Annotated in this window: 82 protein-coding genes (1 of these 82 cut by a window edge); 38 read left to right on the forward strand and 44 right to left on the reverse strand. The window is 51.7% G+C overall.

Annotation, left to right across the window (positions count from 1 at the left end; all coding sequences use genetic code 11):
* Positions 1–187: 187 nt before the first annotated feature.
* Together B036_RS0123930 and B036_RS0123935 are read right to left on the reverse strand one after the other, a co-directional pair.
* Positions 188–997, reverse strand: a complete 810-nt coding sequence (locus tag B036_RS0123930; protein ID WP_020571275.1) for a hypothetical protein — start codon at positions 995–997, stop codon at positions 188–190.
* 80 nt (positions 998–1,077) lie between these two features.
* Complete coding sequence (locus B036_RS0123935) at positions 1,078–1,635, reverse strand: RNA polymerase sigma factor (RefSeq protein WP_020571276.1); 558 nt, start codon at positions 1,633–1,635, stop codon at positions 1,078–1,080.
* A 322-nt stretch (positions 1,636–1,957) separates the two neighbouring features.
* Between B036_RS0123935 and B036_RS0123940 the strand changes: the two genes are divergently transcribed.
* The 4 genes from B036_RS0123940 (at position 1,958) to B036_RS0123955 (ending at position 11,196) form a co-directional block, all read left to right on the forward strand.
* Positions 1,958–3,763, forward strand: coding sequence for a PQQ-binding-like beta-propeller repeat protein (locus B036_RS0123940; protein ID WP_020571277.1), 1,806 nt, complete (start codon positions 1,958–1,960; stop codon positions 3,761–3,763).
* A gap of 231 nt (positions 3,764–3,994) precedes the next feature.
* Positions 3,995–6,337, forward strand: a complete 2,343-nt coding sequence (locus B036_RS0123945; protein ID WP_020571278.1) for a LamG domain-containing protein — start codon at positions 3,995–3,997, stop codon at positions 6,335–6,337.
* A gap of 35 nt (positions 6,338–6,372) precedes the next feature.
* Positions 6,373–10,515 (forward strand): HYR domain-containing protein, encoded by a 4,143-nt coding sequence (locus B036_RS0123950; protein WP_020571279.1) that lies wholly within the window; start codon positions 6,373–6,375, stop codon positions 10,513–10,515.
* A gap of 168 nt (positions 10,516–10,683) precedes the next feature.
* Complete coding sequence (locus B036_RS0123955; RefSeq protein WP_044103747.1) at positions 10,684–11,196, forward strand: GNAT family N-acetyltransferase; 513 nt, start codon at positions 10,684–10,686, stop codon at positions 11,194–11,196.
* Here B036_RS0123955 and B036_RS0123960 read toward each other — a convergent pair.
* Genes B036_RS0123960 through B036_RS0123970 form a run of 3 tightly spaced genes read right to left on the reverse strand, consistent with a single transcriptional unit; the run spans position 11,191 to position 15,394 of the window.
* Positions 11,191–14,331 (reverse strand): aminotransferase class III-fold pyridoxal phosphate-dependent enzyme, encoded by a 3,141-nt coding sequence (locus tag B036_RS0123960; RefSeq protein WP_020571281.1) that lies wholly within the window; start codon positions 14,329–14,331, stop codon positions 11,191–11,193. The genes B036_RS0123955 and B036_RS0123960 overlap by 6 nt on opposite strands.
* Positions 14,328–14,699, reverse strand: a complete 372-nt coding sequence (locus B036_RS30830; protein WP_052333998.1) for a cupin domain-containing protein — start codon at positions 14,697–14,699, stop codon at positions 14,328–14,330. The genes B036_RS0123960 and B036_RS30830 overlap by 4 nt, the downstream gene beginning before the upstream one ends.
* A 20-nt stretch (positions 14,700–14,719) precedes the next feature.
* Complete coding sequence (locus B036_RS0123970; RefSeq protein ID WP_157472367.1) at positions 14,720–15,394, reverse strand: hypothetical protein; 675 nt, start codon at positions 15,392–15,394, stop codon at positions 14,720–14,722.
* A 198-nt stretch (positions 15,395–15,592) separates the two neighbouring features.
* Between B036_RS0123970 and B036_RS0123975 the strand changes: the two genes are divergently transcribed.
* Complete coding sequence (locus tag B036_RS0123975; protein WP_020571284.1) at positions 15,593–16,942, forward strand: MATE family efflux transporter; 1,350 nt, start codon at positions 15,593–15,595, stop codon at positions 16,940–16,942.
* A gap of 267 nt (positions 16,943–17,209) precedes the next feature.
* On the opposite strand, the gene B036_RS0123980 is transcribed toward B036_RS0123975, so the two are convergent.
* From B036_RS0123980 to B036_RS34010, 3 genes are all read right to left on the reverse strand, one after another.
* The gene (locus B036_RS0123980; RefSeq protein ID WP_020571285.1) at positions 17,210–17,647 is read right to left on the reverse strand and encodes a hypothetical protein; all 438 of its coding nucleotides are present in this window, start codon (positions 17,645–17,647) and stop codon (positions 17,210–17,212) included.
* A 360-nt stretch (positions 17,648–18,007) separates the two neighbouring features.
* Positions 18,008–21,106, reverse strand: a complete 3,099-nt coding sequence (locus B036_RS30835) for a DUF4961 domain-containing protein (protein WP_020571286.1) — start codon at positions 21,104–21,106, stop codon at positions 18,008–18,010.
* 198 nt (positions 21,107–21,304) lie between these two features.
* Entirely contained in the window at positions 21,305–21,985 is a 681-nt protein-coding gene (locus tag B036_RS34010; protein WP_020571287.1) for an RNA recognition motif domain-containing protein, read from the reverse strand.
* Between the two features lie 389 nt (positions 21,986–22,374).
* On the opposite strand from B036_RS34010, the gene B036_RS30840 reads away from it, so the two are divergent.
* Complete coding sequence (locus B036_RS30840) at positions 22,375–23,580, forward strand: C40 family peptidase (RefSeq protein WP_083926304.1); 1,206 nt, start codon at positions 22,375–22,377, stop codon at positions 23,578–23,580.
* 355 nt (positions 23,581–23,935) lie between these two features.
* Here the strand turns inward: B036_RS30840 and B036_RS32600 are convergent, their stop codons facing one another.
* The 4 genes from B036_RS32600 to B036_RS0124015 all read right to left on the reverse strand — a co-directional run bounded on the left by B036_RS32600 (position 23,936) and on the right by B036_RS0124015 (position 28,141).
* Entirely contained in the window at positions 23,936–24,325 is a 390-nt protein-coding gene (locus B036_RS32600) for a 2TM domain-containing protein (protein ID WP_020571289.1), read from the reverse strand.
* A gap of 27 nt (positions 24,326–24,352) precedes the next feature.
* A complete protein-coding gene (locus B036_RS0124005) occupies positions 24,353–25,012 on the reverse strand; it encodes a phosphatidylserine decarboxylase family protein (RefSeq protein WP_020571290.1) in 660 nt (219 codons plus the stop codon).
* Positions 25,013–25,094: 82 nt separating this feature from the next.
* A complete protein-coding gene (locus B036_RS30850; RefSeq protein ID WP_044103758.1) occupies positions 25,095–26,552 on the reverse strand; it encodes a pyridoxal phosphate-dependent decarboxylase family protein in 1,458 nt (485 codons plus the stop codon).
* Between the two features lie 179 nt (positions 26,553–26,731).
* Positions 26,732–28,141 carry a phosphohexomutase domain-containing protein gene (locus tag B036_RS0124015; RefSeq protein ID WP_020571292.1) on the reverse strand — a complete coding sequence of 470 codons (1,410 nt, stop codon included), beginning with the start codon at positions 28,139–28,141 and terminating at the stop codon, positions 26,732–26,734.
* A 168-nt stretch (positions 28,142–28,309) separates the two neighbouring features.
* On the opposite strand from B036_RS0124015, the gene B036_RS0124020 reads away from it, so the two are divergent.
* Positions 28,310–28,933 (forward strand): LysE family transporter, encoded by a 624-nt coding sequence (locus tag B036_RS0124020; RefSeq protein WP_157472370.1) that lies wholly within the window; start codon positions 28,310–28,312, stop codon positions 28,931–28,933.
* Positions 28,934–28,946: 13 nt separating this feature from the next.
* Here the strand turns inward: B036_RS0124020 and murB are convergent, their stop codons facing one another.
* Together murB and B036_RS0124030 are read right to left on the reverse strand one after the other, a co-directional pair.
* A complete protein-coding gene (gene murB / locus B036_RS0124025; RefSeq protein ID WP_044103719.1) occupies positions 28,947–30,041 on the reverse strand; it encodes a UDP-N-acetylmuramate dehydrogenase in 1,095 nt (364 codons plus the stop codon).
* 5 nt (positions 30,042–30,046) lie between these two features.
* A complete protein-coding gene (locus B036_RS0124030; protein WP_020571295.1) occupies positions 30,047–31,879 on the reverse strand; it encodes an ABC transporter ATP-binding protein in 1,833 nt (610 codons plus the stop codon).
* Between the two features lie 147 nt (positions 31,880–32,026).
* Here B036_RS0124030 and B036_RS32605 point away from each other — a divergent pair, with 147 nt between their 5' ends.
* A complete protein-coding gene (locus tag B036_RS32605; protein WP_026232303.1) occupies positions 32,027–32,887 on the forward strand; it encodes a DUF6089 family protein in 861 nt (286 codons plus the stop codon).
* Between the two features lie 359 nt (positions 32,888–33,246).
* On the opposite strand, the gene B036_RS0124040 is transcribed toward B036_RS32605, so the two are convergent.
* The 5 genes from B036_RS0124040 to B036_RS30860 form a co-directional block, all read right to left on the reverse strand.
* On the reverse strand, positions 33,247–34,449 hold the full coding sequence (locus tag B036_RS0124040; protein ID WP_020571297.1) for an RsmB/NOP family class I SAM-dependent RNA methyltransferase: 1,203 nt from the start codon (positions 34,447–34,449) through the stop codon (positions 33,247–33,249).
* Between the two features lie 437 nt (positions 34,450–34,886).
* On the reverse strand, positions 34,887–39,506 hold the full coding sequence (locus B036_RS0124045; protein WP_169435095.1) for a caspase family protein: 4,620 nt from the start codon (positions 39,504–39,506) through the stop codon (positions 34,887–34,889).
* Positions 39,507–39,586: 80 nt separating this feature from the next.
* Positions 39,587–40,636 (reverse strand): hypothetical protein, encoded by a 1,050-nt coding sequence (locus B036_RS0124050; RefSeq protein ID WP_020571299.1) that lies wholly within the window; start codon positions 40,634–40,636, stop codon positions 39,587–39,589.
* A gap of 311 nt (positions 40,637–40,947) precedes the next feature.
* Entirely contained in the window at positions 40,948–42,675 is a 1,728-nt protein-coding gene (locus B036_RS0124055) for a sodium:solute symporter (RefSeq protein WP_020571300.1), read from the reverse strand.
* 495 nt (positions 42,676–43,170) lie between these two features.
* Complete coding sequence (locus B036_RS30860) at positions 43,171–43,692, reverse strand: helix-turn-helix domain-containing protein (RefSeq protein WP_020571302.1); 522 nt, start codon at positions 43,690–43,692, stop codon at positions 43,171–43,173.
* Between the two features lie 214 nt (positions 43,693–43,906).
* Here B036_RS30860 and B036_RS0124070 point away from each other — a divergent pair, with 214 nt between their 5' ends.
* The 4 genes from B036_RS0124070 to B036_RS0124090 all read left to right on the forward strand — a co-directional run bounded on the left by B036_RS0124070 (position 43,907) and on the right by B036_RS0124090 (position 48,282).
* Complete coding sequence (locus B036_RS0124070) at positions 43,907–44,443, forward strand: RNA polymerase sigma factor (RefSeq protein ID WP_020571303.1); 537 nt, start codon at positions 43,907–43,909, stop codon at positions 44,441–44,443.
* A 180-nt stretch (positions 44,444–44,623) separates the two neighbouring features.
* A complete protein-coding gene (locus B036_RS0124080; protein WP_020571304.1) occupies positions 44,624–45,628 on the forward strand; it encodes an NYN domain-containing protein in 1,005 nt (334 codons plus the stop codon).
* Between the two features lie 102 nt (positions 45,629–45,730).
* Complete coding sequence (gene hscA / locus B036_RS0124085) at positions 45,731–47,620, forward strand: Fe-S protein assembly chaperone HscA (RefSeq protein WP_020571305.1); 1,890 nt, start codon at positions 45,731–45,733, stop codon at positions 47,618–47,620.
* A gap of 116 nt (positions 47,621–47,736) precedes the next feature.
* Positions 47,737–48,282: a hypothetical protein gene (locus B036_RS0124090; RefSeq protein WP_020571306.1), complete on the forward strand. Its 546-nt coding sequence runs from the start codon at positions 47,737–47,739 to the stop codon at positions 48,280–48,282.
* Positions 48,283–48,331: 49 nt separating this feature from the next.
* Here B036_RS0124090 and B036_RS0124095 read toward each other — a convergent pair whose 3' ends face one another.
* The 3 genes from B036_RS0124095 to B036_RS0124105 form a co-directional block, all read right to left on the reverse strand.
* Entirely contained in the window at positions 48,332–49,798 is a 1,467-nt protein-coding gene (locus B036_RS0124095; protein ID WP_020571307.1) for a DUF4153 domain-containing protein, read from the reverse strand.
* Positions 49,799–50,142: 344 nt separating this feature from the next.
* A complete protein-coding gene (locus tag B036_RS0124100; protein ID WP_020571308.1) occupies positions 50,143–50,466 on the reverse strand; it encodes a winged helix-turn-helix domain-containing protein in 324 nt (107 codons plus the stop codon).
* Positions 50,463–51,110, reverse strand: a complete 648-nt coding sequence (locus B036_RS0124105; RefSeq protein WP_020571309.1) for a hypothetical protein — start codon at positions 51,108–51,110, stop codon at positions 50,463–50,465. Before B036_RS0124105 ends, B036_RS0124100 begins: the two co-directional genes overlap by 4 nt.
* A gap of 356 nt (positions 51,111–51,466) precedes the next feature.
* Between B036_RS0124105 and B036_RS0124110 the strand changes: the two genes are divergently transcribed.
* Positions 51,467–54,577: a S41 family peptidase gene (locus B036_RS0124110; protein ID WP_020571310.1), complete on the forward strand. Its 3,111-nt coding sequence runs from the start codon at positions 51,467–51,469 to the stop codon at positions 54,575–54,577.
* 150 nt (positions 54,578–54,727) lie between these two features.
* On the opposite strand, the gene B036_RS0124115 is transcribed toward B036_RS0124110, so the two are convergent.
* Entirely contained in the window at positions 54,728–55,048 is a 321-nt protein-coding gene (locus B036_RS0124115; protein WP_020571311.1) for a hypothetical protein, read from the reverse strand.
* Positions 55,049–55,380: 332 nt separating this feature from the next.
* On the opposite strand from B036_RS0124115, the gene B036_RS0124120 reads away from it, so the two are divergent.
* From B036_RS0124120 to B036_RS0124135, 4 genes are all read left to right on the forward strand, one after another.
* Positions 55,381–55,530, forward strand: coding sequence for a hypothetical protein (locus B036_RS0124120; RefSeq protein ID WP_157472373.1), 150 nt, complete (start codon positions 55,381–55,383; stop codon positions 55,528–55,530).
* 11 nt (positions 55,531–55,541) lie between these two features.
* Positions 55,542–56,081: a YdeI/OmpD-associated family protein gene (locus B036_RS30865; RefSeq protein ID WP_020571312.1), complete on the forward strand. Its 540-nt coding sequence runs from the start codon at positions 55,542–55,544 to the stop codon at positions 56,079–56,081.
* Between the two features lie 122 nt (positions 56,082–56,203).
* Positions 56,204–56,857 (forward strand): IMPACT family protein, encoded by a 654-nt coding sequence (locus B036_RS0124130; RefSeq protein ID WP_020571313.1) that lies wholly within the window; start codon positions 56,204–56,206, stop codon positions 56,855–56,857.
* A gap of 282 nt (positions 56,858–57,139) precedes the next feature.
* Complete coding sequence (locus B036_RS0124135; protein ID WP_020571314.1) at positions 57,140–57,751, forward strand: L-threonylcarbamoyladenylate synthase; 612 nt, start codon at positions 57,140–57,142, stop codon at positions 57,749–57,751.
* A gap of 269 nt (positions 57,752–58,020) precedes the next feature.
* Here B036_RS0124135 and B036_RS0124140 read toward each other — a convergent pair whose 3' ends face one another.
* Positions 58,021–59,823 carry a 1-acyl-sn-glycerol-3-phosphate acyltransferase gene (locus B036_RS0124140; protein WP_020571315.1) on the reverse strand — a complete coding sequence of 601 codons (1,803 nt, stop codon included), beginning with the start codon at positions 59,821–59,823 and terminating at the stop codon, positions 58,021–58,023.
* A 234-nt stretch (positions 59,824–60,057) separates the two neighbouring features.
* Positions 60,058–60,681, reverse strand: coding sequence for a ribosome biogenesis GTP-binding protein YihA/YsxC (gene yihA, locus B036_RS0124145; RefSeq protein WP_020571316.1), 624 nt, complete (start codon positions 60,679–60,681; stop codon positions 60,058–60,060).
* Positions 60,682–60,948: 267 nt separating this feature from the next.
* On the opposite strand from yihA, the gene B036_RS0124150 reads away from it, so the two are divergent.
* Positions 60,949–61,194 (forward strand): GlsB/YeaQ/YmgE family stress response membrane protein, encoded by a 246-nt coding sequence (locus B036_RS0124150; protein WP_020571317.1) that lies wholly within the window; start codon positions 60,949–60,951, stop codon positions 61,192–61,194.
* Positions 61,195–61,272: 78 nt separating this feature from the next.
* Entirely contained in the window at positions 61,273–61,524 is a 252-nt protein-coding gene (locus B036_RS0124155; protein WP_020571318.1) for a GlsB/YeaQ/YmgE family stress response membrane protein, read from the forward strand.
* A 139-nt stretch (positions 61,525–61,663) separates the two neighbouring features.
* Here B036_RS0124155 and B036_RS30870 read toward each other — a convergent pair whose 3' ends face one another.
* Entirely contained in the window at positions 61,664–62,794 is a 1,131-nt protein-coding gene (locus B036_RS30870; protein WP_044103723.1) for an Sb-PDE family phosphodiesterase, read from the reverse strand.
* Positions 62,795–63,361: 567 nt separating this feature from the next.
* On the opposite strand from B036_RS30870, the gene B036_RS0124175 reads away from it, so the two are divergent.
* Positions 63,362–64,441 carry a hypothetical protein gene (locus B036_RS0124175; RefSeq protein WP_026232309.1) on the forward strand — a complete coding sequence of 360 codons (1,080 nt, stop codon included), beginning with the start codon at positions 63,362–63,364 and terminating at the stop codon, positions 64,439–64,441.
* Between the two features lie 98 nt (positions 64,442–64,539).
* Here B036_RS0124175 and B036_RS0124180 read toward each other — a convergent pair whose 3' ends face one another.
* Together B036_RS0124180 and B036_RS0124185 are read right to left on the reverse strand one after the other, a co-directional pair.
* Positions 64,540–68,814: a DUF7619 domain-containing protein gene (locus B036_RS0124180; protein WP_020571322.1), complete on the reverse strand. Its 4,275-nt coding sequence runs from the start codon at positions 68,812–68,814 to the stop codon at positions 64,540–64,542.
* A gap of 93 nt (positions 68,815–68,907) precedes the next feature.
* Entirely contained in the window at positions 68,908–70,293 is a 1,386-nt protein-coding gene (locus B036_RS0124185; RefSeq protein ID WP_044103726.1) for a M28 family metallopeptidase, read from the reverse strand.
* Positions 70,294–70,394: 101 nt separating this feature from the next.
* On the opposite strand from B036_RS0124185, the gene B036_RS30875 reads away from it, so the two are divergent.
* From B036_RS30875 to fbp, 3 genes are all read left to right on the forward strand, one after another.
* A complete protein-coding gene (locus tag B036_RS30875) occupies positions 70,395–71,042 on the forward strand; it encodes a DNA alkylation repair protein (RefSeq protein WP_020571325.1) in 648 nt (215 codons plus the stop codon).
* Positions 71,043–71,223: 181 nt separating this feature from the next.
* On the forward strand, positions 71,224–72,195 hold the full coding sequence (rfaD, locus tag B036_RS0124195; RefSeq protein WP_020571326.1) for an ADP-glyceromanno-heptose 6-epimerase: 972 nt from the start codon (positions 71,224–71,226) through the stop codon (positions 72,193–72,195).
* Positions 72,196–72,472: 277 nt separating this feature from the next.
* The gene (fbp, locus tag B036_RS0124200) at positions 72,473–73,474 is read left to right on the forward strand and encodes a class 1 fructose-bisphosphatase (protein ID WP_020571327.1); all 1,002 of its coding nucleotides are present in this window, start codon (positions 72,473–72,475) and stop codon (positions 73,472–73,474) included.
* Between the two features lie 185 nt (positions 73,475–73,659).
* Here fbp and B036_RS0124205 read toward each other — a convergent pair whose 3' ends face one another.
* Both B036_RS0124205 and B036_RS0124210 read right to left on the reverse strand, forming a co-directional pair.
* Positions 73,660–74,463, reverse strand: a complete 804-nt coding sequence (locus tag B036_RS0124205; protein WP_020571328.1) for a glucosaminidase domain-containing protein — start codon at positions 74,461–74,463, stop codon at positions 73,660–73,662.
* 335 nt (positions 74,464–74,798) lie between these two features.
* A complete protein-coding gene (locus B036_RS0124210) occupies positions 74,799–75,467 on the reverse strand; it encodes a cyclase family protein (RefSeq protein ID WP_020571329.1) in 669 nt (222 codons plus the stop codon).
* Between the two features lie 342 nt (positions 75,468–75,809).
* Between B036_RS0124210 and B036_RS0124215 the strand changes: the two genes are divergently transcribed.
* The 4 genes from B036_RS0124215 to B036_RS0124235 all read left to right on the forward strand — a co-directional run bounded on the left by B036_RS0124215 (position 75,810) and on the right by B036_RS0124235 (position 82,256).
* The gene (locus B036_RS0124215; RefSeq protein ID WP_020571331.1) at positions 75,810–77,645 is read left to right on the forward strand and encodes a hypothetical protein; all 1,836 of its coding nucleotides are present in this window, start codon (positions 75,810–75,812) and stop codon (positions 77,643–77,645) included.
* A gap of 194 nt (positions 77,646–77,839) precedes the next feature.
* Positions 77,840–79,750, forward strand: coding sequence for a DUF4139 domain-containing protein (locus B036_RS0124220; RefSeq protein WP_020571332.1), 1,911 nt, complete (start codon positions 77,840–77,842; stop codon positions 79,748–79,750).
* Positions 79,751–79,835: 85 nt separating this feature from the next.
* Entirely contained in the window at positions 79,836–81,851 is a 2,016-nt protein-coding gene (locus B036_RS0124230; protein ID WP_020571333.1) for a glycoside hydrolase family 65 protein, read from the forward strand.
* Positions 81,852–81,929: 78 nt separating this feature from the next.
* A complete protein-coding gene (locus B036_RS0124235) occupies positions 81,930–82,256 on the forward strand; it encodes a TraR/DksA family transcriptional regulator (RefSeq protein WP_157472376.1) in 327 nt (108 codons plus the stop codon).
* A gap of 286 nt (positions 82,257–82,542) precedes the next feature.
* On the opposite strand, the gene B036_RS0124240 is transcribed toward B036_RS0124235, so the two are convergent.
* Together B036_RS0124240 and B036_RS0124245 are read right to left on the reverse strand one after the other, a co-directional pair.
* Positions 82,543–83,133: an SET domain-containing protein gene (locus B036_RS0124240; RefSeq protein ID WP_020571335.1), complete on the reverse strand. Its 591-nt coding sequence runs from the start codon at positions 83,131–83,133 to the stop codon at positions 82,543–82,545.
* Positions 83,134–83,256: 123 nt separating this feature from the next.
* Positions 83,257–83,583, reverse strand: coding sequence for a hypothetical protein (locus B036_RS0124245; RefSeq protein ID WP_020571336.1), 327 nt, complete (start codon positions 83,581–83,583; stop codon positions 83,257–83,259).
* A gap of 52 nt (positions 83,584–83,635) precedes the next feature.
* On the opposite strand from B036_RS0124245, the gene B036_RS0124250 reads away from it, so the two are divergent.
* Both B036_RS0124250 and B036_RS0124260 read left to right on the forward strand, forming a co-directional pair.
* Entirely contained in the window at positions 83,636–84,286 is a 651-nt protein-coding gene (locus tag B036_RS0124250; RefSeq protein WP_026232312.1) for a hypothetical protein, read from the forward strand.
* 273 nt (positions 84,287–84,559) lie between these two features.
* Positions 84,560–85,855, forward strand: coding sequence for a bifunctional folylpolyglutamate synthase/dihydrofolate synthase (locus B036_RS0124260; RefSeq protein WP_020571339.1), 1,296 nt, complete (start codon positions 84,560–84,562; stop codon positions 85,853–85,855).
* Between the two features lie 486 nt (positions 85,856–86,341).
* Here the strand turns inward: B036_RS0124260 and B036_RS0124265 are convergent, their stop codons facing one another.
* A complete protein-coding gene (locus B036_RS0124265; protein WP_020571340.1) occupies positions 86,342–87,034 on the reverse strand; it encodes a LytR/AlgR family response regulator transcription factor in 693 nt (230 codons plus the stop codon).
* A complete protein-coding gene (locus B036_RS32610) occupies positions 87,031–88,095 on the reverse strand; it encodes a sensor histidine kinase (RefSeq protein WP_020571341.1) in 1,065 nt (354 codons plus the stop codon). The genes B036_RS0124265 and B036_RS32610 overlap by 4 nt, the downstream gene beginning before the upstream one ends.
* A 243-nt stretch (positions 88,096–88,338) precedes the next feature.
* Here B036_RS32610 and B036_RS0124275 point away from each other — a divergent pair, with 243 nt between their 5' ends.
* Positions 88,339–90,753, forward strand: coding sequence for a TonB-dependent receptor domain-containing protein (locus B036_RS0124275; RefSeq protein ID WP_020571342.1), 2,415 nt, complete (start codon positions 88,339–88,341; stop codon positions 90,751–90,753).
* A gap of 110 nt (positions 90,754–90,863) precedes the next feature.
* On the opposite strand, the gene B036_RS0124280 is transcribed toward B036_RS0124275, so the two are convergent.
* Together B036_RS0124280 and B036_RS34015 are read right to left on the reverse strand one after the other, a co-directional pair.
* Positions 90,864–91,943: a beta-ketoacyl-ACP synthase III gene (locus B036_RS0124280; RefSeq protein WP_020571343.1), complete on the reverse strand. Its 1,080-nt coding sequence runs from the start codon at positions 91,941–91,943 to the stop codon at positions 90,864–90,866.
* Complete coding sequence (locus B036_RS34015; RefSeq protein ID WP_169435096.1) at positions 91,916–92,149, reverse strand: hypothetical protein; 234 nt, start codon at positions 92,147–92,149, stop codon at positions 91,916–91,918. Before B036_RS34015 ends, B036_RS0124280 begins: the two co-directional genes overlap by 28 nt.
* 144 nt (positions 92,150–92,293) lie before the next feature.
* Between B036_RS34015 and B036_RS32615 the strand changes: the two genes are divergently transcribed.
* Together B036_RS32615 and B036_RS30890 are read left to right on the forward strand one after the other, a co-directional pair.
* Complete coding sequence (locus B036_RS32615; protein WP_020571344.1) at positions 92,294–93,130, forward strand: SDR family NAD(P)-dependent oxidoreductase; 837 nt, start codon at positions 92,294–92,296, stop codon at positions 93,128–93,130.
* A 12-nt stretch (positions 93,131–93,142) separates the two neighbouring features.
* On the forward strand, positions 93,143–94,063 hold the full coding sequence (locus B036_RS30890; protein ID WP_020571345.1) for a carbon-nitrogen hydrolase family protein: 921 nt from the start codon (positions 93,143–93,145) through the stop codon (positions 94,061–94,063).
* A gap of 133 nt (positions 94,064–94,196) precedes the next feature.
* On the opposite strand, the gene B036_RS30895 is transcribed toward B036_RS30890, so the two are convergent.
* The 4 genes from B036_RS30895 to B036_RS0124310 form a co-directional block, all read right to left on the reverse strand.
* Positions 94,197–96,251, reverse strand: coding sequence for an alpha-amylase family protein (locus B036_RS30895; RefSeq protein WP_020571346.1), 2,055 nt, complete (start codon positions 96,249–96,251; stop codon positions 94,197–94,199).
* An 80-nt stretch (positions 96,252–96,331) separates the two neighbouring features.
* On the reverse strand, positions 96,332–97,729 hold the full coding sequence (locus B036_RS0124300) for a hypothetical protein (RefSeq protein ID WP_020571347.1): 1,398 nt from the start codon (positions 97,727–97,729) through the stop codon (positions 96,332–96,334).
* On the reverse strand, positions 97,719–98,264 hold the full coding sequence (locus B036_RS0124305; RefSeq protein WP_020571348.1) for an RNA polymerase sigma factor: 546 nt from the start codon (positions 98,262–98,264) through the stop codon (positions 97,719–97,721). The genes B036_RS0124300 and B036_RS0124305 overlap by 11 nt, the downstream gene beginning before the upstream one ends.
* A gap of 4 nt (positions 98,265–98,268) precedes the next feature.
* Positions 98,269–100,065 (reverse strand): carboxypeptidase-like regulatory domain-containing protein, encoded by a 1,797-nt coding sequence (locus tag B036_RS0124310; protein ID WP_020571349.1) that lies wholly within the window; start codon positions 100,063–100,065, stop codon positions 98,269–98,271.
* 683 nt (positions 100,066–100,748) lie between these two features.
* Here B036_RS0124310 and B036_RS0124315 point away from each other — a divergent pair.
* From B036_RS0124315 to B036_RS30900, 3 genes are all read left to right on the forward strand, one after another.
* Positions 100,749–101,321 carry an LOG family protein gene (locus B036_RS0124315; protein ID WP_020571350.1) on the forward strand — a complete coding sequence of 191 codons (573 nt, stop codon included), beginning with the start codon at positions 100,749–100,751 and terminating at the stop codon, positions 101,319–101,321.
* 220 nt (positions 101,322–101,541) lie between these two features.
* Positions 101,542–103,047 (forward strand): T9SS type A sorting domain-containing protein, encoded by a 1,506-nt coding sequence (locus tag B036_RS0124320; protein WP_020571351.1) that lies wholly within the window; start codon positions 101,542–101,544, stop codon positions 103,045–103,047.
* Between the two features lie 201 nt (positions 103,048–103,248).
* Entirely contained in the window at positions 103,249–105,948 is a 2,700-nt protein-coding gene (locus B036_RS30900) for a tetratricopeptide repeat protein (RefSeq protein WP_020571352.1), read from the forward strand.
* A 126-nt stretch (positions 105,949–106,074) separates the two neighbouring features.
* Here B036_RS30900 and B036_RS30905 read toward each other — a convergent pair whose 3' ends face one another.
* Positions 106,075–107,127 (reverse strand): phosphotransferase enzyme family protein, encoded by a 1,053-nt coding sequence (locus tag B036_RS30905; protein ID WP_020571353.1) that lies wholly within the window; start codon positions 107,125–107,127, stop codon positions 106,075–106,077.
* 172 nt (positions 107,128–107,299) lie between these two features.
* Between B036_RS30905 and B036_RS0124335 the strand changes: the two genes are divergently transcribed.
* Positions 107,300–107,953, forward strand: coding sequence for a hypothetical protein (locus B036_RS0124335; RefSeq protein ID WP_157472379.1), 654 nt, complete (start codon positions 107,300–107,302; stop codon positions 107,951–107,953).
* Here B036_RS0124335 and B036_RS30910 read toward each other — a convergent pair.
* Positions 107,950–111,549 (reverse strand): ABC transporter permease/M1 family aminopeptidase, encoded by a 3,600-nt coding sequence (locus B036_RS30910; protein ID WP_020571355.1) that lies wholly within the window; start codon positions 111,547–111,549, stop codon positions 107,950–107,952. The two genes, B036_RS0124335 and B036_RS30910, sit on opposite strands and share 4 nt — an antisense overlap.
* 212 nt (positions 111,550–111,761) lie before the next feature.
* Complete coding sequence (locus B036_RS0124345) at positions 111,762–112,637, reverse strand: ABC transporter ATP-binding protein (protein ID WP_020571356.1); 876 nt, start codon at positions 112,635–112,637, stop codon at positions 111,762–111,764.
* Positions 112,638–113,080: 443 nt separating this feature from the next.
* On the opposite strand from B036_RS0124345, the gene B036_RS30915 reads away from it, so the two are divergent.
* Both B036_RS30915 and B036_RS0124355 read left to right on the forward strand, forming a co-directional pair.
* Positions 113,081–114,283: a sensor histidine kinase gene (locus B036_RS30915; RefSeq protein WP_020571357.1), complete on the forward strand. Its 1,203-nt coding sequence runs from the start codon at positions 113,081–113,083 to the stop codon at positions 114,281–114,283.
* Positions 114,284–114,293: 10 nt separating this feature from the next.
* The gene (locus B036_RS0124355) at positions 114,294–114,995 is read left to right on the forward strand and encodes a LytR/AlgR family response regulator transcription factor (protein ID WP_026232313.1); all 702 of its coding nucleotides are present in this window, start codon (positions 114,294–114,296) and stop codon (positions 114,993–114,995) included.
* A gap of 102 nt (positions 114,996–115,097) precedes the next feature.
* On the opposite strand, the gene B036_RS0124360 is transcribed toward B036_RS0124355, so the two are convergent.
* On the reverse strand, positions 115,098–115,343 hold the 3' end of the coding sequence (locus B036_RS0124360) for a hypothetical protein (protein ID WP_026232314.1). 927 nt of this gene lie beyond the right edge of the window; 246 of the gene's 1,173 nt are visible here — the last part of the coding sequence; its start codon lies off the right edge, out of view; it ends in the stop codon at positions 115,098–115,100.

Consider the following 115,343-nt stretch of genomic DNA (forward strand, 5'->3'; position numbering starts at 1 on the left):
GCTCCTGTTGCAGGTGTTGCAGAGTCGCTTCGCTCCTGTTGCAGGTGTTGCAGAGTCGCTACGCTCCTGTTGCAGGTGTTGCAGGTTACTTTTGTTAGACGAGCTGCAACAACTGCAACCATTGCAACGGGAGCGAAGCGACCTCTGCAACGGGAGCGAAGCGACCTCTGCAACAGGAGCGAAGCGACTACTCGACCAATTGCAGCATCTCCTCAACCCTTACCCCAAAATCGGAATTATTTACAGAAATTTTTTCTAACTCGGTTTTGGCCCGGGCATCACCGGCTTTAAAATAAGCCAGGGCGAGGTAAAACTGTCCATCGTCTTTGAAGGCGGTGCTGCCGTTGGCCAGCGCGGTAAAGATGGCCCTGGCCTCGGCATCCCGATCGGTTTCCAGGGCAGCGATGCCGAAGGCCAGTCGTGCTTCATTGTCGTCGGGGTTTTGCTGGAGGTAAAGGATGAGCTGGGTGTGTGCTTCAGCGTAGTCCCCTGCATTGAAGGCCCGCTGGGCGGCGGTAGCGGCCCCGATAGCGACGTCGCTTTTTTCGGTAAGGTTAAGTGGCGCATGCAGCGCAAATTGCCGGTAAGGCTCAGCAGTGGAAAAAGGATTCCAGAGCAGCAAGACGAGCGCAACTGCGGCCGCAATGCCTGCGGCAGGGAGCCATTGTTTCCAACCCAGCGTACGGATTTTGGCTGTTTTAACTTCCTTCTTACTTTGCTCCTCTTTTACTTTTCCTTGCACCGGCGTCCGCGCCTCCTGACCTGTATCCTGTTCCGTGACGGACTGAAAGTGCTGCGAAGCCAGTGCAGCCATTTGTGCTTCCAGATCAGGTAGGGTCGCTTCAGTTCGCAAAAAGGAAAGTTCTTTTTTCCGTTGCTGCAGCTCGGCTGCCAGCTCCGGCTCGGCGGCCAGCCGTGCCTCAAAGGCCACCAACTCCGGCGGCCCAAGATCACCCGCGAGGTAGCGGCTGATCAGAATATCATTTTTTTCATGCATCACTTATATCACCTTTTAGTTCACAGTCGCCAGTTCAGTGGCCCACAATCGTTTTCAACCAATGGACGCTAACTATTGAACTACAGACCTTCATAAAGCTTCCGCCAACGGCTCCCGCAGGCATGCCGCCTCCGGTATACCGTGTTGGCCTCGGCCATACCCAATTCGGCAGCAATGGTTGCCGCCGGTAAACCCTTCGCCAGCAATCGTAACAACCGCTGACATAATTCACTTAACTCTGCAAAGGCAGCTTTCATCTTTCTCTGCCGGATGCCTTCTTCTTCTACGGCTTCCAGCAAATCGTGTACGTTGCCTTCGCTACTATATGCCGTTGGTAATGCGTCCCTTACCTCCACCGACCGCTTTTTTTTACGCAGTGTGTACAACCACTTGTTCTGGCAGATCCGGAAGAGTAGAGCTCCTATCGGACAGGTAAGGACAAAATCCGGGTCATTTGCCTTTTGGTGCAAGGCAATTATTCCCTCCTGAAACACATCCTGTGCATCAGCCAGGCTGCCACTATTTTTAGTGATCCAGCTGGTAATGGTCGATGCATTGTCAGCATACACCCCATTGAGTACAGAAAAATCTCCCTCCCGGAGGGCTAGTATAAGCGTATGATCAGCGTGTGGAGCCATAGAATGACAATGATACGGATTTGAGAAATAACGACTTGTCTGGAGGCTATTTTAATCGGGAATCTGAGGAGAGAACCATAATCGGGGGTAAAGTGAATTATTTGTGGGTCAAAATAGGGAATACTTGAGGTTAAATAACCGGATGGACTTGTTCGGGTAACTAAAACCGCCAGATTCGGTACGCACGGTCTGGAAAAAATGTAACCAGTACAGGTGTATTTATTCAATAGTGTAATCAAATTGATATAATTTGACTATCTTTACATTATATTGGTGACGAATACTAAATCCTTTTAACACACCCACAGATAAATTTCAAACTATGAAACATTTCTTCTTCGCCCTCGTATTGCTCTCTTCGGCGTGCCTGAATGCCCAGGCAGAGCAATTCGTCGATTCCATTATTCTGAGTGGATTGCCGCTACAAGTAATGGTGGAGGACGATACCCAAACCCCCATCATTGTACAGCAGTACAGCTACGTCGGCCTTGACCGGATGACGGGTGACTCCCTTTGGTCCGTCGACCGAAAAGGGATTTCCGGCATCTCCCAGAAACTAAGCGAGGACTACGATGAGGCCATCGATGTTGTTGATGTTCTCGATGTCCCCTTTGTGTTTATTAATGGCGTTTTAGTCGACGTTCGTAGCGGCAAAAAGCTGATCGATGAGACGGAAGAGGCCAAACTCTTTCGGAGTAGCCATCTGATGGCGGATCAGGACCTTTCGCTTATTGAAGTCAGCATTAAAGCCGGTACCCGCCTCTACGGCTTTTCGGTCACCGACGGCACCCGCCGCTTCGCCATCGACCTCAACGGGAAGCCGGGGCTCAGCCTCGGTGGTAACGCCACCGCTGAAGCTGGACGGGACCCCGATGTACTCGACGCGGAAAGCATCCTGTACTACGATAAGCAGAACCTCTACCGGATCAATATTGCCAAAGGCAAACTTGATTGGACTTACGACGAAAAGGTCAAAGAAGCCCAGATGGTTAATGAGGGTAAACACCTTCTCCTGCTTTACCCTCCGGGTGGTCTGTCACTATCTGATTATAATAAGGAATTCCAGTTACTGGACATTATCAACGGTAAGCCAGTCTATAAAAAGCCCCTTAAAATGGACGGAAATATCCGTCAGGTACTGCCTTACGATGGCGGCATGGCCGTGATTCACTCCGACGGAATGAACATTTACGATTTTGACGGTAGCGAGGACGGCCGCTGGAAAAAGGATTTCAAGGAGAACGGCATCAAATCTTTTGAAATGGAAGATGGCGGTATGATGGTCTACTTCAAGAATAAGAAGATGAAGATCGACCCGGCCTCCGGGGAGGAACAAATGAAGAAGGCGGAGAAGCTTGACCGTCCGGGCTGGACGGGCTACGAGCCAAAGGCTACCTTTGATTTTGCCGGAGAAGAGATCAAGGTTTGGGGCTCCAACAGCATTGAAGTCAACGGCGAAAAAATGACCTTTGCCCAAATCGCCTTCGATGAAGCTAATAGCCGCATCGTCATGGCCATTTTCAATGAAACGGGCTCCAGCTTCCGCAAGGAAGTGTACAACTACTCGCTGAAGACCTACGACGTGAAGACCAAGTCCACGGCTACCGTGGGCGGGTACAACATCAGTTCTGGCATCGCAGAATTGGAGGTCGTCGACGGCCGTATTCTCGCCTATGCCCAGGATGGCCTGAGCATGTTTCATGCTACCGTAGTGGACGGTAGTATCGAGAAAGGAACGATCTATCATTACAATGCCATCAAACGAAAAGGCGCTAAAACGGCCAAAGTACTTGGAAAAATTCTCGGCGGTGGTTCTGAAGAGGAAGCGCTGACGGACTTCCCCGGATACGTGAAAGCAGACTACCCCTTTTACGTTGCAGCCACCAAGCCGGGTTTTAAGGCGGCTAATTACCCCAAGGCACCTGGCAGCGTTTACGCCATCCTCGGTACGGTCAATCGGAACAGCGTATACACCGGCCTGCCTTACCTGTTTGTGGTCGATAAGAGCACCGGAGAAGAGGTGATGCGCGACCTCCTCTTTTATGATAACTCCCAGTTTACGCTGGACGCAAAGCATGACCGGATTTACGTGATTCATGGGAAAAGCGTACGCTGGTACCAGTTCTAAGATTACCCCCGATAATGACTTTATACGGCGGCTTCTCCACTGGAGGAGCCGCCGTTCGTTTAGGTGCCTGACTCTAAACCAGGTCTGTGTCGGAAGGGGTATGATCTGGCGCGGCCGCAGGTGCAAAGGAGGGATAATAAGAGCAGGGTGCTGCCAGGAAAACATTTTTTTTAGCCGGGAGGTAAGGTTTTTAAATCGTCAGCAATAGGAGGGGGACAAGAAACCCTTACTATGAAAAGAATATCAGAAAAACTATTTCTCACCCTCGCCCTGCTTTTGTTATTGGCTGTGGGCCGGACCTACGGACAAACGAATAGCCTCAACTTTGATGGGAGCGATGACGACGTCACGCTTAGTCTCCTCGCCAGCCCTTTGGGCAGTTCGCCAACCAACTTCACTACGGAGCTTTGGTTTCGTTCCATCGATAACGCGCCATCTCCAGGTCCTTGCCCGGATGGTATGCGTACCCTGATGCGCCTTTCGGGCAATCAGTTCAACCTCGAAATCGGCTCCTGTAATAACCAGCTGTACATAGGTGAGTATTTTGGCGTCGGTGTGCCATTACCACCTGCTGCGGTAGCGCCAATTGTGCTAAGACAATGGCACCACCTTCGGGTGGACTATGACAATGGAGACTTTACCATTTACCTGGACTGTATCCCCGTTCATACGATTAGCCAGGCAATTCCATTTGGTGTCGACCATCTTTCCTTGGCGGAATTTCTTAATACCAATGGTATAAATACACCCCGCCATTGGCTAGGGGAAATAGACGAAGTAAGAATCTGGACGCTCAACCCACCGATAACTGCTTGCGCGGAACGTTTCTGCCCACTGGCGGGAACGGAGACGGGCCTGTTGGCCCATTGGGATTTTGAGCAAGGCGTCGGTGGTGGCAACAATATTCCGTTTACGACCATCCCCGATCAATCCGGAAACGGAAATGACGGGCAAGCGGCTAACTTCGTGGGCAACGGGGTGACCAGTAACCTGGTCCGCCTCAACGCTCCGCTGATCTTCCCGGCTCTTCATGGCTTAAACCTTACTATCCGGGATTATCCCTACCAAACGGCTCCGCTGACGACCATTTGTAGTGGAGATCCCGTTCATTTCACCCTTGATCTTAACGGTAATGTTCCCGGACCTTTCAGTAATGTTAGCGTCGTCTGGGAATACAGCGATGATGGTGGGGTGAGCTGGCTGTCGCTAAATAGCCCACCATTCACCGACTTTCAATTTCCCATTCTTCCGGGCGTGCTGACGGCTAACTGCGGGCCTAGCCCGACGGGCTTTGCCGACCGTAAATTCAGGGCCGTGGCAACAGTGACGGAGGCTTCGACTGGCCGAAGCTGTACTTATTTGAGTACTACCTACGATTTGAGAATCTGTTGCCCGGTCAGCCCCTTCAACGTGGTTATCGCACCACCAGATCCCTTGTGTGAAGGCGAAACCGTCAACCTGAATATTTCCCTGATTTCTCCCGATGCCTGGGTGACGACCCCCGGGCCGAATACGACGGTTACCTGGTCCGTAACGGATGAGAATGGCACCAGTCCATTGCCAGCGCAAAACCAGAACACTGCTTTCTCCTATACTTACACTGCACCTGCGTTGAGCGCCCCATTAGACCTCTGCTTTACTGCGGTGGTAACCAACTGCAACGGTAAATCAGGCACGGCCAAATCCTGCATACGCATTGATCCGGAGCCGGAATGTGGCCTGATTGACGCAATGCCTTTGGGCTCGCCCCAGAACCTGACCCTGGTGAGCACTACTCCGCACCCGACGTATGAAATTTGCCCCGGAGATGATGCCATCATCGGCATCGACCCGGCCAACCCATTCGATAAATGTATTCCGCAATGGCAGTACAGTTTTGACCAGATTACCTGGGTAAACCTTGGGTTTTCCAATACAATACAGAACACGAATATTCTGCCCAGTCACCTGTGGCCAGCTGGTGCTGCACGTATTTTCTACCGCATCGAATGTGCGCCGCTAAGTAACCCGAGTGGTTGTTTACCCTGCTACAGCAACCTGATTGAGGTTGGCCTGATGTCGGCACCCTTAGCTGGTACCATTACCGGCTCGACCCGGGAGTGTAAAGAAGACTTACCGACCACTTTGATGGTCAGTACCCCACAGGTTGGCGTCACCTACCAGTGGCTGCACAACGGTCTGCCATTTGGCACGGGCCCCAGCCAAACGGTGACCGAAGCGGGTTGCTACTGGCTGGAAGCCTCGAATGGTTGCCAAACTACGGTTGGCAATAAGCACTGCCTGGAAGTGTGTGAAACAGTGGCAGTACTCAGCTGCCCCCTCACGCCGAACGATTGCGCCCGCCTGGGCGACCCGGTCACGCTGTCTGCCTGTGATTCTTATTCGACCTGCCAGCCCTCCGGACCAATGGTTTTCGCCTGGTACATCGACGGGGTATTCCAACCCGCCGAAACAACCTGCACGCTCACCTTCACGCCACCCGTTGCGGGCTCCACCATCCGAGTGGAGGTAACCGACCCGGTCACCGGCTGCGAGGGTATTACGGAAAGTACCGTCATCCCATGCGACTTTTAATCAGACCTAACTCCTCTAACACTAAAGCAATTATTATGAAAACCATCTATAAATTCCTATTCCTGTTTTGTTTGCTAATGACTGCGCAGCCGGCAGTTGCACAAAATCCTCAGCCGGCGGTTGAGTGGGCCAAGCTCTATGGAGATTCTTTGGATCAACGGCCACATAAAATTAAAGCCTTTGGCGATGGTGTTTATGTTGCGGGAGAGACGACGGACATGGGCCAGACGTATGGCACCTTCAGTAAGTTTGACCCTAATACTGGTAGCCTGATATGGCACTTCCGGCTGGACCGCGCCAGTTCGTTTGCTGATTTCGAGTGGGATCCAATACGGGACCTATTCATTGTGGTGGGCAAAACCTTGCCCTTTTCCTCCTCATTTGATAACGCTTCTTTGGCGGTTCTGGTGGATGACGCCGGGATCGGACAGCGACTCAGGGAGTTTAATTTCGTTGGGCGTGAGGAACTCACGACTATTGTCCGCCATCCTTCAGCACCTGACCCATCTTTCCCTTACTATGTTTTGGGCGGTAAGAATCCGGGGACGAATAATCCCTCAAGTTTTGATGAGCCTATTCTACTTAACCTCAACATCAGCCTTGTTGAAAAATGGGAGCATGAGTTTATGGGGCCCTTTTTGAACGGTTCCGCCATCGAGATTGAAGGGACACGTGGTTTGGTGCCGCTGAGTTCTGGTGAAATACTGATTCTGGGCAATGGTTCCGTAGCCAATGAAGGAGTTGTCATTGTGGTTGACGGCCTCACGGGAGTACCTACATTGCCCCTCTATTATCCCGATTTTATTGACTTTTACGATGGGGTAGAGTTGCCCAACGGAGAAATTGCGCTCGTTGGTGAGCGCTTTCAGTCACACGAGGGCATAGTCTTGATCGTTGAACCTGCTAACTACCAGCCGGTGGCTGGAATGATATTTAGCGACATCCGGCAATTTCGGGAAGTAGGCCTGGGCAACCCCGGAACCAATGGTGGTGAATACCCGCTCTTTGTGGTGGGCGACCTCAAGAATAACCCACAAAAATTCAACTACTTACATAAAATAGATTACGCGCCAGGCCAGGGGATCTCCTTGGAGTACGTCCATCATTTGCCAGCTTCGGCCCAGGATTTTGGCGACCCTCACCTTTCCGTCACCCCGAATCGAAATCGGATATTTTATGCGGATTCCCGGGTTAATCCAAGCGCTTCTACCCCCAGTCGAGATATGTTTATCGGTAATTTCAGCCTGGATTTTGTTCCCGAGTGTGTTGAAGATGCCTCTTCTCCCCACTTAGGGTATACCGTAAATCCTATTTCTTTCGGCCTTCGTTTTCGGACTAAAATTAATGGTCCGGATCAATTCTTAATGCCACTTACCCTGCCTTTGCCTTTTGTTTGCGCTACCCAGTGCGCTGCAATGATACCCTGTACAGCAGATTTTACCTTCGAAACGGAATGCTGCGAAGGCTTCTTTACCAGCAATGTGACGGGAACGGCCCCATTTACCTACCAATGGGACCTTAACTGTGACGGTATAGCCGATGGCTTTGGGAATGTCCCCAGTACCAGTATTTCCTTTCCCGGTTCGGGTACTTATCAGGTTTGCCTCACGGTAACCGACGCTACGGGCTGCACGCAAACCGTACAGAAAGCGGTAACGGTGGTGGATGACCCGCCGGTGTTCAACTGCACCAACGTAGTAATCCCCACTGACCTTGGCGAATGCTTCGCCACTTATACTCCGGTGATTGACATAACGGACGATTGTACGCCCAACATCCGCCCCTTCTGCACCTTTTCTGGCCAGGTTAATGGCACCGGTCCTTTCACGTCTTTTCCCAAAGGAGTTACCACGGTTGATTGCGTGGCAGAGGACAACAAAGGACAGCTCGTTCGCTGCCAGTTCACCATCACGGTCGAAGACCGGGAGAAGCCAACGGTTAGCTGCCAGGCCCCTCCTGCCGTTACCGTACCAATCTGCGATGGTGGGGCTAACGTTACCTGGCCCGCTGCTACTTTCAGTGACAACTGCCCGATGGCGCGAATTGATTCGACCCACGTCAGTGGAGACTTTTTCTCCTGCGGCCGCACCACCGTTACTTACACGGCTACGGACATGGCCGGAAATACAGAAACCTGCTCCTTTCAGGTAGTCGTTAATTGTGAATGCGGAGAAGCAGGTAACGGTGAAATGACGTGTACTGACGTTGATAACCAATATGCCTTTTCGCTTTCCGTCAACGATCTGGGAGGAGCAGGACCCGGAAATTGCCAGATTGCGGTAACCAACCCGGTCAACGGCGGAGTAATCTCGAATGTGGTGGTGACCGGCCCCGGACCAAATTACACCGTGACCGGCCTGATTGACCTTGCCACGGCCCCCATTCCCACTTCCGTTCAACTGCAGGTTAACCTGACTTGTGTCTGTCCTGATGGTACCTCACACCAGTGTGGCCTCCCGGTAAATATTACCGTTCCTTGCTGTAAGGAAATATCCATTGACAACCAGGAGCAATGCCGGGAATCGGGCACTGTTTCCATTAACCTGATTGGCTGTAACAACCTGTTTGACGTTCGGCAGGTCCGCTACTACATCTCAGATGCGCCCTGTGTACCGGGAGCGCCGATGACACTGATTCAGGTCAGCCAAACCTGCCGCCCACTGGAATTAGCCCCCCAATACCACACTGGCGATGTTTGTGTCTACGCCGAAGTCGATATGGGCCCGGGCGCCGGGCCCTGCCGCCAGCTGAGGACAGATACTGCCCTGGTTAAGCTTTGCTCCCCGGTAGACGGATCGATCCCGGACCAGCAATTCTGCTATGCTGGTACTCCCATAGTCCCTGCACTACTGAGCTTGAACCTTGCCAACCCTGACAACTGTGCCTACACCATACAATGGTTCGGTCCCAGAGGACAGGTGAACGGTGCCACCGGACTTACCTATCAACCACCGGCAATTTCAATGACAGCTGGGTCAAGTCAGTGCCAGGAAACCTTCACTTACCGGGCAGAGATCACCTCTATTTGCGGAACCCGAACGGTCACCGCCACCGTCCGCCTGGATAACAACGATGCCCCAACCGGTGTCATCAAGCTCCTCGCCCCAGACACCAACCCACTGTGTTACGGCGAAGATGCTGCCCTCGAATATTTTCGCAATTGCCAGGAGCCCGATGACCGATGGACCTGGCAGCAGAGCCTGGATGGTGTTGCTTTTGGCGACATCACGACTAACGGAAATCAAAATCCGATTTTCTGGACCAACCGCCTTTACCAGGACCACTGGTACCGCATCACAGAGCAGAATGGTGTTTGTCCGGTCGATACGGTCGACTATTTCCTGGACATTATCGACCCAATTGCCATCACCAGCTTTTCGGCTACGCACGGCCCGGTATGTGATCCCGTACAGGTGGATATGACAGTAGACTGGACGCCTGGCTACGCAGCTGGTGACCCCTGCTTCTTTAAACTGGTCTGGTATAAGGATGGTAATATGATTCATACCGAAAACGCATCTGCCGGGCCGCGCACCTTCAGCTATGTACCTGCGGCTGGGGAAACTTTAGCAGGCAATTTCTACGTCGAGATTTCGGCAAGCTGTTGTACTCAGACCGTGAAATCACCAGTAGTAACCCTTGATCCGCCAATGGAGGTGCTGCTTGCTGGCCCCTGTTTCCGGTGCAAGAGAGACACCATCGTGCTGCAGGGCATTGTACTGAACCCACCGGCAGGCGAAACTTGTACTTATAACTGGTACGATGACGGTGTTCTCCTCACGGGGCCTGCCGGAACAACACTGAAGCTAGAGCCATGGCGGGACGGCCCCATCACTTTTGAAGTAGTTTGCTCCAATGGTTGTACCATGTCGGCCACCTACTACTTGAAGCAATGTGGCCCTGGCGTGCCCGTCAGTACGGATGCATTGCCCTTACTTTCCAGCAACGTTTACCCGAATCCGACAAGCGGACCGATAACGATCGAAATGGAAACGGCCGTCGCTTTCCAAAGCTTACAGGTATTCAGTATTGCAGGGAAATACCTTCGCGAATTGAATAGCAGTGCAACTAGTATCGTGCATGAAGTAGACCTTAGCGGGTTGCCCGCAGGCACCTATGTAGTTCGGGGTCAGACCCGGGAAGGAGAGTTGTTGGTGGTCAGGGTGGTCAAGGAGTGATCCGATTAGTTTTTACTGCCGATTTATCGTCGAATGCGCCGCTCATATGCTTATATGGGCGGCGTTTTTATTTCAAGCAAGACACACGCAAATGTTTCCAGCTGACAAAGTCATTGTTGATGGACAGTTGTCTCGGGGCAATATATTTTTGTCGCAATGTTTCCAGCCATGAATCTAAAACTACCCCAAACAACTAGCGACTTGACTTTTCGCAGGGCAGCCCCTTCCGATCTCCCAGTGCTAGAGCACTGGGATACGCTCCCGCACGTAATCGCCTCCGACCCCGATGACGATTGGGAATGGGAAATAGAACTGCCCCGCACTGTTTCTTGGCGGGAACAGGTTATGGTTGAATTGTCGGGCACGCCACTGGGCTTTCTACAAATCATAGATCCGCTGGAGGAAGAGAGTCATTATTGGGGGGGTGTTGGCCCAAACCAGCGTGCGATTGATGTTTGGATAGGGCCGGAAATTTACCTGGGGAAAGGCTACGGTACTCAGATGATGCGTTGGGCCATTGACGCCTGTTTTTCGGACGCGGCGGTTGAACAAATTCTAATCGATCCGCTTGCGACGAATACCCGGGCACATCGCTTCTACGAGCGGTTGGGTTTTATCTTTCTTGAGGAGCGCAAAATGGGCGATTCGGTATGCTTCTTATACATTATGCGGAGATCATAACTGGCACTGGTCCTCTTCCAACACCTGATCCAGATAATTCACCAGTAGGTCAGCATTTTTCCGATCAAAACACATTGGCGGCTTGATCTTGATGACGTTCTCGTCGGGCCCGTCGGTGCTCATCAGGAAGCCGAGTTCACGCATCCGGTTTTTGAGGTAGCTGGCTTGTTGAGTTGCAGGCAGCAGGCCATGATCAGGCGCGGCCGCAGGTGCAGGGGAAGGTTTAACCAGCTCGAAGCCCAGGAACAGCCCTTCTCCCCGGACGTCGCCGATAATGGGATGGTCTGCCTGGAGCTGACGCAGCAATGTTTTGAGGTAGTTGCCCGTTTCCAGCGCGTGTTGTTGGAGTCCTTCTTCTTTCACGGCGTCGAGTACGGCCATGCCTGCGGCACAGCTGACGGCGTTGCCGCCAAAGGTGTTGAAGTACTCCATACCGTTGGCAAAGGCCCGGGCTACCTCCGGCGTACAGACCACGGCACCCAGCGGGTGCCCGTTGCCCAGCGGCTTGCCGATGGTAACGATGTCGGGCACTACGCCCTGGAGTTCAAACCCCCAGAAATGACTACCCACCCGGCCAACGCCGACCTGCACCTCGTCGGCAATGCAAAGTCCGCCAGCCGCCCGGACGTGGCGATAAACTTCCTCCAGGTAACCTTCCGGCAAAACGATCTGCCCGCCGCAACTGAGGATGCTCTCCCCAATGAAACCACCGATCTTATCTCCGGCGGCTTCCCACTTCCGGATGACCTTCCCGGCGTAGGCACTATAGGTTTTACCCGCCGTAGCGGGGTCCCGGTGGATGCCCCGGAAGACGTCTGGCAAGGGTAGCAGCCGGGTGCGGGGTGGCGCACCTTTTCCACCTTTACCGTCAAATTTGTAGCTACTCACGTCAATCGTCCGACTGGTATTACCGTGGTAGCCGACCTCTACGGCCAGCATGTTTTGGGTGCCCGACCAGGCTTCGCACATCCGCATGGCCAACTCGTTCGCTTCGCTACCGGAGTTGACGAAGTGGACGACGGAGAGCTCCGGCGGCATCGTTGCCGTCAATTTTTCGGCGAAGCGGACCAGGTTCTCGTGCAGGTACCGCGCATTGGTGTTCAGTACCGCCGCCTGCCGCTGAATGGCCTCGACTACTTTCGGGTGCTCGTGGCCTACATGAGCGACGTTGTTGACCGTGTCGAGGTACCGCCGACCAGTCGTATCCAGCAAATATTGCCGGACACCGCGTACGATGTGGAGGGGCTGCTTGTAGGACACGGAGAGGGAGTAGCCGAGGGATTTTTTGCGGGCTTGGAGAACCTCCTCTCCAAAATCTCCCCACGGGGGAGAGGCTTTTTCAGATAGCTTTCCGTTTTGCTGGTCGGAATAATCTGAAATAGCGGATGTTGACCCTGCTGACTTATACTGCCCGAGGAACGGCTGGGGATCGGGGCATAGCCTGAGCCAGACTTTCGCCTCTCCCGGATAAGCGACTCCGGGGAAGTCTCCGACGTAATCCAGCATATCCATCATTACCTGGAAGTGGAGGTGTGGCGGCCAGCCACCGTTATCGGCCGGCACGCCGAACCTGGCTATTTCGTCTCCTTTTTGCACCTGCGTCCCCGCCTGAAAATGCAGTAATGAATCCGCCGATAAATGGCCGTAGAGCGTGAAGAAAGTTTGCTCGTTTTCCCGGTGCTCCAGGATGATCACATTACCGTAGCCATGCTTTGTTGGGTCGATGCCAAGGCTATGAATGGTTGCATCGAAAGGCGCATAAATGGGCGTGCCTGCGGCTCCCCAAACGTCGAGCCCCAGGTGGACCGTCCGCCAACGTGGCCCCGAATTCCCTTCTTCTGCAAAGTCGTCGGTCGTGTATACCGGCCGGGTTTCGCCGTAGCCGCCAATACCAAAGTCCGCTTTATGATCCTCCAGATGACGGGCAACATGACGGCTGAAACGGCCGGGGCTTTCATAGTTTAGGTAATGCCCGAGGTCAAGGCTGCCTACCGAGAAATCCATGGGGATAACGGAGCGCCCCGTCAGTTGAACGACCGGAAAAGGAGACGCCTGGTCCAACCAGGTTTTGAATGCCTGGTGTGGATCATCGTCTTCTGGTTGCCGCATCGCCTCCCTTAGCACCAGGTTGATCAGGTGTGGCGGAATGACCCGGAGCCTTTCCAGTACCTCCCAGGCAGGTGCCGCACTTACTTGCAGGTAAGCATTTTCGGGTTCCAGACGGGCGTTGTCCGCAGCAGTGGCTACCGTGATGAGCAGGCGGCCCGCGATGAGGTTGAACAGGTGGTCCGCAGAGACTTTCGGTTGTTTCGAGTGGTAACCTTTTGCGACTTCGCTCATGGCCTGCAGCGGATCCGCGACGCCCATTCCGGCATAGGCACAGGCAATGGCCAATTCGTTGATGGTTTGCGTCCGCATGGCGTCTCCAAAATCGATGATGCCACAAAAATGCCCCTGGTCGTTCACCAACAGGTTCTGTTCGTGGGCGTCGTTAAAGTTGATGCTGGTGGGAAGAGTAGATAAATGGGGGAGGGTTTTACGTTCAAAAAGGTCCCAGAAGTAATTGGCGATCTCCCCTTGTTCGGGGGTGAAATACCGGGCCAGCGGCCTGGATTCCAGGGTCTGGCTTGGGTTCCATTTGTAGTTGTCGGGGGCATCGGGATGATCGAAGTCAGCCAGGGCTTCGGTTAACGTGCCAGCAACCATTCCCCAATCATGGCGTAGCTGAACGGAGATCGGGTTGATCTCTCCGAGGGGCTTCCCTTCTACCCAGGTTTGTAACCTGACCAATCGGCCATCCTCCAGTTTTTTGATGTCTCCGACGGGCATGGGGACTTTGAGGAGAAAACGGGGATGGGCGTAACCATCCGTTTCTGGTTCGCCATCCTCGGCGGCTTCCCAGGCGCAGGAAAGCACTTTGCTCCCCAGGTGCATCATCATGGCCCGTTCAAAATCTACTGCCTTCTGGTCTTTTCCTGGCCGACTAATCTTCAAAGTGTACTGTTCCCCATCTTCCGCCGTGAGGCGGAAGTTGAGGTCCACCTCACCAGCCAGCGGTTTAACCTCGGTAATCGTAAGCAGGAAGTGCTCGGCTGTCAGCTGACGAATGATTACATCGGTAAAAGAATGACTCATAGTTGCGTGGGTATTTCGGGCACAATGATCCGGTCATTGGCCGTGGAGGGCAAGGATAAGACTAAAAATCCTAGTAGCTCAGGTTCCTGATTAGAAATGCAGCGGGGGAGGCCGGCTGGAATCAGCAATGTCTCTCCGGGAAACACTTTTACCAAACCTTCGGGTAAAAGGAAATGAGCCATGCCCTCCTGAATATGAAAGTATTGTCGGGCCTGCTCTTGGTAGTGGGGCTGTCCGCTGGTGCCGGGGGGCATGGTTTCTACCTTCAGGTTCAGGCCCACCACATCGATTAGGGGCAGGGTAGAGCAACTTTCGCCCCAGTTATAAACTGGGAAGTGGGGAAGGAGGGTTGCTTTACTAGTGGACATAGGTTCGGGTTTGGGCTTATTCACCATTTATCCATATCCTCATCCCAGGTCGGGTAATAATTCTTTCCTGGGTTGGGGTGGGCGTAGTGTCGGGCGTGGATGATAACTTTACCTCCGTTATCTTCGAAAGTATCCGTGTAATCACCTGCTATGACTTTAGAAAGGTAACCTCGACCTGGCATGCCTTCAGGGTTAAAGGCAATACAGGTACCATTTAGTTCTTTCTCCCAGCCAAAAAGGCGGGCAAACGTTGTGGGGAAGTGATTATAGGTCTGATAAACTGGAGGGCCGGGAGTGTCTTTATGGCGAAGCTTCGGTAGGCTCTTGAGGAACTCTTTCTCATTTATTCCTGCTGAGAGCAAGTCCTTCCAACCAGCAAACAGCGGGTCCCATTCTTTGGCTTTCTCCGGGTGGTCATACAGATTAGGGCCTTCAGCAGCGCTTCTGTACTTGCTTAGGACTTTTCCATCTTTCCATCGCTCAATAGTGTAGGCGGCATCATCTGAGCAGTAGTAGCGAATGATGGGGAAAAGTCTGGAAAGGGCGGCCGTCAATAAATTTTCATTTCGGCTTCTATCCCAGCTCGCGTAGTGGCCTAGGGAATCGAAATGTAACCACCCGGTATCGGCATCTGCCATCAAAAAAGTAAAGTGTGCACCCTCGTCTTCCCGTTCAACGGGCGCCATATCGTGCATACGACATTGGTTATCGAAGAAGGAGATTAATTGGTTCCGGGCAGCCGCTGTCTTACCCTTCCCTACCCAAATTTTTGTGAAACCATAATCTGAACCCATCGTGTTTTTCCCGGAAAGATAAGGCGTACTTTTGCGCCCTAAAGGCGAGCGGCAGCCAAAGTATATTCCCTGCTCCTTTTTTCCATTACCTCTTTCAAAATGTCCACCGCTCAGCGTCCTTTCCTCCTTAACGGCCCCTTATCCAAAGTGATGTGGTCGCTGGCGTTGCCAGCGATTGCGGCAATGATGCTTTATGGTCTGAACGCTTTCATGGATACGGTCTTCGTCGGGCAACTGATGAACGAGGCAGCGTTGGCGGGAATCGCCCTGGCCTACCCGCTGGTTGGTGTAACGATGACGCTGGCCAACCTGACGGGGACTGGCGCGGCAAACTTACTCAGCATTGCCATCGGAGAAGAGGACCTGGATACACAAAGCAAGATCCTACCCAATGCTAACCTGATGGTGCTGTTGGCCTGTGGTTTTTTTGCCATCCCCAGTTACGTATTTGCGCCGGAGATGATCGGTTGGATGGGTGGCTCCGGCGAAGTGCTGGATTACGGCGTCACCTACTTCCGAGCTACCCTGTGGGCGGCACCGTTGTGGACGTACGGCCTGAGCCTGAACTTCATCATCAGGGGAGAGGGGAAAATGCGGGTGGCTGCCAGAATGATGGCCTACGGCCTCGGGCTGAACCTGATACTGACGCCAATCCTGATCAAATACGGGGAAATGGGAATCGCCGGAGCAGCATGGGCTTCTAATGTTGGCATGTTGGTTTACTGTATTGTTGAGGTCAGATATTTTAAGCGAGGAAAAGCTTCTTTTGGCAGTGATGTGACTTCGCTGGCCTACGATAGCCGGGTGTTTAAGCAGATAATGAAGCTTGGGTTCCCTGGCTTCATCATCGGGTTGATGGGCCTGGTTCAGGCCATTGTCGTCTTCAATGCCATTGTTGGTGTTAGCCCGGATGGCGAACGGGACCTGGCTTTCTTTGCCGCAGTTAGCCGAATCATGTTGTTCATGATGACCCCACTGTTTGGATTCATGCGTGCCTTACAGCCCATTGCTGGTGTCAACTTTGGCGCCGGACAACTAGACCGGGCAAAAGAAAGCTATTGGTTGTTTGTTCGTACGGGCTTTTACCTGGTATTCCCGTTTTGGATCATCCTTAACCTCTTTCCTGAACTTTGCCTGCGGCTGGTGTTACCTGACTTCACTTTTACCGACCAGGATTTTCTTTTCTTCCACCTATACATGTTCATGCTGCCGATTTTTCCGCTGGTGTTCAATGCCCTCACGTGGTTGCCAGCAGTGAATCGGCCGAAATACGCCAGCTACGTGGGCATTGCCCGGCAACTGGTCTTCTTTGTTCCGGTAATGTTGATCCTACCACAATTCTTCGGCCTGTCAGGCATTTACTACGGAGCAGTTGGGATCGACCTGGTGATCACGGTTTGGTTGGTGTTGCTGGTTCGTCGGGCGATGCGTAACATGGTGGAAGGGTAGAGCTTATTTACCACTAAGGCACTAAGAACACTAAGTTCTACACTAAGGGAAAGGGAACCATTAAGGGCATTTAGGCATTAAGAAACGGCCTCACAAGTTGTTCCCACAGAGGAGAGCACAGACGATGCACAGAGTTTTTACAGGCGATAGTGAGCAGCGCCGTGCGGCAGCCCAATCGCCAATCGAGACTCCTTAATCGAGAATCGAGAATTCAACGAACGTAGTGAGCAGCGCCGTGCGGCAGCCCAACCGACTATCTACTACCCACTACAACTTGTCCCATTTAAGCCGCAGCGTTCCATCAACCTCAGAAACATTAATATTAAAGTTGTTCTTCGTCAGGCGGTTAATGGTGCCTATCCAGCGGAAGGCAAGGAAACCTGCGCCGTCAAAGAAGTCGGCATCTATGGTAAACTCCAGGTCGTCGTCCAGGTCACGTAAGGCGTCGATGAACCAGGTGCCGACGAAGAAACGGCCGTCTCCCGTCAGGTATTCAAGTCGTCCGTTGGGCAGAAAGGTGATTCGGTCTCCGGCAAATTCGTTCGTTACATTGTCGTTGAACAGTGCACCGTCTTCGTTGAAGGAAGCTTTTTCAATGATCCAGGTACCGAGCAGCCGGTCTTCCCGACGTTCAACACGATCCTGGATGCTACAGCCCGTTGTAAGTAACAGAGCGAGGGCAAAAAAAGCGTACAGATATTTCATGGTATAGGTTTTAAATTATACCATTAAGGTCCGGAGACTATGCCAAAGGGATGCACCTTAAAGCGGGGTTTAAGCTGGTTTTAACGGAAATCGGAGGGTTATCTATGGTTGCCTTCCGGATGTTAACATTTACTTACATGTAGGAGGGAGTGCCCGGGGGTGCGGCGGAGGCGTTTCAATAGTCGCCGTACAAATTTTGTCCGGCTTCACCAGGAGAAAAGGATTTGTCGGACGACCGGCCCACCCGCCCGACGGACACTTTCTCGTTTGCGACGCAGTGGCAAAAACGAGAAAGTCCGTCGGGCGGTTAGTTGAGGTTTATTTCGCCAAAGAACCGGAACCTTTACCGTAAGATCATACTTACCGCAACACTACCGCCCGCACACCGGTGCCAATACCATCGTTGATTTTAAGGAAGTACAAACCGGCCGGTTGGCCGCTTATCGTTAGGGGCAGTTGTTGTGCACCGCTACCCAGATAGCCCCGGTACATCCGTTTTACCATACGACCGGTAGCGTCCATGAGATCAACCGTTACGTCGGAAGCAGTGGTCAGCTGAAAGCTGACGTTCAAATCTCCCGCGCTGGGGTTCGGGCTGACGTTCAACTGGAGGCGGGCAACTTCCCGGTCATTAAGGGAGGTTGGCAGTTGACCAGCCATCGGCGCAATTGGGGTAGAAAGGAAAACCCGAAACTCTCCGGGATTTAAAGAAAAGCTCGCGTTAATGTTCGTAACATTGGTCGACTCCTGAGCAAAGTAATCGTGCCATGTTCCCGTTCTAGGGAATACACCGTTGATGGCCGCAGCAGTAACGCCGAAATTACCGACGATAACGGCCTCTCCATCATCTCCACGCAGGTGCAGAATCTTACTAGTGGTGCCGAGTTGCTCCTTCGTAACTTCTCCATGGAAAAAGTCATAGTTATTGCGGAGGTACATCAGATCGGCGATCACGTTGTAGACTTCGGCCCGGTCGTAATCGTTCCGGTAATCCCAGCGTATTGGTTTAGGATCCACCCGGCAGTTTTCATTTGTTCCTCCGCCCGGACAGTAGTTGATTGGGAAATCATAACCTAATTCTCCGAATTGCCAGAGCATTTTAGGGCCAGGAACGGTGTAGAAGAAGGCACTGGACAGCTTTATCCGGTCGAGACCGGTATTTTCGTTCTTGACGTCATATGTACCCGAACTATTGCCGAACTGCTCATTCTTGTATTGCATCCGCTCTTCATCGTGGCTTTCCATATAGGCCACGAGGTTTGGGGTGTCGAATCCACGATTATTGGCCAGCACTTCCCGGATATTAGCGGGATACCCCATAGAGGCCTCCAGATAGGCGTTGTGTGGGTTAAAGCCGGACCAGAAATACATCCCCTGTCCATATTCAGCCAGTTCCTTCTCTTCCCGGCTTTCGGCCAGGTGCTCCATGATCATATAGGCACCGTCTTCTACGCTCCATATGTGGTCGGCATAGTCCTTAATAATTGCCACCCGGGTGGCATCATACCGGTTCCAGAACCCGACGTCACTTCCGGAGAACAACTGTGTAAATCCTTTACTCAGGTCAAAGCGGAAACCATCGATTCGGAATTCTTCCAACCAGTAACCGGTGGTCACTTTTACGTATTCTTTGGTCAGCGCGCTTTCGTGGTTGAAATCATAGCCGACGTTAAAGGGGTGCCGTGCAATGGGGTTGAGGTAGGGGTTGTCGAAAGTTGGCCGGAAGTTGGCCTCGTCCCACCACATACGAGCCAGGGAAGACTGACCGAATGCGTGGTTGTACACTACGTCGAGAATGACGGCCATCCCCCGTGAGTGTGCCTCATCTACGAAGGCCTTCAGGTCTTCCGGGCTGCCGTAATACTTGTCCAGCGCCATGTGGAAGCTCACGTTGTAGCCCCAGCTGTTATTGTTTTCGAATTCGCTTACCGGCATCAACTCGATGGCATTAACACCGAGGCGCTCCAGGTAATCGAGGGTATCAGTCAAAGACTTGAAGCTGTGGTCCGCCAGGAAGTCACGAAGGAGTAATTCGTAGACGACCATTTTGTTGGGGTCCGGGCGCTCATAATCGGTAGTTTGCCAGTTATAGGGGGCGACGGCGCGCCGGTGCCAGGAAACAAGACCAGTAGTAGCAGTGGTGGGGTAGGGGGGGATCCCTGCAAAGGTCGTCGCGCTGATGAACCGATCGTTGTTTGGGTCAAGGATTAAGGTTGAATAGGGATCAGGCTGGAGAATATTACCATCAATTAGGTACTGGTACAGCAAATCACCTTCGATTTCGGCGGCGGGGATGGTAAGCCAGAAGGTTTCCCCGTCCGAGGACTTCTTCATCCTGCTTGCCCCCGATACGGACCAATCACTGAAATTTCCTAAGACAAAGACATCGGTTTTACCTGGAGCACGCAGTTGTAGGAGTACGTCGCCATTCTCCATATCATTTGCTCCGGGGCGGAAGCCCGCGGGGGGCTCTGCCACTTCGGGTGGACCGGTAAGAAAGGTCACCCGGTCAGTAGTAGTTGCTCCTTCGTAAGTGGCGGTTAGGGTATAGGTGGTAAGCGCTCCGGCCGGAAGCGTTATTTGCTCGTCGAAGTTTGCTGCGGTCCCGCTGAACACTTCATTGGTTCCGTCTGAAAGGCTTAGCTCCGCCGTTATATAAGAAGTGCCCGCCATTCGCACGCTGGCACCCTGGGTAGCGTTAACAATTTCCATTGTTGGAGTAGTAAAGGCAGAGACCAGGCGGGCGTCGATTTCAAAAGAGTCCCGTACTTCCATACCATCGTCGGTGGAAGCAATGATCATGATCTTGTGTGGGCCGCTGGTGGTGAAAACTAAATCGTGGGCCAGCTGGACGCCCATACCGGAGGCCACCTGGGTTCCATTGTCGAGGATACTGAGGTCGGCTTCCCGGGTAGCTCCCGCTAAGATGGGAAGTGGTCGTCCCAGCGCCCAGTCTGCCTGGCCTGGATCACCGACTACCGTAAGGCCGAGTGCGTTTCCTCCGGCACTTACGTCAACGAAGATATCAGAGCCTCCGGTTCCTTTCCCTTCCTTACTCCCGTCAGCATTTCGGAAAACAAAGGCAATTTTCTGAATTTCTTCGGCCGTAGGTACGCCGAAGTAACCCCGCACAGTAGGCCCGAAAGTGTAAGTGAATTTGTTGATCTGTCCACTAACCGGGGTTAATTTCCAGGCAGCGTTTGCCACACCCCATTCGGTCTGCACATACTTCCAGTCGCTGGAGCCGCTACTGTTATTGGTTATTACGCCCGTATGCAGGTATACGTCGCAACCACAATTGGCCAGTCCGGCAGTTCCCTGAGTTGCGTCGAAGGTAATGGTAACCGATTGGTCATCGGTGGGGGCTGCCGGGTTCGTGGTGATGAGTTGAGCGGACAGGCCAAGGTAGCCGAATACAGCTAGTGCGGACAGCAAAGTCCGTAGGATAGATAAATGCATGATGTAACACTACTTTTAAATTCGAGTTAGAGCAAAAAAAAGATATGCTCTTAGAACGAAGATAGAACAAAAAAAGCACCCACGGGCCAGGGCCTGTGAGTGCTGTTCTCGTTTCCTAAGCTACCTGCTGTGAGGTAGTTTTGTAGTAATATCGGTTCAGGTATTCCATTAAGGAACCTGAAATGAAGGCAGGTCAGACTACCAACGGTCGTTGCCGCCGCGCTCGTCGTCGTTACGGTCGAAACCGCCGCCACGATTGCCACGGTCATAACGACCACCGCCACCGCCGCCGCCGCCGTCGAAGCCACCGCCACGACCACCACGGTCGAAGCCGCCGCCACCGCCGCCGCCACGACCACCACGGTCATAACCGCCGCCGCCGCCGCCGCCACGACCACCACGGTCATAACCGCCGCCGCCGCCGCCACGATCGTAGCCACCGCCGCCGCCGCCACGGTAACCGCCGCCGCCGCCGCCGCCACGGTAACCACCGCCGCCGCCGCCGCCGCCATAGCCGCCGCCGCCACCGCCACGATAGCCGCCGCCACCGCCGCCGCCGCCACGGTAACCACCGCCGCCGCCGCCGCCATAGCCGCCGCCACCGCCGCCGCTAAAACCGCCACGTCCACCACCGCCACCTTGGCGATCGTTTTCTTTGACAACAATAGTACGACCGTCGAGGTCTGATTGATCCAAAGCTTCGATTGCAGCTTTGGCTTCTTCGTCGTTTGGCATCTCAACGAAACCAAAACCACGGGAACGACCGGTCTCCCGGTCAAGGATAATCTTAACTGACTCAACTTCGCCGTAAGCACTGAAGGTGTTCTGCAAAGTGTCTTCGTCAGTATCCCAGCTTAGCCGGGCAACAAATAAATTCATAACAATAAGGACAATGAAAAAAAAATTATGGAAAAAGCGAATCGATGACTAAGGCAATGCCGGGTGAAAGGGAAACAGAAAAAATGCTATTCAGATCTCATCTATACAATTAGCCTACTCAAAATCCGCCTGTTAAAGCTACTCTATGTAACAAAAAAATACTTAGAAGTTTCCGATACACGACAAAAATAAGCCGAATCAGGCAAAACGACGTTTTTTTCTTGCGTTTATACCCAAAAAAGCGACTAAATGTGGTAAAAAAGCTAAAACAGGAGGTTTGTTTACCTTGCTAATAGTGTCTTTTCTTTGCACCTGCGGCCCCGCCCCCTTATCATTGTGGGTAAAATACCTATCATCAGGTCCTACTCAATGCTGTAAAATCCACAATTGTGAGACAACTTATTCTTTTGTTACATTTAGTTGCCCTTGTGCTGGTTGCCGGGTCCTGCAAGGATAAAACGAAGGCCAAGAGCTTCGAGCAATTAGCGGACAACCTGAAAACGCATTTTGTCTCCGACAGCCGGGTAGATCGATTTGAAATTCAGCACAAGTCAGGTTTTAACGGGCTTTACCTGGAAGGATATACGACGATTCCCGCAGCCTATGACAGCTTGCAAGCCACCCTGGCTAACGGTTTTGTCGTCGCCGGAGATAATTTCCGGTTGCTGCCAGACGAAGTAGTTGGAGCACAAACCGCTGGTATCATCAAAGTTTCTGTCGCCAATCTTCGATCAAAACCCGGCCACAGCCAGGAACTAGCGACGCAGGCCCTGCTCGGAACCCCCATCCAGGTACTTGACTTTCAGGATGGCTGGTACCTGGTCCGCACTCCTGCCCGCTACCTGGCCTGGCTGGAACCAGGTGCGTTTGTACGGATGACGCCGGAGGAGGCAAAGCTTTGGTTAAACAGCGATCTGCGTGTTTTTGATGCTAAATCGGGAGAAGTACTGCAGTCACCAAATGAAGAGCTTACCCCAAATATTATTTCTACCATCGTTTTGGGTAGTCTTGTTAAATTTAGCAAGACCGGTACCGGGGCGTATGATGAAATTGAGCTGCCGGATGGAACAATTGGCCATTTATTAAGTGCTGATTTGGCTGACCCAAAGGCTTGGTTGAAAACGGAGACATTGGAGGTGGACTTACTGTTAGGCGTAGCCCGTAATTTGGCTGGGAGGCCCTACCTCTGGGGAGGGAACAGTGCCAATGCGCTGGATTGCTCCGGTTTTACAAAAACGGCTTACTACTTGAATGGCTTCGTAACGCCCCGGGATGCCAGCCAGCAAGTACACGCTGGCACCGAAGTTGAACTCACCCCTGATTTCAGTAACCTGCTTCCCGGTGACCTGCTATTTTTTGGTGGTTACCGGGACAATGGATCTGAAAAAATTACCCACGTCGGGTTTTATACTGGGAATGGCCGTTTTCTACATTCTGGTGCTGATAATGGCCGGATTATGGAGCAATCATTTTTACCGGAAGATCCGGACTTTGCACCACACCGCCTGGAATCCTTAATGCACGCTCGCCGGCTTAGTCCGGGGACACCGGGGGTGGTGCCGGTTGGAGAGGCGTTTGGTCGCGTGCTGGAGTGAGAGACTTTAAAGGAGGCTGTAACCACTAAGACACTAAGGTGTACACTAAGAAAAGGGAACCATTTAGGCATTAAGTACCGCTTCGCAGTTATTTGTTCTAACAGAGACTGGCACGGAGGGAGGCGCAGAGGTGCCGTCGTGGGAGGAGTAGGTACTCCGACAATCAAAGGCGTAGCGTCACGAGCGGAAGCGAGTATTGGTTCAGCTCGCCAGAGCTTTGACCACAGCCACCGACTTTAGTAGGGGAAACTCAAAAACGAGCGGAGAGAGTATCCATGTGCGGTAGCACTACTTACTATCCTCTACCAGTGGTGAAGCCACGTCTACTATGAAAATGAGCGAAGCGAATTTTCGACTAAACAAGGTCCTCGTCCCGGTAAGGCCGGTTATCCTGCAGCTCTTTCAATTCAATCCGGTCTCTTTCTTCTCTACGCCGACGAACTTCTTCATCCGTTATGTCGGGCATTGGGCCAGAGAATTCCTGGTCTTCCGGGTGGATGTCATCCGGGTCTGCCAAAGGACCGTACAGGCTAAGCCCCTGCATCGCAACACCGATACCCCAGCCAAGAATGGGCCAAATCGCCCAAAAGTTATAAGAATTGCCAAAGATGTTGAGGGCGATGAAGAACAGGGACATCACCAGATAGGTACGGAAGTGACGCTTGAAGTCAATCTTCTTTTCGCGGAGGGTCTTTTCCTCATATTTACGCTTCCGGTTGGCGCGGCGTTCTGTTCTCCTGCTCATAATGCTGATGGTGCGGGTTGTTACTTATTATAAACGTCCAATGATGGTTTTGTTGCCTTTTACCTTCTGATTCAATTCTACCTCCAGTTTGGTGCCCAGCGGAAGAAATAAATCAACCCGACTACCGAATTTGATGAAACCGAAGTCTTCTCCCTGGCGGACGGACTGACCTACCTTAAGGTAGTTTTTAATGCGTTTGGCCAACGCTCCTGCGATTTGACGCAGTAGAATCTCAGTATTGCCATTGTCAATTACCACCGTAGTACGTTCATTCTCCGTACTGCTTTTGGGGTGCCAGGCGACGAGGTACTTTCCTGGGTGGTAGGCATTGTATTTCACTTTGCCGCCAATAGGGTTTCGGTTGACGTGGACATTGACCGGAGACATGAAAATGCTTACCTGTAGTCGCTTATCCTTGAAATACTCCGTTTCTTCCGTTTCTTCAATGACTACGACCTTTCCATCTGCCGGCGCATAAATGATGGTGTCATCCTCCTGTGGAACCACCCGGAGCGGGTTGCGGAAGAACTGCAATATGACCAGGTAAAAAATAAGGCTAATTGCTGCGGCCAGCCATCCCCAAGACGGAAGCTGCCAAAAAACAACTGCGGTAACTAGGCCCAGGACTATCAATAACACCAACAATAGTTGGCGGCCTTCAGAATGGATGCGAAAGAGTGTATTCACTAGTGGTAGTATTATTTTGGATGGTTAAATCAAGGGCAAATATGCAAGAATTAAACGTGGTGGAAACTGCATCGTTCGTCCCCTAAGTAAGAAACTGACTTCTTAGGTTAGTGATTTCGCCTCCAATGGATTGAATTGCCTGGAGTAAACCGGCCGTATGGTTAACCTCCGTCTTAGGATTAGTAAACGTACAACGCAGGTAAATCCGGCTGCGAAGCCGGGTCTGCACGAGATAATAATTAGTTTCTGCCACCAGTTGGGCCCGGATCATCGCATTGAGGTTGTCCAGGTCGTCGGCCGAATGTACCGGCATCGTTGGTCGGTACCGGAAACAAACAATATTACAACCAGGGTCGAGGGCCAACTCAAAAAGAGGGTTTGCCCGAACGTCGGCTGCGAAGTTGGCGGCAATTGTATTCACCCGAACCACGTAGTCCCGGAAAATATCAGAACCATAACAACTCAACAGGCTAAACACCCGCAAACTCATCATGTTTTTAGTACACTCGAAAGTGCGTCTGCCCATATTGTACCAGTCTTCCTCGTTGGTGTCGAAGGAAAGCAGGTAATCCGCTTGCTGGTGGAATGTGCGGAAGGCATCTGTGCCGTTCCGAAAGAAAACCCCGGTCGTAAGGCCGGGGCACATCATCATTTTATGGTAATCCATGATCATGCTGTCGGCCCGTTCGAGACCGTTGAGTTGGTGGGCCTTTTCAGGGTCAAGCCGAACGGGTGCGCCGTGTGCTCCGTCGATGTGAAACCATAGTCCGTGTCGTTCGGCAAAATCAGCAATGGCACCCAGGTCATCGAAGGATCCGGTGCTGGTGGTGCCGGCGCTGCCAATGATGGCAAGCGGTGTCATTCCCTTGGATCTTGCCGTGGAAATGGCCTCTTCCAGTAGCTCGGTCCGCATTCGGAATTTGTCGTCGGAAGGAATATTGACAACGCCTGCTTCTCCCCAGCCCATGATCCGTACGGCGCGGTCAATGCAATAATGGGCTTGTTCATTGACGAATACACATGGGCGAAGGTCTCCGTTACCGTCCTTCCATGCGTCTCCAGAGGGCCACTTTGCGGCACGGGCGGCAAGTAGGGCGGTTAGGTTGGCCAGGGTACCTCCGTTGGTCAGGAAACCACTGGTGCCTTTAGAGAGCTGTAGCAAGCCAGCGGTATGCTCAATGACCAGGCGTTCCATTACGGCTCCGGCCCGACCCATTTCAAAAATGGCTGTACTACCGTTGATGATACCGTTTAGGAGGTCAGCTAAAGCCACCAGCGGTGCTGGCGGATTCATCTGGTGCCCCATATAGTAAGGGCTGTGGAGGTGAACAGAGTCAGTGAGTACCTTTTTGAAAAGGTCATCCGGCGTTGTCCCTTCCTTCAGCAGCGTCCGGAAGCCTTCCAGCATGTCGCCGGGTTCGGCGTGTGGGTTCGCCACAGCTTCTGGCGTGCTTTTGAGATAGTCGGCCAGGAGGTCGACGAGGGAATGGCCTTGCCGGCGAAAAGTGGCAGGGTCATAGAGCTGGGTAAGGCTTTTCATGGGGGCGAAGATAAGGCGCGGCCGCAGGTGCAAGGGAAGTGTTAATGAATGGGGAAAGGATTAAATGCGCTGCCGCAGGTGCCGTTTGCGGCGCTTCGCTTGGGTAGAGTCCATTTACTTTGAACGAAGTGGGCAAAGCCGTGCGGCAGCTATTCAATCATTCACTAATTCTCCATTCTCTAAATTCCCATTTCCGCACGTGCGGCGTCCAGAATTTTACGGACTTCAGCTGCGTCAGCCCCTTGCGCATATACTCGCAGTACGGGCTCCGTCCCGGAGGGCCGGACCATGAGCCAGCGGTCTTCCCCACCGAGGTAAAACTTACTGCCATCGAGGTGAGCCGCCTGGGTTACTTTGTAGGGGCCAATTTTGGTAAATGGTGCTTCTTTGGCCTGCTTTACGATTTCCCACTTGCGGTCGTTTTCTACGTGGACATCATCCCGGTCACAATTGAAGCTACCAACCTTTGCGTAGAGCTCAGCTACGAGTTGCTTAAGTGATTTACCACTCTTGGCCATATATTCGGCAATCATCAGGCCGATCCAGATGCCGTCCCGTTCGGGGATGTGGCCGGAAACCGCCAGTCCTCCGGATTCTTCACCACCAACGATCACTTCCCGTTCCGCCATAATCTCGGCGATGTATTTGAAGCCGATCTTGGTTACTTCGTATTTCAGGCCGTACATCCCGGCCAGTTGCTTCAGCTTGTCGGTTACGGAGAAGGTAATGACTACTTCACCCGTCCTGATGCCTTTGTATTCATGCTGGTACATAAGAAGCAGAAGCAGGATGTGGTGGCTGTCCACAAACTTTCCGTCACCGTCAAAGAGACCGATTCGGTCAGCATCTCCATCATTAGCAATGCCCAGGGAGATCCTGGAGTCATTCTTTATGGTTTTCGCCAGCTCCGTAAGGTTCCGCCCGATTGGCTCAGGGGCCTGGCCGTTGAAGCCGGGGTTGATTTCGGAGTGAAGGTGAATGGCATCAGGCAGAAGTTTCTTCATCGCGCCCTGGCCGGCACCGTACATGGCGTCATAGGCAATTCCGATGCCGCTGTTGCGGATCAGGTCCATGTCGAAGCCCTCGTTTACGTGGTCTAGGTAGATCTGCTCGAAGTCCATAACTTTTACCAGACCTTTTTCAACGACTTCATTGTAAGAAGGAACGTCTTGCGGCACTGCATCTGGAATCAAATTCTCCACTGCTTCGACGTCGGATGGAATGGAAGGTCCGCCAAGCTTCGACTTTAGTTTGTAACCATTGTAACTCGGCGGGTTATGGCTGGCAGTGATGACGACACCGAGGTCAGCACCTGCTTTTACTACTCCCAGGCTGACCATTGGCGTAGAAATATAGCCGGGGGCCACCAGGCTGGTAATGCCGTGCTTACCCAATACCCGAGCAGTCGCCTCGGTAAACATTTTACCCCCGAAACGACAATCGTAACCAATAACGACTTTGCTACCTCCCTGCTGCTTTAGCCAGCGTGCCGTGCCTTCGGCTACGCGCATCACGTTGTCTACAGTGTATTCGCGGGCGATGATGGCGCGCCAGCCATCGGTGCCAAACTTAATGTTTACGGGGTTCATGCTTTTGGGTTGATGTACAGTTATTATCGTTTATTCAGCGGGCAAGGTCTGCAATATTGTTCGTAAAACTATACTGGTGGTACCCATAATTGATCAATCCGTCGAGCAATTTCTGATTCCCGGTCGGAAAACAACTAAGTGTTAAAGCCGGAATTTTACCTTTGCGGTGTGGAAATACTTAATGGATTTCTGGTCGGACTCAGCACAGGTATATTTATTACCTGGTTTCCAGGTATGCTAAACATGCAGGCCGTAGCTACTTCCGTGCGTGCAGGACAGCATAAAGCCTTTAGCTTCTCGGGAGGTTTGGCTACCGTGATTGGTGCCCAAACTGCATTGGGCGTGCTATTTGCTGACCTGTTCACCCGTCACCCGGCGGTCATCTCCGGAATCAAGAGTTGGGCCATCCCCTTGTTTTTGGTATTAGCCGGAATTTTTACCTGGAAAGGCTACCGTGCGCGCGCAGCGCGCAAGGCGCACATCGAACGCCCGTATAAGGGTGGCCCGTTCTGGCGTGGTATGGTGATGAGCATGATGAACATCCTTAACATCCCTTTTATTTTAGCTATTGCCGGTTGGCTGATTGGCGATGGGCTGCTCTCGCGCGCCTTCTTACCAAGGCTGGCCTATGTGCCCGGTACTGCACTGGGGGCCCTGGGCGTTTTTTTTCTCTATGTCCTGTCTGCCGATTGGATCAGCAGACACGCCGCGTACTTCACCCGGAATATCAACTTCTTTTTGGGAGGACTATTCGTTGTGCTGGCGGTGATCCAGGCGATTAGAATTGCCTGAGGCACGCCTGCAATTAAGAATTACCGATCAACTGAACTTCCCGCTCCAGTTCCACCCCAAATTTAGCCTGCACTTCGTCCTGAATAAACTTGCTAAAGGCGATAATGTCTTGTCCCGAAGCGGCGCCATGGTTAACGAGGACCAGCGCTTGTTTGGCGTACGTCCCAACATCACCGTGGCGAGCCCCTTTGAGGCCGGCGCGGTCGATCAGCCAGCCAGCGGGGAGTTTTACGTGGCCCTCGTCGATGGGGTAGGAGGGGATATCCTCGAAAGCTGCGAGAAGGCGATGATGGGTTGCGATGGAAACCACTGGATTTTTAAAGAAACTACCGCTGTTGCCCAGGAAAAACCAATCGGGAAGTTTAGACCGGCGGATGTTGGTGACGGCCAGCGCTACGTCGGCCGGGCTGGGAGCGTCGATGGACAGGTGGGCCAGTTCGGCCTGGATCGCACCGTAGCCGGTCTTTAATTCTTGTTGGTCGTTGAGGCGAAAATCGACAGCAGTAATCAAAAAACGGCCAGGTTCCCGTTTGAAGCGACTGTCCCGATAGCCGAAGGCACAATCCTCCGGCAATAATGTGCGCGCACCGACGCCGTATTCCCAAACGTGAACGGCGGTGATGCACTCGGCGACCTCGGCACCGTAAGCACCGATGTTCTGAACCGGCGCGGCACCTACGGTGCCTGGAATAAGGATGAGGTTCTCAAGTCCGCACCAACCCCGGTCGAGGGTGTAACGGACAAATTGATTCCAGTCAACACCCGCACCAACCCGTAGGAATACCGCCTCTCCGTCGGACGAATACTCGCGTCCGACGGCAGCCTGACTATTGGCCTTTGAGAGGGAAATCAGCCTGCTCTTCGAACCTTTTGCTGCACCTGCGGCCCCGCCCAAAATTTCCACACCACCCAGCTGTACGTGGACCGTCAGACCGGGAACCTGCTCCAAAAGTACCATATTGCTGCCCCCGCCAAGTACCAGTTGCGGAGCTTGCCTGAACTCAGGACCGTCCAACTGACTGAGGTCCGTAAGGGCAAGGTACCGCTCCGCTACGGAGGGCAAATGGAACGTGTTGAGACGCGAAAGGGAAATATTATGCTGGATCATAGGGGTTAGTCGAGGCGCTGAAATTGTAGTCGGGCCAGGGCAGAATAAGCACCTCCCGGACGGTCACTCAGCTCCTCGTGAGTACCGGTTTCTACGATGGTACCATTTTCGATAACGTATATCTGATCCACTTCGCGGATGGTGGCTAATCGGTGGGCAATGATGATGCTGGTCCGGCCTTCCATCAGGCGATTCAACGCTTCCTGTACGACGCGTTCACTTTCGGCGTCCAGGCTACTGGTGGCTTCGTCGAGGAGTAATATGGCCGGGTTTTTGAGGATGGCCCGGGCAATAGCTACACGTTGCCGTTGGCCACCGCTGAGCTGGATGCCCCGATCACCGACCAGGGTGTCGAAGCCTTCCGGGAAGTTTTCGATAAAGTCCAGCGCATTGGCTTTTTCGGCAGCATTCCGAATTGCTTCCTCACTGGCGTTCAGGGCGCCGTAGGCAATGTTTTCGCGAATCGTACCACCGAAAAGCAGCACTTCCTGGGGCACAAGTGCCAGGTCTTCACGGAATTGGTGCAGGTCGTAGTCTTCAATATTGCGGCCATCCACCGTGATACGGCCGTCGTTGAGCGGATAGAAGCGCAGGAGCAGCTTCATGATGGTTGACTTTCCGCTACCGCTGGCGCCAACGAGGGCAATCTTCTGCCCCGGCTCGATCTTGAGGTTGATTCCCTTCAGCACATTCACGTCGGGTCGGGTCGGGTAGTTAAAGCGGACGTTTTCGTAACGGATATTGCCTTGCAACTGTGGAACGTTATGTGGCGCGGTCGCAGGTGCAGGGGAGGTGGAAGGAGCAGGGGAGGGAGTACCCTCAACCTCTTCGCTGTCGAGAATATCGACTACGCGGTCGGATGCTCCAAGTGCGGAGACAATCTCGGTGTAAAAATTACCAAGGCTGGCAATGGACCCACCAATAAGGGCGGTAAATATGACAAAGCTGAACAGGTCGCCCACCGGAAGCGCATCCGCCTGCACCAGTAATACGGCGCGGTAAATGATGTAGAACAAGGCGCCGAACATTATGGTAACGATGAAGGCCGAAAACAGGCCCCGCGCACTGGCCGTCTTCAGTGAAATACGAATGGTCTCATCGATACTTCGGCTGTAACGCGCGAGTTCGAATTCTTCATTGGTATAAGCTTTTACGGTGTTTATGCTTTGGAGACTTTCCTCGACGATGATGTTGGACTGGGCCAACTGCTCTTGGCGGGCCTTGGTCATTTTGCGTACGTAACGACCGAAAAACATGGCAGCAATGACCACCACCGGAAAGATAGCCAGGCTAACCAGAGCGAGTTTCATCATTGTCGCCAAAATATAAACTATGGCTCCCGTCAGGATAATGAGCTGCCGCAGGAATTCCGCCAGGGTCAGGGAGAAGACACCCTGGATCTGGGTGATGTCGTTCGTAATCCGGCTGGTCAGTTCACCTACCCGGGTACGTTCGAAGAAGGGGATTTCAAGTCGTAGAATTTTCGCGTAGAGATCCTTCCGTAATGACCCCATAGCCTTTTCGCTTACTTCGGCCTGCAGACGAACCCGCAGGAAGCTAAGTGGTGCCTGAATGACCAGTAATATGGCAAGCAATGAGAAGATTTCCTTGATGGAAAGTTCATACTTTCCTTCTCCCCGGATCACATTAAGGGCTTCGCCCGGCAGTTGCATGATCACAAGGAAGACCAGGCTGCTCACCACAAGGATCACAAAGCTGAAGAGGAACTTCCACCGGTAGAGCCACACGTAATCAAAGATTCGAAGAGAGCGATTGAATTTCTCTTTCTGTGATCGGTCGGAAACCGGACGTTCCGTTTTATCGTAAGTTTTAGCCATAAGAAGTGCAAAGGAACGCTTAAGAATAGAAAATGAAGGGCTTCACACAATTTTTGCACTAACTTTGTGCTTCCTATTACGAGAAAATTACACTTCTAACTGGGAATCACTGACTTGTTCCCAAACCAACCGAAATTATTGCACGCTATGCGAACTCGTTTATCGCTTCTTTTTTTTACACTTTGCCTTTGTTTAGGCACAGTGTCCGTTCAGGCCCAGGGCCTTGAATTTGGTGTCAAAGCTGGTGTTTCCGTTTATAGCGGAGACCTTAGCCCAGGAGACTTTGGTCTTTTCATTGAAGACATGAATTTTGCAGGAGGACTCTACCTCCGGTATCGACCTCAAATTCGATGGGGCATCCGGGTTAATGGTAACTTTGGCCGCATTAGTGCTGTCAAAGAAACTCAGGCGCCGGACGAAAGCGGTATTAACGTTCCGATTACCAGAAACTTCCGTTCGTCCATCACCGAATTCAACGCCGTTGCGGAATACGACCTTTTCTACATTGGTGATAAAGAAAGCAACTTCCTGGCGGGCTACATCTTCGGTGGCGTTGGTGTGTTGAGCTTTAATCCTGAATCAGAACTCGACGGTGTTTACACTGAGTTACAGCCACTACGGACCGAAGCTCAGGGCAGCGGTGATCCCCGATATGATGCCACTCCTTACGAGCTGACCAGAGTTGTCGGCATTCTGGGCGGCGGTGTACGCGTTCGTTTTGCTGATCGCATCGTTATCGGCCTCGAACTTGGTGGCCGAAAAACGGGTACGGACTACCTTGATGATGTGTCTAACAACCAAGTGAACTACCTTGATGTGCTTAACGGACCAAACGGTGGCCTTGCCGCTCGTTTTTCTAATCCCGCAGTTCAGAACGTCGCTGAGGTCGGTGACCTAGAATACCGCCGTGGTGGCGAATACGAGGATTACTACTTCGTTGGTAGTCTTACCGTTGGTATTTCCATTGGTGCGGCCGGAAGTAATAAATCGGGGTGCTACAAATTCTAATCTTTAGGGAAACCTACTGAGCAAAACGGCCGCTCTCCTGGATGGGGGGCGGCCTTTTTGATGTAGGGGTGAAGTAGACCACTAAGGCATTAAGAGTACAAAGCTCTACACTAATGGTGGGGGTGAGGTAACCATTAGGGCCATTAAGAATTATGGAGGAATCGGTGGCAGTACGGGCCTTACCTCTAAAACATTAGCCTTAAAGTGGCAGAGAATTTGGCTGACTTGAGATTGTCCTATCTGTGTTAATCTGCGTAATCAGTATTAATCGGTGATTCAGATCCCCTTTGTACCTTTTCTGTTAGAAAAGAAACTCCGAGAAAAGGGGCCAACTAAAGAAAATTTCATACTGGAAGGCTTTATTCGCTCAATACCAACCGGGAGACAAAGAAGCCATCATAGCCCTCCACCTGCGGGAAGTAGGTGTGCTTGTGTTCCAATGTCCAGCCCTGACCAGCCTCGGAGGCCAGGAAGGCGGCGACCTGGTCGTCGTTCTCTCTTGGGAGTATGCTGCAGGTAGCGTAGACCATCTTGCCTCCGGGTTTGACCATTTTACTGTACCGTGAGATGATGTCGGCTTGTTCTACGACGACGCGGTCAAGGAAGTCCTGGCTAAGCTTCCATTTAGCGTCGGGATTACGACGGAGTACTCCCAGGCCAGAGCAGGGAACATCAAGCAACAACCGGTCGGCACGACCGGCCAAACGTTTAACGACTTTAGAGGAAGTAATGGCCCGGGTCTCCAGGTTCGATACACCATTACGACGGGCGCGCTTTTTCAATTCCTGTAACTTCCAGTCATGGATGTCCAGACTGAGTAATTGTCCCTTGTTTTCCATCAGAGCAGCCAGGTGAAGACTTTTTCCGCCTGCACCGGCGCACGCGTCAATGACGGTTTGACCGGGAGAGACTTCAAGCGTCAGGGCTGCTTGTTGGCTGCTGAAGTCCTGGACTTCAAAAAGGCCATCTTTGAAAGCCTTGGTCTTGAAGAGGTTTTGCCGTTCAGTGACGAGAAGTGCATCCTGGCCAATTTCTTCGGTTCCAACCTGGTCCTGTAGCAGAACTTGGGCGAGTTCAGCCGGTGTGGTTTTCAGCCGGTTGGCCCGTAGTACGACGGGGGCCTGCTCGTTAAGTGCGGTTAGGGTAGGGGCCCAGAGGTCCTCCCCCAATTGATCTTCGCCGAGTTTGTCCAGCCAGTCCGGGATGCTTTCACGCAGCGCGCGGACTTCTTTCGCTTCGCGCCACCGGGCTTTGAGTTCTTCTTCATTGAGGTCACTGAATTCTGTCCACTCCGGTAATTCCATTCCTTCCGACATCAGGTGAACACCGATGAGTTGCCACCAGTCTTTTCGGCTTTTTGGCTTGGCACCGCCCAGCACGTGGCGTAGCAGCCGGTAATTTCGGACAACACCGTAGGTATGCTCGGCGATGAAGGCACGATCGTTGCTTCCGCGGCGCTTATCTGCTTTCAGGACCCGGGCGATTTCGCGGTCAGCGTATTTGTTTTCGCCGAAGATGTTGGCTAGGGCTTCGGCGATGGCTTCGATGTGGGAGGGATACATGGGCGGGTAGTCAAGTAGTCAGATAGTCTAGTAGTCAGGTAGTCTAGTAGTAGCTACCGCAAGGAGGAGTTCGCAGAGGCCAAGTGGGCTAGCTCTCGATTGTCTGAATGAGGAGTGAGCGTTTGCGGAGGGCAAAGATAGCAGTGTTTTTGGGACAACAATGCTAAAAGTTGGTCGGGGAAAATGGGGGTTGGGGCACTTCACTTGTATGCTTCCTTGCTGTATTTGCTTTGGACACTCTATTATCTCAACATTATCCCTTTACCTATATTCAAGCGGCGGCCTCGGTCAATAATCTCCTAACGCTCCTGGGTTAGCAAATTATCAACCTTACGTTTTGCTAGGAAAGTTGAAAATATGTACCTAATTACAGCGCAGTCCACTAGCCATAGTGAGGTAGTTAAGATAAGGAGAGTAAGCATTTCCCTCGTAAGATTTTACCATACCCGGAGGTCTTTGCGTAAGTTCAAAGCACGAATGGTTACTTTTTGTGTGCTGTATTCCGACTGCTCGATTTCCCGATCGAGAAAGCTAACTAGCTCACTAGCGGTTATTTGCTGGTCGTTATTCTCGTCAGATGCTAGTTTGTCAATGGCTTTGAGGAGAAAATAGGTAAAAACGCCATGGCCAAGTTCGGGGTGCTCAAATGCTTGTTGATAGCCGGTAGAGGCGGCAATAATAGTCCCCCCAAAGGGGTTATCGTAGTCGCTAAAGAGTTGCTGCATGAGGTAAAATTGCTCTTGGGCGGAAGAGGGGATTCCCGAATTATAGAACAAACCCTTACCAAAAAGGGCTTCGGTTTCGCTAGCGGACAAGACTTCTACTGGTTCGATTTTTATGCCCGAGCGATCCACTTGACCACTTTCACAGGCATCAATTAACATCAAACGATTGCGGGCAGGCGAAGCCTGAATGATCTTCTCCAGGTCGGAGAGGCAAAGGCTTTTTTCTTCAAAGTTCTTAGTGGGAGCATGAGGACCAATGAAGTGAAATTCTCCGGTAGCTTCGTTGGTTTTACCGTGACCGGACAGGAAAACAACTACGTAATCCTGGGGAGATAAATCTTGAAGATTGCCTCTAATCCGATTCAGGTCTGAGGGGGAAATTTCATGATCTACCAAGGTGTCAATAATTATCCGGTCGAATTGTTGTGCATTAGCGTATCTCCGTGAAACTGAGCGCAGGTCAATGTTACTAAAGGACAGCGAGTCCCAGTACTGGTAGTTAGCGTTGCTTAACCCGATGAAGTATAACGATTTGGGAGGCAAATCAGCCGGAGTGTAAACACAGTTCAGCCGGTCGGTGCTGGAAATAGTGCCAGCTAGGTCACTCGAATAGATTTCAACGGTGTTTTCACCGGGCTCTAGTAAGATGGAGAGCGAGTCAGTCAAAAGGCCATCAGGGTAAAAGCTGTTCTTTCGAGCCACTATCACATCGTTAACCGAAATATTTACCTGAACACTATCCGAGTCAAGTTGCCCTTTTACTTGATAGGTAAGTGGCAGTAGTCCGGACTCATTGTGGTACTGAAACCGCCGATTGGTGAATTGGCAACTGAGCTCGTTGTTTATTAAGCCAGTACCTTGGTTTGCGGTTCGCCGTTCAATAACCTTAGTAAGCATTTCGGCGTAGGCTTGGTCTGTAAAGGAATAATTGTGCAGAATAGAATCCGGCCGATTCAAGGATTCTTCCACCCCCCGAAGGTGGCGCAGGCTGCCTCCGCGTGATACGTAAATATCGTCTCGAAAAACGTTGGAGGCTGTGTACACATTGAGGGACTCGTCGTACAGTAAATACTCCAATCCGGATGGCGTAAATTCGACGAATAATTGTAAGGGTAAAAATGCCTGAGTTGTTAAATCGTAGAAAGCTACCTTTCCATCACCGCTCGCAAAAGCAATGAGCCCAAGGTCGTCTATATGACAACTGCGGGAGACGGTTTTTATAGGGATTGGCACGCGGGAGAGTTCCTTACCTTCCTGTAAATCAAAGAAGATCAATTGATCATGCCCAAGGACAAACATTAGGGTATCTTTGTTTATTTCAATAACATTGCCAATAGAGTAAGGGTATTGCTTTGGCTTGATTAGCCAGCGAACCTTATCGGTGTCCAGGTTCATCCTACGGAGGGATTTACTTTCTTGATCCATTCTACCGGTGATTTTATCTCCGGAAAAGTAGGCAGAATTGGTATGCCTCCCAGCATGAAATTCATGAAGGTAATAATGTTGGTACTTGTGGATTTTAGTGTTTCCTGTGATCAGGTTAATCGACGATAAATTTTCCGATGAATTCAAGAAAACCAGATTTGACCCATCTTCAGTAACGGTTAAAGCACTGCTACGATTAAAACGTCCAAGCACCTCATTGGTGCTTTTTTGGCGCACTTCTAGGTAGCCATCGGGGGAAAGTATCGTCTCAATTGAGGTATTCTCGGGACAATCCAGCCGGCCCAGGCTAGGTTGATACTTCAACTGAGCGCGTACTGAAGTGAAGCGGGTGAGGTCAAAAACACCGACTTGGCCTCCTTTATTGACAAAAATCAGGTGGTTGTCGCAACTGACATAGAGGTCATACAAGTGGGGCTGTTTACGATCACTGAAGCGGTAATTACTTTCCTTCTTAGGAATACTGCGAATTTCATCGTTGTAAAGTTGTACGTGGATACGACCGTTGTGGATCCCTAAAATGTGGCTTGTGATACGGCTCCATGCATCAATTACACCAGCCAGCGAATCGCTTTCGACGATTTTACCACTACGAGTATCGAAGGCTGTACACGGGGTATCACGAGTGGCGGAAAACATATAGAGCACCTTGGAGGCCTGGTCAAAAATAACCTTGTTTACGGGATAGTTAGAACCAGTGTTGGGTTTATTGACCAGAAGATTATTCGGGTCAGCAAGATTAGAAATGAGTACAGATCCATTTCTGTCAATTATTGTCAGGAAGCCGTTATTCACTTGTGCGTTGTTCATATTCGCCAGTCTCAGATAAGGCCAGCTTTTTCCTATTGAGTAGTTCTTTGTCGGTTTCCCAGTCTTGAGGTCAAAAACACTTAAGATTCCATTATTGTGCTTATGAAAATCATCAGGCCGATCCTGGAAAGGATAGTGGATAAAGTAAATCTCGTCATCACCCAGGCAGATAACCGCCAATTCATCAAATTCTTGATCAAGTTGCAAGGGTCGGACCGTTAGCTCTTCGGGATCAACCATCAGGTATTGGTTGGACTCGTTATTTTGGAGTACTACTAGTAGTTGACGCCCGTCGGAAGAGCGGCTGGCCCAAATCTTTCTCTCATCAAGTTTATCATTGTATTTGTCCCAATAATAGTCAGTGTAAAAATCGTTGATGGGAAACAGTTTCTTTTCTCCAGTAGTTAGGTTTTCTACATTCAAACCTGCCTGGGTGAGGCTAACGAAAACGTCGTTGCCAATAAGCGTCGTAAAGGCCACGCTTCGTTCTTCGTAGGAGCTAATCAGGTTATTGGAAAATGAGTTGTAAATACTCACCCGACTGGAGAGGTTTTCGGTATTGTATCGTTCGACTCCATGAGCTAAGCTGTATTTACCATTGGCACTAATAGTGTACTGCTTAATGTGATCAATGGGCGGTGTCGAGGGGGCCAAATGGAGTTGGTAGTTTGTCGATTGCTCTACCACTTGTTGTTTAAGCACAAGTTCACGGGTTCCACCCGCATTGACGTTGAAGGGTGGTCCATCGATAGGCACGATCTGGAAAACACAGCGGCTGGAATCTTTTAGCAACACTTCATCAACGGAATGGATTTCTTGTTGAAAGTCATTCAAAACTAAAGTGCCCTGGCGACCTTCTTTTTCCCTTTCCCAATAGTAGAGTGCTCCACATTTTGTATAGTATTCTTTGGTGAAACTAGCCCAGTTACAATCTTTACAAGGAGTGGAGTATAGAAGCCCATCTTGCGCGCTCCACAAGGAAATACTATCCGGGGTAGTTAAGCCAAAGGTTTGCTCGCCAAAGAAATTAATTTCTTGATAAATACGGTTTGGAAGGGGAGCGTCTCCATGCTTGTTCAATAGTATTTGGTAATCCTCACCGTTCCTGACGTAGTGGTCCGCGATAACGTAGTCGGGGCCGGCAGCTTCGACGGAGGTAGCTCCTGGTAGGTAAACTCCCTGTAAATTAATAGTATACTCCATGCGCGCGCTTCCTTCGGTAGAATGCCCCTGACGGTATTGGTCTTCAATTATGAAATAGTCGCGCGCCTGGGGTTTAATTTTGCTGTAGCGAGGTGGAATTAGTACAACTTGGTTGCGATAATCTACTAGTCCTTTGAGGTAAGGGTAAGACGAGGTAGAGGTTGGTCTTACGTCAGCACTGTCAATGGCGGTAGATTCGTTGATCTTCAGGTAATTAAGTAGTGCCGGAAAAGCGGTAATCGCTTGATTAGGCTTAGTGGATTTGACATCTTTGAGATTTAAAACCCCTTCGGTCGCCCAAGGAAGGTGGGCGCCATTTTCCTGCTCAATGACAAAGACATCATGGGGTAATCTGAAGTGAAGGCCAAGCGCCGAAAAGTAGAGGGTGTCGTAAACGGGCGGAAGGAGGGTCTGCCCCGTTAGGTCGAGCAGGCCGAAATCGTAGAGTTGACTCCGCCCATTGTTCTCTCGCCTGATGCTGGCTGTGACCAGGAAGCCATGCTGTTGGTAAATAGTGTCAAGGGCAGGGCTATAGACTTCGATGGTTTTCCAGCGCGCGGTTCGAGGATTGTGAAAGGTATAAAAAGCAGTGTAATCGTATTTATCACTATTGAATTTTTGGTATTGATGATAGTAGTAAGAACTATCAGCATAAACGTCGAAAATCCCAAAGCGGGGAGCCATTTTTTTACCCTCTTGGTCAAAGAGGTGGCAGACGGTGAGGAGGCCGTCGGTGTATTTAGTCATTCCAAAAAAATACCCAGAAGCAAGGCGTTGCATTTTACGGTAATTGGGACGCACGATGGTTTTTCCCGCTTTTTTTAGTCCGTAAGAGTACCAGCCGTAACCATTTTCTTCCAGGTTCAATTTACGCAAGACACTCACAGAGTCGTGCCCTTGGGCCTGGAGACTGAAGCATGGCAGAAAGACTAGAAGAATTAACAATATGGCCTTCATCACTTACTCGTTTTGATTGCCAGTATTTTCTGGGTGGAAAGGTTTCCTTCCACCAAGCCCCTCGACTGGTTAATGGCGGTTTTGGTAGACGTTTTCAGGTAGGTGAACGCGCCCTCGGTGCGGGTTTTGAGCGGTTGGAAGCGGCTCGTTTGGGCCAGCACAATCAAGCTTTCCTGTCCGTAGGGAGGCTGGGCGAACAAGGGTTTTTCGCCAATCCGTACACCTTTACTGACGAGGCTTTCGTCAATTTCCTGACTGTCCTTAAGGAGAATACGCTCACCGGTGGCCAATTCGTAGATCACCCGCACAAAGCAGGGTTGATTGAGTCGGACGTAGAGTAATAAGGGGTCTGTAGAAGTTAGCGTTATGGAGTCTCCGCCATGGTTGGTGGCTACGTCGAGTATTAAAGTGGCTAATTTTTCGGCCTCTTCCGGGACGGTAAATCCTTCGGTGGTAGGTTCGGTGGACAACAAGGGCTCCTTTGGTTTCTCGGCGGTGGGAAGGCTCGGAACCTGGGTTTCCTGATGCCCGCCAGTGGCCTGCACGGCCGGTGCGTTGGGAGGTGAGGCGGATCGATTGGCTACCGACTGCTCTTTGTTAGTGTCCTCCTGAGCATGTAGTCCTGCGGGTAAAACTGTAGTTGTGCCGTTACCAGGCACCTTAAGCTCTTGGTCGGCCGTAGATTTCGGGGAGTCAAAGAAGGAGCCGCTCAGCAATACTAGTAACAAGCCAACGGAAAGACTTGCTAACAACAATGGGAGCCAGTAAGTGTGGTACCAAGGGCGATTAATATCCGAGACAGAATGGGGTTTTTCGAGTAATAAATGGAGCAGGCCTTTTTTGATTTGAGAAACTTCCACTTGGTAAGGTTCGTGGGCAATGGTCCCCTCAATAGACCGGTCGTGAACGTCGTGGTAACGCGAAACTAGTAGGAGCAGTTTCTTTTGAACACGGGCCGATACCGCTACCTGCCCTCGAGTGATGAGCTGACATGCCTCAAACATATTGTTCAGGGCGATTAGGTCGACGACATTCTTTGGTGTGTGCATGAGACGAATTGGTTACGTTTTAGGTGGCAAATTTTCCTTCGATAATCAAATTTACCAAATCATCTTCACTAACTCACATTAGGTGGAGCGGTAGGTCTGGCTGGTGAATAGAAGAACTTCAGCATACTTCTTTGTTAGGCGGGTTAAAGCTTTTCGGAAAAAAGGTAATTTGATCGGAATAGAGGGAGTTCAAAAATGTGTGTCTGTCAACGGCATTTTTACCACCATCCAGGGAACAACAATTCCTCAGTTCATCTTACCCAACTTTGCACCTGCGGCCGCCCCCCTTTACTCCTTCCCCCTGTTCTACATCACGTCACCTCAACCCCCATCATCCGTTTGATCAACTTGGACCCCGAGGAAAAGAACCAGGCCAGACCCACCGTCAGCACGCAACCGATGAGGTTAAGCCAGAGGTAAGCCAGGTCGATATACTCATAATACGAGGCGATGAAGGTGAGTGCAACAAACGTTTCGGCGATAATGGCTCCACTGAGGACCGACTTGCTTCCCACCTTTTTGAAGAAAAAGGCCACTACAAAAACACCCAATATCACGCCGTAAAACAACGAGCCGATGATGTTGACGGCCTGGATCAGGTTATCGAAAAGATTGGCAACCGCCGCGAAGCCCAGGGCAACGCAACCCCACATGATGGTGAGCATTTTACTTGCGGTGAAATAATGTCGGTCTTCTTTGCCCGGGACGAGGCTACGTCGGTATATGTCGACCAGCGTGGTGGTCGCCAACGCGCTAAGCTCGGAGCTGGTGCTTGACATGGCTGCGGAAAAAATGACGGCAAGCAGCAAACCCACTAAGCCAATGGGCAGGTAGTTGATGATGAAGGTGATGAAAACATAATCGCGGTCTTCGGTAATCGCTTCGGGATCAACTTTAGTGATCAGGTCATCCACCTGACTGCTGATGTCCCGTCGGGCATCCATGGCAACCATCAGGTTGCTTTTTGCAGAACCTATGGAGGCTTCGTTTTCGGTCTTCAGGGCTTCTACTAAGGCTGTTGATGCTTGATCGGAGGTCTTATTAGCCAGTTCGTATTCCGACTCCAGTACCGAAAGCTCCGTAGCGTATTCCGAACTCCGGACCTTTTCGAGGTTGGCAGTGTTGAAGTGAATCGGAGGGGGCGTGAACAGGAAAAATACAAAAACCATAATACCGATGAACAGTACCAGGAACTGCATTGGCACCTTGAAAATACCATTAAACAGGAGGCCAAGCCGGCTCTCCGTCAGGCTTTTTCCTGAAAGGTAGCGTTGGACCTGGCTTTGATCCGTTCCGAAATAACTCAGGAAGAGGAAGGTGCCACCGAGCATGGCGGACCAGATATTATAACGGTCGTTGAGGTCGAATTTAAAATCGATTACTTCCAGTTTTCCCAGCTGCCCGGCCACCCCCACGGCGTCGGGAAGGCTAACGCCGTCGGGCAGTTTCATTACTACCACCACGCCAGCGGCAACCATGCCCAACAGGATAACGATCATTTGTTGTTTTTGGGTAACGGAAACGGCCTTGGTGCCTCCCATCACCGTGTAGAAAATTACGACGATGCCGATCAGGAAAATGGTCAGCCCCAGTGGCCAATCGAGGATACTTGAAAGAATAATGGCTGGTGCGTAAATGGTGATGCCGGCCGCCAGCCCCCGCTGTATCAGAAAAAGCAGGGCCGTCATGGTGCGGACCCTGATGTCAAACCTGCCTTCGAGGTACTCGTAGGCAGTATATACCTGAAGTTTGTAATAGATCGGTAGGACAAAAACACACAGGATAACCATGGCAATTGGCAGGCCGAAGTAGAACTGAGCGAAACCAAGACCGCTGTCGTAGGCCTGTCCGGGCGTACTCAAAAAAGTAATGGCACTGGCCTGGGTGGCCATCACTGAAAGGCCGATGGTCCACCATTTTAGATCCCGGTCGCCCATCAGGTAGCTCTTTACGTTGTCTACCGAACGTGTTTTCAATACGCCATAGATCACGATGGCGGCAAGGGTGCCGGTCATTACCAGCCAGTCAATCGTACTCATGCGTAAGCTTGTGAAAATAAGTAAAACAGAACGATCAGAATGAAATGCAGCACGAGAACAAAGCCATAGATACGGCTCCAGCTACCGAGAATCGGAGGCGATTCATCGTTGGGGTTTGCTTGGTTTTGCGGGGTCATGGTCGCAAGGTAGTAGTTTGCTCCTTTATCTTGTACTACAAAAGTAGTATTTTAGTAAAAAGTCCATAGTCTGACTAACCGCGTATGAATTACGCTGCTAATTAATTACGAACTAAGTCGGGGGCGCGGTCGCAGGTGCAAGAAAAAGGTGAAGAGCAGGGTGGGAGGGGCTGGAACTGCTTCCGCATCGGGATGCTTGCTGCGCTCCTAAGGTAAGGAGGGATTTTTTTTAAAAAAGCTACCTGAAGTTTGCCAGCGTAGTCTGGGCAATTTTACTTGACACTTGACACTTGACACTTGACACTTGACACTTGACACTTGACTACTGCCATAAAGTCTAAAAGACTGCCAAAAAGGCTCATTTGCATTGACAACCTACCTCTCCAAGTAAATCCTGGTGTTCTTCCAGCAATTGCTGGGTTACTTCATGCAGTTGTTCGTACTGGGCAGCAAAGAGGTCTGCTTCTTTACATGGAGTGGCTAATTTGTTTCGTTTGTACTCAAACAGGCGCTTCGAGGAGTCGATGAGTTCCCTAAGTTCCAGGGCACGGTTACGGAAGGACGCAAGGCGTTCTTTTTCTTCCATTCGGTGTTCGTCATGGGCGAGTTGGGCAAGCAATAGTTCTTCTGGATCACTCAAGTCGCGACGGGTAATGTCTCGTGGATGTACTTTAAGTAAAGTGCTGATCCTTAGTAGTTTACATATGCTTGGTTCGGCCGATCCACTTTCGTAACTGGCAATGTTCCCTCGGTTGAGGTTGACCTTCATGGCTAATTCAGACTGTGACCAACCGAGTCGGTTGCGCAGTACTTTAAGGTTGGAGGCAATAAAATTGGGCAGCGCCTTGTCGGCAATGCTTATGGCTTCCTTCGTTTTCATACTGATGCATAAGATGTTACCTCCTATTTACATCTCGTGACCAAAAATGGTTGATACATGTCAATTTTTTTTACATAAGTAGTGTTTACGGTGAATCCATGGTACGGTTATTGCACGTATTTGACTGAAATGCAAGTCTAATTACTTGCAACCAATCTAAATAAGGACTACTTTTGTAAAGAATCTTTACATCTGTAGTGTTAAATACCCCCTAATGAAAGCAACGAAGCAACAACAAGAAGATATTCAGGACCTCCTGAGCACGATTACCAACAGTTTACGTGCTTTCAGCCTGAAACTTACCGGCAATATGAATGATGCAGAAGATCTCTATCAGGATACTGCACTCCGTATTATGACGAATGCTGAGAAGTATAATCCCGGTACAAACTTTAAAGCCTGGGCCGTAACAATTATGCGGAACATCTTTATTAATAATTACCGTAAGAAGGTTCGCCGTAACCTGATCATCGATCAGACGCCTAATAACTATTACATTAACAGTGGTAATAAGACCGTTTTGAACGATGGTGAAAGCGAAGTTACCTTTAATGAGTTACAGGAGCTGGTTGATCGGTTACCCGATGATTTCCGCGTTCCATTCCTGATGGCTTATCAAGGGTATAAGTACGATGAAATTGCTGAGCAATTGGGTAGCCCACTAGGCACCATTAAATCCCGGATTTTCTTTGCCCGTAAAAAGCTACAGAAAATGTACGAGGACGTGATGCGTGAGCGCAGCGTTGCTTAAAACAACGCAAATTTCAAAAAAATGATAAAAGCCCTTAACGGTATGACTGTTAAGGGCTTTCTTTTGCCAGAGTTGTATGTATTCTGCCTTAATCAAGAAAAAAAGATGGTCAGATTTGTGTTTGTTGTAACTTGCAAGCGATATTCAGCCTTTCTGAGTACAGTACCTGAGATTTAAACGATGTCTGAAATTGTTGCCGTTTTTTGGGATTTCGAGCACCTTCATTATGCTTTAATGCTTGAACAGCATGGGCAATATGGCATGAAGAAAGCTATTGGCCGCCCCCAGCCTAAAACCGTTAGTGTAGAAGCAGTGATGGACTATGCAAGAACCTTCGGGCAAGTATTGCATAGTGAAGCATTTGGTAATTGGCACTGGATGTCCCGCTATGCACAGCCACTGGAGCTTGAGCAAACAACGCTTGTTCAAGTCTTTCCGCAAGACCAATATAAGCCCGCTGATGTGTTCTCTTCCATGGTTTACCGGGTAAAGCAATACGTTGAAGCGCATGAGGATGTTACCAGCATAGTTTTGGTCGGATTAAATGACGATTACGTTAAATTGTGTGAAGACCTTAAAGCATTGGGATGTAACCTGCATGCCGTCGGAGCCGATGAGCAAAGGAATAAGAAATTGCAGTCCAAGTGTGACGATTACGTCAGCTACTACGATTTGCCCAATGCCCCACCTCGCCCTGACCAGGGCAGAAAGGCGAAGAGCGGTACGCCCGCAGAGATCGCTAAATACTACTTACGGGTTGCTGCACAGCAAGGTGTTCGTATGCCACCGCCACAAATGATGTGGATCGGCATCGATATTTACGCAGCCTTTTTGCGCGATTTCGGCCAGTTCAACAACTTCAAGGAGCTTGATGAGGAGTGCTATGACCAACTCCGGCAAGACGTTCCCGAAGCAACGATGACCGAGGTTAAAAAAATCAGGCAGGTTCTTTTCAAGTGTTACCTCTTCCGGCCGAGTGAAGACGGCCAGATCAGTTTTCAGGAACATATCAAAGACCTCGAGGCAATTGAAAATTGTTACTTCGACCTGATGCTTAGGCGCATTGCCAACAACCTGAATGAGGAGGTCAACTACCAGGCTTTGAGCCTTGCCCTGACGGGGACGGAGAATTCTGCCCAACGGCTGGAAACCATGCATAAGGACATGGAAGATCAGGAGGAATAGATTTATTTCCCCCTTTAGTACCTAAGTGAGCTTTATTTGCCAGCTTCAGTCCAACCCTTACCCCGGGTTTGGCGTTGCATCCCCATCTCCAAGATATACCAAATGGCAAAATTCAGCATCGACCTTCAGGCCGGCAAAGTAAAAGACGACGACGCGGTAGGTTCCGTAGGACAGGTAATCGTAGGCATTGACCTTGGCACCACCAATAGCCTGGTGGCCCACGTTTCCAATAATCAGGCCGTAGCGGTGGCCGGAAAGGATGGAAAAAATGTGTTGGTACCCAGTATCGTTCACTTTGCCGAAAATGGAGACGTCCTGGTTGGAGAAGAAGCTAAGCCCTTTTTAACAACGGCACCGGAGCGGACCATTTACTCCGTTAAGCGTCTGCTGGGTAAGAGCTATGGCGATCTGGCCGGAGCACGCAACCGGTTTGGCTACCGCGTTATTGATGAGGATGAAGACCGGCTGGTGAAGATCGCCGTGCCCGGCCCAGATGGTGAGGACCGCTATTACAGCCCCATCGAGCTCTCTGCCCGAATCCTGAAATCGCTAAAGACACGTATTGAAACCGAACTCGGTAGTGAAGTGAGCCGTGCGGTGATCACCGTTCCGGCCTATTTCAACGATGCCCAGCGCCAGGCAACCCGCGATGCCGGTAAACTGGCTGGCCTTGACGTGCTCCGCATCGTCAACGAACCAACGGCCAGCAGCCTCGCCTACGGCATCGGTCTCAGGGACGAGGACGAAGGACGAACCATCGCAGTCTATGACCTCGGTGGTGGCACTTTCGATGTCTCCATCCTGCGTATTGAACAAGGCATTTTCGAGGTGTTGAGTACCAACGGTGATACCTTCCTGGGCGGAGACGATCTCGACCAGGCCATCTCGGACCACTGGATCAAAGAAAAGCAACTGACCATCGATACAGCGCAGAAGCGTGGCGAAATTCGCCTACTCGCCGAACGGGCTAAAAAGCAGCTTTCCAGCCAGGATAGCTTTACCACGGAGTTTCACGGAACGACTTTGTACCTCGATCGGGACCTTGCCAACGTCCTCTTTACCCCGCTCATCAAGCGGACCATTGCATCCTGCGACCGCGCCCTTAAAGACGCTGAACTGACCATCCAGGACATCGATCACGTCATTATGGTCGGCGGTTCCACCCGCGTACCACTGGTACAAAAGGAAGTCACGAACTTCTTCGGTAAGGAGGTAAACAATACCCTGGATCCCGATCAGGTTGTCGCCCTCGGTGCTGCTATCCAGGCCGACGTTTTGGCTGGAAACCAAACTGACGTGCTCCTGCTAGACATTACACCACTAAGCCTCGGTATTGAAACTGTCGGTGGTCTCATGGATCCCATCATCCCCCGCAACAGTAAAGTGCCCACCCGCGTAGGGCGTAAGTACACCACCAGCGTCGATGGCCAGAAGAACCTGAAGGTTGCCGTGTTCCAAGGCGAGCGCGATATGGTAAAAGACAACCGGAAACTCGGAGAATTCGTACTGAGCGACATCCCGCCTATGCCCGCTGGCATCCCACAGATCGAAATCCAGTTCTACCTCGACGCCGACGGCATCCTCCGTGTCAAAGCCATGGAGCACCGCAGTGGCCAGAGCCAGAGCGTGACGATCAAAAGCCAGTACGGCATCAGCGAAGAAGAGATGGCTGAAATGCTCATCGATAGCCTGAGTAACGCCGAAACGGACATGAAAAACCGGGCGTTGGTGGAAGCTCGAAATGAAGCCAACAATGTACTGCTGAGTACCAGGAAGTTCCTGGAGCAAAATGCTTCGTGGCTGGAAGTGCAGCAGGTGAATGACATCGGGGAATACGCTGAAAAGCTTGCCCAGGCAGTTGCCGGAGAGGATAAAGACGCCATCAATAATCGATTGGATGAATTGAACCGGTTTACAGAACCGCTGGCGCATGAGGCACTGGACCGGAATGTTGCGGCGGCGATTAAGGGGGACGGAATTTCTGCGAAGTAAGACTGGGGGTGAAGAGACTTCTGCACCGAAGGTGTTCTAGGGAACCATTAAGGCCATTTAGGCATTAAGGAAAGGGCCATTACTCAGGTGAAAATTAAGCTTACTCAAGTACTGAAATGAAGGGAAAGAAACGGTATCGTTTACTGGCCTTTATACTCCTGCTGATCCTCTTTCGCGGCCAACTATTTCGGCTTTGCGCACACTACGAACCCGTTGGAGAGCGGACGATTCTTGTGGTGAATAACCAGGATTTACAGCGGGAGATTGCCAAATGGGCTGCAGAGAATTCTGCCGCTTCCGTGGAAAAAAGGATTGCTTACAGTCGGAAACTTACGGCGAAAACTGCCTCTTTTATTATGCGTTCCGCTTCCGGACAGCCAGACGATGTCTACGTAACCGGACAGGCGAATTGTGTAGGCTACGCCCGTCTGTTTGCCGGGATTCTGGAAGAAGTAAATAAGGCAATGGGGGAAGAACGTAGCATCAGCCAGGCTATTTTGGTTGGCGAACTGTCTCTGTTCGGACAATCTCTTCATCAGTTGACTAATGACCCTTTTTGGCAAGACCATGACTACAACCAGGTGACGGATCTGAAAACGGGGGAGGTGTACTTTCTGGACGTTACATTATATGATTATTTTGGGATCCGGTGGGTGGAGTAAAGAGAAGAAAGGAGCGTACCAGCGAATGAGTAGCAAGGCCTTTTGTCCTTTACTCAGCATTACGCCAGTCCGCATAATTCCACGAACGCCAATCGGTAATGGCTTGCTGGTTACTTAGCCTTTTGTGTTCCATCAGGTCCTTTCCACCGGGGTAATCATGCAGCAAAAAAGCATTGTCTGGAGGCAGTTCATAAACCAAGTAATTCCAGTCAACTTCATCGGCGGTCTGCGCCGAGAGATTGTAGCGGGTAACCACACAGGACCAGTTGATAGCAGCAAAAAGGAGCAGGCAGAGCCAGGCGGCCATCCCGTTGGTTTGCAGGAGGTAGGTGAGGGTGAGCCGGTCACGGATTTTGCGGAAGAGGGTAAACAATCCGAAAAGAATGAGGAGGAGGACGAAAGCGATCTGGACCCGGCCGAGGGCCAGTCCGTAGGCATCGATGTAGTGCCAGTTACGGATCCCGACGGAAAGGGCGAGAATACCGTTTTGGATCATCCAAAGCTTGGCTAAGGGAGCCAGGTAAGGACTGTCTTGCAGGAAATTCAGGTTGCCACGGAAATAGTAGAGTACGACCAGCATAGCTAGGCCAATGGACAGCATGAGGTTCCACGTGCCTTGATGAACATATTGGCTAAGGGTGGCGGCAGAAAGCTTCCCGGGGTTTAGCCAGACGTAGTGTAGGTCGGTGGCATTGACGGCAGCCAGCAATAAATTGAGCAAACCGAAGGTGAGGACGGCCTGTCGGTACTCGGTTTTCAGGGCGAGCGTTTTTTGGCGCGGCCGCGGGTGCAGGGAAAGTTGCGTGGCAGGGCGGGGGAGCTGCGTCCGTTCAGGCCTTTGGCGAACGAGCTTGTCCTGAAAGCCAAGTTGTTGCTTCACCAGCCGCGAAACATCAATACGGGGATAGAAAAAACCAAGCGCCAGCACCCCCCCGAATAGGATTAGTAGCAAGGACCACCAGACATTCGTATTGATGGAGAAATTGCTGAGGTAAGACAGGAAAACGTTCAGGCCATAGGCAAACTGATCGTTGGCAGCTACGTACAGTAGTACAAATGGAACCAGGACCAGGGAGGGAATGACCGCCTGTTTCAGCCAGGGCAAGGCTACCGGGCTGCTGTGTATGTCTTGCTGTCGTCGGATGGTCTTCCACCTGCGCCACTGGCGCAGGGGAGCTTCGAACAGCGAACCCACGCCCAACAATAAGGCAAACCAAACAAAGCGCAGCTCGCGGGACTGGGCGAAACCCAACACCAAAAAGTACGTCAGGTGATGCGCCCAAATGCTCACCTGCCCGTGGACGATGACGACGCTGCCCGCCGAAAACAGTAAGCCGCCCACCGCCCAGATGAAGGAAGGGTGTTTACCCAGTTCCGGACGAACCCGTAGGGCCAGCCCGATCAAAAGTGCGTCGAAGAGTAATACGTTTAAGCCGATCTCGCCGTGGTAAAAAAGGAAGGCGTAGGTCAAACCCAGGACCAGGGCGGCGAGGGTGGATTTTTGGGAGGTATTCATGGGGAGGGAATATTTGATAGGTGATAAGCGATTGGCTGCCATATGGGAAAGCTCACTTCGTTCGTGGATAATAGCTATAGGCCGTTGGCTTGGCCGAGATAGCTCAACCCTGTTAACCTGGAAAGGCTTTGACTTCATCAGGTGATGTCGCTAAGTGTGAACCACCAACTTGCCACGATTGGAAGTAGAAAGGCGCACAGCATGAGCAGAATGATTACATAGACCGGTAGATATTTATTTTTTATCATAGTAAAGTTCTTTGTTTTTCAAAGTTTTCATGCATGGGCCGAAATAAACTGACTTTAATTTGGAGATACGACAAAATTTAATTTTTCTCCTGACTCCTAATTATCAATAAGCTTAATAAAGTCCTCCAGCTCTAAAAGGTGTGCCTCGAACGCCTTGCGCCCTTGGGGCGTAGCCCGGTAACTGGTCCTCGGTTTGTCGTCAATAAACTTCTTTTCTACTTCGATCTGCTTTTCCTTGACCAGTGCTTTCAGGTGACTGGCCAGGCTGCCGTCAGTGAGCTTTAGGGCATCGCGCAGGGCGACGAAGTCGGCCCAGTCGTTGACCATCAGGATGGCCATGATGCCCATCCGGCTGCGGTGGTTGAACAATTTATTGAGACCGCCAATGGAGACTTTGGTAATGGTGGGAGCATTTTTCATTTGAGGTCGTATTTGCGGTACATCCAAATGCCGTAGGCAATGTGCAGCACCCCGAAGCCAATAGCCCAGAAGTGCAATCCGTATCCGATGAAAAAACAAGCGATTAGACCCAGGGTAATCTCCAGATAACCCAGGTAGCTGAGTTCTTCACGGGCATAGCCGCTGCCGTTGAGCAGGCTCAAGCCGTAAAAGATCAGCGTAGCGGGGCCGATGAAACCGCCGTGTTCGTGGTAAATAAGCGCCAGACAAAAAACTCCGCCTACCGCCAGGGGAAACAGGAGGTGCCAGGCCAGCTGATAAGTCTTTTTGTGCAAGAGTTCCTGACCAAGGCTTTTCGCCCGGCGGACGGTAAAGAAATAGCCGCAGCTGACGGCACCGAGGAAAACTCCTCCGGCGGTCAGAACTAAAAAGGGAAAAGGGGAGATACCCCAAGGGTGGTCGGTCATCCCCAGCGTCTTGCTGATGAAAATCAACTCATGACCGGCAGCCCACTGGTAGGCCACTACGAGCGCACATCCCGCCAGGGCAAACAATCCTGCACCCACGCCAGACAGGCCACTCAGGCCCATAAAATAACGTGATCGCTCCATCAGGGAGCGGATCTCGCGCAGGTCGTTAATCGGATTGGCAATTGACTTTGACATAAAGTGCTTTGAGATGCAAAGTTAATTCGTGAAAGGCATAAATGCAAGTCCGGTTTTCGTTGCCCGGCCTTCAGGCCGTGAAAGTTTAAAGCCTTCAGGCTGTTTCCTGGCCTGAAGGCCTCAGAACAGGACGGCATCAAGGACTGGCAACCGGTAAGAGTACCGAAAAAAGAGTATCTCTCCCGGCTCCTTTGCCCCTTACTATGCACCTGCGGCCCCGCCCCAAAAGCGTTTATAGCCAAACTCCAAAAAGAAGCAGCCTACAGCCATCTCCGCATAAAAACGGAATTCAGGTCAACATTTTGGGTGTCAAGATAACCACCTGCCCTATCTTCCCCTGACCAAAAAGCCATAGTATGAAACTCCCCTTTTTCCTCTCCTTTCTTTTTCCGCTATTCCTAACCGCCCAATCGCCCCTTTATTTCCCAGACGATCCGGCCCTAACGCCCGACGGCAAAACCATCGTATTCGCCTACAGTGGCGACCTGTGGCACGTGGCCACCACCGGCGGCGGCGCCAGCCGGCTCACCGCCCTGGATGGTGCAGAAAGTCACCCCAGGGTTTCTCCCGACGGTAAAATGCTTGCCTTTACTTCCACTCAATATGGAAATAGCGATGTCTACGTGATGCCGTTGGCCGGTGGCAACATTCGGCAACTGACCTTTCATCAGTCTGATGATGAAGTGACTACCTGGAGCTGGGATAGTAAGGAGATATACTTTACTTCCGCCCGTTACAACGGTGGAACCACCTTCACCATCGCCGCCTCCGGCGGCACCCCCAAGCAGTTGGTGAACCATTACTTTAACACCTTTCACAACGTAGCGCCCATCCCCGGATCCAACAGCTTCCTCTTCAACGAGAGTGGAGAAAGCAGCAGGTCCACCAACCGTAAAGGCTACAAAGGCCCCTTTAATCCCGAGATTAAACGCTGGAACACCAGTGCAAAGTCCGTTGATGTACTAACCAACTGGGAAGGAAAAGACATGTGGCCATTGATCGATAAAAACGGGAAGATGTATTTCGTCTCAGATCGAGACAACGGCGAATACAATTTATACACCCTGAGTGCGGATGGTAAGACTAAACGCCTGACCAAGCACAAAACCTCCGTTTTTAACCCGGCCATCAGTGCCGATGGTTCCACCATCGTGTACATCCGAGACTATCAACTGGAAACCTTGAACGTCGCCTCCGGCAAAACTTCCCGCGTTCCGGTTACGCTCAACGCCTTTGCCGGCCTGGCGAAGACCGAAGACTTCAGTACCGACGGCAACGTCAGTTACTTCGACGTAGCCCGCGACGGTAAGAAACTGGCCATCGTTTCCCGTGGGGAGCTATTCGTCTCCGATATCGAAGGGAAGTTCATCCGGCAAATCCAAACCGGGCCGGAGCGGGTACTGGAGGTTAAGTGGTTGAAGGACGGTAAAACCCTCCTCTTCAACCAGACGCACCAAGGCTACCAAAACCTCTGGACGATTGCCGCAGACGGTTCCGGAGAGCCCATTCGCCGAACCACTAATACCAGAAATAACCGTAACCTGGAAATGAGCCATGACACCAGCCAGGTGGCCTACTTAAGTGGCCGCGATGAAGTTCGGATCATGGATCTCAGTGATTTTTCCGTCCGAACGGCAGCAAAGCAAGAAGTTTGGTTTCGGGGTGCTCTTCCCCGCTGGTCACCCGACGATCGTTACCTGATGTTTACCGGATTTATTGACTTCGAAGAAGATATCTTTTTGGTAGACACTAAGGAGAACGATCGTCTGATCAACCTGACAAATACGGGAGTTACGGAAACTGAGCCGGTGTGGAGCCCGGATGGTAAATACATCTACTTCACTTCTGCCCGCCATCAGCCTCGTTACCCGCGGGGTGGGGGAGACGTTAACCTGTACCGCCTGCCCCTGCAGGAATACGATCGCCCTTTTCGGGCCGAAAAATTCGAAGAACTTTTCGCTGAAGAGGATAAGAAAAAAGATAAAAAAGACTCCGTGGTCGTAGAGATCGACTTCGCCAACATCATGGAAAGGATGGAGCGCGTAGGACCTTCTTTCGGATCCCAAAGCGGTGCTTATGTAGTGGCCAAGGGGGACCAGACCATAGTGCTTTATGGCTCTAATCACGAAGGGACCGGAGGATTGTACAAAACGGTGTACGAACCCTTTGAAAACACGAAAACGGAACAAATCAAGGGCAAGGGCGTCGGCAATGCCACGGACCTGGTGGAAGTGAAGGGGAAATACTACCTCGTTGGGGCAGGCAAAGTCCAGGAAATCAACCTGAGCCAGGATAAGTTTTCTCCCATTGAAGTGAAGCATACCTTCCGGCGTGCCATGCAGCCTGAGTTTGAGCAGATGTACTACGAAACCTGGGCGAACCTGGAGGAAAACTTCTATAACGGTGACTTCCACGGCGTTGACTGGCCGGCCATGCGCGACCGCTACGCCGCTTTCCTGCCCTACGTCACGAACCGGGCGGATCTCCGCCGAATGACCAATGACCTGCTGGGGGAATTGAATACTTCACACTCCGGGTTCCGTTCCAGTGGTAAGGAGGAAAAAACCAAGCAAAGTTCAGAAACCCTGGCCCTTGGCCTCACCTTCAACAACGATGCCCCGTATGAGATCGAAGCGGTGTTGGCCGACGGCCCTGCCGATCGCAAAGACACCGATCTCAAATCTGGCGATCGCATCGTTGCCATTGACGGAGAACGGGTCGCTGCCGGTCAAAACCGGGAGTCTTACCTCACCCGGCCGAGTATCGACGGCGCCGTTAAGCTGACCGTAGACCGGGCGGGCAAGGAACACGACGTTTGGCTGCACCCAAAGAATTACTCAAGCGAACGCACCAACCGTTACGACGGCTGGGTGGATGCTTGCCAGCAGCGGGTAGATGAGCAGTCGGGCAAGAAGGTCGCTTACGTGCACATGAAGAACATGAGCGGTGGAGAACTCGACAATTTCATGAATGAGATGGTCTCAGAAGGCTACCAGCGTGATGCCCTCATCCTCGACTTACGCTGGAATACCGGCGGAAACGTGCACGATGCGGTACTGCAATTTCTTAGCCAGCGGCATTACCTTAACTGGCAGTTCAGGGATGGTAAGCTCGCGCGGCAGCCCAATTTCACACCCAAAACCAAGCCAATCATCCTGCTCATCAACCAGAAGAGCCTGAGCGATGCAGAAATGACGGCTGCAGGTTTCAAGGAGCTCGGTTTGGGCACCATCGTCGGAACGCCTACGTACCGCTGGATCATCTTCACCTCGGGCAAAGGCCTGGTTGATGGCTCTTTTTACCGGCTTCCGAGCTGGGGTTGCTACACCCTCGACGGGGATAACCTGGAGAAAACCGGCGTTACGCCCGATGTCCGGATCGATAATACTTCCGCCGACCGGGAAAATGGCCGCGACCCTCAATTGGACCGTGCGATAGAGCTGGCTTTGCAGGGGCTTAAGGAGTGAATTAGTGAATAATGGAATGGGAGAATACTCGTCATAGAGACAACCACTAAGGCACTTAGGCAGTAGGGAATACACTAAGGACTTTGGGGGGATTGTATTCTACGCTGCCGGAAATTCAGCCTCTGCAATCTGAGCGTCGCGCTCCTGCAGTTACTGCAACTTTTGCGAACTCTCCCATCCAATAATTGCCTCTTCCTCCACAAACGCCAGTTGGCAAATTCCCTTCCTGGTAGCGGCGACGAACAAGGTGCCAAAGACAGATTCTAAGGAACTGTACTCGATGTGTAGTCCTTCCCCGCCATTGCGGTACTCCGCCGGAGACATCGCTTCAATGTTGACGAACAAGTCGTGTAAGCGGCTGGTGCCGGATAGGCCAGTGCCACAGCCAAAGGGTTTTGCTACTTTTCCCATTAAAAGTAGGCCGCCGGCAGGCAGGGATGACGGGATGCCAGGTAGACGGAGTATTCTCATCGTGTAGAAGCATTGTGAGACTAAAAAACGTAGGGGAGGATTACTATCAGACTGGACACCCTAGGATGCAAGGGTTGCAGGAGTAGCAGAGGTGTAACCCCCGCAACGGGAGCGCAGCCACTCCTGCAACACCTGCAACTTATCCTAACTTATCGTTTGGTTGGTTATTAGCCGTCCGACAAATTTTCGTCCGGCTTCGCCAGGCCAAAAGAATTCGTTGGACGACCGAGCCGCTCGTAAGTCGAGTATCAGAGAGCTTAATGAAAAATTCGGAGGCTTCCACTGCTTTTCAAACCTTATCTTGCATCCTGCGTCCCCGCCAAAAAAATACTATGCGAGAATTTCGAAAGAATAAGAAAACCAAACCCTGGTGGGAAATACTGCGCAACATCGTATTGTTGCCTTTCGGCATCCGATACGGCGCGGAGGGGCACGAAGATCGGATGCGGAAACGTCGTCTTAAATCCAGGTTTGATCGCTAAATGAATGCTAAATGATCGAAGTGCAAACCACCCTTACCTCCGTACAGCAAGACCTCGAAGCCTACGCCGGGGTATACTATAACGTTTTTCTGGTGAAGGCTGCGGACGTTCAGGAATTGATGCAAAGGGAGAAAAATGCTTCCCGGGTAATTTTCAGCATTAACGGTGAAGGCCGGATTTACCGGGCCTTCATGCCCGACGGCAACGGAGATTTTTTCCTGTTGATCAACCAGGAGATCTGCAAGCAATTCAACCTCGAACCGGAAGTCCCCGTAACCCTACAGATTTTTCCCGATGACAGTGAATACGGCATGCCCCTGCCCGAAGAACTCTCGGAATTATGGACCATGGACGAGGATGCCTATCGCGTTTTTCATCTGTTAACCCCAGGGAAACAAAGAGGATTGATCTACCAAATTGCTAAGCCCAAGGGCGCCGACACCCGCGTGAAAAAAGCTGTGCAGATCAGCGAATACCTTAAAAGTGTGAACGGTAAGCTCGACTATAAAGAATTGAATGCTTACATCAAGGCTGATAATGCGAATTGGTGATTTCGCTAGTCGCAGAGTTGCTGACTTGCCGCTGCACTAAGCCTGCTCAACGTAGCAAAGCGTAGCGAGATAAGTCGCAACTCAGTGACCCGCTAACTCGCCAACTCACTACCTTTGTGCGCATGTCAGACTCTCCAGACTTCTACTCCATCCCCGCCCGCGCCAGCGAAGGCGAATTCCGTGATCGTGGGAGCAAGTTTGTTGCCGCTCTGCGGCACGTTCGCTCGGAAGAGGAAGCGCTGCTGGTGGTGGAGGAACAGGCGAAGCTTCACTTCAAGTGCAACCACCACTGCTACGCCTACCGGCTTGGCCCCGGTGAAGACCGCTGGCGCGCCAACGACGACGGCGAACCGTCGGGCACAGCAGGCAAACCCATTATGGGGCAGATCGATAAAGCTGGCTGGAGTGATGTGGTGATCGTTGTTAGCAGGTATTGGGGAGGTACGAAACTGGGGGCTTCGGGCTTAATTAACGCTTACCGGGAAGCTGCTCGCCTGGCCATCGAAGCCGGAGAGAGTACCCTGCAGCCAATGGTGAAATCCGTCGTACTGCGTTTCGGCTACGAACTAATGAGCCCGGTCATGTCGGCCCTCAGCCAACTGGGCCTGGAAATGGCGGAGCAGGATTTCGGCGAAACGGCGGTGGTGCGGCTGGAGTTGCCCCGGTCTACGGTACCAGCTACGGTCCGGGCCCTGAAAGCTGCCATCGGCGGCGTTTACCTGGAAGAGGTGGATGAGGAGTACGAAGTGGAAGGATTGGTGGTGGAGGTCAGCTAAGTGCGCTTTACAGTACTTCGAACAAAGACGTCCTCAACGACGGGGTGAGTCCATACGGCCCCAAAGTTAGAGGTCAGGCTTCCGATACTTACAGATGTTGCTTATAACAGAAGCCGGACCCCGTGGCACTGCTCCTTTGACGACCCCTCGCACCTGCGTCCGCGCGCCATTCAAAATTCCCTCTTGCAAACTCCCCCACAACACCTATATTGACCTCAGAAAACAACCTAAAGGTGTTACCCTTTGGTACGCCTATTTTTTCATAACCAAACCATTTAGCCTATGCTCGTATCCATTAACGCCGATAACCCTCAAGGCCGGCTCATTCAGCAAATGGTCGATATTCTGGAAGACGGCGGCGTCATTATTTACCCCACCGACACCATTTATGGCATCGGATGTGACATCACCAATAAAAACGCCGTTGAACGCGTAGCCCGCATTCGTGGTCTCGATCCCGCCAAGGCCATGTTCAGTTTTATCTGCCAGGACATCAGCCAGGTAACTGAATATTCTAAAACCATTAATAACGACGTCTTTCGGGTGATGAAACACAACCTGCCCGGTCCGTTCACCTTCATACTGAACAGTAATAACAAGACACCAAAAGTTCTTAAGAACCGGAAGGAAACCATTGGTGTCCGCATCATCGACAATAACATCGTCGATGCCCTGGTACGCGGCCTGGGCCGACCAATCCTCACGGCCTCGGTCAAGTCCGAAGACGAGTTGACCGAATATTACACCGATCCACACGACATCTACGAAAAGTACAATAAATTAGTTGACGCCGTGATCGATGGGGGAGTAGGCGGTAATGTGGCCAGTACGGTCATTCTTTGTACTGGAGATGAGCCGGAACTGCTGCGGGAAGGAGCGGGGGTGCTGAAGTAATCAGCACTCAGTATTTAGGGTTCAGTACTCAGTTTTAGGGTTCAGTATTCAGGGTTCAGGGCATACTGCCATCATGACTGACTCTACAAACTCAGAGATCGGGCGATTTCAAGCTGGAGAGCGCGTCGGGTGAAACACGACGGTCATTATTACAGCAGACGGTGGATGAGCTTGTCGAAGCCATTAACAGACCATTTTTGATGGTATTGATCTGTAAATACTGATTACTGCCCCCTAAATCCTAAATGCCGGACGCTAAGAACTGAATCTTAATCCGTAAAATCATCCGCCTCCAGATGCTGAAAGAAGGCATCCTCGACGCGTTCATCACGTACCAGCTTTACCGGCCAATTGATGTGTCGTTTGAGATAAAAGGTACTCAGCCGGTTGTGATAATAATGGAGCATTGCGAAGCTGTCGGATACGATCCGGTCTTCTTTGTCGAACCGTAAAGGTTTGTCGATGTGGAAGTTTCCAAGGGCTTCGATGCCTGAGCGGACAATCTCTTCCGGGCTTTCGTACAAGACAGGATCGAGCTTGGCTCCATCTTCATTTGCCATCAGCAGTAACCGGTCCCGCAACTGCCCAACTACGGAGTAGAGGCCTGCGAGGTCAAAGTAAAAATCTTCTGCGGGCAGGCGAAGTAAAGCGTACAGGTCGTTGGCCGGAAAGGTCTTCTCTAACATGGCGAATGCAGCGTGGCTAACGACGTGGCTTGGTAAAACGATGCCATCAGCATGGTACCTTTTTACGATGTGGTTGCCAAGCATGCGCGTATACTCACTTTCTCGTTGGTAGTCTTTATTGATCTGACCAAACTGGTCGCGGAAGTAGTCCCGCGTACGTACCCGGCTGCCGTTCTTACTGTAGCTTTTGCCGTCAGCTTCCACGCGGTTACCAAGTACGTCCATTGGTCGGCCCAGCGAGATGGTGATTTTGTTACCCTTGCTGAATACACCCCAAATAAACTTGAGGATCGACCGCAGACTATGAAAGCTGTCCTTTGCCTTTATATAACGCTCCTGACCTTCCTTGATCAGGTGTTGCTCGATCAGGAATTGTGCTTCAAGAACGAAGGGGTAGCTGAGGATGACGGGAACGATGAAGATTTTGTCGTCTTTGCCTGCCTGGTAGTTGTGGCGCTGGGCTTCGACGGCGGTACCGAGCAACCCGAGCTTTAGTTTAGTCTCCAGCGTGCCGCTGCGCGAGCGCGTTCCGCCGGGGAAGAAAAGACAGGGAACGCCGTGTTGGATAATGAGCCTGCTCATTGTTTTCAGCGTTGTCATGTAAATGGGGTTACGCTTACGCCGATCGACACGGTATGCTCCGAGGCGGTTCATGAAGTAAGCCGTGTACCCGGTATTATAGAGGTTAAGCCCCGCGCCGAAGGAGACGGCCGGGAGGCCAGCCACCTTGTCCATGGCGTAGCCGATCAGGATGCTGTCGAGGTTGCTAAAGTGGGTGGGGACGAAGACGACCGTTCCCCGCTGACTCAGCTCCCTTACCTCTTCAATGTACCCACGAACGAGCAGCCGCTCCTCCAACTGGATCCTTTTGCTAAAAAGACTACGGAAGCTGCGCCCATCTGCCGCATTGAGTAAACGACCAAAGAAAAAGGTCAGGAATCTCCGGGCGAATTTGAAGGTAGGAATCTTAAAATGGCCCACAATCTCATCGGCGTAACGGTGTACCACCTTGCCCAGGATGTTACGGGCGGCCTTGTCTGCTGTGGTTACCTCGTCTTCGTCCAGTGAGCGGGTCGCCAGCATCTTGGCCAGCTTTTTCCAGTATTGACGTTCTTTGGGAGGGTCAACTTTCCAGGGCTCTTCTTTGGTGCGCAGCTGTTCGCTAAAGAGCGTTTTGCTCAGCAGCTCATTGAGGTTGCCACCGTGTTCTTCCAACAATCGACTATAGCTGGTCTCTTCCAGTTCCTTGACGAAGTTCTCCCGATCATCATGTAATTTAAAAATCCCCCAGTCTGCCACCTCGGGGGCAATGTGGTCATAAAGTTTCCCTTCATGCTGAAAGGAGGCCGCTGCGGTCACGGCTATGTCGGATTTTTTGATTGACATACGTTTGATCTGAAGGAAAGACTTAGTTACTTTATTGGTCTATTGGTACTGTTGGTCTATTGGGCGGAGGAGCCTTCATGCCCCGGTTCGATGAAGAGACCTTCGTGCCTGGAGGCACTCCCACAACATCTAATTTACCAGAATTTATAAACCTGACCACAAGTGTGGCATAATAATAAGGAAAGGGGAAGGTACGCCGCTGGCAGTGAAATTTGCAGCCCTAACGGCATCCCTTTAACTATTCACCTGATTGAAAGGCCAGGGGATGTCATTTAGTGCGCCCTCAATAAAGTCGATGATCTCCTGCCGGCCGTCACCTTTTACGGCACTGGTGATGAAGATGGGCGGAAGTTCTTCCCACGTTTCGAGCAATTTGGTTTTGAAGGCTTCAACGCTGCCGCCATCCCGGCTTTTTTTACGATCGGTCTTGGTAAATACGATAACGAACGGGACCCCGAATTCCCCGAGCCAGTTGATGAATTCCAGGTCGATCTCCTGTGGCGGCACATTAGAATCCACCAAAACGAAGGCGCAATGCAATTGCGCCCGGTTGAGGAAGTAGTCTTCCGTCCGGGTCTCCCATTTTGCACGGGTTTTTTTACTCCGCTTGGCGTAACCATAGCCCGGCAAGTCGGTGAGGTACCAGGCCTCGTTGATCATGAAATAATTGATCAGCTGGGTTTTTCCGGGGGTGCCCGAGGTGCGGGCCAGTTCCTTGCGGGCACACAGCATGTTGATCAGGCTGCTCTTTCCTACGTTGGACCGGCCGATAAACGCGAATTCTGGCCGGTTGCTTTTGGGCGCTTGCTTAATCTGGGCGTGCGAAGAAGAAAATTTAGAGTCGATGATGTCTCCCATGCTTGTTTAGTCCTTTGATCTGTTATTGTCTTGTTGGCCTTGTCCTGCACTTCAACGTTATGAGGGACGGGGTAGTTCTAGCTGTGCTGTGGCCTTCAGCGTGAGGCGCGGACCCGCCGAGATGCTAAGGCGGGGTCGCAGGTGCAAAGGTGCTGCTAAATGCGCAAGGGAAGAGGGCAAGGACTTATCTTATGCGCTGAAGGCACCGAACAACTACCGTTTCGACTACGCTTTCATGATATATTTTTTCACTAAAAACCACTACACATGTCTATTCTTGCCTGGATTCTGCTCGGCCTCGTGGCCGGTGCCATTGCCAAATACATTCACCCAGGAAAAGACCCCGGGGGCTGGATCGTTACCATTCTTATCGGCATCGTTGGTGCGGTAGTGGGCGGTTTCATTACTCGGGCGGTAGGCCTGGGAGCTGCTACCGGCTTCAACCTTTGGTCCATTATTGTTGCCGTATTAGGTGCTGTGATCTGCCTGTTTGCCTATCGCAAACTCGCCTAACGATATTTTTACGGCGTTCATCGAAAAAGCTGGCCACCAATCAAAGAAGGTCCTCACCTTTAGGAAAAATATCTCCTCATGGGTTTGTTCTCCTGGATTCTTCTCGGCCTGGTGGCCGGCTTTTTTGCCAAACAATTACATAAAGGCCCCGATCCCGGTGGTTGGTTCGTCACCATGCTGGTCGGCATTGCCGGCGCGTGCGTCGGCGGCTGGCTGGGTGATTTCACCGGCATCGGTGAGGTAACCGGCTTCAACCTACGCTCCATCGCGATTGCTACGATGGGAGCGATTCTTTGTTTGTGGGCTTATGGGAAGTTGGAGCGGAAGTAATGGGTTAGTCGAAACACTCATGACACAGGCGTCACCCCGAACGCTCGAAGCAAAAATTCGGGATAACGCCTGGTTTAAATTTGGCCGCAGCCGTTGGGAAATGCGCTGCCATTTCCACCATAGGCTCAGTAGCCAGCGCCTACTCTGGTTTTATCTGCAAAGTCACTTCCAGTGCTTTCTCTGGTTCAACCATTGCATTGAGTACCCGGAACTTCAGCGAGAGATCTCCCAACTGTTTCAGGGTCATTACGTTGACGGAGGTGCTACCGTTGGGAGACAGGGTGATTGGCCCCAGGTCGCTTTGCAGGGAATAGCCACTAAGGTTTTCCAATAAGTAGGCCGCATCTGAATCGTTGTGGATGGTCACTTCCACGACGGAGGAAGCTCCGAAATAAGCAGCGGAGGTTACCCTCAGAGAAGCCTCCACTACGGCCCGGACATTTTCTTCCCGGCCCACTAACGTATTTTCGAACCAGGCTACGGTCCGTCCGGCTATCAACGCAGCTTTCATTGCCTCGGGTGTACGTTCTGTTGCCAGCACGAGGGTAACGGGGCGATGGCCTCCTTTATGGAGGTCGTACTGCCAGTCGACGAGGCCGTGAATATCAGAAGTACCCATCACCGTCAGGTTATTGTCCAAGGCGATTCGAAAGGCTTCCTTACTGATGGTAAGATCGTTAACTACTTCAATACCATGTAATAGTTTTCTCCGGATCAGGTCCCGGTGCATATCCGTAAGGGTGGCTACGCCGTCTTCCCGTTGGGCGATCCAGTTGGGGTGGTTCCAGAAGGTAAAGGCGCCCTGGCGGTTCGCTTCTTCGAAAGCGGCCACGGGGTCGTCGATCAGGAGCTTATTGGCATCCTGTATGAAAATAGCATTGCTGTGCCCCGGGGGCATGGAGCGGGTGACCTCTGCTCCTCGAAGGACCATCAGGTCGTGGGGAAGGGCCAGTTCGGCGGCAATGTCGTGAGCCCGGTTCCGGTCGGGATGAGGGAGGTCTTCAGCGTGGGGCTGGTACTCAAGATGCTCCGTAAGGGAGATCGCATCGAGGCTGTCGCGAACTGCTTCCTCGACCCGAATATCCGGCCAGACACTGCCGTCGGAGAAGACAGTATGCATGTGCAGATCGGCCACCAATGTCAGATATTGATCCGTATCGGGAAAATGAATGGCCCGCTCGTTGTGGTGATCATGACCGTGCCCGTGGGGTTGGGCAGATGAAGGGAGAAAGGGGTAGAGTAGAAGAAGGAGGAAGCAGTATTGTTTCATGAAGGGGAATATACGATGGCTTCCAATTTGGGCGCGGACGCGGGTGCAGAAAAATGGTTGAAAGCAAAGTATGCTCAGCAGGCAAGTACCTTTTGACCGGCCAAAAGCCGGGGACCTGGACACCGTTGTACTCCCTGTTTTCTACGAAAAAGGAAGGCTTTATTGAAGGAATTGTGTCCAGGTAGCAAATAGCAAATGTTAAAGTTTTGGTTATTTTCAAAAAAGGCCTCCAGCGGTGATCATCCGGGCCATTCCGCCAAAGCCTTTGCGGGTAGAAGTTTAAGTGTTGGAGTATGCAATTGCCCAACAAAGATTTCCTTTTTTAGGCACTAATAGGGGAATATTTGGCAGCCTTCTACAGTGCTAATGTAAAACCAATATTAATTCCGTCAGTGGTCGGAACCATTTTTCATTTCCGGGTATTAATAACCAGAGAAAGGACGGAACTTTGCCTTTCCAAACACAGCTTTTAAACCTCTTTTTGTACCTGCGGCCCCGCCCCGAATTTTTGCTTTATACCCCGATAGAAATTCTAAGACCCAGAACCAAATAAAAATTATCTCAGCCATGACCTTCCCCCGGCTACTATCCTCCCTCATCCTGTTGTTCTTACCTGTATTGGCAAGCGCAACGTCTATCTTCGACCGGCTATACTCCGGTACCGAAGCACCCCTGGAATTTCGCCTGGAACTACCCGTCGACAGCCTGCTGGCTAAAGTCAATGGAGACCAGCTTGCGAAGGTATTTTTTACCGACGTAAACGGCGAGGCCAACACCTGGGACCTTGAAGTTGCCATTCGCGGAAAATTTCGCCGCCAACGCTGCGAGTTTCCTCCCCTGAAACTGAATTTCTCGAAGAAAGACCTCCGCGCTGCCGGCCTGGAAACTTTCGACAAGTACAAACTGGTCTCCAGTTGCTCCGCTGATCCACTGGCCGGAAACCTGGTCCTTAAAGAGTTCCTCGCCTACCGTGCCTACAACCTGCTGACCGACGTCAGCTTCCGCGTTCAACGACTCACCATCACCTTCGTCGATGTCAATGGTAACCATCCTGATCGGGTTGAGCATGGCTTCATCATCGAAGAAACGGACGAACTCGCCGCACGCCTTAACCTAGAAGAGATGGAATCTGCCATTGGTCAGCCCGCCCACCTCTATAACCCAACAGCGGAAGCTACCCAGGCGCTGATTCAGTACATGGTTTCTAACGGCGACTGGAGTACGGTGCTGGCGCGTAACATAAAGGTTTATAAGGCTGCTGACGATCAACTGATCCCCGTAGGTTATGACTTCGACTTCAGCGGTTGGGTCGGCGCCCCATACGCCAGCCCTTCTTCTGATATCGGCCAGCAGAGCATATATCAGCGCGTTTACCAGGGCTACGTACAACCCGATAAGGTGATGCGTGAGGTTGCGGATCACTTCCGTGAACAACGCCGTCCGGTAATGGACCTCATCGATAACTTTACGGATCTGCCGACCGAAGACCGTACCGTACTGCGCCGCTTTGTTGCCCGCTTTTTCCGCGAGCTCAACCAAATGAACATTAACAATTCCATTCTGCTGTACGATCAGCTGCGTGGGGCTACTGCAGGAGTTATCCCTCCGGGTGCTGAAGCGGACGCCTTCCAGAGCATGGGTAAGTAGAGGCTGCGTTTTTAAGAATGGCCTTCGGCCCTTAGACGCCTCTACTTGCTTTTAGAGATAGTCGTCATCCTAATCAGGGATGACGACTATTTTTTATGCTACCTGCGAATCACCCGCTGCACGGTCGTTTCTCCTTTTTGGGTATCCGATACCTTTAGCAGGTAGGTGCCTGCCGGTAGCTTGCCTAAAGATAGGCTGGCGCTGTTCCTGAATACTATTTTGGTGTGCTCCCTGCCCAACAGGTCATAGAGTTGTGCTACCAGTTCCCGGTTATCGGAGAAGGTGAGGCTTAGTTGCTGGTGGGCGGGGTTGGGAAAGACGGAGAGCTGTCCACTTAACTGATTGATGGAACTAACCGGGAAGTCACTTCCGTCGCAGTTTTCATCTATGCCATTTCCACGTATCTCTACTGCATCCGGACGAATGTCCGGATTCTTGTCATCACATTCCTCGTAAAAAGGAAACCCATCTTCGTCCTCATCGATGAATTCGACGATGGTACTGGTGACAGTATTGGTGATGACGGGTTGGTTGAAATCGAAGAAAATACCGACGGTATTGTTAATGGTGGTGAAATCTTCCAGTCCAGGCCTTGCATTTACATCGAAAGTAAAATAGCCGTTGCTGAGGGTTTGGTTGGTGTTGCTGTCCGGGAGCATGATGTTGTCAAAGAAAACCTTAACTAATCCTTTCTCATCCATACTGGCGCGGTAGTCGTGGCTGGCGGCGATTGGCTTAAATGTCAGGTGATCCAGTTGGTTGGAGAGTTGGTCTTCGAGTCGTACGTTGAAAGCCGTATCCGTTCCGGTATTCTGGAAGCGGATGGTGTAGGTCAGCGTTTCGTCGTTTTGCGTGTAGTTGCTATTGGTAGTGTCAGCGCGGGAAGGCGTAACCTGCTTGTCATTCGGGTCGATGGCGCAGGATAGGGGCTGGCTGAAAAGGAAATTGGATTCAGTGAAAATGTCTGCATCGTATATTCCGGAGCTGTGGAGATTAATCGTAATTTCCTCCCCATTGGCTTCCTCACCGGGCATTTTTAGTTCCAGGTGAATGACGTGTGATTCGCCCGTGGCTAATGCTCCAGGTTCCCAACTGAGGGCATTACCGACAATGGTTGGTGGTGAATCGGCACTGACGAGGGTAACGCCTTCCGGCAGTGTGATTTCGGCGAAGGTGTGCTCCAGGTCCTTGCAGCCATCGTTATACAACGTGATCCAGGCGGGAATGGTGAAGGCGCAGCGGGGACGAGCCATGGATAGTAGGGGGCGGATGCTTGCTGCTCCCTGAATTGGTTGGAAACCGAAGTTCAGGTTGTAAATACTATCCTGGACTGTATTGATGGCATACGATTCCGGAGTGGTAGAAAGCTCCCAGCATGGGTCAGTTAGCACCGAAACTGTATAGGACTGTTCAGGACGAAGGAAATGAGAGAAACGGCCTTCCTGATTGGAGAAAGTGGTTTGGCTGGTGGCGCCTTGCGCGATGACCGGAATGTTAGTTAGCAGGGCTTCTTCGGGGTCCGGTTGGTTGTTTTGGTTGGCGTCGTGATAGGTCAGGCCGGAGGTGGATTGGAAAATATTGAAGTCGAGATAATGGATTTCATTACCAAGCAATATGTTGTCCGCAGTAAAGTAGATGCTGTTGTTAAGCTCCGGCAACAAGTTGAAATTGACTAAATGGCTTTCCGGGAAGGTGTAGGAAGTTGTTCTGTCTGATGCTACGCTGTAGCTGAAAAGGCTGTCGTTTTTTAGAAAGACGATACTTCCGTTATGTAGGGTCCATTGGGGGATGTTCTGGTCCAGAAACACTTCTTCCTGAAAAGGGCTGTTCGGCGTCCCATTACTCACCTTAATTTGATAATCCTCACCAGTTTGCCTTGTGATGTATACAAACAGCTCTTCATTGAACTTACTGGGACCGTAGTGAACGTTTTCGGATAGAATTACTATTTCAGGTTCTGAAAGGTTAACGGGAACCGATTTCACGAGCTTTCTTGATTGTAGTCCATAGATTGCTTCATCAGCTATGAAGGAGAATTTGGGATATAGGCCAGCCGCTCCTTCCCAAATTAACTGTGAGGAACCAAGATCTTCGCCAACCAGGTGAATACTGGAAGCAGCACCATTAAATTTTTCAATGATTAGCGAGTTGTCAATGGTGTAAAGCTGTCCCTCAAAAAAGCGCTCGAAAAACATTCCGGCGAATTCATTATTGGGTAAGTCGGTAACACTGGTCGCGTTATAAACTTTAATGGAATTTTTATTTGCTCCGTTCATCCTTTCGAATGATTCTGAGAAAAACAGGTGATCTTCGGTGGCTGCTATTTGTAAGTCTGATTCATAAATGGGTTCGTCGAAGCTGCTGAAAAACACTGTGTCCGTTAGACCCGTCCCGGCATCAAGTCGAATCAAGGATTGTTTGGTCGTCTGGTCATTAATTATTTCACTGGTTGTATAGTAAAAATCATCTTTGAATGATACAATGGCGGACCTGTCTGTCCTGAATTCTGTAAAAGGACCAACGTTCGTAGTACCCTGGACCGTCCCGTCAGTCATTATGAAACCATCGTCGAGAACATAGAAGAGCGTTTTAGTAGCTGTTTTTGCAATTGCTTCCAATAAAGTTAAATCGCCGGAATAAATGGTGGTAAAATCATCGTTTCCTGACGTGGCTAATATATTGCCACTTTGAAGTATATAGAACAGGTCGTTTTCTTTAATTATCGAGCTGAAGTTGGATCCATCATTATTAGGAAAAATATCAATTATTTTTTGGAGCGCATCTTCGCTGGCATTGAGGTGGTATACTGATTCATTAACGATGGAGTCGTCATTGATGAAATATACCTCATTGTCGATGGTGAAGAAGGAAGACATGGGGAAGATACCCTGATATGTCTTGGCCGAGGTGCCATCCAGCCCTGATGATCGGAGTGGAACGTCATTAGCTCCATCAACTGGCCGGCCTAAAAAGTATAATCTATCGGCTTCTTCTAACCAGAATTCGGGAACATAGTCAAATGAATCGATAGTATTAATTGGTTCGTTTGGATCAATCAAGCCGTAGACTACGGCATGCTCCAGTGGTGTATTGAAGTTAGTCTGAGAAAAGTAAACACCTCCAATACCGGAGGAGATATTGTCAACCGATGATGGAAAACCTGGTAAGGAGCTAATGAATACGGGCGTTGCGCCTGCACTTCCGCCAATTCCCCATATCTCATGCTTGACTTCATCCGTCAGGCTGATTTGGAAGTAGACTTCGCTTCCATCAGCACTCGAACCAAGCAAGTCGAATCCAGTTGCAAATTCACGTCGGTTTGGAAATTCGGCTAAATCAACCATTAATGTAATTCCATCCTGGGTGCCATCGGTTGCGAATATGCCATCGGTATCTCCCGTTCTACCGTAAAAATACAGCTGGTCCGCTAAAACTGGATACTCCCTGTTCGGTAAGGAGCGAAGGCCATTTTCATCTCCCGGTAACAGGTCACTGATCATGTATGAGCCTTCCACTGTTCCATCAGTTCTCCACCATTCGAGCCCAAATTGATTGCTGTTTATTGGCAGCATTAATTGTTCTCCTAAGCGAACCGGATCGTGGTAGAAGAATACATCGTTTTCAGACGGCGTCAGAACCGTATCGCAAATGCCCGAAAGGTCACAGGAGATAAGCTCACTCCAATCTTTAAATACTACCTTTTTATCAACATTGTATAGTCCGTAGCTTTGGTCGAGGCTAAAAACTTCATCATATATGGTCCTGGTGCCACTTGCTGTTCCATCCGATACGTATACTTTGTCTTCACCAAAGAAAACGAAAAGGCTGTCGGTAAACATCGTAATCGAATTGCTGCCTTGGAATGCCTCTAATTCAGGGGAGAGCAATTGAGTACCACCTGTTGTCCCATCCGTTATGTAAAGATTGTCCCGGTCTTTAAAGATTAATTTATTTAAAAACGGTACTCGATCATAAAAAGACCTTCGGCTTGACTGAAATAATAACGTCTTTGAGAAACTATCTTCATCAATGAGCCAATATTCGTATTGGGTGTCAATTACTTCGATGATTATTCCATTCTGAAAGGCCTGAATCAATTGGATTTGACCAACTAAGTCCGGTAAAATACGCTCCCAGTTAATTCCATCAAAGTAAAATAATTTGTCGCTAAAATCATTCAGAAAACGATCATAAAGAATGAAAGCACCATCTTCTGATTCAAGCACTTGATCCGGGTCATAGGCAAAGCGAAAGTCGGTGTTAAGATCATGTACCCCCACCTCAAAATCAATCCCCTCTACCGATTGCCCCGTTAAGGACAAAGAGGAAATTAACAGGCATACCAATAGTGTAAAACGCGTAATAGAGTTCATTTCAGGTGTGTTGAGGTTGGTAATATAGGGCGTATCCCGATAAAGTTTTTTGTCTTTATCAGGTCAGACTACGTCGATAAGTTGGGAGCAAACCTACCGCGTCCCCCTCGGAATCAACGTACTGGGAAACACCACCACACTCTCATTTCCATCCTTACCCACCGCCGAAACGCCGAAGAAGTAATTGTCCACCACAATATTGGTGAAGGTGTAATCGAGCTTATCGGCTGGCACGAAGCGCTTGTGCGTCCATTGTGCCTCGGTGGTTAGGCGGTAGTGGACGTAGTAGCCGGCGATCTCCGTTTTGGTTACCGGCTTCTCCCAGCGCAGGCGCGCGCTGGGTTCTACCGTTCCGCCGATCATGACCAGGGGTGGGGGAGGCGGCGCAGCCGCCAGACCGGCCAGGGTGATGGCGTTGACGCCGGTAAGCTTTGCGGCGTAGGGAAAGTTGACGTGTTCCAGTTTGTCCCCGTATTCAATGCCGTCTTCGGTCCGGATGTCCTGATGCTGCTGGGTATAGTTTTCGTGGGTTTCCATGATGCGGATGCCGGGGAAACCGGCGTCGTTGAAGGGGCGGTGGTGCCCACCGCGACCAAAGCGATCGAGGCGGTAAATCATCATGGGGTTCAGGTTGGTCGTGTATTGTGTCGTTACCCGGTGAATGTAGCGGGCGAGTTGGCGGCTGGGGCCGTCCACTTCGCCGCCGAAGAAGCGGCGGTAAGTGTTCTCCCGTTCATCGTTGGCACTCTTTGGGTAGTAGGGCTCAGAAAAGATGCGGAAGGAGGTGTTGTCCGTCACGCCGTCAATACCGGTAATGTTACCAATCATGTCATTGTTTAGCACGCCAAGCAGCTCCCATTCCTTTTCCAGGGCGTAGGCAGCGAGGCCCTTGCCGCCGAACAGGCCTTGTTCTTCTCCACTCAAGCCAACGTAGGCGATGGAGCCGGGGAACTTGTATTTTGTGAGCACACGCGCGGCTTCGATGACGCCGGCCATACCGGAGGCATTGTCGTTAGCGCCGGGGCTGTCATCGGTGAAATTGACCGGGTCGGAGATGCGGCTGTCAATGTCGCCACTCATCATCACCAGGCGGTTGGGGTCCGCCGTGCCGCGCTGGATGGCGACGACGTTGACCACCCAGGTAGCGGTGGGGATGCGTCGGCTTTCTCCTTCCGGCACCAGGTTGCGTTGGTAAAATACTTCGAGGCAACCGCCACACGCTTTACTGATCTTTTCGAATTCGCTGAAAATCCAGCGGCGGGCGGCACCGATGCCACGTACATCGCTGGTGGTGTCGCTCAGGGTGTGGCGGGTGCCAAAATTAGCGAGTTTTGTAATGTCCGCTTCTAGTCGATCCGCGGAAGGAGCATTGGCAATGTCGTACAACCGTGCGTCTTCAGCGGGGGGAGCCATTTGGGCGCGGACGCTGGTGCAAACGAAGGATATAAGGAGCAGGGGAAGGAAGTAGCTTTGTCTCATGCCGCTAAGATAGTAAATGTGGACATTGGGCTCCCCAACCTATGTTTGTACACCAATTTTTTCCGATCGCTTAAATTGGCGTTTCACAAATAATATTTTAAATGACGGCTAAGGAGTTTATGTCCACATTGGAAATTATACAGCAAGAATATCCGGGAGCTGTTCCGAAGAGAGAAATATTTGCCTTGGCAAAAGAGTATCAGGTTATGCCTGTTTCTGAAGTAGTAAAGCTGCTGAGAGACGAAAATAACGATCATCGACTTGGTGCAGTGTCCATTTTAGATTGGAAAGCCCGAAGCAAGAAAACGTCGGCTAAGGAAAAGGAAGATGCTTACAGCGCGTACATGGATAACCATAAATGGATTGATGACTGGGGTTTGGTAGACCGGGCGGCTCCTTATGTGGTTGGAGGTTATTTGTACGGTAAGGACAAAAAGCCTCTGTACGATTTAGCAAAATCCAAAGCCCCCATGGAGCGAAGGACTTCAATTGTAAGCACCTACTATTTCATTCGTAAAAACGAAATTGAGGACACTTTCAATATTGCTGAAATCCTCGTAACCGACACGGATGAATTCGTTCAAAAAGCTGTAGGAAGTTGGATTAGGGAGGCGGGAAAGAGGAATCAGGAAAAGCTAAGGAGCTTTCTTGATGAACACGCAACCAAAATGTCAAGAATAACGCTTCGGTATGCGATTGAAAAATTTGATAAGGAAACCAGAGGGCATTATTTAAACTTGAAAGAATAGCCTGGATCCCTTAATCACAAGGAATTAAACTGCCCCACTATTGCCATCACTCCCTCATTCAGGCTTCCTATCCTTTCTCTGCACCTGCGGCCGCGCCAAAAAAGATACTGGCCCGTCACCTCAACCTTAGCCCCCAACAGAGCCTTACTAAAAGACAACTTGAGAACCAGATAACCTGACAATGTACCTACTCACCGGAGCCGCCGGCTTCATCGGCAGCGCCCTCGTCGCCCACCTCAACGAACAAGGCATTTTTGACTTGATCTTAGTGGATGATTTTACGAATTATCCGGATAAGGCCCCTAACCTCGATGGGAAGAAGTACCTCCGGAAAGTAGAACGCGATGAATTATTCGCTACCTGGGACGCCGAGCAATGGCCACTAAAAGGCGTCTACCACCTGGGCGCCAGAACGGATACGACCGAGCCCGATGTAGAACTGTTTGACCGCCTCAACCGCAACTATACACGAGAAGTCTGGCACCGCTGTACCCGCTGGCAAATCCCGCTCATTTATGCCAGCTCCGGCGCGACCTATGGCCTGGGTGAACACGGCTACGTTGATGATGACGCATTGGCCGAAATCCTGGTACCCTTGAATGAATACGGCCGCAGCAAAAACGACTTCGACAAATGGGTCCTGACCCAAACCGAAACCCCGCCCCACTACTACGGCCTGAAGTTCTTCAACGTCTACGGTCCCAATGAAAACCATAAGGGGCGGATGGCCAGTGTCATCTGGCACACCTTCCAGCAAGTACAGAAAACGGGCAAAATGAAGCTCTTCCGCAGCCACCGCCCCGATTACGCCGATGGCCACCAGCGCCGGGATTTTATCTACGTCAAAGACCTTGTTACCGTTAATCACTGGCTGATGAAAAACCTGCCTGCACCAAGCGGGCTCTACAACCTGGGAACTGGACAGAGCAGGACGTTTCTCGATCTCGCCAAAGCGACCTTCGTGGCCATGGGCCATACGCCAGATATCAGTTTTGTTGATACTCCGGCTGATATCCGGGATAAATACCAGTACTTTACCGAGGCTGATATGACGAAGCTCCGGAACGCCGGCTATGATCAGCCCTTCGCCTCACTCGAAGAAGGCATCTCCGATTACGTGTCTAACTATCTTCTGCCGGGGAACCGGTGGTGAGGGAGTGAGTTGGCGAGTCACTGAGTCAATGAGTGGCTGCCGCAGGTACCGTTCGCTACGCTACGCTTTACTCACCTTTGGCAACAAGCGCAGCGCCATGAGCGGCAAAACGGTAGCCACGCTGTGACTCACCAACTCTCCAATCCATTAACTAAAGTACCGTTCGCGACGCTACCTTTGCTCACCTCAGGCGAACAAGCGCAGCGCCGTGAGTGGTAAAAGCGGCAGCCACTCAGCTATTCAATGACTCGCCAACTCACTTACTAACTGTCTAATTATGAAAGCAAACCGCACCCTCACCCTCGGCGAATTCCTGATCGACCGGCCCGAAGAATTTGAATACGATAATGCCGAACTCGGCCAATTGCTAAATGCAATCCGGCTCGCGGGTAAAGTGGTAAGCCACGAAATCCGTAAAGCCGGGCTGGTGGACATTACCGGAACCATCGGCAGTACCAACATCCAAGGCGAGGAACAAAAGAAATTGGACGTTTTTGCCAATGAGGCTTTCATCAACACACTGACTAACCGCGATATCGTCTGCGGCATTGTGTCAGAAGAAAACGATGAAATGATCTCCATTGCCGGTGCTGACAACCGTAACCGCAATAAGTACGTGGTGGTTATGGATCCGCTGGACGGAAGCTCAAACATCGACGTCAACATTACCGTCGGCACCATTTTCGGCATTTATCGCCGTGTTTCTCCCATTGGTACTCCAGTGACGGTGGATGATTTTCTTCAGCCAGGCAACCTGCAAGTAGCCGCCGGGTTCATTGCTTACGGTACTTCCACGATGATGGTGTACACGACGGGGAACGGCGTTAATGGTTTTACCCTCAACCCGGCCATCGGGACCTACTACCTCTCACATCCCGACATTCAGGTTCCGGAGACGGGAACAATTTACAGTGTAAATGAAGGCGGCTATGTCCACTTCCCAAAAGGAGTAAAGGAATACATCAAGTATTGTCAGGCAGAAGAAGGGGACCGGCCCTACACCAGTCGCTACGTTGGCAGTATGGTGGCCGACGTGTGGCGGACCATCCTCTTAGGCGGTATTTATTTCTACCCACCAAGCACCGGTAAGCCAGAAGGTAAACTACGGCTGCTGTACGAATGCAATCCGTTAGCCTTTTTGTTGGAACAGGCCGGAGGGAGTGCTACTAATGGCTCCGAACGGATCATGGACATTAAGCCCACCGACATTCACCAACGGATGCCCTTCTTCGGAGGCAGCGCAGAGATGGTGAAAAAGGCAATGGATTTTTTGGCGTAGACCTTACATTAAGAATCAGGGGAAAGTGAGACTGGCCCTATGGTCCGGGAGCTACAATAAAACAAGCCACTCCACCAAGGATGGAGCGGCTTGCGAAAACCACTTAGAGAAAGAAAAGGAGTAAAGGGTAAAAGGACCTACTGGACCTTTCCCTTTCTTCCCTTATTCCTTTTCTTCCTTCCCCCTTACAACCTGTCGAGGTTAAATCGTTCCACAATATCCATGATCTTATCGGCTAGTTTCCGATCGGAGGAATAGCTGGTTTTGGCCAGCGCCGCGACCCATTGTTGGTAGTTAACCGAATTATCAGCAAGCTTAGGAAACCGTTTATTGAGGCGCTCGGAGTGCGCGCGCCAGTTCATCCAGGCATTTTCATAATACCCATCGGCGGTAAAGGTCCCGAAGTGATTGTTGTCCCGCTTCGCAGAAGTGGCTTGCCCGGCTTCACTGTACAGAATGGCGAGGGCCATGTTGGCCGGCGCAGGAACGTTGTACTTAATTTCTTCTCCTTTTGCTACACGTTCAAACCGGTTGACGTAGGCGCGGACGGTAGCCGCGTCCAGCGCGTTTACGTCCCAGGTTTTGTTGGCTGTTGTTGTCGGGGCCGCATCAATGCCACTTACTGTCAGAGGAGACATACTTGCGGTACTTGAACTATTGGCTGCGAGTCCGGCTGCTGCTGCCGCAGAATGACGGCCTTCTGAGTGACCAATCGCCAGGCCTTCCTTACCCATGCTTACGGTAAAATCTACTTGCTTTTGGGTGAAAACAAAGACTGCCAGGGCCATCAGCCCGATCCGGAACCAGGTCAGCCGGAACCGTTGCATCCATGCTGGTGGAATGTATTCTGTATTCGCCGCTTTATGCCGTAAGGAGGTGAATAACTGGCCAACGTAGGCGCGTAGCCGTCGCCACAGGAGCTTCCAGTTAATGGTGAGAACGCGGCCGGAGCCGCGGCGGGGAGCCGGGGTAGAATTGTAAGAAGACATAACCGTTTACTTTTTTTGCAACCTGCCACAATTCGTTGTGGCTTCAAACAAAAGTAATCGTTTTTGTTTTTAAATACAAATTTTTGGTTTAAAATGTTTCAAGTTGTCAAGGTGTCTCATCTTCGATTCTCCAAAAGTGGAACACCCGGATACCTCAGACAACCCGACAACCCGACAACCTTGACAACCCTGATAACCTGACAACCGGATTACCCCGACAACGAGACAACCCGATTTCTGCTAAAAGTCTCCATAAACACTAGCCAGCAGGTCGGGGGCTTGCTCCTGTCCGACCAGTATAAAAATGAAAACTGCCTTAGGCTGCTTTGGCGGCGCTAGATAAGGCCCTTCAGTAAAATTCGGATCGGCGATCCATCGCTCCCCGCCAACTTCAGCGGCAGGCAGATCATTTCGTAGTCCCCTTCGGTAATCTTACGTAAATCAACCCCTTCGATGATCCAAACGCCGGCGCTCATCAGCGCGCGGTGGGTTTGCGGGTTTCCTTCGTAGAAAGGGCCTACCGAGAGGTAGTCTACGCCGATGAGGGCAAGTTTACGGCGTGCGATCCAGGCTGCGGCATCCGGGCCGATGCCCCGGTAGTCTTTGTCAAACGGATCCTGGAGCCAGAATTTTTTGTCGGAGTTTGGCGTGCGGAGAATCAGTCGCTCTCCGGGCAGCACCGGGCGGGTCCGGGCTTCGTAGGCGTCCAGATCAGCTGGAGTAACCTCAGCTGGGCAGTCGATGGCGGCAATCCGGACGGGGCCAAGGCCGACGTGTATGGGGGCCAGGCTGATGTCGATACCTTCGGCCATGAAGTGATTGGGGGCATCCATATGACTGCCGGAATGCGCGCTGAAATGGAGCATGGTGACCTTCGCCTGGTCGCCGCAATGGATGCAGCTCAGGGTGTCGAATTTAGTAACTGGTTGACCGGGCCAACCCGTCATGCCTTCGAAAATGGGGTAGGTGACGTCGGTCCAGCCTTCGTGCCAGGGGGTATTCATAGGAGAGATTCGTGGGGTTATTGTATAAGTGCATTTGTGTACTTATACGTCAATTGCAGGCCCGGTTGAAATGACCGTAGGCCAATTTTTTTAAAGGGCGCGGCCGCAGGTGCAGGTAACGTTCTTTCAGGGAGCAGGCTATAAAGGTGAGCGGGGGGATAAAGTTTAAGGTTAGGGTAAAACTCCTGCTTTTAATGCCAGGGTTCCGGACCTCCGGGTCCGGAGGTCGCTGTCCCAACCTGAAGGTCCGGAACCTGAAAAGGACAATTTTCCTTACCCTAAGGCCATCTCCCTCCCATGTTTTATCTTTGTTCAGTCTTTAGTTTTTATCTACAACCAACCATGATTCCCAAGAACACACTCTACTCCGTCGCATTCGCGTGGCTACTCACCGGCGTACTTACTGGCCAACAATCCCTGATCCAATTCCAGGAACCAGACCTGGAAAAGCTGGCACGTGAGGACGACAGATTCAACAATGCCCGGTTCTCCGCTCCTTTATCCCTCGATCTTGCTCCCGCGTCCGCGCCAAATACCTATTCATACGATAATGGAGAATGGACCTGGTCGCGCACCTTTCAGGTCCCCGAAGCAACTGGTTTGGCTCTTTTTGCCGACCAGCTGAACCTGCCCGAAGGCGGTCGCCTTTTGCTGACCAACCCTGCCGGTAGCCGAGGCCCTTTCACCCAGGCCGATGCCAGTACTGAAAATCGACTCTTTACCGATTTTCTGCCGGGAGAAACCGTCACCCTCACTTATCGTGGCCCATTACCTGAAGAAACTCCCTTTCACCTCTGGCGGATCGACCATGTGTACCGTAAGGACCTCTGGCGAAACCCTTTAAGCGAGGATTTTGGAGACGCTAATGCCTGCCAGGTAAACGCCAACTGTGCGGAAGGAGACGGATGGAAAGATGAAAAATCAGGTACCGCACGAATTAATCTGGTGGTAGTTGAAGGTGTTGGTTTTTGCTCTGGTAACCTGATCAATAATACGTCGTCGGACGGGCGCCCCCTGGTGCTTACGGGCTTTCATTGTATGGACGGATTCACCCCGCTTTACGATCTGTGGGCCCTTGATTTCGACTACACCAGCGATGACTGTAACAACCCAGCCATTGAACCCACGCCTACCCGATATACGGGGGTTCGTTTTCGAGCTGGTAAGCGAGAAACAGACTTTATGCTGATGGAGATCATTGACCCTGCATTTACTGCCGAGGATCACTACTTCGCCGGTTGGGACCGCTCTCCCGGAAATGTTTCCGGGGAGATCATTCACTTTCATCACCCTTTGGGGGATATACAAAAGCTGGGCATTTCCGGCTCGGAAGGTATGTCGATCCTGACCAACCAGATTACGTGGAATAGTGGTGTGGTCACGCCGCCAAGCCACCACTTCGTGATGGACTACGCCGTAGGTGACTTTCAACAAGGTTCTTCGGGTAGTGCCTATTTCGACGAAGACCACCGCATCCGGGGCCAACTTAACGGTGGCAACTCAAGCTGCCCCGGCGTCAGCGAGGCATTTGTCGGCCGCTTCCACCTGAGCTGGGATCAGGGGTTGGTAGATAGCAGCCGACTCCAGCCCTGGCTGGACCCACTGGGTACCAATCCCATGACGTTCGATGGCGAAAACCTCCTCACCAAAACCTTCCTGCAGGGAACCGTTCGGGATGCAGACGGTGTTCCCCTGCCGGATGTAAGTATCGCCCTTCAGTGGGAGGGTGGGGGTCTCGCTGAATTCACGACCGATGCTTCGGGGAATTACCGTGGCGAACGGCCAGTGGGCGTGCAGGCATTTGCCATCAGCGGGCAGTACCGGCCCGATGGGCCGCTCGACGAGGGCGTTGACGTGGGAGACATCATCACCATCCGGCGAGACATCCTAGGTTTTAGTGCGATGACCCCGATTCAGCGACTTGCGGGAGACGCCAATAATTCAGGCTCCATACGGGTATCGGATATTACCAGAATAACCCGGGTAATCCTTGCCACTGGCAACTGGGGGAACCGGCCAAACTGGCTGGTGATACCCGTCGGCTTTCCGTTGGATCCAACTCCCGTTGATCCGCAGGCTCCAATCGGTATCAGCCTCAATAGCCCTGGCGTAAGGGAAGTAGGCGTTGATTTCTTTGTGGTGAAGACGGGGGATGCTAACCTTAGTGGGGGGGAGTGAATGGGTGAAGGGAGGAATGGGTGAAGGGAGCTACCGCTGTTACCGTTCGCGGCTAGGCCGCAGCGCAGTTCATCGTAAATCAGGGTGTTGCCAACAAACGGTACCGCCAACGTTTGACGGCTCCCGAGAGAATTTAAATTCCTGCTTGTGTATTCTGGAAAATCCATGCATCCACCTAACCAAAATCCATCCTAATGCAACGTATCCTTTCCCTGCTCTTCCTACTCCTTGCCTGCACCAGCGTCCGCGCCCAAAAAGAAACGGCCATTACTTCTGCCATTACCAACGCCACCGTTTTTCTGGAGGGGGCTCAAGTGAACCGCAAGGCTGAATCAGCGATTCCTGCAGGACGATCCACCCTGGTGTTTACCGGCCTGACGGCCGACATGGACCCCCAAAGTATCCAGGTGAAGGCGGGCGATGAAGCACTGGTGGTATTGTCCGTAAGCCAGCGTTTGAATTTTAATAAACGGCCGGAAAAGAACCCGGCAGCAGACAAGCTCTACGACCAGATCGAAGCATTGGACGATCGTAAAGCCCTGCTGTCCACGCAGTTTCAGATTGCCCGCGAAGAAGAGGATATTCTGAAAGCCAATCGGCTGGTCGCCGGCCAGCAAAACGGCCTTTCAGCGGATGAATTAAAGCAAACGGTTGCCTACCACCGCGAACGAATTACCGCCATCCGAATGCTTTACCTCTCCATCACCGACAGCCTGGAAACAGTGCTGGAGGAGCGAGAGAAAATTCAGGAGCAACTTTCTGAATTAGGGAAGCAGAATGAGTCGAAAGCCACGGCAGAGATCGTGGTTGTGACCCAATCTGAAAAGGCTTCAAGCAGCGACTTCGTCCTCACTTACCTTGTTCCAAACGCCCGCTGGGTGCCACATTACGATATTCGGGTGACGGACCTCACCAAGCCCGTTGACCTCCGGTACCGCGCGAAAGTCAGCCAGAGCAGCGGCGAAGACTGGACCAACGTTCGCCTGAAACTCAGCACCGGCGATCCTTCCGCCAACGGCGTTGCACCAACCCTGCCCATGTGGCGGATAACCAACAACAGCCGACCGCCCACTTACCGCCCCGAGGCTCCTAAACCGACCACCTTCGGCTACAGTCGGGTGGAGGGCCGCCTGATCGATGAGGCTGGCCAACCAATGATCGGGGCAAGTATTTTGATTCAGGGAACGGCCATTGGTACGGTAACCGATTTCGACGGCATCTACCGCCTCGAAGTACCGGCTAATGCGAAGAATCTTGTTATCTCCTACGTCGGCTACGACAGCAAGGTAATCCCGGTGGCGCAGGCCAACGGAGACATCGCGCTGAATGAAAGTTCGGAATTGCTGGACGAGGTGGTCGTCACCGGTTCCGCGAAACTACAGAATGCCCTGCAGGGGCGGGCTGCCGGCGTAAGGATGCAGCGGGAAAAGAAAAGAGATTTTCGTAGTGAATATGCACAGGAGGACGCCCCAGTACCGGTAACCGTTCAGCGCAGGGCCACCACTGTCAACTTCGACATCGAGTTGCCTTACAGCATTCCATCCGACGGTAAACCCCGCGACGTCGAGATCAAACAGCACAACCTGCCGGCCACCTACCAGCACCTGGCCGTACCTAAATTCACTCCGGACGCCTACCTCACCGCTGAGATAAAGGAATGGGAGCAGTACAATCTCTTATCCGGCGAAGTCCAACTCTTCTTCGAAGGCACCTACCTCGGCGTTTCCAAACTGGACGTGGCCAATACGAGCGATGTGCTGGAGATCTCTCTGGGTAAAGACCCGGGGATCGTCATCGAACGTCAGGAAACGGACGACTCGCGGAAGAAGAACCTCTTTGGAAGCAGGACGACCCAGACCCGGGAGTACAAGATCAAGGTGCGTAACACCAAGGAAGTACCCGTCAACCTGACCATCCTCGATCAGGTACCCATCAGTGGCGATGAGAACATTGACATCAAACCGGAGATCGCCTCCAATTTTCAGATGGATACGAATACCGGCATCCTGACCTGGAAACAAGAACTGGGCCCAAAGAAAGAAGTAACGGCCGTGTTTGGTTACTCGGTCAGGTTTCCGAATAATTATCGGGTGGTTATGGAGTAGTCAGGGAGAGTTTTCTCGGGGTCCGGATTTAATCCAGTAGCTTAGCCGATAGATTTCTGTTAACTCGAAAAGTACATTATCGATCATGCGAAGCTTATTTATCTGCCTGCTGGTTTGCGCCGGTGCGGTAACCAATGCCCAATGGACCATCCCCGCCACCGACATCAATCCCGATAACTACTACGGCATCACCGTTGCGAACGGAATGGTCGGCCTGGTCTCCAGCCCCGAACCCATGAAGGTCAAAGACGTGGTGCTCAACGGCGTCTACGATAATTACCAGCGCGGCCGGGTGTCCAACATCCTCAAGACGTTCAATCACATGAACATGAATCTGGACGTTGATGGTCGCCGTATCGGCATCGGGGACATCAGCAACTTCAAGCAGGAGCTGAACATGCAAACGGCGGAACTCGTGACCACCTTTGACGTTGGTGATAAGCTGGCGGTAAAGCATACTTTGATGTCTCTCCGGCATCTTCCTTTTACGGCGCTGACGCAGGTGCAATTAACGGCTAAAAAAGCAGTGCGGGTCACCCCGATGTCCGTTATTGAGGCACCGGACCACCTGCGAAACGTACACAACCTCTACGGCGAGATTGACCGGCCACACGTCCTGATCGGTTTGCTGACCAGCCACGGCGAAAGCCCCAGTGGCGCCCACAAAGTGGCTGCTTCCACCGCCTTTCTTTTCCCGGAGGAACACGGTAAAGAACCGAAGGTGATCCATGAAGACTGGGATTTTAATATGCACCTGGCCAAGTTCCACCTTGAGCTTAAGGCCGGAGAGACCTATACCTTCGGGGTTGTCGGTTCCACCACGGCCAGCGAGCACTTCGCCGACCCGCTGAATGAAGCAGAGCGTCTGACCATTTTCGCTAAATTGGAAGGGATGGACCGCCTCATTCGCCGCCACCGCGCGGCCTGGGCAGAGCTTTGGAAGTCAGACATTCAAATTGAGGGCAACGTGCGCGACCAGGTTGCCGTGCGCTCCTGTCTGTATCACTTGTACAGCTTTGCTCGTGCGGGGCAGGCGTACAGCCTTTCACCGATGGGCCTCTCCGGTCTGGGCTACAACGGTCACGTGTTCTGGGATACCGAAATATGGATGTACCCCGGTATTTTGGCACTGCAGCCCGACATGGCCCGGAGCATCATGGAGTACCGGTATGACCGGTTGGGCGCGGCTAAAACGAACGCCTTCGCTCATGGCTATGCCGGTGCGATGTTCCCTTGGGAATCAGCAGACGACGGCTCGGAGGATACACCCGTATGGGCCCTGACCGGCCCATTCCAGCACCACATCTCGGGCGACATTGCCTGGGCGATGTGGCGGTATTACCAGACGACCGGAGATAAAGAGTGGCTGCGGACTACCGGTTACCCGGTCATTCGGGAAGTCGCCGACTTCTTCGCCAGTCGCGTTGACCGCACCGGACCCGGGGCTTACAACATCGACAACGTTATCGGAGCCAACGAGTGGGAGGAAAATATTGATAATAATGCCTACACCAACGGCATGGCCATCACGGCCTTAGGTTACGCAACGGCAGCTGCCGAGGCCCTCGGGCTGACCCCTGACCCCGACTGGGCTCACGTAGCCGCTAACATCCCTATCCTCCGGTTTCCGGACGGTACGACCAAGGAAAATGCTACCTACGATGGCGTCATGATTAAACAGGCCGACGTCAACCTCCTTTCCTGGCCCATGGAGATTGTCCGGGAGCCGAAAGACATTCGTCGGGACCTAAAATACTACGAGCCAAAACTGGCCCCCGACGGCCCGGCGATGGGCGCTGCGATCCTGGCCTTATTGTATTCCCGACTTGGTGATGTAGATAATGCTTACCGCCTTTTTGAGAAGAGTTACCAGCCCAATGAGGTCCCGCCCTTTGGCGTCTTGTCCGAAACGGCGGGCGGTACCAACCCTTATTTTGCTACCGGTGCCGGAGGCGTGCTGCAGGCAGTCCTGTTCGGCTTCGGCGGGCTGGAATTTACGGATACCGGCATCATCCAAAAGGGTGGGGTATTGCCCAGGGCCTGGACTTCGCTGACGATAACCGGGGTGGGGAAGGATGGAAAGACTTTCACGGTGCGGTAATATGGTACCCTGGTATTTACGCTTGAATGCATTATACTGTGCAGGATTCCGGCATAAATGCCGGGGAACAATGCCAACATGATCGACAAAGCCCTCCTCGCCGAAAAACTAACCGAACAAATTGAGCTCACCGAAAAGAAAATCCTAGGCTTTGAAGAGATGTCTGCACCCGTTACCCCCGACGATGCCATTGGCCGCGTCTCCCGGATGGACGCCATCAACAATAAGGCGGTGCAGGAGGCAGCCCTTGACAAAGCCCGGGAAAAGCTGACTAAACTGAAGGTGATGCAGGCCAACCTCGATGACCCGAAAATCGGGCTTTGCAAGCGGTGTGGCCGGCCGATCCCGATGGCGCGGCTGGTGCTGATGCCGGAGAGCCCGTTTTGTGTGCGGTGCAGTCGGTAAAAGCCGGAGGCTTTTTTTAGACGAAAATTCGCTGCGCTCATTTTCTTGTAGACGGTCGCTTCGCGACCTCGTAGACGTGGCTTCGCCACTTGTAGACGCTTCGCTTGTAGAGCTACCGCGCTTGGTTGGTCGCTTCACTCGTAGCGGTTCAGTTGTGTGTTCTATTTTAACCTCTGTGCACCCTCCGTGCGTCCCTCTGTGCCGCCCTCCGTGAGAAACCTATGGCTGTTTCTGTGAGAAAACTGTCGTTACAAGGAAAGGAGCGCAGCGACCTTTCATCGATTACTTACCCTTTTTTCAACTTCAGCGCATAAACAGATTTATACGATGAAGGATTGAGAAACAGCGTATCAAGTTCCTGTCTGGTAGCTTCATCGACAAAGCTGAGGAGCGGCTGATCGACTTCAAAAAGGAAGCCAATGGAGCGCTGAATCTTTTCGTCCCAGTCCCGGTAGTGCAGGTCAAAATCGTCAGGGCCGATGCGCTTACGACAGCTTGCTTCCCCGCAAACCAGCGTCATTTCCTCGTCGAGGTTAAAGATGCCGTACTCGTCGGTAATCTGTTCTCCCGGGAGGATGTCCCGGATGGCCATTTCAAAACCGTAGCCAGTGCTGATGGTATTGCAGTTGCAGCAATGGTTGACGTACTTGGCAAAATCCCAGCTTACAATGCGATTTCCGTCCTGGTCGATGTAGGAGTATTTATCGACAACCTCCCGCATGGCGGGGGGGTGGAGCAGGTAGTCGGTGGGCGTGATCACAGTTTCAAGACTGTCTTTCACGTAAACAATGGTGCCTTCTGGAATAAGCACAGTGGCGAAAACGCCGTAACCTACGACCTCATTTACGAGGCGAAGTTCAGTCCCAGGGTGGATCATAAGGAGATCAAATATGTTAACAAAACCCGGTTATGAACCGGGAGAGTTTTAGCAGAATTGCCAATCAAAATTACTGCTAAAAAATGCTAATGTCCCGACTTTTTACTAAAGCAATTGAGCTGCTTACATGAAGTCTTCTTCGTCTCCTAATTCCAGTCTGGCCCCTGCCAATTCGCTCATGGCATGCTTTTCCCCCAGCCGTTTGGTAATGGCAATGCCTTCGGTATAAACCCGCCATGCTTCGGCTTGCTCATTTAGCCGTTCCAGCGTTTTACCCAGGTGGTAGTAGGTGCCGACGTATTCCGGCTGGTCCGCGACCAGGGCGGCGTAAAGGTCCTTTGCACCTGCGTCCGCGCCCTCCTTCTCATACTCCTTGGCGAGGGCGAAACGCAGGAAGGCATCCTGTGGAGATTCGGTGAGCATGGCTTCAATCCGGGCTTTGCGAGACATATTTAATCAGTTGGTTCGTTGGTATATTGGAGGCAACAACATTAAAGCACCTATGACCGAAAGACTGTTGATATTTTTACTTTTTCTTACCGCTTGTGCGGGCGGGCCGGACGTATTGCTGGAAAATGAAGTAGCTTCCGTTGTGGAGCAATCGCTGCCCAAAGGCTTTGATCCGGGCGCTTATCAGCAGTATAATCAAACAATTGGCAACGGGAAGACCCGGATCGTACTTAACGGCGGGGTACCGGCCATTATTGGGAGTTTGGCGGGAGCGCAGGTGCAATGGTTGGAGGGGGAAGAAGCGAGGTTCAGACAACGAAGCATTGTTGTTGCCCTGAAGCCTGATGTGAAAACTAACGACCCACGCCTTCTCGCCACCATCCTGAACGCCCTGGATGCCCGGTTAAAACCTACCGGCAACGTCAACAATTACGTGTACCTCCGCTCCCGACAAATCACCGAAGACATCATTCTGGCCACCAGCCTGCACCCCGGTAACCTGACCGAGGGCAACGCCATCAATCAGTTTGATACCGCTGGGGTGCACTTCATGAATACGACCGGTATCCCCCTCCGCATCGAGCAATCTACCATCGATTTTTACCTGCCTTCTATGCAGGAGTTCTTTGGCGACAGTATTGATCGGGTAGAGTTTTGGCTGGAGACGGAGGCACATGAGGGGGTTCGGTTGGTGGGCAGGTAGAGTTTGCCCTACGAAGATCCCGAAGGGATCGAATGTTAATAACCCCGGATGAGGCAGTACGCCAAAACCCGGGGTTATGGATAGGGAAAAACTTGGCGGCACGCAGCGCCGCAGCATTTATATACTTCCTCATGCTTCGGGTAAAAGTCCGTAAAGCGGACTTTTACCCGAAGCAAATAAGGTTAGACCACCCCGTGATCATCATTTTAGCAAAAACTTCTGGAGGCTTCCAATAGTTCTACGTCGGATAGATGACCGACTTTATCCACTGCCATGACCTACCAACAAGCCGTAAACTACCTCTTTACCCAGCTCCCCATGTACCAGCGTGCGGGCGCAGCCGCCATGAAAAAGGACCTGACCAACATCCGCGTCCTACTGGCCGCGTTGGGCAACCCGCACGAAAAGCTGCGGTGTATCCACGTTGCTGGCACCAACGGTAAAGGAACCACCTGCCACCTGCTGGCCGCTGCGCTGCAGGCCCACGGCTACCAGGTAGGCATGTATACCAGCCCACACTACCAGGACTTTCGGGAGCGGATCAAGATCAACGCCGAATTTATCCCGGAGGAGGAGGTGGTGCGTTTTGTCGGTTGGTTGCAATCAACCGAACTGAACATTGAGCCGAGCTTTTTCGAGATCACCGTTGCTATGGCCTTCGACTACTTCGCCCGCCAGCAACCAGATTGGTGCATCATCGAAGTTGGCCTTGGCGGCCGGTTAGACAGCACGAACATCATTACGCCGGTGCTGTCGGTGATCACCAACATCGGGTACGATCACATGCAATTTCTCGGTGAAACCCTACCGGAGATCGCCTTCGAAAAAGGCGGCATCATCAAGCCTGGTATCCCCGTCATCATCGGAGAAACGCAGGACGAAACCCTGCCCGTTTTCCGGGACTTGGCCCGCTCTGGCCGCAGCCAGCTCATCATCGCCGACCAGGCTTACGAGATCAACCTCGTAGGGATGCGGGGAATGGATAACCTGAAATACTTCTCCATTGGCCTGCCCGGCTCGGAGGCCGGGCTCATCATCGGAACCGACCTGGATGGACCCCACCTCAGTAAGAACCTGCTCACGGCTTATGCGGCTTTGTTGGTGCTGCACAACGATGATTTCCGGCCCAATGGTAAATCGATCCAGCATGGCTGGAAGAACGTAGTTAAGGAGACCTTCTACATTGGGCGCTGGCAAATCCTGCAGGCTCGGAACCCCCTGTGTATTGCTGACTCTGCCCATAATAATGAAGGGCTTATCCCCGTCATCGAACGGCTCAAAGATTACGGTCGCCCGTTGCACATGGTGATTGGCGTCGTGAACGATAAAGACTTGAGTAAGGCGTTACCTCTTTTCCCGAAAGACGCAATTTACTACTTCGTGAAAGCTGATATCCCGCGCGGCTTACCAGCTGCGGAGCTGCAGTTGACTGCTAAGAAATATGGTTTGGAAGGAGATGTTTGCCAGTCCGTGGCTGAAGGCTACGAATGGGCAAAGGTTGACGCGCGTGCTACGGATGGGATAGTCTTTGTGGGCGGGAGCATTTTTACGGTGGCGGAGGTGTTGTAGGATTTTGGCCTATTGGTGCTGTTGGTCTATTAACGCGAATCAGGAGCTAAGGTGAGTCTCTCTGTTTTATAAATAGCCTGGGATTCAGCAAATAATTGAAGGAGAGAATAGGCTACCGCACTGGCCACTCACTTCGCTACGCTTTGTTTGCCATGGTGAGCAAGCGCAGTGCAGTGAACGGTGCTTGCGGTAGCCATTCTATTATTCATCATTTGATTGCCGTCGCGACGGTTTCAACAGACAAGTGCTCTTTTTAGTCCTTGATTCGCGTTATTAGTCTTGTGGCCGGCCTGCACCTGTTTATCTGCCGGATATTTTGCGATTCGTCGTTCGGCCTCTGCAAAACTGATACCACGGTAAAAGTCATGAATTATTGGATGGTCCTGAGATTGATGAGGGAACACGTCAGGTCTTTAATTTGTCTGACCATTTACCACCGTAAGTTTAATGTCGTCATTGCTATAATTAAGTACTTTGCCTTTTTCTTTACGCTAACTTTTCTATAACCACCTCCTTATAAAGCTCTCCAATTGGTAATTCCTTAGCCCCGATCTCAATATCCTGTTTAGTATAGGCCGTTACCCGGTCAAGGTTAACGAGGAAGGACCGGTGAACCTGGAGAAAGCGGTCATCAAGTAGTTCCAGGAAGGCCGTCAGCCGATGTTTGATGGTGTGGGTCTCGTGGTCGGCAACGATTTTTATGTAGTCTTTCAGGCTTTCGACGTATTGTATGTCGGACAGTTCAAGCTTGATTTGCTTCCGATCTTTTCGGATAAAAATGTGGTCACGGCGAGAAGAAACCGGTGATTCCGCACGGCTCGTCTGAAACTGTTCCAGGTACTTCGAAGTGGATTGGTAGAACCGTTCGAAAGTAATGGGTTTAAGCAGGTAGTCGACCGCGTTGAGGTTGAAGCCATCGATGGCGTAGTTCCGGTAGGCGGTGGTAAAAATGACTTTTGGGGGATGCCGGAGGCTTTTAAGGAATTCGGTGCCTTTCAGGACGGGCATTTCTATATCGAGAAAAAGGAGGTCAACGGTCCGGGTTTGCAGGATCTGGCGGGCTTCGAGGGCGCTGGCGCAGGTGCCGACGAGGGTAAATTCAGGGAGTTTTTCTAAATGGCTGGTGATCAGTTCCCGGGCCAGGTCTTCGTCGTCTATGATGAGGCAGCGATGGGTCATGTTAGTTGCAGGTTTAAGGTGAGGTCATAACGGCCATCAGTTTGCCTGATCGTTAGCTTATGGCGGTTGGGGTAGGTGAGTTCTAGTTGGCGGCGGATATTGCTTAAGCCAATAGCTTCCCGGTTAGCGTCTTCCGGAGGTGCCATTGAGGGGATACTGTTGCTTACCCGGAAAGAGATGGCCGTGGAGGTAGAAGCCAACGAAATATCTACGGTGGCCCGGTTGACTTCCTGGCTTACCCCATGCTTAAAGGCATTTTCAATGAACGTTAGCAACAGCAAGGGGGAAATTTTCGCCGGATGGGCCAACGATTTTTTGAGCGTTACCTCCACCCGTTTACCGTAACGGATTTTTTCCAGTCCGATGTAACTCTCAATGAGATCCAATTCTTTATCAAGTGCAACTAAGGGCTCATTGCAGCGGTAGAGAATATGGTCAAGAATGTCGGAAAGCCGCGCAATAGCGACGGCGGTCTGGTCCGATTTTTTCAGTGCCAGCGTATAAAGATTATTGAGGGTGTTGAACAGGAAGTGTGGGTTGAGCTGATGCTTGAGAGCACTGAGTTCAGCAGCCCGCTTCTGCTCGTTCAATTCACTGACTTGCTGCTGTTTCTGGTAATATTGAATGGCAACCAGGACGAAGGTGGGGGGAAAAAGCGAGGCAGGCGTGATGAAGACGGCGTATTTGAGATCGAAAACCCGTTCCCAGTAGGTCATCTCCATATAATCAGCGCGGCAGTAAAGAAAGGCTTCCGGAGAGGTTGGTTCCAGGTAGAGGACCATCGCCGAAACGTTGAGGAAATGCCCGGTGAAAACGACGGCCACCAACGATAACACCAGAGCCGTAGTGTTTTTATTCGCCAGGTAGCGGGGAAGAATAAACAGCAGGCAGGCATAGGCTAGGCCGATCTGCAAAACTACCCGCACGGTATAGGTGGAGAATACCCCGAAAGGATGAGTGAAATCACTCCAGTTGGAAACGATGTAGCAGGTGTATACTACCAGCCAGAAAAGCAGGTGCTGGTATATCGGGCGGGAGAGTAAGGATTTCCATTTTTCCATTCCCGGTAAAAATACGTGACCGTAACCGGCTTCTGGTTTCGGGGCGATGGAAAGGTGGTAGAGGACGACGGATGGTTAGTTTGGGGCGTTAGGAATCAATCGTTGACCGGGGCGCAACAAAGGAGCTGACGCGTCCGCCGGGCTATACCCTGTCCGTCGCCCCTAAACTCTCATCCGACGACTATTAAAATATCGCGTACCGGTAAAGGATAGGTTTGTGCTCACCACCAGCCAGCCATTAATATGTACCTACCCAAAGCTTTCGTTGTCCTTGCGCTGTTAACCTTCCTCTGCACCAGCGGCCACGCCCAAAAGGAGCTGCTGAACAACAATACCTACTCCGTTACCGGAATCCTCACGTTTCCCGATGGCTACCGGCCCGGTGGCAACGTCATGGTTCTCCATCCAGGAGATTCGAGCCTGCTTACCGGCGATTTCTTTCTGGATGGTGAATTCGAGGTGAGTGATATTGCTGCGGAAGAGGTACTCCTTCGTTTCACCTCCCTGGAATTTTCCGATGTTTACCGACGGGTGATCAACGACGGAAAAACCACCATCAATCTTGGTCAGGTGGAGGTGCAGCCAGCCGGCCTGACCTTCGACGCAATAGTCGTTCGTGGCCGTAAGCCCGTATACACGCAGCGGCCTGATGGAACGGTAGAAGTCCTGGTGGCCAATACCGTATTGGCCGCCAGTTCCTCCACCAACGAAATCCTGGCGCGTACGCCCGACGTGCAAATCGACGAAGATGGTATCCTCTCCGTTCTCGGCAAAGGGAGCGCCATTTTGTACCTCGACGGTCAGCCCATTACCCCCGAACAACTTGCGCTGGTGGCCCCCGCAAACGTGCAGAAGATCGCCGTCATCCGCAACCCTTCAGCCCGCTATGCCGCCAGCGGCGGCGCAGTGATCGAAATTACTACCCTGCGTGGTCGTGAAGATGGCTATCAGGTCGGCTTACAGCATAATACGGGCACCTCCGCTTTTGGTGGGTGGCAGTCCTATTCTGGTGCTAACCTCAGTGGCAACCTCGGTCGCTTTGCCGTTCAGGCCAGCTACGCGGTGAAAATTGGTGAAGATCGTCACGTTAAATTTACGACCCGTGACCGCACAGATCCAACCGTTTTTCTCAGCTCCGCCGTCAACATCGATTGGCAACGGAAGCTGGAAGGTTATCACTACTACGGTGCAGGTGTACAGTATGACGCTCCGGGTGGTGGCGCAATTTCGCTTGGCTATACCGGCGCTGCAGAACAACTCGGCGGTAAAACCTTTAACACCAATCGGTTGATTGATGACGAAGGTTTACTAGATTATGCCAGTACTATTTCGATGAATGAACAGGACCGAAATAATTCAATCTCCCTGAACTACCGACGGGAAATGGACAGCCTGGGTTCTAATGTCTTCGTCGGTGGGCAGTCCGTACGATTTGCAAATACGGCGAATAATCCTATTCTGGAAAATGGTAACACACCGGCCGGCCCAACTCAGCGAAGGCTTCTTAACCTGCTTGATCTCGACATTGATGTTACTTCTCTGCAAGTGGATTATACTAAAGTTTTTCCCGCCGGGTACCGCCTCGAAGCAGGCCTTCGATACGGCCGGGTGATAAACGATGCCGACCTTGATTTCTTTATTGCTGAATCCGGAGAAGACTTCGCTCCAAGCGAGGCCCTTTCCAGTATTTATATCTACGACGAAAGTGTATCTGCCGGCTACCTCAACATGAGCGGCCAACTGTCTGACCGGCTAGGGTACACTGTTGGCCTGCGGGCGGAGCAGACGGACTACACCCTCTCTTTAAAGGAAAATGACCTGGCTCCGTTAAACGACAGTTATTTGAATCTGTTCCCTAATGCCTCGTTGAACCTCGAGTTGCCAGAGCGCCGAACCTTAAACCTGTCCTACACCGCGCGCATCCGGCGGCCGCCATACCAGTCTTTGAACCCTAACCTGATTTACCAGGACCCCTATACTTCTATCCAGGGGAACCCCGAATTAATTCCGGAAAAGATTCACGCCGTCGAGTTGGTTGGAAAATCCGGACCCACCACGTTGAAACTTGGCTACAACTTTACCTTAGACCCACTGGCGGGGAGTGCCCTCCGTGGAGAAGATCCTCGCAGCTACGTACTTAAGCGGCTCAATTTCTCCCAGGACATAACCTGGTACGCATCTGCAAGCCATACCATTCAGACCGATTGGTGGACTTCCAACAATACGGCAAGCGTTTCCTACTCAAAAGCCTCCGCCTTTGAGTTAGATTTTGCCTTCGTAGAACCTAAACCCCAACCTTATTTCTTTACCGATAACCGGTTCCGTGTGGGTCAGCAACTGCACCTTGAGGTGTTGTTCTGGTACGTAGGCAACCTGTTTGAAGGCACCTTCAACAGATATGATAGTGCAAACCTCACACTATCGGCTGAAAAAAGATTTTTCAAGGACGCCCTGACTGCTCGTTTGATCGCCAACGACATCTTCAACACTGTTCGCGCTTCAGGAGAGTATGCCATTGGCGAGACGGACATTTACTTCGACAATAAATGGCGGTCAAGTTACTTGCGGCTTGCGCTTACCTACAATTTCGGAAAGCTGAAAAAGGCGCGGTATAATAACCGGGCTACGGGCGCGGGGGAGAGTAGTCGGGTGCAGTAGGTTGGTCTGTTGGTACTATTAGTCTGTTGGGCGTACACACGAGCGATAGCGAGCATCCGCACCTGATAGACCAATAGAATCAATAGACCAACGAAGTGCCTGAGGCACTTCTAGTCACGTCCCCATTTCAGCACAACAGCACCCCAGGTAAATCCGGCACCGAAGGCAGCGAGAACGACGTTATCGCCCTTCTTAACTTTGCCTTCATCGCGTGCTTCGCTGAGCGCAATCGGGATGGACGCAGCAGTGGTGTTACCGTACCGCATGATGTTATTGTACACCTGGTCCTCGTTGAGGCGCATGGTCTTGGCTACGAACTGGTTGATTCGCAGGTTAGCCTGGTGGGGGATCAGCATATCGAGGTCACTTACCTCCATACCTGCTTTAGTAAGGGTTTCCATAATTACCTCCGGGAATTTACGGACGGCCATTTTGAAAACGGCCTGTCCTTCCATGTGGGGGTAGACGCGGTTCTGGTCAATCATGTTCTGATTGAAGAAATAGCCGCCGAATTCCGGGTCGCCGTAGTCGACATCGAAGCCTTCAATGGCGTACTTCTCGATGAAATAGCCGCCGTGTGCACCAGGGTACATATAGCTGAGTTTCTCGGCGTAAGTGCCGTCGGAGTGCATACTTGTAGCCTGGATTGCGACCCCTTTGTCTTCGGTTGCTTCCAGAATAACTGCACCGGCACCGTCGCCGAAGATGACAGAAACGTTACGACCACGGGTGGTGAAGTCGAGGCCAACAGAGTGGACCTCAGCCCCAACGACGAGAATTTTCTTGTAGGTGCCCGACTTGATGAACTGGTCGGCCGTGGTGAGTGCGTAAACGAAACCCGAGCACTGGGCGCGGATGTCAAGGGCGGCAATCTCCGTTTTGGCAATGCCGAGTTCCCGCTGCAATAGTACGCCCGCGCCAGGGAAATAGTAGTCCGGGCTCAGCGTAGCGAACACGATGAAGTCAATGTCTTCTTTGTCGATGCCAGCGTCGGCAATGGCTTTAATGCTGGCTTCGTAAGCAAGGGTCGTGGTAGTTTCCTTTCCCTTGGTGATGTACCGGCGCTCTTCAATGCCGGTCCGCTCGCGGATCCATTCATCGCTGGTTTCCATTACCTTGGTGAGGTCGTGGTTGGTCACAACGTTTTTGGGCACGTAATGGCCTATTCCGGTGATCGTACTGTAGGGCATAATCTGGCTTTAATGCATGTTTGAGCGGCTAAGGTATGACTTTTAGAGAAAGTTGGCGAAAATTCGCTGTCTACATTGTGCAGACCAACTACATCATCGGTTAATGTCGCCATTTTTTTTGCACCATCCGGCGCGGCCGCAGGTGCAAAACTATAGATTAAAAGCCTGGCAGACAAGGCTTCTTTACCACCAGTTGTACGTTGCATTTATAAGTCAACATTAATTTTTCAAAGCACCTCCTGAAAATCGCTTAGCGTATTGCCGGGGGAAGACAGGAGAAATCCCAGACTTAATTAATAGTGCGTAGCTTTGTGGCTGCATTTATACACATTCCCGGCACTTTTACATCAATGAGCAAAATCGATAATCTCAGGAAGCCCAAATGGGTCCTGGTAACCGGAGGCAGTCACGGCATTGGCCGGGCGCTTTCCCTGGAATGCGTAAAGCAAGGTTTGGGCGTGGCTATTGTTGCCTTGCCCAACGAGGATCTTCGTCATATGGAAGAAGAGTTGGCAGGTATCCCCGGAGCTGCATACCTCACCCTCGGCCTTAATCTCGTAGGGGAAGGAGCGATCGCTAAAATCCTGGACTGGCTGAGTGAAGCCAGTCTGAAACCAACTTACCTGATCAATAATGCAGGTTTTGGCCGCGGCGGGTTATTTGAGAACACCACCTGGGGAGAGTACCGCACCATGATGCAACTCAACAACCAGGTGATGGTTGAGCTGACCTACGCCTTACTCCCCATACTTAAAGAGACACAGGGTGGGGTGTTAAACATGAGCAGTGTAGAGGCCACTTTGCCCCTGCCGTATAAGACGGTGTATACCGGAACCAAGGCTTTCGTCTATAATTACTCCCTGGCACTACGGGAAGAGTTTCGGTACTACGATATCAGTGTCTCTGTCCTTTGTCCCGGTCCGGTCATTACTAATGAGGATGGTCTGAAACGGGTGAAAGCGATGGGTACCCTGGCAAAAATTGCGGTGACGATGCCGGAAGATCTGGCCCCTGAAGCCATCAACGGCATGCTCAACGGTAAGGCGGTTATCCGCCCGGGTTTCCTGGTGAAGCTCATGGCCTTTCTTGGTAAATTATTTCCACGTCCCATCAAGTTGCGTCTGCTGGAAAAGATATTCTCTAAATACCGGGAAGAAGACGTCGCTGTTGCGGAACCAGTGGAGTAACTATCAAGCATCATGAAAGTCAGGGTTGGTGTACTTCAGGATAGTCCGGTTTTCTTCGACAAAGAAGCGACCCTGAGGAAAACGGAAGCATTGGTGGCACAGCATGCTGGCGGGTGTGACTTGCTCATTTTTCCAGAATCCTTCATCCCTGGTTATCCGCGCGGCTTCGATTTTGGTGCGGTGGTGGGCAGTCGTTCCAACGAAGGACGTCAACTCTACGCAGACTACCTCAACAACAGCATCGACCTTAAAACGGAGGACCGTACCAGGCTTGAAGCCATGGCGCGCGACTACGGGGCGTATCTGGTGATGGGGGTCACGGAGCGGGTGGGCGGCACCCTGTATTGTTCGACGTTGTACCTCTCCCCAACGGACGGGCTACTGGCCATTCACCGTAAGATTAAGCCAACGGGGACCGAACGTGTTTTTTGGGGCGAGGCCGCAGGTGAAGGCTTAGTGGTAGTGCAAACAAAGATCGGTCGGCTGGGTGGTCTGATCTGCTGGGAAAATTACCTTCCATTGGCCCGGATGGCTATGTATCAGCAAGGCGTCCAAATCTACGTTGCGCCCACGGCAGACTCCCGTGATGTCTGGACTTCCACGATGCGTCATGTCGCGCTCGAAGGCCGTTGCTTCGTACTGGGGTGCAACCAGTATTTTACTAAGTCGATGTACACTAAACAGCACCAGGAACTGGTGCCCAATGAGCCGGAGGAAATGTGCCGGGGCGGTAGTGTAATTATCTCTCCCCTTGGCGAGATCATCGCCGGTCCGCTTTTTGGCCATGCCGGTATCCTTAAAGCTGAGCTGGACCTGGAAGACATCTCCCGCGCCCAACTGGATTTCGACGTGGTGGGGCACTATGGGCGGCCGGATATTTTTTCTTTGGAGGTGCGGGGGCAGCCGAAGGTTATTGAGGAGGGTGATGTTTAAGGCTTAAAAAATCGTTCGCTGGTCGAGACGCGACGTAGGAACTGACTCGTCCGCCGAGAGGTTTTGGTAGTTCACCGTCTGCTCAGCGGGCGAGCCCCGTCGTGCCTCCCGTCTCAGCGGACGAGCCAAAACCTCACCCCAGTAAATAGCATCTTCCACCCGCTAATTTTTCCAGCGAAAGTGCTCCATCCGTTACCGCCAGTATTTCATGTTCCCGCTCGTCGGTGGAAAAAAGCAGATCAGCTTTAGTCCACTGGTCTCCCGCGAAGACGGTTACTTCTTCCAGGGGTGTCGGGGAGAAGGAAACAACAAAAAGATAAGCTCCTTCACCATCGGTCGCCGGGCGGACCCAGTGGAGCACCCTGCTCTTGTCAACTTTCTTTGCACCTGCGTCCGCGCCCAAAAAATGTGGCGGTACGCTCTTTTTTGTCGCCGGAAATTCCGTTGGCCCCAAGTGCGGCAAAATACCCGCTACAAACCGATTAAGGTCAGTCAGTTTGCCGAATAAATCCAGATTGGCACCCCACTGAAACGGACCACTGACGGCTTTGTCTCCGCGGTCTTCCTGAAAGACATATAACTTGGAGTATACTTCGTTCTGCGCCCGCTCAAAATGCCGGTCCCGCTGCTCAAAACCAAGGCTGTAATACATGGGTAAAACGCCGAGAAATAACCCCGTAAACATTCGCGCCATTTCGCCGTGATGGTGGAAGTGATCAAAGCGGGGGTCGTCCTTATCTCCGGTAATGACGGTCCATGCCGGGGTAACGGACCGCGACGCAGCTACTCGCAAATAATGATCGGTCATCTCCCAAAAGTCTTCAGCATCAGGCACGGTCGACTGTAGGTTGCCGAGAGTGACTTCCGCTTCACTACGTTCCAGGTGGTCGACCTCATCTCCGTAGGCCATGTACCCGGGCTCCGCCAAAAAGGACTCGGCGAAGTAGGCAAAGTGCGGCGTTGTCTCCTGAATTTTTAGCTTCACCGCCCGTAACGGGTCGTACCACTCGTCAGCCGTTTCCGGTACCCCGTCCGGCCGCATCTGAACGTGGCTCATGTCGCCACGCATGAAGTCGAAGTTGTAGCGCGCCTGCTGTTCGGCGTATTTATTGGTCAGGTACGCCCAAACGTCAGGTCTTGGTTGGTCAAAATCAATGGCCCAGTCCTGGTTATCGTTTTGCCGGCCGTAGAGCTTGAAACGGGTCAGCGGGCCGAAGGCCCGGCTCATTTCCGTCGGTTCGGAGAATTTGTAATCCCGCCACACACGTCCGGCATAATCGACCGTCATGGCGGAAGGATCGGGATTGACCTCAAGGCCCCGGTAGGGTGGTGCCATGGTAGCCGGCACGGGTTCCAGGCCTCGGTGAAAAAGCCAGTCGACCAGATCGATGCGGCGGCTTTGCCGCCCGCCGTAGTCCTCCGGAAGGCCGAAGAGCAGGTGCCGGCGTTTATCGGCGGTTAGTTGCCAGAATGGGCCGACGGTGGCGTAGGCCGGCTGCGCCGGCCCCCGGCGCTGCAGCCACTCCAATATGGCCGCTTCCGCTTCCTCATGAAGGTGCTCCCGGTGGTCGGTGATGAGGAGATCGTCCCGGATCAGCCATTCGAAATACGAGGGGTTAACGAGGACCATCTCACTGTACCTGTCGGTATGCGGGATAACATCCATCCCGACGGCCTTGCCCAGAGCATGCAGGAAATTGACCACTACGGCCAGTTGATCTTCGACCCGGTGAAGGCCAGGAAACATCCGACTCATTTCTGTACTGGTGAACTCCGGGTTGAGTTCCCAGCTGGCCATGCCGTAGAGACTGCCCACTACGCCCGGCTCCCAAATGGGTAGGAGGTGGATACCCCGGATGTGGTCCGGTAAGGTGATGACGTAGTGCAGGACTTTCCAGAAATCGCCGATGGTCCGTACGTTGACCCCAACGGTATGGCATCGCTTCAGCCATTCGCCGTCCTGGCCTCCGGCCAGGGGAGACGGAAGGAGCATTTCCGGATCAAGGCAGGCTTTGAAACTTTCGGCGCCCAGCCGGTCATGTAGCAGCTGGCTGACTTGTGTCGCCGACAAGTCCATGGCTTGTTCAGGAGCCAACCCAACCACCCAGCTTGTAGTGCCGCTGGCATAATCAGCCAGGTGTTCGGCACCGTTTTGAGACCAGTATTGGTGGTAGTGGGTGGGGAGCATAGATTACCTTTTGGCGGCAAGGTAATCAACTGTGTGGACCTCAAAGGTCCCTTCGGGACACTTCGAGTTATGCCTTTTGATCAGAAATACCGCTTAATACCCAGCCGGACACCATAAAGCGTGTAGCGGGTACTCGTAGGGGACCCAGCAACCTCGAAGCCACCCTTCGGTTGGCGGTAGGCATTGAATCCCAGCCCAACGTCGAGTTTTGGTAAGAGCTGAAAGTTGGCCGAAAGACTTCCCTGCCAGCCTAAGCCCGAGAGGCGGTTGCGGAACAGGTTTTCATTGTCGGCCCGGGTGCTGAAGGAGCCGTCGGCCAGTTGATAGCGCGCACTGCCGCTGGTCAAAATATTTAAGACCGGACCGGCTTCAACGCCGAAGCGCCATTTGCCCGCGCGGAAGGTTTTTCCCAGTAAAATAGGCACGTCGATGGTGGATAATCGGTTGTAATACCGGGAAGTGCCGGTGGTGGTGATGCGGCGTTCCACTACTCCGGTGATGAAGGTGGTGTCTCCCGGGCCGTTGATGATGACTTCAGTGATGCCGGTCCCGATGGTCGTAACGGTGGTGTCGAGGGTAACTTCCGCTACGCTGTTGATTCGTGTGTAGCCTACTCCGCTACGCAGGCTGAAACCGCTGCCGGTTTCGTAGCCTGCCAGGATTTGACCCGTGACGGCGTTTAGTGGGGTTTCCACCCTGAGGTTTCGGATGCTTTGGCCGGACTGGTCAACGTTGAGCGCGGTAATCTCGCGGTGAGGCTTACTGTTGATGCCGGCTGCGCCGATACTCCATTGCGCCTTCCGCCGCTTGGTGAAAACGGGGCAGGCAGGATCCTTTAACTCGGAGAAAGGCGGGGATTCCGGGCCATAAGACCGCTCGGGCAGTAATGCTACGGGCAGGGCAGTGATGCGGGGAGCCGCTTGATTTTGCCGCTTACCGCCAGCAACTTCTTTGGTTGATGAAGATCGGGGCATTTCCTCCCCCTGCCGAGAAAGGGGTAGAATTTTGGCAGCTTCATTGGGCGGGGCCGCAGGTACAGGGGAAGGAGTGGCAGATGCAATGGATGGAGGCGTAGTTGCTGCTTTTTTTGGGGAAATGGGGAGGTTAGCTGAATTCTCAATATAATTTTTTAAAAAGTTGGACTCGTCAATGTTTACTGGGGCTGTAGCCATTGAAGCCTCCCCCGTAGCTACGTCCTCAACGCTAGCGGCCTTAGCTGGCTGGGTGTCGGCCAATTGCCCGTCAACATTGTTTGCATCCTGCGTCCGCGCCGTATCTTTTTCAAGGAGGCCAAATGCCAACCAGCCCAGACTCCCTACCAGCAGGAGCCCGGGCAGCCACCACCATGTCAGGCTGCGGCGTTTCTTTTCCGGTTGGAGGTCAGCCTGTACGTCAAGCCATAATTGATCGGTGTCAACGGGCATTTCGTAGTCGTAAATCCGGTCACGGAGCCCCTGTTCTAGTTCTTTATTCTGCATGCTTCAGGGCAATTTTAAGGTCGGTCAATATGGTTTGCAAAGATTTGCGGGCCCGGTTGTACTGGGAGCGGGAGGTGCTTTCTGAAACACCGATCATCTGGGCAATCTCCCGGTGGTTGTACCCCTCGATGGCGTAGAGGTTGAAGACCTGCCGGTAGCCGTCGGGTAATCCGCTGATGCAACGCATAATATCTTCTGTAGCCAGCTGGTCGAGTGCTACGGGCGCTACCGACTGGTGGTCACGTTGCTCTCCAACGGATACCTCGCGGCGGACCCACTTGCGGTCCAATTGCTTGAGGGCAACACTAATAACGACTCGCCGCATCCAACCCTCAAAGGAACCGGTGCCGGCGTATTGATCGATTTTCTGGAGGATACGGACGAGGCTATCCTGTAGTACATCTTTGGCCGTCGCGTTGTTGGGGGCGTAGCGCCGGGCAACTGCCATGAGTTGGGGAGAATAGCGAACTACCAGCTCTCGCTGGCAGTCTGCCCGGCCCCGCCGGCAACCTTCAATAATGGTGGATACAGTCAAGGGATTAGCGGTTTAGGCGGAAGGTGCCGGTGATGGGGAGGTCTGCAGCTATTCCTGCGCCGTCGATAATGTTAGTCTGGGTAGCTAGATAAGAGAAAGTGCCTTCAACCCAGCTTAATCCAGGGCCTGTTGCGATAATGTCGATGGTCATACCCGCGCAGTTAGTATCACAAAGTAAGCGATAAGAAAGCCCGGGCTGGTAGCCGAAACCTACTACTGTGGCGTCGGGCGCGCCGTAGGAAGTGACTTCCAGCACCGGGAGACTTATAAAAAACTCGGTTGTATCTGTGCCCGATACGTGCTCTCCCCAAAACTGGTGCCGTTGCTCACCTTCGGCGTCTTGCCGGAGTAAGTAACTGCCCCGGCTCATGTTCAGCACCGGGCCACCGTCGATGGTCGCAGTGAAAAATTCGTCGGCTTCCAGATCGCCGCACACAGTGAGGTTAAGCGGGGAATTGTTTTCATTTATTACCGTGGTTAAGGTGGAGGTTTGACGCATGTCATCATCTACCGCTTGAATTTGGTAACGGAGGAGCGTCCCGCAATTTGGAAGCGGAAGCAGAGAGATACCGTCACCATTCAGCGGGTAGGGGATGCCGTTCCCAAAACCACTGATCCAGAGGAGCCCGTCTTCATCAGTAAAAGGACTACCGTCTTCGCATTTCGTAACCACGATCGGCTTAAGTATAAGTGGAAGGTCAAGGACGATGTTTCCAATTTCAGTAGGGCCTTCGGGGTAAGGGCCGAGGTCGATAGAAAGTAAAATCTCATCGGGGTTACATGGATCGGGGATTCGGATTTGTAGCACCTGGTCGCGGGCTACCCGGGCGCAGAAGCGGCCACGGTTGTCGCTGTAGAACGAAAACACGAAGGCTCCATCTGCAATTGATAGGGCAAAGGGCTGACTCACTAAGGGTATCCCTTCGGGAGTAACCAATTGGCCACAGATGGTCGCGCGCTCATAAGGTACGTCGCAGTTGTAAAGGCCTGAGCCGAAAATATTGGCACGGATGGTACCGCCGCGCACAGAGGGCTGACTAAGGAACTGCCACTGGAGTTCGATCAGCTCCCAGAATAATACGGTGGAACTATCGTCAGCGGTATTTTGCAGGGAAGGCGGGATGGGCATGGCCAAGGTCGCGGGCTGTTCCTGATTGAGCCATACACGGCGTCCCTGGTCGTCCGTCATTTCTACCTCCACCATGCCGAAGGTCGCCAGTTCCATTTCACTGCCATTGTACCAGGCGGGAACGTTGGCGGCACTTTGAGCAATGTCAGAAAAGGAGGAGGGATCATCATAATGCATCGTTACGTTGATGTCGCCATTATAGAAGCCACCGCCACTGGCCATTACGGAACCGGGCTCAATCGTCAGGCTTACGCCATTAGTGGTAAAGGTGCCACCGGTAGCACCGTTGATGATGCCCTGCGGTTGGCGGGAGTTCATCACGATGTCGATCAGGTGGAGAGAACCACCCTCGGGATAAAATTTGCGCCATTCATCATAGTAGCCACTGCCAGAGATGTAAAACTGAGTGCCGCCATTAACATCGATCAGAAAATCAGAAAAGTCGTAGTTGCCATTCGCATCGGTGGTGACGGAGCGGTTGAAATTTGAAATGCGCGCCCCGGCAATTGGCGTACCGTCTTCCGTAATCACCCGCCCCTTAGCCGAAGCCGTTAGCGCACCAAAGGATATATTGGGCTCCCTCTCACTGGTCGAAGTAGTAAGGTCTTCGAAGTCTTTATAACATCCGGTCAGGACCAGGAGCAGCAGCAGTGAAAATAGGCTAAAACGCATTTGTTAGGGATTGGATTCGGGTAATAGACCGGGGGGTAGGGGGATGCGCTGCATGGGGGGTAAATCTTTTTTGAAATTTCGGGTGAGGAGTGGAGCTCCCGCTCCGAAGGTTGGTTCATAGGCTAGAAGGCACTCAGGGGCTGGTGTCGTTGTGAATGCGGGCGAGGGGTTCCCTTGATCCTAGGAGCGCCGGTCACCTCTCGCTACCATAGACGATGCTTCGGGTTAGGAACAGATGGCGGGGTCGGCCCTAACGGGGTTAACGAAAACAATGGAATCAATGAAACCAACGAAAACGAAGGGCTGCGCTGGCTCCTTCGGAGCTGCGCTGACCCATTGCTACGATAGACGGCCCTCCGGGCCTGGGTCACTCCTGCATTGGTGGGGAACTCTAGCGGGCCTAACGAAAACGAAGGGCTGCGCTGGCTCCTTCGGAGCTGCGCTGACCCATCGCTACGATAGACGGCCCTCCGGGCCTAAGCAAGAATGCTAGCTGTCGCTCGTGACGGCTACCACCTTTCTGCGAAGATTTAGAGCATGCCTTGTTGATTCCGTCGTTGGTATTACCTTGCGTCCTTCCGGCCACTAAAGGCAAGTGAGCGCAGCGATCGAGCGATAACAAATGCCTGAAAACTGCCCCCTGAACCTGATTGCTAAAACCTAAAAACTAAAAACTAACGAACATGAAATCCATCGCCATCTTCTGCGGCTCTTCCTCTGGTGCTAATTTCACCTATACTTCCGCAGCCAAAGACATGGCAGCGGCCATCGTGGAGCGTAACCTCCGCCTCGTTTATGGTGCCGGATCGGTTGGGCTGATGGGCGTGGTGGCCGACGAAGTCCTGCGGTTGGGCGGACAGGTGCTGGGCGTGATCCCCCAGTTTCTGGTGGATATGGAGGTGGGCCACACGGGGCTGACCGAATTGATCGTAACGGAGACCATGCACGAGCGCAAACTGGCCATGGCCGAGGCATCTGACGGATTCATTGCGATGCCGGGAGGCATCGGTACCCTGGAGGAAATCATCGAGGCGTTTACCTGGACCCAGCTGGGGGTACACGCTAAGCATTGTGGCCTGTTCAACGTCCATGGGTACTACAGTCACCTCTCCGGCCTGCTCGACCATATGGTCAAGGAGCGGTTCCTTAAAGACACGCATGCAGAAATGTTGCATATGGGCGCGGACGCAGGTGCTTTGTTGGACTTGGTAATGAGCAAGCAAGGGATGGATAGGCAGGGGAAGTGGTTGGGATAGGTGGTACTTTGGTCTATTGGTCTATTGGTCTGGTGGGGTTGGACGAAAGGCGCTCTGCGCCAGATCGGGAACTGTTATCTCCAGGGATGCAGAGAGAATCGAAGAATTCTGTTAAAGGAGTCGTCAGGTTCTACTGAATAAAGCTTAAACCCTACTTTTGAGGGGCGTGCTAATAATTTATCACGTCAGTATCCTTTCCCATTAACTTATTCACGATCCCATGAAACTATTCTCTAATGCTGCCCTGGCGGTACTCTTTTCTTTTTCCGCTATCATCTCTGCCCAGCCGTTGGCGGATCTTTCTATTCCAGACCTTGTTGTCAACCCAGTGGAGGATACGATGTGTGTGCCCATTAATGCCAATCACTATCAGGAGGTGGTGGCGTACCAGTTTGCCATACGCTACGACTCCACCCAACTGGTTTTCGCAGAGGTAAGGTTTAATAATAACGGCCTGGGCATTAACAGTCGTAATTTTGGGATGCCCCTTGTTGGTCAGCTGCGTCACCTGTACAGTCCCTTCGACACCGGCCCAATTACCTTGCCTGATTCAACGCTACTCTTCGAGGTTTGCTTTACACCTAAGGTGCCGAATGGCTATTCTATTATAGCCTTTGGTGGGGACATAGAAACATCTTTTCTTGATGATGATGTTCAGGAAATTGACTCACTTTTTTTGACAGACGGTAGTCTGACCTTTGGCGAAATACCGACCATCCCCCTTCGTCCCGGAGACACTAACGCCGATGGCACCGTCAATCATACCGACCTGCTCAACATCGGCCTGGCCTACGGGGCCTCCGGCCCCGCGCGGGATACAGTGGTAGATGGCTTCACCGAAGTAGAAGCTGTGCCCTGGCCCCAGACTCTGCCCGACGATACCAACTTCGCCAACATCGATGCCGACGGCAACGGTACCATCGAAGCCGCCGACGTGGCTGTTCTCAATACTTTCTACGGACAGGAAGCGCCCGGCTTCTGGAACCCGGGCGGCGGCACCTCCTCCGGTCGTTCCGCTGATCCATCACTTTACCTGGGCGGAGTGGATACCATCAACGCCGGAGAGTTAATGACCCTGCCGATTTTTCTTGGTGAGCCAGACAATGCAGCAGCAGGCGGCAACGGTCTGGCTTTTACCCTTGAATTCAATCCGGACGAGGTTGATCTCTCCAGTCTGGCCATCAACCTGGAAAACTCTTTCCTCGGCGAGGACCTCCTCTCCATTGCCAAGGTCACGGAGTTAACCACCGGCCGCTTTGAGGTAGCCCTTGCCCGCAAAGACCGCGCTGATGCACCGGCTCCCGCCGGTGCCGCCCTCGTCGGTAACCTGACCTTCCGCGCTCTGAACAATTCCGCCAACGAAAACTACCAACTCAACCTGGTCCTCACGCCGGATGCCTACCTCAGTGCCGATCAGGTAACCATCGCTTTAGGCGGTACGGGGAACGAAATTGAAGTGAACGGTACGGTCTCCAGCCGGGAGCCCACCTGGGCACGTGGCATCAACATCTTCCCTAACCCTACGCAGGAAGGCGTAGTAATTCTGAATAACCTGCCCGCAGGCGTTACCGATATCAGCTTGGTCACGATGCATGGACAGGAACTGGCGCGGTATCCCGGAAGCCAGCGTAGTCTTGACCTTAGCGAACTGCCTGCGGGGATGTACGTGGTGCGGATTGCTGCGGGAGCGGAGCAGGCTAATCGGTTAGTTGTTCGGGGGCGGTAGCTGGGCTGTACTAAGGACGCTCCGAGCACTAACGGTTGCACCTCCGACAATGCTTGATGCTGATTGGGTGGACGGAAGAACACGTTCTCCGATAGACGCTTAATGTTTACGGTGAGGTAGATGATGAGATATCAAAAATGTCTTACATTGGTCACCAGCTAAAATCAAAACCAAATCAAGCCCTTTCTCTCAAAGTCTGAATTGCAAAACCTTATCGGTCAGGATAAGGCTAAGCAGGCTATTAATGCTTTGTTGGAAATCACTGAATCCTTGGAAGACGAAGACTTGCGCGATGAAGTTCTTTTACTTTCCTCTAAGTTTAAACAGTACAGGAAAAAAGCACGGAAAGGAACTTTATCGATTGAAGATCAAAGCATTTCGATTGCTCGCATTCATGACGCTGCACTGCAAATTATCGGCCAGTTACCCGACCAGACCCTAAAGAAAGAGGCGGTTGAACCAGGCGAAAGTGGTTTCCGCCCGTTTTGGAAGTACGTTGTCGGATTAGCAGTTATTCTTGGTGTTTCAGCAGTGATTGCGGCATCCACTGGATACAATCCGAAAGACGTTTTCTACCCTGAGCCAGCCCCTAAAGAAGTATTACTTAGTCCACCACCCGTACAAAGCTCCATTTTTCAACCTGATGATCAGGAAGCTTTTAATGTACTGATTGTTCGTTTTGAGGATTATATCGCGGGAGAGGATACCTACTGCATAGGCCGGGCCGTAGAGGAGCATTTGAACGTGATTGCAGCTAATGAAGATGTTTACATTCCCTTACATACAGTGTATGTGGTAGACAGTATTCCACCGCCTAATAGTCAGGAAGAAGCCATTATAATCCAAAAAAGGCACCATGCCGACTTGATCATATATGGTCTGGCCCGCCAGGTTGAACAGAATTGTGCTGGGGCTGAAGTCTGTTTTCGCTATAAGATTTCCGACGAGGTGATTGCTAATTTAGCAACGGACTCTGACGTCAAGTTCGCCAAGCATGACGCTGAGTACACGTCGACCAGCCCAATGGCCATTGAGGCTGGAAAATTACAGATTGATTCTGTATCTATGAAGTATTGGATTACCTCATTAATCAATGTTAAGGCGAAGAAGATAGAAGAGGCGTTCCTTGCTTTGGACAGGCTAAGTGAATTGGGGAGTTTTTTGATTTCTGGTTTAAATAAGGTGTTACGGTATTTCGTAGCAGGTAATACTTTTTATGACTTGAGAGAATACCAAAAAGCAATTGATAATTACGACAAAATAATCGAATTAAGTCCTACGTCGTCCGCTGCTTATCACAACAGAGGTGTCGCTTTAGCGTCGTTAAAGGAATATACAAAAGCAATCGTTGACTTTAATAAAGTCATTGATTTAGATCCCGGTTATGTTGGTTCTTATATGAATCGAGGGCATATCTACACTGAGTTGAAAGAATATCAAAAAGCGATTGCCAATTTTGATCAGGTGTTAGCGCTGGCGCCAGATTATGTCGTAGCTTATTGCGACCGAGGAGGCGCTTATTCTTATCTGAGAGAATATGACAAAGCATTAGCTGACTTTAATAAGACACTGGAGTTAGATTCAAGTTTTGCTAAAGCTTATAGTGGTCGGGGGGGGGCATATGCTGGCCTGAAAAAATACGAGAAAGCCATAATCGATTGTAATAAGGCTCTTGAACTGGACTTGAAGAATGATATGGCTTATAGTAACCGTGGAGCCGCCTATATCGGTCTAAAAGAATATACGAGAGGCATAGAAGATTGTAACAAAGCACTTGAGTTGAATCCAGGATATGCTATGGCCTATAGTAACCGGGGAGGTGGGAACGTCGGTCTAAAAAAGTATGCTGAAGCCATAGACGATTGTGATAAGGCACTTAAGTTAGATTCAACAAATGTTATTGCTTATAGTAACCGAGCGGCGGCTTATGATGGCTTAGAAGAGTACGAAAGAGCTATTGCTGACTGTGAAAGAGTACTTGAGTTAGATCAAGATATTGTCGGTGCTTATAATAATCGGGGGGTAGCCTATGTCGGCTTGGAAGAATATGAAAGAGGCATTGCTGATTTTGACAAGGCAATTGAGCTAGACTCAATGGATGCCCTTGCTTATAGTAATCGGGGAGGAGCCTTTATTGGGTTAAAGGAATATACGAGTACTATTGCTAGTTGCGATAAAGCACTTGAGTTAGATCCGAGAATCGTCAGTGCCTATGATAATCGGGGGAGGGCTTATACATTGTTGAAGGACTATAAAAAAGCGATTGCTGATTTTGACGAAATTATTAAATTAGACCCAAAATTTATTAGTGCTTATGTAGATCGAGGTATTGTATATATTCTTCAGGAAGAATACAAAAGAGCAATTGAAGATTTTGATAGAGCAATTGAATTAGATCCGAAATCTACTGATGTTTATCATTTCCGTGGAGGGGCGTACACTTTTTTAGAAGACTATCAAAGGGCAATTTTAAATTATGACAAAGCACTTGAGTTGGAACCAGGCTATGCCGACGTTTATGACAGCAGAGGAACTGCATACTCCGAAATGAGGAATTATGATAGAGCAATTAGTGATTTTAAAAAAGCGATCAAGTTAGACCCGAAAAACGCCTATGCTTACAACAACTTAGCCTACAGCCTCCTAAAAGTCAAACAACTTAATGAAGCAAAGAAAAATCTAGACAAATCCAAAGAGCTAGACCCTGAAAACAGCTGGGTCTACCGAAACCTAACCTGCTACTACGCTTTGCAAAACCAGAAAGAGCTGGCTTTGCAAAACCTGGAAAAAGCGATCAGCCTGGGGTATGATGACGTTGAATGGTTAAAAGAAGAAGAGAGCTTCGATTCGATTCGGGATCAACTGCGCTTTAAACAGTTGATAGGCGCAATTAAAAATTGAAAACTGGTCTCCCTGCCTAGCTTTTTGAGCTTTGTAACACAGTACTGACTTTAGTCGGAAAAATCAGGAGCGAATCCAATTATCACGGCAATTAGTGGCACTGGAGTGCCTACGCCGTTTCGCAGCTCAGCTAGAAAACCCCATTAACACCTCCGCCAACTTCAGTTGATTCCTCCCCCGAACCAAATTATGCTCCGCATACTTAATCCCATAATAGACGTCCCCATTAAAATAGTCCGTCAAAAAACGGACCGCCATAATGTAGGCAAGCAACGCCCCGGATTGGGGCAGGTAATGTAACTCAGCCTCCGACAGGTAATCCCGGGTAACGGAGAGGTAGCCTTCGGTGAAGGCAGTGTACTTCTCCCGGTCTACGCCGATGAGGTGGAGGTCAGGCTCGTCTTCGGCGGCGGTAGCCGCTGCGGTGCGTATGCCGTCGCCATAGTCGAAGTGGACGATGCCGGGCATCACGGTGTCCAGGTCGACGACCGCCAGGCCTTCCCCGGCCGGGGTAAGCAGGACGTTGTTGAACTTCGTGTCGTTATGTGTCACCCGCGTCTTCAACACCCCGCGTTCCCACACCCGCTGTATTGCCGTCATGTCGTTGGCGAGGGCCAGTACCCGCTTAATCTCCGGCTGGCACTGCAAAACCCTGTTTTTTAACTTCCCCTGCACCTGCGTCCGCGCCACCTCAAATGCCTTCAGCCGCGATACAATGTTGTGGAAATCCGGCAGCACCGGAACGATCTGTTTAGCCGGAAAATCATCCAGAAACCGAAGGAAATAACCATATGACCGCGCACCAGCGTAGGCTTGCTCCGGGGTCTCAACTACGTCGTAAGACACGAGCCCGGACAGAAATTCGAAGACCCGCCAATACGCCCCCTCCTGGTCTTTCAGCCACCACCTTCCCTCAAGGGTCGGAATCAACTGCAGCGTTTGCTGTCGACCAGCTTCCCCCGAAGCCTTCATTATCTTCTTTCTCAGGTGGTCCGTTACGAGCTGGATATTGTCACTCAATGCCGCGATGTCCGGAAAAACCAGGTGGTTGACCCGTTGCAGGAGGTATTCATCTTCTTCCGTCTTTACCCGGAAAGAAGCATTGATGTGGCCCGAACCAAAGGGGCTGACGTCGATGGCCGGGCCTGAAAGCCGGAAGCGGGAGACAATATGCTGCATAAGTCAGTGGTGGTGAGTTAAGGAGGGAAGGTACACCGATTCCGAACGGTAACCATACCTCGCAACACGGCCTGAGCCAGGAAAATACAGATCGGCAAATTTCCACCTTAACTTGGTGGAGTGGGTGGCAAAGGCTAAGTTTGGCGGTACTAATGGTCAAGAAGCTGAATTTATGAAAGAACAAACAAGAGGAATGTTAATCGGTGGTGTAGCCGGGCTGTTACTCGGTGTGCTGGTGATGATGCTTTTTGGCCAGGGCGAACTGGATGATGTCTCCATTGGGGGCAGTGAAACCGGGTTTAAATTCGAACTCAAGTCGAAGAAGGTAACAACTGATGTACTCGATAAAATATGGCAAGACAATAATTTCAGACCAGTGTTGGTCGACTGGCTGGTGCAAAAAGACTATGTCAGTATCGACGACGACGTCGCCATCGAGGAAAGGCTAAAGTCCCTTTCCCCAAAAGATGAGCTGGCAAAAAAGATCATTGCTCTGCACAGAGAATACATGGGCCCCTTCCAAATTATTGCCGATTCCGCCAGGATCATCAAACCAGGTTACGAGATTCCGGTATCGCGTGCCTTTACCTGGCGCGGGAACGTCCTGGCAGGGAAAACCATTGAACTGTCTTACCCCGGCGCAGGTATCCTCCCCATACGGCTAAAATGTACGGATGAGCTGGGCGCAAAACCAAGCTTTAAGAGCGCATTACCAAATACCTTTCACGTTAATGAAAAGGTTTTTAACGCCTTAGTGGGCGACGATAATAAGGATCCTCAGAAAGCCGCGGAGGGATGGATTTACGTCTCGGTGGTGGGGAATTAATCCGACAACACCACCCGGTTGTTCTCAACGATCCGGTCAATTAACACTCCGTAAGGATCAATCGCTGCCCAAACCGGCTTATGGCCAACGTCAATTTTCAGGTTGGTTTCTAATTCCGAAAACAAGTGCTTTTTCAGGTACAGCAGCGAATCAGCGCCAAATCGGTCCTGCCCATAAATCCCAACGTCAATCCAGTCGTTAGCGCTGACGGGAACGGATTGACCTTCTGTGTTTACCCGGAACTTATGCGTCTCAATAGTCAGCTGTACCCGGAAACTGTCCTTTGAAGACGCGACGAAACTGCCATCCAAAATTTTGTTGTCGCATAAGGTGACCGTCTCGAACAAGTCCGTGATCAGGTACTGAAGACTGTCTGGGGTTACCTCCCGAAAATAGCCAAGCAGGTCATCGGTAGTCGCGTACCGATCCGCTGTTGGCTTGTCAGCCGGTAAGGACCAGTGTTGGACAAACCGCCGTAGCGCCAGGTTCAGGCTGTCTTCAGAAATGTAGCCCTGTAAGGCATAAAGGTTGATCGCCCCTTTTTTATAGTAAATGTATTGTTGGTCTTGAACCTCGGCGAGCGGCCTCTCCCGTACCTGGGAAGCAGCTCTGGCCTGGAGGTACAACCGTTGTTCCCGTTCGAGGAATTGGCGGATCTTATCCTCGGAATACAAGCGCCGTAAAATCATCAGTGCGGAGTACTGGGCCAGTGACTCCAGAATGAGGTGTCGGCCTTCCACGTTGGCGGCTTGCACCTGCATGCCCCACCACTGGTGGGCCAGCTCGTGAGCTACGACGAAGGACGCCATGTCCACGGCCTGCTCGTCGTTCAGGTCAAGCATGAAACCCTGCGCTTCTGACGTTGGAATGGTGCCGGGAAAGGACTGCGCGAAACTCCGGTAGCGTGGGAACTCCATAATTCGTACCTGATGATATGGATACTGCGAGAAGGCTTTGGTATGATAATCAAGGCTGACTTTTAATGCCCGTTGCATTCGGCCAACGTTTTGTTCATGGCCGGGGTGGTAGTAGACTTCGAGGTCGACTACCACCCCTTCGGATGAAGTCCATTGTTCCCGCGACAGCTCATAACGGGCGGAAACAACGGCGTAAAAGTGAAGCATGGGTGCCGGCATACGGTAATGGAAATACCGGCGGTCGTTGTCGGTCCACTCCTCGAGAAGGTCTCCCGGAGCAATGGCGGTCTGGTCTTTTTCCGTGCCGACAATCATCTCGAAGCGGACCAGGTGAGCATCTGCACCTGTGTTGCTTTGCCGCAAAGCAAACGGATCGTCTTTGGCTGCTTTATCCGATCGTTCCGATAGTCCATATGCTGCTCTGGCATCTTCTTCTGACAGTTCAATACTACGGTTGTAGCCAAGACTTGGCAGTTGATCATTGGAGAAAAAAGTGCCGTTTTCTACTATGTTAATGACTTCTCGTTCCATATAATTTTGAGCCGTGAAGGTTTGCCGAAAGGAGAGTTTTATCGAGTCGCCGGGCAGCATTTTTTTGGCGAGGACGTAGATGCAGTGCCCGAACCGTTGATGAGCAGTGTCTGGTGTGTTGGCAACGCTTAAACCCATGTGCTCCATCGTAACCTGATCGTCGGGGTACTCCTGCACGTGGAGGTTACCGATGGCGGCCGCCGTTTTGTTTTTTAGCACGTAATAACCCTCCACGGTGTAAGCCCGGCGGCTGGGGTAAAGCTCCGTTTTTAGGTTGACTGCAACAATCTCCGGTTGGGGGAGGTGTTCGTATTGTTTTAGGGTTTGCTCGTAGTTGGCCCGCATGGCCTCCTTCTCCGCCGGTGAGAAATAGGTGTTCCGAATATTTATTTGGTGGTACAAATGCCCACCACTGGACCCCATCAATAAGGTAGCGGAGAGTAAACCGATGATCATTGGTTTGCTAAGCCGGTGCCTGATCATTCTGATCCGTTTCCAGAGCAAAACTTGCTCTCCTTTGACAAATAGAAGGATACTTCCCAGGAGCAATATTACTGCAGCAGCCGACCAATAAACAGTCAGCCCTGCAAAGAGCTCCCAGGAACCACTAAAGCCATTCATTTCTGAGTAAATTCCGAGGTCTCCACTTCCAAAGCGGAGCAGCGGATGATGAAATCCGATGGGGTAGGGTAAAACGCTCAGGATGGGAAAGAGCAGCGAGCCCAGGAAACCTACGGCCTTCTTATTCGTCAGCGCATGAATAAAAAAGGAGGCTGCGGTGAATAGGGCCAACAACTTAAAGGTCGCTCCGAAGAAGCCCGACAGGTAAAGGCCGGGATTCAAATTTGTATAACCAGCTAAGAGTTGGAATACCATGCCTGAACCGATCAATACCAGAATAAGTAAGCCGTAAATGAGGAGTAAGCCGAAGTACTTGCCCAGTGGCTTCAGGCCGATCGCGGTAGGGTAGGCGTCCAGCAGGAGGTCGGCTTTAAGGCTTCTTTCTTTCCAGATCAGTTCGCCGGTAAAGAAGACCATGATGATGAGGAAAAAGGCAATGGCCAGCTCTTGTATTTCTTCTACCACCAGGTAGGTCGTCGGAAAACTACTGGTCCCGTGAAGCGACCCCAGGGAAATACCATTGATGAAGATGATGGCTCCCGCGCAGACTACAATAGCCCAAAAGGAGACCTCTTTAAGCACCGATTGACAATAGAACCGGGTGAGGTGAAATAATTGAAGCAGCCAGGTTGTTCGGGTTGGAGCCGGTGCGGGAAACAAGGTGATTTTTCCATAAACGTTTTCCGCCTGGCCCATTTCTTCAGCGGGAATGACCTGGAGTTTTGACCGGGAGGCACCCACCAGGCTAAAATTAAACCGCCTGTACCCCAAGGATAATACCAGAACGCCAATGCTGGTCCAAAAAACCCGGTTCACCAACAAAATACCGGTAAAGGGCAGGGCGAAACTATTCCTTTCTTCGGGTGCCTGAAACTTGATTAGGTTATTGATGGTCTCGAAAGAGAACGGGTCCAGCAAGCTTCCCCAGAACGGATCAACCGAATCCCGCGAAGCAATCATGGCAATGAGGTAAACGATGAAAAATAAAATGCCCTGGGTGTACACTACCAGTAACTTTTTACTTAACGCCCCGGTGACGAAGAAAACAGCAGCGCTCATGAAGAGGGTGGGGACTATCAGAAAGAAAAACGGACGAAAATAGACGCTGGCATCAAAGGCTAGTAAATCCGACGCTTCGCGCCAGGGCATACGCTCCCCGAGTAGCATGCCTAGCGGCAAACTTATGAAAATCAATACCACGATCAGCCAACTTCCCAGAAAGCGGCCGAACAGGTAATCCCTTTTCTTTAACGGCTTTGTAAATAATATAGAAGCCATGCCATGCCGGTAATCCCGGAGAACAGCTTCTCCCATCACCAGAGAAATGATCAACATGAAAAAGGCCGAGAAGATCCCCATGGAAGTGGCGACCACGTAAGGTGCATTCGTCTTCACCTGGCCTAACCTGCCTTCAAAGATGAAGTCGACTGCTCCCAGAGAGCAAAGTAGCATCACCAAAAAATAGAGATAGGTAACTGGTTGACGAAGACGGTTGGCGAATTCGAATTTGGCGATTTGGAGTAGCATATTGGAGTTTTTTTGGGAATTACTAGTCAGCAATTGGGTGCTCACAGAGGGCCGCGCAGCGGGAGGGACGGAGGGGGCACAGAGGTTTTAAAGTTGGAATAAAAGGGGATCGCTACGAATCGGTAAGGGTGCCCCCCCCTACAGTCAACGACGTATTCGTAGGAGCTGAAGCTAGCAGAGAGGTTCGCTCATCGGATGAAAAAAGGCTTCCCCTAACCCGCCCCAAGCAGCTGAGTAAAATAAACGTCGTTCAAATCCGCCTCCACCTGCTCAAAACCATCGCCCGGGGCGGAGTCCCGATAAATGTGGATGAGCGGCTTGCCTTGTAACCTCCGTTCAGCAATGACGGCATACTCCTGATGGTAAGCCTCCAGGTTCTCCCGGTTGACGAACTTGCGGAAGATCTTTCCCCGCAGCGAATCGATGGTTTGCAGTGGGTTGCCCTGAAGTAATACGCGTCCCTGGTGGATGATGGCCATTTGCGGGCAGAGCTCTTTGACGTCTTCTACGATGTGAGTGGAAAGAATGACGATCCGGTTTTCCCCAAGGGCGCTCAGCAGGTTATAAAAGCGGTTGCGTTCGGTGGGGTCCAGGCCAGCGGTTGGCTCGTCAACAATCAAAAGGCTGGGGTTTCCGAGCAGTGCCTGGGCGATGCCGAAGCGTTGTTTCATCCCGCCGGAGTAAGTCGAGAGTTTCTTCTTGCGGTGATGGTATAAGTTGGTCTTTTGCAGCAATCCGGAGACGACCTCCTGGCGTTCCGCCTTGTTGATCAATCCTTTCAGGATAGCCAGGTGGTCCAGTAGTCGTTCTCCGGTGATGGTGGGATAGAGGCCGAATGCCTGTGGTAAGTAACCCAGGATCTCCCGTACTTCGTGCTGCTGCCGCAGTACATCCAGCTCTCCGAAGGTGATGCTGCCGCCGTCGGCGGGTTGTAGGGTGGCAATGGTCCGCATCAGGGTAGACTTACCGGCTCCGTTGGGGCCGAGCAGGCCGAACATGCCGGAGGGGATGGTGAGGGAGACGTCGTCCAGTGCGCGTACGCCGTTGGCGTAGGTCTTGGAGAGCCCGTTAATGATTAGTTCGTTCATGGGGCAAACGTACCGGGAGCCATCTGGGCGGCGAAATTATAGTGATGAACTGCTGTCTAAGTGGTATGTAAACTTTCAGGTGGTTGCTTATAAGATGCTCCATAAGTTCCAGGTATAAGGGTGACCACGTAATGGTCGAACATTATTTGCCCGGTTGAAAGGCCGCAAAGCGTTCTTTTACCCGGGGCCTGAGAAGGGGCATAAACGATGCGGCGCGCAGCGCCGCCAAGTTGACACCCCATTTATTACCCAGGCTTTCGGCGCTCCGCCTTACCGGGCCGAAAATTGTGCGGCCCCTACGGAGTCCACGAGGACTGTTACGCCAAGAACTTTTGATAATTCCCACAACCCCCTTTCGTCCCATTCCCCCACCAGTTCATCCCACCTGGCAGGTCGTTCATCAAATTAGTTGCCAGCGGAGCCCCCTCCACCTAAATTTGGGCATGGTTCAGAAGCGTAAACTACTTTTACGAGGCAATGCTGGCATACTTCTACTGAGCAATTTTTGGCTGCTTTCGGGCATAGTGTTGTTGGACCTGAACATAGAGCTATCCGGCGCAAGTTTCATGCTGATAGCCATTTTTTCATTCGCCTACTTTCTCCTTACCTGGTGGCTATTTCGTCGGGGAACCATCAGCCTGACTCCAGGGTGGATCAAATGGGAAAGTATCGGCCTCGCGTCCCTTATCTCTGCTGGCAGCCTGGGCGCTACCTTCGAATGTTTCCCCAAAGAACCGTTCCTGGTCTTTCTGTTTGCGGAAATATCTGCCTTGTCGCTGTACTTCATCTATTTGGTCAATAAGGACCTTTTGGTCCTCAAAGCGCCGATTCAAAAATGGGGAAGCAGAAAGTTATGGTGGCCAGCTTTTGGCATCGCCGTTACCATGCTGTTGCTGGTCATGACGGCCTATGAATTCGAACCCGTAGTTAACCTACTGGCCATACTTTATTTTCTGGCCTTATTTGTTCTTGGCATCCGCTGGCTTTTGGAGCAGCGCCGAAAGTTGATCGTAATGAAAAAAGCGCAGATGCAGATGGAGCTAACGCACCTGCAAAGCCAGGTCAATCCACACTTCTTTTTTAATGCGCTGAATAATCTTTACGGCCTGGTCAAACAGGATACGGACGAGGCGCAGGAAATGATCTTGCAGCTGTCGGACATGATGAGCTACGGCATCTACGAAGGGCAGAAGCAATCCGTTCCGTTAGAGAAGGAAGTCGCCTATCTCGAGAACTTTATTCGCTTACATCAGAAGCGGTACCGTAAGCACGTCGAGGTAGACTTTCGTAAAGACCTGGGCGATGTAGCTTTAGAAGTAATGCCCTTGCTGTTCATCAACCTGCTGGAAAATGCCTTTAAGCACGGGGTAGAAAAACTGCGGGATAACGCCTACGTTCACCTGGACCTGAAAGTCGGGGAGCAGGGTGTCACCTTTACCGTGGAGAATAACTTCGACCCGGAAGAACGCCCTGCGGACCCGGGCATCGGCCTCACCAACTTAAAACGGAGATTGGAACTTGTGTATCCTGACGGGCATTCGCTTTCGTTATCAGAGGAAAATGAAGTCTTCCGGGCAGAACTAATCATTTTTCCCTCTTCCCCATCCTTGGCACGGGCCGGGCATGCCCCCGCCCGCCCGGCATAATCAGATTACCATGATTACCTACCTGATCATCGACGATGAACACATGGCCCACAACATCATTCAGGGCTACTGCGACCTGCTCCCCAACCTGGAACGGAGCGGCAATGCCTACGACGCAATCGAGGCGATGCAACACCTGCAAGCCCACGACGTCGACCTGATTTTCCTGGACTTGAACATGCCCAAGCTTCGCGGCTTCGATTTCCTGAAAACCTTGACTCACCCACCCAAGGTGATCGTCACCACTGCCTATCGGGAGTTTGCCCTGGAGGGCTTTGAACTCAACGTAGTTGATTACCTGTTAAAGCCCTTCGGGTTCGATCGATTCCTAAAAGCGATGAATAAGGTGATCAGCCCGACAAAGACCGAAAGAAGAACCGACTTAGCCGCGACTACCCGACCGGCGAGCGATCGTATTTTCCTGCGTGGTGACAAAAAATACGTTCAGGTCGCCGTCGACGATATCCTCCTGCTCGAAGCCGCCGGCAACTATACGAAGGTCATTACCACCGATGCGACCATCGTCACACGTGATAAAATATCCAACCTGTTGTCCTTCCTGCCACCGGACGATTTCTTACAGGTCCATAAATCTTTTGCCGTGGCCATCCCGCACATCATCAGCATCGAAGGCAACCGGATTTCGATTAGCACACATCTGGTGCCGATCGGGAAGATGTATAAAGCGGAGGTGAATCAGTTGTTATCCTGATCCGGCCCAATCTGTTGCTTTGACCGGGGTAGTGAAGTTGGTGCGCTTATCAGGCTAAGGTGAGAAAGGCGTAAAGAGTTAGCGATTACCCTGTCGGTATTGCTACAAACAATCCATTAACCGGCGTAAAGTATCCACTTGATACACTTCGTATTGTTCGAAGCCTCCGGACCAGAATACCCGGACATAGTCGAGCGCCTGGTTACGCAGTTCCGCAGCAGCGCTGCGGGGCAGCTGGTAGGTAACATTGTAGTTGACCTCCCTTCGGGCGTGATCAATGATGCCAACGGCTTCCCGGTCGGCCTGCAGCGAGATGTGCCGGCCGTTAAGCAGGTGGAGGCTCAAGCT

Origin of the sequence: Neolewinella persica DSM 23188, assembly GCF_000373105.1 — a bacterium.
Lineage (GTDB): Bacteria > Bacteroidota > Bacteroidia > Chitinophagales > Saprospiraceae > Neolewinella > Neolewinella persica.

Coding starts and splice junctions, on each gene's coding strand:
- B036_RS0123930 (WP_020571275.1), bottom strand. CDS start 997: ATGCATGAAAAAAATGATATTCTGATCAGCCGCTACCTCGCGGGTGAT.
- B036_RS0123935 (WP_020571276.1), bottom strand. CDS start 1,635: ATGGCTCCACACGCTGATCATACGCTTATACTAGCCCTCCGGGAGGGA.
- B036_RS0123940 (WP_020571277.1), top strand. CDS start 1,958: ATGAAACATTTCTTCTTCGCCCTCGTATTGCTCTCTTCGGCGTGCCTG.
- B036_RS0123945 (WP_020571278.1), top strand. CDS start 3,995: ATGAAAAGAATATCAGAAAAACTATTTCTCACCCTCGCCCTGCTTTTG.
- B036_RS0123950 (WP_020571279.1), top strand. CDS start 6,373: ATGAAAACCATCTATAAATTCCTATTCCTGTTTTGTTTGCTAATGACT.
- B036_RS0123955 (WP_044103747.1), top strand. CDS start 10,684: ATGAATCTAAAACTACCCCAAACAACTAGCGACTTGACTTTTCGCAGG.
- B036_RS0123960 (WP_020571281.1), bottom strand. CDS start 14,331: ATGAGTCATTCTTTTACCGATGTAATCATTCGTCAGCTGACAGCCGAG.
- B036_RS30830 (WP_052333998.1), bottom strand. CDS start 14,699: ATGTCCACTAGTAAAGCAACCCTCCTTCCCCACTTCCCAGTTTATAAC.
- B036_RS0123970 (WP_157472367.1), bottom strand. CDS start 15,394: ATGCACGATATGGCGCCCGTTGAACGGGAAGACGAGGGTGCACACTTT.
- B036_RS0123975 (WP_020571284.1), top strand. CDS start 15,593: ATGTCCACCGCTCAGCGTCCTTTCCTCCTTAACGGCCCCTTATCCAAA.
- B036_RS0123980 (WP_020571285.1), bottom strand. CDS start 17,647: ATGAAATATCTGTACGCTTTTTTTGCCCTCGCTCTGTTACTTACAACG.
- B036_RS30835 (WP_020571286.1), bottom strand. CDS start 21,106: ATGCATTTATCTATCCTACGGACTTTGCTGTCCGCACTAGCTGTATTC.
- B036_RS34010 (WP_020571287.1), bottom strand. CDS start 21,985: ATGAATTTATTTGTTGCCCGGCTAAGCTGGGATACTGACGAAGACACT.
- B036_RS32600 (WP_020571289.1), bottom strand. CDS start 24,325: ATGAGCAGGAGAACAGAACGCCGCGCCAACCGGAAGCGTAAATATGAG.
- B036_RS30850 (WP_044103758.1), bottom strand. CDS start 26,552: ATGAAAAGCCTTACCCAGCTCTATGACCCTGCCACTTTTCGCCGGCAA.
- B036_RS0124015 (WP_020571292.1), bottom strand. CDS start 28,141: ATGAACCCCGTAAACATTAAGTTTGGCACCGATGGCTGGCGCGCCATC.
- murB (WP_044103719.1), bottom strand. CDS start 30,041: ATGATCCAGCATAATATTTCCCTTTCGCGTCTCAACACGTTCCATTTG.
- B036_RS0124030 (WP_020571295.1), bottom strand. CDS start 31,879: ATGGCTAAAACTTACGATAAAACGGAACGTCCGGTTTCCGACCGATCA.
- B036_RS32605 (WP_026232303.1), top strand. CDS start 32,027: ATGCGAACTCGTTTATCGCTTCTTTTTTTTACACTTTGCCTTTGTTTA.
- B036_RS0124040 (WP_020571297.1), bottom strand. CDS start 34,449: ATGTATCCCTCCCACATCGAAGCCATCGCCGAAGCCCTAGCCAACATC.
- B036_RS0124050 (WP_020571299.1), bottom strand. CDS start 40,636: ATGCACACACCAAAGAATGTCGTCGACCTAATCGCCCTGAACAATATG.
- B036_RS0124055 (WP_020571300.1), bottom strand. CDS start 42,675: ATGAGTACGATTGACTGGCTGGTAATGACCGGCACCCTTGCCGCCATC.
- B036_RS30860 (WP_020571302.1), bottom strand. CDS start 43,692: ATGAAAACGAAGGAAGCCATAAGCATTGCCGACAAGGCGCTGCCCAAT.
- B036_RS0124070 (WP_020571303.1), top strand. CDS start 43,907: ATGAAAGCAACGAAGCAACAACAAGAAGATATTCAGGACCTCCTGAGC.
- B036_RS0124080 (WP_020571304.1), top strand. CDS start 44,624: ATGTCTGAAATTGTTGCCGTTTTTTGGGATTTCGAGCACCTTCATTAT.
- hscA (WP_020571305.1), top strand. CDS start 45,731: ATGGCAAAATTCAGCATCGACCTTCAGGCCGGCAAAGTAAAAGACGAC.
- B036_RS0124090 (WP_020571306.1), top strand. CDS start 47,737: ATGAAGGGAAAGAAACGGTATCGTTTACTGGCCTTTATACTCCTGCTG.
- B036_RS0124095 (WP_020571307.1), bottom strand. CDS start 49,798: ATGAATACCTCCCAAAAATCCACCCTCGCCGCCCTGGTCCTGGGTTTG.
- B036_RS0124100 (WP_020571308.1), bottom strand. CDS start 50,466: ATGAAAAATGCTCCCACCATTACCAAAGTCTCCATTGGCGGTCTCAAT.
- B036_RS0124105 (WP_020571309.1), bottom strand. CDS start 51,110: ATGTCAAAGTCAATTGCCAATCCGATTAACGACCTGCGCGAGATCCGC.
- B036_RS0124110 (WP_020571310.1), top strand. CDS start 51,467: ATGAAACTCCCCTTTTTCCTCTCCTTTCTTTTTCCGCTATTCCTAACC.
- B036_RS0124115 (WP_020571311.1), bottom strand. CDS start 55,048: ATGAGAATACTCCGTCTACCTGGCATCCCGTCATCCCTGCCTGCCGGC.
- B036_RS0124120 (WP_157472373.1), top strand. CDS start 55,381: ATGCGAGAATTTCGAAAGAATAAGAAAACCAAACCCTGGTGGGAAATA.
- B036_RS30865 (WP_020571312.1), top strand. CDS start 55,542: ATGATCGAAGTGCAAACCACCCTTACCTCCGTACAGCAAGACCTCGAA.
- B036_RS0124130 (WP_020571313.1), top strand. CDS start 56,204: ATGTCAGACTCTCCAGACTTCTACTCCATCCCCGCCCGCGCCAGCGAA.
- B036_RS0124135 (WP_020571314.1), top strand. CDS start 57,140: ATGCTCGTATCCATTAACGCCGATAACCCTCAAGGCCGGCTCATTCAG.
- B036_RS0124140 (WP_020571315.1), bottom strand. CDS start 59,823: ATGTCAATCAAAAAATCCGACATAGCCGTGACCGCAGCGGCCTCCTTT.
- yihA (WP_020571316.1), bottom strand. CDS start 60,681: ATGGGAGACATCATCGACTCTAAATTTTCTTCTTCGCACGCCCAGATT.
- B036_RS0124150 (WP_020571317.1), top strand. CDS start 60,949: ATGTCTATTCTTGCCTGGATTCTGCTCGGCCTCGTGGCCGGTGCCATT.
- B036_RS0124155 (WP_020571318.1), top strand. CDS start 61,273: ATGGGTTTGTTCTCCTGGATTCTTCTCGGCCTGGTGGCCGGCTTTTTT.
- B036_RS30870 (WP_044103723.1), bottom strand. CDS start 62,794: ATGAAACAATACTGCTTCCTCCTTCTTCTACTCTACCCCTTTCTCCCT.
- B036_RS0124175 (WP_026232309.1), top strand. CDS start 63,362: ATGACCTTCCCCCGGCTACTATCCTCCCTCATCCTGTTGTTCTTACCT.
- B036_RS0124180 (WP_020571322.1), bottom strand. CDS start 68,814: ATGAACTCTATTACGCGTTTTACACTATTGGTATGCCTGTTAATTTCC.
- B036_RS0124185 (WP_044103726.1), bottom strand. CDS start 70,293: ATGAGACAAAGCTACTTCCTTCCCCTGCTCCTTATATCCTTCGTTTGC.
- B036_RS30875 (WP_020571325.1), top strand. CDS start 70,395: ATGACGGCTAAGGAGTTTATGTCCACATTGGAAATTATACAGCAAGAA.
- rfaD (WP_020571326.1), top strand. CDS start 71,224: ATGTACCTACTCACCGGAGCCGCCGGCTTCATCGGCAGCGCCCTCGTC.
- fbp (WP_020571327.1), top strand. CDS start 72,473: ATGAAAGCAAACCGCACCCTCACCCTCGGCGAATTCCTGATCGACCGG.
- B036_RS0124205 (WP_020571328.1), bottom strand. CDS start 74,463: ATGTCTTCTTACAATTCTACCCCGGCTCCCCGCCGCGGCTCCGGCCGC.
- B036_RS0124210 (WP_020571329.1), bottom strand. CDS start 75,467: ATGAATACCCCCTGGCACGAAGGCTGGACCGACGTCACCTACCCCATT.
- B036_RS0124215 (WP_020571331.1), top strand. CDS start 75,810: ATGATTCCCAAGAACACACTCTACTCCGTCGCATTCGCGTGGCTACTC.
- B036_RS0124220 (WP_020571332.1), top strand. CDS start 77,840: ATGCAACGTATCCTTTCCCTGCTCTTCCTACTCCTTGCCTGCACCAGC.
- B036_RS0124230 (WP_020571333.1), top strand. CDS start 79,836: ATGCGAAGCTTATTTATCTGCCTGCTGGTTTGCGCCGGTGCGGTAACC.
- B036_RS0124235 (WP_157472376.1), top strand. CDS start 81,930: ATGATCGACAAAGCCCTCCTCGCCGAAAAACTAACCGAACAAATTGAG.
- B036_RS0124240 (WP_020571335.1), bottom strand. CDS start 83,133: ATGATCCACCCTGGGACTGAACTTCGCCTCGTAAATGAGGTCGTAGGT.
- B036_RS0124245 (WP_020571336.1), bottom strand. CDS start 83,583: ATGTCTCGCAAAGCCCGGATTGAAGCCATGCTCACCGAATCTCCACAG.
- B036_RS0124250 (WP_026232312.1), top strand. CDS start 83,636: ATGACCGAAAGACTGTTGATATTTTTACTTTTTCTTACCGCTTGTGCG.
- B036_RS0124260 (WP_020571339.1), top strand. CDS start 84,560: ATGACCTACCAACAAGCCGTAAACTACCTCTTTACCCAGCTCCCCATG.
- B036_RS0124265 (WP_020571340.1), bottom strand. CDS start 87,034: ATGACCCATCGCTGCCTCATCATAGACGACGAAGACCTGGCCCGGGAA.
- B036_RS32610 (WP_020571341.1), bottom strand. CDS start 88,095: ATGGAAAAATGGAAATCCTTACTCTCCCGCCCGATATACCAGCACCTG.
- B036_RS0124275 (WP_020571342.1), top strand. CDS start 88,339: ATGTACCTACCCAAAGCTTTCGTTGTCCTTGCGCTGTTAACCTTCCTC.
- B036_RS0124280 (WP_020571343.1), bottom strand. CDS start 91,943: ATGCCCTACAGTACGATCACCGGAATAGGCCATTACGTGCCCAAAAAC.
- B036_RS34015 (WP_169435096.1), bottom strand. CDS start 92,149: ATGCAACGTACAACTGGTGGTAAAGAAGCCTTGTCTGCCAGGCTTTTA.
- B036_RS32615 (WP_020571344.1), top strand. CDS start 92,294: ATGAGCAAAATCGATAATCTCAGGAAGCCCAAATGGGTCCTGGTAACC.
- B036_RS30890 (WP_020571345.1), top strand. CDS start 93,143: ATGAAAGTCAGGGTTGGTGTACTTCAGGATAGTCCGGTTTTCTTCGAC.
- B036_RS30895 (WP_020571346.1), bottom strand. CDS start 96,251: ATGCTCCCCACCCACTACCACCAATACTGGTCTCAAAACGGTGCCGAA.
- B036_RS0124300 (WP_020571347.1), bottom strand. CDS start 97,729: ATGCAGAATAAAGAACTAGAACAGGGGCTCCGTGACCGGATTTACGAC.
- B036_RS0124310 (WP_020571349.1), bottom strand. CDS start 100,065: ATGCGTTTTAGCCTATTTTCACTGCTGCTGCTCCTGGTCCTGACCGGA.
- B036_RS0124315 (WP_020571350.1), top strand. CDS start 100,749: ATGAAATCCATCGCCATCTTCTGCGGCTCTTCCTCTGGTGCTAATTTC.
- B036_RS0124320 (WP_020571351.1), top strand. CDS start 101,542: ATGAAACTATTCTCTAATGCTGCCCTGGCGGTACTCTTTTCTTTTTCC.
- B036_RS30905 (WP_020571353.1), bottom strand. CDS start 107,127: ATGCAGCATATTGTCTCCCGCTTCCGGCTTTCAGGCCCGGCCATCGAC.
- B036_RS0124335 (WP_157472379.1), top strand. CDS start 107,300: ATGAAAGAACAAACAAGAGGAATGTTAATCGGTGGTGTAGCCGGGCTG.
- B036_RS30910 (WP_020571355.1), bottom strand. CDS start 111,549: ATGCTACTCCAAATCGCCAAATTCGAATTCGCCAACCGTCTTCGTCAA.
- B036_RS0124345 (WP_020571356.1), bottom strand. CDS start 112,637: ATGAACGAACTAATCATTAACGGGCTCTCCAAGACCTACGCCAACGGC.
- B036_RS30915 (WP_020571357.1), top strand. CDS start 113,081: ATGGTTCAGAAGCGTAAACTACTTTTACGAGGCAATGCTGGCATACTT.
- B036_RS0124355 (WP_026232313.1), top strand. CDS start 114,294: ATGATTACCTACCTGATCATCGACGATGAACACATGGCCCACAACATC.